The 115,343-nt window shown below is 72.6% G+C and carries 91 protein-coding genes and 6 pseudogenes (1 of these 97 running past the window's edge); 50 read left to right on the top strand and 47 right to left on the bottom strand.

Going from position 1 to position 115,343, the window contains the following annotated elements:
* The first annotated feature begins 209 nt into the window (after nt 1-209).
* The 5 genes from ACZ4VF_RS06180 to ACZ4VF_RS06200 all read left to right on the top strand — a co-directional run bounded on the left by ACZ4VF_RS06180 (nt 210) and on the right by ACZ4VF_RS06200 (nt 4,815).
* The gene (locus ACZ4VF_RS06180; protein WP_467923442.1) at nt 210-1,040 is read left to right on the top strand and encodes a slipin family protein; all 831 of its coding nucleotides are present in this window, start codon (nt 210-212) and stop codon (nt 1,038-1,040) included.
* Nucleotides 1,041-1,139: 99 nt separating this feature from the next.
* Nucleotides 1,140-2,009, top strand: coding sequence for a PPK2 family polyphosphate kinase (locus ACZ4VF_RS06185; protein ID WP_467923443.1), 870 nt, complete (start codon nt 1,140-1,142; stop codon nt 2,007-2,009).
* Between the two features lie 63 nt (nt 2,010-2,072).
* A complete protein-coding gene (locus ACZ4VF_RS06190; protein WP_467923444.1) occupies nt 2,073-3,596 on the top strand; it encodes an FAD-dependent oxidoreductase in 1,524 nt (507 codons plus the stop codon).
* Nucleotides 3,597-3,769: 173 nt separating this feature from the next.
* Nucleotides 3,770-4,615: a polysaccharide deacetylase family protein gene (locus tag ACZ4VF_RS06195; protein WP_467923445.1), complete on the top strand. Its 846-nt coding sequence runs from the start codon at nt 3,770-3,772 to the stop codon at nt 4,613-4,615.
* Nucleotides 4,616-4,632: 17 nt separating this feature from the next.
* Nucleotides 4,633-4,815: a hypothetical protein gene (locus ACZ4VF_RS06200; protein ID WP_467923446.1), complete on the top strand. Its 183-nt coding sequence runs from the start codon at nt 4,633-4,635 to the stop codon at nt 4,813-4,815.
* Here ACZ4VF_RS06200 and ACZ4VF_RS06205 read toward each other — a convergent pair.
* Genes ACZ4VF_RS06205 through ACZ4VF_RS06215 form a run of 3 tightly spaced genes read right to left on the bottom strand, consistent with a single transcriptional unit; the run spans nt 4,807 to nt 6,841 of the window.
* Complete coding sequence (locus ACZ4VF_RS06205) at nt 4,807-5,478, bottom strand: ABC transporter (protein WP_467923447.1); 672 nt, start codon at nt 5,476-5,478, stop codon at nt 4,807-4,809. The two genes, ACZ4VF_RS06200 and ACZ4VF_RS06205, sit on opposite strands and share 9 nt — an antisense overlap.
* A complete protein-coding gene (locus tag ACZ4VF_RS06210; protein WP_467923448.1) occupies nt 5,475-6,407 on the bottom strand; it encodes an ATP-binding cassette domain-containing protein in 933 nt (310 codons plus the stop codon). The genes ACZ4VF_RS06205 and ACZ4VF_RS06210 overlap by 4 nt, the downstream gene beginning before the upstream one ends.
* The gene (locus tag ACZ4VF_RS06215) at nt 6,404-6,841 is read right to left on the bottom strand and encodes a DUF6086 family protein (RefSeq protein WP_467923449.1); all 438 of its coding nucleotides are present in this window, start codon (nt 6,839-6,841) and stop codon (nt 6,404-6,406) included. The genes ACZ4VF_RS06210 and ACZ4VF_RS06215 overlap by 4 nt, the downstream gene beginning before the upstream one ends.
* Before the next feature lie 125 nt (nt 6,842-6,966).
* On the opposite strand from ACZ4VF_RS06215, the gene ACZ4VF_RS06220 reads away from it, so the two are divergent.
* From ACZ4VF_RS06220 to ACZ4VF_RS06240, 5 genes are all read left to right on the top strand, one after another.
* On the top strand, nt 6,967-7,710 hold the full coding sequence (locus ACZ4VF_RS06220; protein WP_467923450.1) for a peptidyl-tRNA hydrolase: 744 nt from the start codon (nt 6,967-6,969) through the stop codon (nt 7,708-7,710).
* Between the two features lie 138 nt (nt 7,711-7,848).
* On the top strand, nt 7,849-9,177 hold the full coding sequence (locus tag ACZ4VF_RS06225; protein WP_467923451.1) for an MbnB/TglH/ChrH family RiPP precursor modification enzyme: 1,329 nt from the start codon (nt 7,849-7,851) through the stop codon (nt 9,175-9,177).
* A gap of 96 nt (nt 9,178-9,273) precedes the next feature.
* Nucleotides 9,274-10,044, top strand: a complete 771-nt coding sequence (locus ACZ4VF_RS06230) for a DUF4142 domain-containing protein (RefSeq protein ID WP_467923452.1) — start codon at nt 9,274-9,276, stop codon at nt 10,042-10,044.
* A 100-nt stretch (nt 10,045-10,144) separates the two neighbouring features.
* Entirely contained in the window at nt 10,145-10,924 is a 780-nt protein-coding gene (locus ACZ4VF_RS06235) for a TIGR04222 domain-containing membrane protein (protein WP_467923453.1), read from the top strand.
* A gap of 152 nt (nt 10,925-11,076) precedes the next feature.
* Nucleotides 11,077-12,741, top strand: coding sequence for an alpha/beta hydrolase (locus tag ACZ4VF_RS06240; protein ID WP_467923454.1), 1,665 nt, complete (start codon nt 11,077-11,079; stop codon nt 12,739-12,741).
* 12 nt (nt 12,742-12,753) lie between these two features.
* Here the strand turns inward: ACZ4VF_RS06240 and hemQ are convergent, their stop codons facing one another.
* Together hemQ and hemG are read right to left on the bottom strand one after the other, a co-directional pair.
* Nucleotides 12,754-13,485 carry a hydrogen peroxide-dependent heme synthase gene (gene hemQ / locus ACZ4VF_RS06245; protein WP_467923455.1) on the bottom strand — a complete coding sequence of 244 codons (732 nt, stop codon included), beginning with the start codon at nt 13,483-13,485 and terminating at the stop codon, nt 12,754-12,756.
* 5 nt (nt 13,486-13,490) lie between these two features.
* The gene (gene hemG, locus ACZ4VF_RS06250) at nt 13,491-14,945 is read right to left on the bottom strand and encodes a protoporphyrinogen oxidase (protein WP_467923456.1); all 1,455 of its coding nucleotides are present in this window, start codon (nt 14,943-14,945) and stop codon (nt 13,491-13,493) included.
* Between the two features lie 158 nt (nt 14,946-15,103).
* Between hemG and ACZ4VF_RS06255 the strand changes: the two genes are divergently transcribed.
* Together ACZ4VF_RS06255 and ACZ4VF_RS06260 are read left to right on the top strand one after the other, a co-directional pair.
* Complete coding sequence (locus tag ACZ4VF_RS06255) at nt 15,104-16,084, top strand: DUF4349 domain-containing protein (RefSeq protein WP_467923457.1); 981 nt, start codon at nt 15,104-15,106, stop codon at nt 16,082-16,084.
* A gap of 27 nt (nt 16,085-16,111) precedes the next feature.
* On the top strand, nt 16,112-17,515 hold the full coding sequence (locus tag ACZ4VF_RS06260) for an FAD-dependent oxidoreductase (protein WP_467923458.1): 1,404 nt from the start codon (nt 16,112-16,114) through the stop codon (nt 17,513-17,515).
* Nucleotides 17,516-17,649: 134 nt separating this feature from the next.
* Here the strand turns inward: ACZ4VF_RS06260 and ACZ4VF_RS06265 are convergent, their stop codons facing one another.
* Complete coding sequence (locus ACZ4VF_RS06265) at nt 17,650-18,024, bottom strand: transposase (RefSeq protein ID WP_467923787.1); 375 nt, start codon at nt 18,022-18,024, stop codon at nt 17,650-17,652.
* Nucleotides 18,025-18,109: 85 nt separating this feature from the next.
* Nucleotides 18,110-19,183, bottom strand: coding sequence for an AraC family transcriptional regulator (locus ACZ4VF_RS06270; RefSeq protein WP_467923459.1), 1,074 nt, complete (start codon nt 19,181-19,183; stop codon nt 18,110-18,112).
* Nucleotides 19,184-19,308: 125 nt separating this feature from the next.
* Here ACZ4VF_RS06270 and ACZ4VF_RS06275 point away from each other — a divergent pair, with 125 nt between their 5' ends.
* From ACZ4VF_RS06275 to trpC, 10 genes are all read left to right on the top strand, one after another.
* Nucleotides 19,309-20,604, top strand: a complete 1,296-nt coding sequence (locus ACZ4VF_RS06275) for an FAD-dependent monooxygenase (RefSeq protein ID WP_467923460.1) — start codon at nt 19,309-19,311, stop codon at nt 20,602-20,604.
* Nucleotides 20,605-20,671: 67 nt separating this feature from the next.
* A complete protein-coding gene (locus tag ACZ4VF_RS06280; protein WP_467923461.1) occupies nt 20,672-22,171 on the top strand; it encodes a 4-hydroxyphenylacetate 3-hydroxylase family protein in 1,500 nt (499 codons plus the stop codon).
* Nucleotides 22,158-23,594, top strand: a complete 1,437-nt coding sequence (locus ACZ4VF_RS06285; protein WP_467923462.1) for an MFS transporter — start codon at nt 22,158-22,160, stop codon at nt 23,592-23,594. Before ACZ4VF_RS06280 ends, ACZ4VF_RS06285 begins: the two co-directional genes overlap by 14 nt.
* Before the next feature lie 76 nt (nt 23,595-23,670).
* Complete coding sequence (locus ACZ4VF_RS06290; RefSeq protein ID WP_467923463.1) at nt 23,671-24,585, top strand: SDR family oxidoreductase; 915 nt, start codon at nt 23,671-23,673, stop codon at nt 24,583-24,585.
* Between the two features lie 76 nt (nt 24,586-24,661).
* Nucleotides 24,662-26,071, top strand: a complete 1,410-nt coding sequence (locus ACZ4VF_RS06295; protein WP_467923464.1) for a beta-ketoacyl [acyl carrier protein] synthase domain-containing protein — start codon at nt 24,662-24,664, stop codon at nt 26,069-26,071.
* A 205-nt stretch (nt 26,072-26,276) separates the two neighbouring features.
* The gene (locus ACZ4VF_RS06300) at nt 26,277-27,401 is read left to right on the top strand and encodes a monodechloroaminopyrrolnitrin synthase PrnB family protein (protein WP_467923465.1); all 1,125 of its coding nucleotides are present in this window, start codon (nt 26,277-26,279) and stop codon (nt 27,399-27,401) included.
* Nucleotides 27,398-28,681 (top strand): flavin-dependent oxidoreductase, encoded by a 1,284-nt coding sequence (locus tag ACZ4VF_RS06305; protein WP_467923466.1) that lies wholly within the window; start codon nt 27,398-27,400, stop codon nt 28,679-28,681. Before ACZ4VF_RS06300 ends, ACZ4VF_RS06305 begins: the two co-directional genes overlap by 4 nt.
* Nucleotides 28,678-29,337, top strand: coding sequence for a DsbA family oxidoreductase (locus ACZ4VF_RS06310; protein WP_467923467.1), 660 nt, complete (start codon nt 28,678-28,680; stop codon nt 29,335-29,337). Before ACZ4VF_RS06305 ends, ACZ4VF_RS06310 begins: the two co-directional genes overlap by 4 nt.
* The gene (locus ACZ4VF_RS06315) at nt 29,334-30,956 is read left to right on the top strand and encodes an FAD-binding oxidoreductase (protein ID WP_467923468.1); all 1,623 of its coding nucleotides are present in this window, start codon (nt 29,334-29,336) and stop codon (nt 30,954-30,956) included. Before ACZ4VF_RS06310 ends, ACZ4VF_RS06315 begins: the two co-directional genes overlap by 4 nt.
* Entirely contained in the window at nt 30,953-31,789 is an 837-nt protein-coding gene (trpC, locus tag ACZ4VF_RS06320; protein ID WP_467923469.1) for an indole-3-glycerol phosphate synthase TrpC, read from the top strand. Before ACZ4VF_RS06315 ends, trpC begins: the two co-directional genes overlap by 4 nt.
* An 88-nt stretch (nt 31,790-31,877) precedes the next feature.
* On the opposite strand, the gene trpD is transcribed toward trpC, so the two are convergent.
* Nucleotides 31,878-32,936, bottom strand: a complete 1,059-nt coding sequence (gene trpD / locus ACZ4VF_RS06325) for an anthranilate phosphoribosyltransferase (protein ID WP_467923470.1) — start codon at nt 32,934-32,936, stop codon at nt 31,878-31,880.
* A gap of 181 nt (nt 32,937-33,117) precedes the next feature.
* On the opposite strand from trpD, the gene pdxR reads away from it, so the two are divergent.
* Nucleotides 33,118-34,512, top strand: a complete 1,395-nt coding sequence (gene pdxR / locus ACZ4VF_RS06330; RefSeq protein ID WP_467923471.1) for a MocR-like pyridoxine biosynthesis transcription factor PdxR — start codon at nt 33,118-33,120, stop codon at nt 34,510-34,512.
* Here pdxR and ACZ4VF_RS06335 read toward each other — a convergent pair.
* Together ACZ4VF_RS06335 and ACZ4VF_RS06340 are read right to left on the bottom strand one after the other, a co-directional pair.
* Entirely contained in the window at nt 34,499-35,089 is a 591-nt protein-coding gene (locus tag ACZ4VF_RS06335) for an anthranilate synthase component II (protein WP_467923472.1), read from the bottom strand. The genes pdxR and ACZ4VF_RS06335 overlap by 14 nt on opposite strands.
* The gene (locus ACZ4VF_RS06340) at nt 35,086-36,618 is read right to left on the bottom strand and encodes an anthranilate synthase component I family protein (protein WP_467923473.1); all 1,533 of its coding nucleotides are present in this window, start codon (nt 36,616-36,618) and stop codon (nt 35,086-35,088) included. The genes ACZ4VF_RS06335 and ACZ4VF_RS06340 overlap by 4 nt, the downstream gene beginning before the upstream one ends.
* A gap of 400 nt (nt 36,619-37,018) precedes the next feature.
* On the opposite strand from ACZ4VF_RS06340, the gene ACZ4VF_RS06345 reads away from it, so the two are divergent.
* Complete coding sequence (locus tag ACZ4VF_RS06345; protein WP_467923474.1) at nt 37,019-38,236, top strand: 3-deoxy-7-phosphoheptulonate synthase class II; 1,218 nt, start codon at nt 37,019-37,021, stop codon at nt 38,234-38,236.
* A 173-nt stretch (nt 38,237-38,409) separates the two neighbouring features.
* Here the strand turns inward: ACZ4VF_RS06345 and ACZ4VF_RS06350 are convergent.
* Nucleotides 38,410-38,900 (bottom strand): annotated as a pseudogene (locus ACZ4VF_RS06350) (transposase); the annotation flags it as partial.
* Nucleotides 38,901-39,198: 298 nt separating this feature from the next.
* Between ACZ4VF_RS06350 and ACZ4VF_RS06355 the strand changes: the two are divergent.
* Complete coding sequence (locus ACZ4VF_RS06355) at nt 39,199-39,609, top strand: hypothetical protein (protein WP_467923475.1); 411 nt, start codon at nt 39,199-39,201, stop codon at nt 39,607-39,609.
* A gap of 379 nt (nt 39,610-39,988) precedes the next feature.
* Nucleotides 39,989-40,264: pseudogene (locus ACZ4VF_RS06360) on the top strand (transposase); the annotation flags it as partial.
* A gap of 73 nt (nt 40,265-40,337) precedes the next feature.
* Here ACZ4VF_RS06360 and ACZ4VF_RS06365 read toward each other — a convergent pair.
* Nucleotides 40,338-40,889, bottom strand: coding sequence for a hypothetical protein (locus tag ACZ4VF_RS06365; protein ID WP_467923476.1), 552 nt, complete (start codon nt 40,887-40,889; stop codon nt 40,338-40,340).
* Nucleotides 40,890-41,131: 242 nt separating this feature from the next.
* On the opposite strand from ACZ4VF_RS06365, the gene ACZ4VF_RS06370 reads away from it, so the two are divergent.
* Together ACZ4VF_RS06370 and ACZ4VF_RS06375 are read left to right on the top strand one after the other, a co-directional pair.
* Entirely contained in the window at nt 41,132-41,338 is a 207-nt protein-coding gene (locus ACZ4VF_RS06370; protein ID WP_467923477.1) for a hypothetical protein, read from the top strand.
* A gap of 438 nt (nt 41,339-41,776) precedes the next feature.
* Entirely contained in the window at nt 41,777-42,868 is a 1,092-nt protein-coding gene (locus ACZ4VF_RS06375; RefSeq protein ID WP_467923478.1) for a helix-turn-helix transcriptional regulator, read from the top strand.
* Between the two features lie 374 nt (nt 42,869-43,242).
* On the opposite strand, the pseudogene ACZ4VF_RS06380 reads toward ACZ4VF_RS06375, so the two are convergent.
* Both ACZ4VF_RS06380 and ACZ4VF_RS06385 read right to left on the bottom strand, forming a co-directional pair.
* A pseudogene (locus ACZ4VF_RS06380) lies at nt 43,243-43,612 on the bottom strand (AfsR family transcriptional regulator); the annotation flags it as partial.
* Between the two features lie 144 nt (nt 43,613-43,756).
* The gene (locus ACZ4VF_RS06385; protein WP_467923479.1) at nt 43,757-44,038 is read right to left on the bottom strand and encodes a hypothetical protein; all 282 of its coding nucleotides are present in this window, start codon (nt 44,036-44,038) and stop codon (nt 43,757-43,759) included.
* A 92-nt stretch (nt 44,039-44,130) separates the two neighbouring features.
* Between ACZ4VF_RS06385 and ACZ4VF_RS06390 the strand changes: the two genes are divergently transcribed.
* On the top strand, nt 44,131-44,955 hold the full coding sequence (locus ACZ4VF_RS06390; protein ID WP_467923480.1) for a rhomboid family intramembrane serine protease: 825 nt from the start codon (nt 44,131-44,133) through the stop codon (nt 44,953-44,955).
* A 13-nt stretch (nt 44,956-44,968) separates the two neighbouring features.
* Here the strand turns inward: ACZ4VF_RS06390 and hemE are convergent, their stop codons facing one another.
* Nucleotides 44,969-46,027: a uroporphyrinogen decarboxylase gene (hemE, locus tag ACZ4VF_RS06395; RefSeq protein WP_467923481.1), complete on the bottom strand. Its 1,059-nt coding sequence runs from the start codon at nt 46,025-46,027 to the stop codon at nt 44,969-44,971.
* A 132-nt stretch (nt 46,028-46,159) separates the two neighbouring features.
* On the opposite strand from hemE, the gene ACZ4VF_RS06400 reads away from it, so the two are divergent.
* From ACZ4VF_RS06400 to ACZ4VF_RS06410, 3 genes are all read left to right on the top strand, one after another.
* On the top strand, nt 46,160-46,837 hold the full coding sequence (locus ACZ4VF_RS06400; RefSeq protein ID WP_467923482.1) for a DUF3000 domain-containing protein: 678 nt from the start codon (nt 46,160-46,162) through the stop codon (nt 46,835-46,837).
* Between the two features lie 260 nt (nt 46,838-47,097).
* Nucleotides 47,098-47,757, top strand: a complete 660-nt coding sequence (locus ACZ4VF_RS06405; protein WP_030777669.1) for a response regulator transcription factor — start codon at nt 47,098-47,100, stop codon at nt 47,755-47,757.
* A 164-nt stretch (nt 47,758-47,921) separates the two neighbouring features.
* The gene (locus tag ACZ4VF_RS06410; protein ID WP_467923483.1) at nt 47,922-49,211 is read left to right on the top strand and encodes a ribonuclease D; all 1,290 of its coding nucleotides are present in this window, start codon (nt 47,922-47,924) and stop codon (nt 49,209-49,211) included.
* A gap of 7 nt (nt 49,212-49,218) precedes the next feature.
* On the opposite strand, the pseudogene ACZ4VF_RS06415 reads toward ACZ4VF_RS06410, so the two are convergent.
* Together ACZ4VF_RS06415 and ACZ4VF_RS06420 are read right to left on the bottom strand one after the other, a co-directional pair.
* Nucleotides 49,219-49,358 (bottom strand): annotated as a pseudogene (locus ACZ4VF_RS06415) (carbohydrate ABC transporter permease); the annotation flags it as partial.
* Between the two features lie 321 nt (nt 49,359-49,679).
* Nucleotides 49,680-49,801, bottom strand: a pseudogene (locus tag ACZ4VF_RS06420) (LacI family transcriptional regulator); the annotation flags it as partial.
* Nucleotides 49,802-50,387: 586 nt separating this feature from the next.
* Here ACZ4VF_RS06420 and ACZ4VF_RS06425 point away from each other — a divergent pair.
* Both ACZ4VF_RS06425 and ACZ4VF_RS06430 read left to right on the top strand, forming a co-directional pair.
* Nucleotides 50,388-51,605 (top strand): thiolase family protein, encoded by a 1,218-nt coding sequence (locus tag ACZ4VF_RS06425; protein WP_467923484.1) that lies wholly within the window; start codon nt 50,388-50,390, stop codon nt 51,603-51,605.
* Nucleotides 51,602-53,731: a 3-hydroxyacyl-CoA dehydrogenase NAD-binding domain-containing protein gene (locus ACZ4VF_RS06430; RefSeq protein WP_467923485.1), complete on the top strand. Its 2,130-nt coding sequence runs from the start codon at nt 51,602-51,604 to the stop codon at nt 53,729-53,731. The genes ACZ4VF_RS06425 and ACZ4VF_RS06430 overlap by 4 nt, the downstream gene beginning before the upstream one ends.
* 57 nt (nt 53,732-53,788) lie before the next feature.
* Here ACZ4VF_RS06430 and ACZ4VF_RS06435 read toward each other — a convergent pair whose 3' ends face one another.
* Nucleotides 53,789-54,805 carry a PLL family lectin gene (locus tag ACZ4VF_RS06435; RefSeq protein ID WP_467923486.1) on the bottom strand — a complete coding sequence of 339 codons (1,017 nt, stop codon included), beginning with the start codon at nt 54,803-54,805 and terminating at the stop codon, nt 53,789-53,791.
* A 74-nt stretch (nt 54,806-54,879) separates the two neighbouring features.
* Between ACZ4VF_RS06435 and ACZ4VF_RS06440 the strand changes: the two genes are divergently transcribed.
* The gene (locus ACZ4VF_RS06440) at nt 54,880-55,272 is read left to right on the top strand and encodes an NTP pyrophosphohydrolase (RefSeq protein WP_467923487.1); all 393 of its coding nucleotides are present in this window, start codon (nt 54,880-54,882) and stop codon (nt 55,270-55,272) included.
* Here the strand turns inward: ACZ4VF_RS06440 and ACZ4VF_RS06445 are convergent.
* The 10 genes from ACZ4VF_RS06445 to ngcE all read right to left on the bottom strand — a co-directional run bounded on the left by ACZ4VF_RS06445 (nt 55,193) and on the right by ngcE (nt 69,052).
* Nucleotides 55,193-56,731, bottom strand: coding sequence for an ArnT family glycosyltransferase (locus tag ACZ4VF_RS06445; protein ID WP_467923488.1), 1,539 nt, complete (start codon nt 56,729-56,731; stop codon nt 55,193-55,195). The two genes, ACZ4VF_RS06440 and ACZ4VF_RS06445, sit on opposite strands and share 80 nt — an antisense overlap.
* A 168-nt stretch (nt 56,732-56,899) precedes the next feature.
* Nucleotides 56,900-58,423 (bottom strand): amino acid permease, encoded by a 1,524-nt coding sequence (locus ACZ4VF_RS06450; RefSeq protein ID WP_467923489.1) that lies wholly within the window; start codon nt 58,421-58,423, stop codon nt 56,900-56,902.
* 161 nt (nt 58,424-58,584) lie between these two features.
* Nucleotides 58,585-60,513, bottom strand: a complete 1,929-nt coding sequence (dxs, locus tag ACZ4VF_RS06455; RefSeq protein WP_467923490.1) for a 1-deoxy-D-xylulose-5-phosphate synthase — start codon at nt 60,511-60,513, stop codon at nt 58,585-58,587.
* A 194-nt stretch (nt 60,514-60,707) separates the two neighbouring features.
* Complete coding sequence (locus ACZ4VF_RS06460; protein ID WP_467923491.1) at nt 60,708-61,988, bottom strand: sugar ABC transporter permease; 1,281 nt, start codon at nt 61,986-61,988, stop codon at nt 60,708-60,710.
* Nucleotides 61,985-62,776, bottom strand: coding sequence for an ATP-binding cassette domain-containing protein (locus ACZ4VF_RS06465; RefSeq protein ID WP_467923492.1), 792 nt, complete (start codon nt 62,774-62,776; stop codon nt 61,985-61,987). The genes ACZ4VF_RS06460 and ACZ4VF_RS06465 overlap by 4 nt, the downstream gene beginning before the upstream one ends.
* 199 nt (nt 62,777-62,975) lie before the next feature.
* Entirely contained in the window at nt 62,976-64,097 is a 1,122-nt protein-coding gene (locus tag ACZ4VF_RS06470; RefSeq protein WP_467923493.1) for a sugar ABC transporter substrate-binding protein, read from the bottom strand.
* 121 nt (nt 64,098-64,218) lie between these two features.
* A complete protein-coding gene (locus ACZ4VF_RS06475) occupies nt 64,219-65,418 on the bottom strand; it encodes an ROK family transcriptional regulator (RefSeq protein WP_467923494.1) in 1,200 nt (399 codons plus the stop codon).
* 187 nt (nt 65,419-65,605) lie between these two features.
* Nucleotides 65,606-66,529, bottom strand: coding sequence for a carbohydrate ABC transporter permease (locus ACZ4VF_RS06480; protein WP_467923495.1), 924 nt, complete (start codon nt 66,527-66,529; stop codon nt 65,606-65,608).
* Between the two features lie 14 nt (nt 66,530-66,543).
* Nucleotides 66,544-67,479, bottom strand: coding sequence for a carbohydrate ABC transporter permease (locus ACZ4VF_RS06485; RefSeq protein WP_467923496.1), 936 nt, complete (start codon nt 67,477-67,479; stop codon nt 66,544-66,546).
* A gap of 130 nt (nt 67,480-67,609) precedes the next feature.
* Entirely contained in the window at nt 67,610-69,052 is a 1,443-nt protein-coding gene (gene ngcE / locus ACZ4VF_RS06490; RefSeq protein ID WP_467923497.1) for an N-acetylglucosamine/diacetylchitobiose ABC transporter substrate-binding protein, read from the bottom strand.
* 342 nt (nt 69,053-69,394) lie between these two features.
* On the opposite strand from ngcE, the gene ACZ4VF_RS06495 reads away from it, so the two are divergent.
* Entirely contained in the window at nt 69,395-73,198 is a 3,804-nt protein-coding gene (locus ACZ4VF_RS06495; RefSeq protein ID WP_467923498.1) for a GH92 family glycosyl hydrolase, read from the top strand.
* 69 nt (nt 73,199-73,267) lie between these two features.
* Here ACZ4VF_RS06495 and ACZ4VF_RS06500 read toward each other — a convergent pair whose 3' ends face one another.
* Nucleotides 73,268-76,537 carry a GH92 family glycosyl hydrolase gene (locus tag ACZ4VF_RS06500; RefSeq protein WP_467923499.1) on the bottom strand — a complete coding sequence of 1,090 codons (3,270 nt, stop codon included), beginning with the start codon at nt 76,535-76,537 and terminating at the stop codon, nt 73,268-73,270.
* Between the two features lie 1,192 nt (nt 76,538-77,729).
* Here ACZ4VF_RS06500 and ACZ4VF_RS06505 point away from each other — a divergent pair.
* Both ACZ4VF_RS06505 and ACZ4VF_RS06510 read left to right on the top strand, forming a co-directional pair.
* Nucleotides 77,730-77,852 (top strand): hypothetical protein, encoded by a 123-nt coding sequence (locus ACZ4VF_RS06505; RefSeq protein ID WP_467923500.1) that lies wholly within the window; start codon nt 77,730-77,732, stop codon nt 77,850-77,852.
* 109 nt (nt 77,853-77,961) lie between these two features.
* Entirely contained in the window at nt 77,962-80,655 is a 2,694-nt protein-coding gene (locus tag ACZ4VF_RS06510) for a SpoIIE family protein phosphatase (RefSeq protein WP_467923501.1), read from the top strand.
* 86 nt (nt 80,656-80,741) lie between these two features.
* On the opposite strand, the gene ACZ4VF_RS06515 is transcribed toward ACZ4VF_RS06510, so the two are convergent.
* The gene (locus tag ACZ4VF_RS06515; protein ID WP_467923502.1) at nt 80,742-83,537 is read right to left on the bottom strand and encodes an aconitate hydratase; all 2,796 of its coding nucleotides are present in this window, start codon (nt 83,535-83,537) and stop codon (nt 80,742-80,744) included.
* A 222-nt stretch (nt 83,538-83,759) separates the two neighbouring features.
* Nucleotides 83,760-84,452 carry a hypothetical protein gene (locus ACZ4VF_RS06520; protein WP_467923503.1) on the bottom strand — a complete coding sequence of 231 codons (693 nt, stop codon included), beginning with the start codon at nt 84,450-84,452 and terminating at the stop codon, nt 83,760-83,762.
* Between the two features lie 206 nt (nt 84,453-84,658).
* Here ACZ4VF_RS06520 and ACZ4VF_RS06525 point away from each other — a divergent pair, with 206 nt between their 5' ends.
* A complete protein-coding gene (locus tag ACZ4VF_RS06525) occupies nt 84,659-86,188 on the top strand; it encodes a helix-turn-helix domain-containing protein (protein WP_467923504.1) in 1,530 nt (509 codons plus the stop codon).
* A gap of 144 nt (nt 86,189-86,332) precedes the next feature.
* Here the strand turns inward: ACZ4VF_RS06525 and ACZ4VF_RS06530 are convergent.
* The 13 genes and pseudogenes from ACZ4VF_RS06530 to ACZ4VF_RS06590 all read right to left on the bottom strand — a co-directional run.
* A pseudogene (locus ACZ4VF_RS06530) lies at nt 86,333-86,449 on the bottom strand (IS5/IS1182 family transposase); the annotation flags it as partial.
* A 114-nt stretch (nt 86,450-86,563) separates the two neighbouring features.
* The gene (locus ACZ4VF_RS06535; protein WP_467923505.1) at nt 86,564-87,082 is read right to left on the bottom strand and encodes a shikimate kinase; all 519 of its coding nucleotides are present in this window, start codon (nt 87,080-87,082) and stop codon (nt 86,564-86,566) included.
* Nucleotides 87,079-88,272, bottom strand: a complete 1,194-nt coding sequence (gene aroC / locus ACZ4VF_RS06540; protein ID WP_467923506.1) for a chorismate synthase — start codon at nt 88,270-88,272, stop codon at nt 87,079-87,081. Before aroC ends, ACZ4VF_RS06535 begins: the two co-directional genes overlap by 4 nt.
* On the bottom strand, nt 88,269-89,576 hold the full coding sequence (gene aroA / locus ACZ4VF_RS06545) for a 3-phosphoshikimate 1-carboxyvinyltransferase (protein WP_467923507.1): 1,308 nt from the start codon (nt 89,574-89,576) through the stop codon (nt 88,269-88,271). Before aroA ends, aroC begins: the two co-directional genes overlap by 4 nt.
* 34 nt (nt 89,577-89,610) lie before the next feature.
* Nucleotides 89,611-90,795 (bottom strand): prephenate dehydrogenase, encoded by a 1,185-nt coding sequence (locus tag ACZ4VF_RS06550; RefSeq protein WP_467923508.1) that lies wholly within the window; start codon nt 90,793-90,795, stop codon nt 89,611-89,613.
* A complete protein-coding gene (gene aroH, locus ACZ4VF_RS06555) occupies nt 90,792-91,193 on the bottom strand; it encodes a chorismate mutase (RefSeq protein ID WP_467923509.1) in 402 nt (133 codons plus the stop codon). The genes ACZ4VF_RS06550 and aroH overlap by 4 nt, the downstream gene beginning before the upstream one ends.
* Nucleotides 91,190-92,575 carry a class II 3-deoxy-7-phosphoheptulonate synthase gene (locus tag ACZ4VF_RS06560; protein WP_467923788.1) on the bottom strand — a complete coding sequence of 462 codons (1,386 nt, stop codon included), beginning with the start codon at nt 92,573-92,575 and terminating at the stop codon, nt 91,190-91,192. Before ACZ4VF_RS06560 ends, aroH begins: the two co-directional genes overlap by 4 nt.
* A gap of 41 nt (nt 92,576-92,616) precedes the next feature.
* Entirely contained in the window at nt 92,617-93,171 is a 555-nt protein-coding gene (locus ACZ4VF_RS06565) for a cupin domain-containing protein (protein ID WP_467923510.1), read from the bottom strand.
* A 56-nt stretch (nt 93,172-93,227) separates the two neighbouring features.
* Nucleotides 93,228-94,430, bottom strand: a complete 1,203-nt coding sequence (locus ACZ4VF_RS06570) for an acyl-CoA dehydrogenase family protein (RefSeq protein ID WP_467923511.1) — start codon at nt 94,428-94,430, stop codon at nt 93,228-93,230.
* A gap of 17 nt (nt 94,431-94,447) precedes the next feature.
* Entirely contained in the window at nt 94,448-95,884 is a 1,437-nt protein-coding gene (locus tag ACZ4VF_RS06575; RefSeq protein WP_467923512.1) for an FAD-binding oxidoreductase, read from the bottom strand.
* Between the two features lie 8 nt (nt 95,885-95,892).
* A complete protein-coding gene (locus ACZ4VF_RS06580) occupies nt 95,893-96,348 on the bottom strand; it encodes a flavin reductase family protein (protein WP_467923513.1) in 456 nt (151 codons plus the stop codon).
* A 314-nt stretch (nt 96,349-96,662) separates the two neighbouring features.
* Nucleotides 96,663-97,574, bottom strand: a complete 912-nt coding sequence (locus tag ACZ4VF_RS06585) for a zinc-binding dehydrogenase (protein ID WP_467923514.1) — start codon at nt 97,572-97,574, stop codon at nt 96,663-96,665.
* 56 nt (nt 97,575-97,630) lie between these two features.
* Nucleotides 97,631-98,389, bottom strand: coding sequence for an SDR family NAD(P)-dependent oxidoreductase (locus ACZ4VF_RS06590; RefSeq protein ID WP_467923515.1), 759 nt, complete (start codon nt 98,387-98,389; stop codon nt 97,631-97,633).
* A gap of 308 nt (nt 98,390-98,697) precedes the next feature.
* On the opposite strand from ACZ4VF_RS06590, the gene ACZ4VF_RS06595 reads away from it, so the two are divergent.
* The 4 genes from ACZ4VF_RS06595 to ACZ4VF_RS06610 all read left to right on the top strand — a co-directional run bounded on the left by ACZ4VF_RS06595 (nt 98,698) and on the right by ACZ4VF_RS06610 (nt 103,680).
* Complete coding sequence (locus tag ACZ4VF_RS06595; RefSeq protein ID WP_467923516.1) at nt 98,698-100,359, top strand: FAD-binding oxidoreductase; 1,662 nt, start codon at nt 98,698-98,700, stop codon at nt 100,357-100,359.
* Between the two features lie 73 nt (nt 100,360-100,432).
* Nucleotides 100,433-101,707, top strand: a complete 1,275-nt coding sequence (locus ACZ4VF_RS06600; protein ID WP_467923517.1) for a GNAT family N-acetyltransferase — start codon at nt 100,433-100,435, stop codon at nt 101,705-101,707.
* 54 nt (nt 101,708-101,761) lie between these two features.
* Nucleotides 101,762-102,358 carry a TetR/AcrR family transcriptional regulator gene (locus tag ACZ4VF_RS06605; RefSeq protein ID WP_467923518.1) on the top strand — a complete coding sequence of 199 codons (597 nt, stop codon included), beginning with the start codon at nt 101,762-101,764 and terminating at the stop codon, nt 102,356-102,358.
* A gap of 122 nt (nt 102,359-102,480) precedes the next feature.
* Nucleotides 102,481-103,680, top strand: coding sequence for an MFS transporter (locus tag ACZ4VF_RS06610; protein ID WP_467923519.1), 1,200 nt, complete (start codon nt 102,481-102,483; stop codon nt 103,678-103,680).
* A 113-nt stretch (nt 103,681-103,793) separates the two neighbouring features.
* Here ACZ4VF_RS06610 and ACZ4VF_RS06615 read toward each other — a convergent pair whose 3' ends face one another.
* Nucleotides 103,794-104,681, bottom strand: coding sequence for a ScbA/BarX family gamma-butyrolactone biosynthesis protein (locus ACZ4VF_RS06615; RefSeq protein WP_467923520.1), 888 nt, complete (start codon nt 104,679-104,681; stop codon nt 103,794-103,796).
* Nucleotides 104,682-104,852: 171 nt separating this feature from the next.
* On the opposite strand from ACZ4VF_RS06615, the gene ACZ4VF_RS06620 reads away from it, so the two are divergent.
* Genes ACZ4VF_RS06620 through ACZ4VF_RS06630 form a run of 3 tightly spaced genes read left to right on the top strand, consistent with a single transcriptional unit; the run spans nt 104,853 to nt 107,137 of the window.
* On the top strand, nt 104,853-105,476 hold the full coding sequence (locus ACZ4VF_RS06620) for a ScbR family autoregulator-binding transcription factor (RefSeq protein ID WP_467923521.1): 624 nt from the start codon (nt 104,853-104,855) through the stop codon (nt 105,474-105,476).
* Nucleotides 105,473-106,351 (top strand): NAD(P)H-binding protein, encoded by an 879-nt coding sequence (locus ACZ4VF_RS06625; RefSeq protein ID WP_467923522.1) that lies wholly within the window; start codon nt 105,473-105,475, stop codon nt 106,349-106,351. The genes ACZ4VF_RS06620 and ACZ4VF_RS06625 overlap by 4 nt, the downstream gene beginning before the upstream one ends.
* 27 nt (nt 106,352-106,378) lie before the next feature.
* Nucleotides 106,379-107,137 carry an SDR family NAD(P)-dependent oxidoreductase gene (locus tag ACZ4VF_RS06630; protein WP_467923523.1) on the top strand — a complete coding sequence of 253 codons (759 nt, stop codon included), beginning with the start codon at nt 106,379-106,381 and terminating at the stop codon, nt 107,135-107,137.
* Nucleotides 107,138-107,185: 48 nt separating this feature from the next.
* On the opposite strand, the gene ACZ4VF_RS06635 is transcribed toward ACZ4VF_RS06630, so the two are convergent.
* Nucleotides 107,186-108,361 carry an IS701 family transposase gene (locus ACZ4VF_RS06635; protein WP_467923524.1) on the bottom strand — a complete coding sequence of 392 codons (1,176 nt, stop codon included), beginning with the start codon at nt 108,359-108,361 and terminating at the stop codon, nt 107,186-107,188.
* 226 nt (nt 108,362-108,587) lie between these two features.
* Between ACZ4VF_RS06635 and ACZ4VF_RS06640 the strand changes: the two genes are divergently transcribed.
* Nucleotides 108,588-109,202: a TetR family transcriptional regulator gene (locus ACZ4VF_RS06640; RefSeq protein ID WP_467923525.1), complete on the top strand. Its 615-nt coding sequence runs from the start codon at nt 108,588-108,590 to the stop codon at nt 109,200-109,202.
* A gap of 226 nt (nt 109,203-109,428) precedes the next feature.
* Complete coding sequence (locus ACZ4VF_RS06645) at nt 109,429-110,817, top strand: helix-turn-helix domain-containing protein (RefSeq protein ID WP_467923526.1); 1,389 nt, start codon at nt 109,429-109,431, stop codon at nt 110,815-110,817.
* A 390-nt stretch (nt 110,818-111,207) separates the two neighbouring features.
* Here the strand turns inward: ACZ4VF_RS06645 and ACZ4VF_RS06650 are convergent, their stop codons facing one another.
* A complete protein-coding gene (locus ACZ4VF_RS06650; RefSeq protein WP_467923527.1) occupies nt 111,208-111,336 on the bottom strand; it encodes a hypothetical protein in 129 nt (42 codons plus the stop codon).
* A 745-nt stretch (nt 111,337-112,081) separates the two neighbouring features.
* Here ACZ4VF_RS06650 and ACZ4VF_RS06655 point away from each other — a divergent pair.
* Both ACZ4VF_RS06655 and ACZ4VF_RS06660 read left to right on the top strand, forming a co-directional pair.
* On the top strand, nt 112,082-114,682 hold the full coding sequence (locus ACZ4VF_RS06655) for a Pls/PosA family non-ribosomal peptide synthetase (RefSeq protein WP_467923528.1): 2,601 nt from the start codon (nt 112,082-112,084) through the stop codon (nt 114,680-114,682).
* A gap of 13 nt (nt 114,683-114,695) precedes the next feature.
* Nucleotides 114,696-115,343: the beginning of a non-ribosomal peptide synthetase gene (locus tag ACZ4VF_RS06660; protein ID WP_467923529.1), read on the top strand. It continues 2,604 nt past the right edge of the window; 648 of the gene's 3,252 nt are visible here — the first part of the coding sequence; it begins with the start codon at nt 114,696-114,698; the stop codon falls past the right edge of the window.

Below are 115,343 nucleotides of genomic sequence, written 5' to 3' on the forward strand. Positions count from 1 at the left end.
AGCCGGCCCGAGCCGTACATCCGCTGAAAAGTCTTGCCACCCCCCCCCCCCCCCCCCTCCCACCCCCCCCCCACCCCCCCTCCCCCCCCCCCCCCCCCCCCCCCCCCCCGCCCCCCCCCCCCCCCACCCCCCCCCCCCCCCCCCCCCCCCCCCCCACGGGCCTATCGTGGCACCATCAGACAAACCGGCCTCTGTGTGAGGAGGTCACCATGGTCGAGGACCTTGTGGTGACCCTGGCGGCGGCGGGCTCCGTCGGCGTGGTGTACCTGGCAGCGGCGGTGCGCGTGGTCAAGCAGTACGAACGGGGTGTGCTGTTCCGGCTCGGCCGGGTGGCGGGTGACGTACGGGCCCCGGGCCTGAACCTGATCATCCCGTTCGTGGACCGGCTGCAGAAGGTCAACATGCAGATCGTGACGCTGCCCATCCCGGCCCAGGAAGGCATCACCCGGGACAACGTCACCGTCCGGGTGGACGCGGTGGTCTACTTCCGGGTGGTCGACGCGACGAGCGCCCTGGTGAAGGTCGAGGACTACAAGTTCGCGGTGTCGCAGATGGCGCAGACCTCCCTCAGGTCGATCATCGGCAAGAGCGATCTGGACGATCTGCTCTCCAACCGCGAGAAGCTCAACCAGGGCCTGGAGCTGATGATCGACAGTCCGGCGGTGGGCTGGGGCATCCAGGTGGACCGGGTCGAGATCAAGGACGTGTCCCTGCCGGACACCATGAAGCGGTCGATGGCCCGCCAGGCCGAGGCGGACCGCGAGCGCCGGGCCCGGATCATCAACGCGGACGCCGAGCTCCAGGCCTCCAGGAAGCTCGCCGAGGCCGCCCAGCAGATGTCCGACACGCCGGCCGCGCTCCAGCTGCGGCTGCTGCAGACGGTGATGGCGGTGGCGGCCGAGAAGAACTCCACCCTGGTGCTGCCCATACCGGTGGAGCTGCTGCACTTCCTGGAGCGGGGCGGGCAGCCCGCGCTTCCGGAGCCGGGCCGGCAGCCGCAGCCGCAGCCGCACACCGACGGCGGACCGCGTCCCGGCTGACGAGCCGCCCCGGAGCCACCCGGGGCATCCGGGGTGTCCGGGGTGTCCGGGGCACTCGTACAGCCGCACACACGCGTACACCGGACGGAAGGAGCGCCCGTGCCGAGGAAGCCGGCGAGGGAGCAGGAGAGGACACTCGGGGATCTGCTGCGGCTCCCGCCGGGCGAGGAGGTCGAGCTGTCCCGGTACGACCCCCGGGCCACCCCCGGCGCCCCGGACGGCAAACGGGCCGCGCGGGCGGACGCGGAACGCACGGGCAAGCACCTGGCCCGGCTCCAGGAGCGGCTCTGGGCGGCGGCCACCGCGGGCGACCACCGCCGGGTGCTGCTGGTGCTCCAGGGCATGGACACCAGCGGCAAGGGCGGCACGGTCAAGCACGTGATCGGCCAGCTCAACCCGTCGGGCTGCCGGATCACGGCGTTCAAGGCGCCCACCGAGGAGGAGCGGCGCCACGACTTCCTGTGGCGGGTGCGGCGCGCGCTGCCGGAGCCCGGCGAGATCGGCATCTTCGACCGCTCGCACTACGAGGACGTCCTCGTCGCCCGTGTCCGGCATCTCGCCCGGCCCGCCGAGATCGGCAGCCGGTACGGCCTGATCAACGACTTCGAACGCACCCTCGCCGACGACGGCGTCACCCTCGTCAAGTGCTTCTTGCACCTCTCCTACGACGAGCAGCGGCGCCGGCTGCTGCGCCGCCTCGACCGCCCCGACAAGCACTGGAAGTTCGACCCCGGCGACATCGACGAGCGCGCCGTGTGGCCCGCCTACCAGGAGGCGTACGAGCTGGCCCTGCGGCGCTGCGCGGCGCCGTCCACGCCCTGGTACCTGATCCCGGCGGACCGCAAGTGGTACCGCGACTGGGCGATCAGCCGGCTGCTGCTGGAGCGGCTGCGCGAGCTGGACCCGCGGTATCCGCGGGCCCGCTTCGACGTCGCGGAGTGCCGGGAGCGGCTGTTGAAGGGCACGTGAGCGGGGCCGGGACACGGCCGGGGAAGCGGACGTGAGCGGGGCGGCCCGGGGTACCCGGCGCTCATGCGCGAACACCGGAAGGTCACCGACTCGTACTGGCTGGAGACCGCCCACGGTCCGGACCACCCCGTCCTGGACGCGGACATCGACGTGGACGTGGCGGTCGTCGGCGCCGGCATCGCCGGGCTGAGCACCGCCCACGAGCTGGCCCGGGCCGGGCGGCGGGTGGCGGTGCTGGAGGCCGGCCGGGCCGTGGCCGGGGTCACCGGGTACACCACCGCGAAGCTGACCGCCCAGCACACCCTCGTCTACGACCGGCTCCGGCGCACCCGGGGCTCCCAGGGGGCGCGGCTGTACGCCCGGTCGCAGACGGAGGCGATCGCGCACGCGGCGGCGCTGGTGGCCGAGCTGGGGATCGACTGCGACTGGGAGACCCGGGACGCCTACACCTACGTACGGGACCGGTCGCGGGTGGAGGAGGTGCGCGCGGAGGCGGACGCCGCCCGGGAGGCGGGGCTGCCGGCCTCGTTCACCACGGAGACCGGGCTGCCGTTCCCGGTGGCGGGCGCGGTGCGGGTGACCGGGCAGGCGCAGTTCCACCCGGTCAGGTACCTGCGGGCGCTCACCGCCGACCTGCTCGCGCACGGCAGCCAGGTGTACGAGCGGACCCGGGTCACCGGGCTGACGGAGGGGGAGCCGTGCCGGCTGACGACCGAGGCCGGCGCCACGGTGACCGCCCGGGACGTCGTGGTCGCCACCCACTACCCGGTGTTCGACCGGGCCCTGCTGTTCACCCGGCTGTCCCCGCGCCGCGAACTCGTCGTGGCCGGACCGCTGGGCGACGGCCCGGACCCCGGCGGCATGTACATCACCCCGGACGAGAACACCCGCTCGGTGCGCACCGCGCCGTACGGCGCGGACGGGCAGCGGCTGCTCGTGGTCACCGGAGAGCACTTCACCCCGGGCACCGGTGATCCGCAGGCCGCCCTGGACCGGCTCGCCGCCTGGGCGGAGGTGCACTTCCCCGGGGTGACGCTGGACCACGCCTGGGCCACCCAGGACAACGAGTCCACGGACACGGTCCCGCTGGTGGGCCCCCTGCACCCCGGCGCCCGGCACGCGTACGTCGCCACCGGCTTCGGCGGCTGGGGCCTGAGCGGCGGCATCATGGCCGGGCTGCTGCTGACGGCGCTGATCACCGGCCGGGAGTGCGCGTGGCGGGAGCTGTACGACCCGCGCCGGCTGAAGTCGGTGATGCGTGAGGCGCCGTCGCTGCTGAAGACCCAGGCGGAGGTGGCCCGGCACTTCGTCGGCGACCGGCTGAAGCCGCCGGCCCCGGTGGAGGGGATCGCCCCCGGCGACGGCGCGGTGGTCCGCTCCGGCGGCGACCGGCTCGCGGTCCACCGCGACGAGGAGGGCGCGCTGCACGCCGTGTCGGCCCGCTGCACCCACCTCGGCTGTCTGGTCTCCTTCAACCGCGCCGAACGCGCCTGGGAGTGCCCCTGCCACGGCTCGCGCTTCGCGGTCGACGGCTCGGTCGTCCAGGGCCCGGCGGTGAAGCCGCTGGAGCGGCGCGAGCTGGAGTGACACGGACGCCCGCTCCGGGTGGCGGGCGGGCAGGGACGTGCCGGGACAGGCGGCGGACCCGGCATGGCGGGCGGCAGGACCGGGAGCGACGGCGGGCGCCGCCCGGGTGACCGTGCCGCCGTGCCGCACGGCATATCACCATATAAACGGACATTCAGCCCTACGTTCGTACGGTGATCCTACGAGTACGCCGTATCACCGCCCTCTGCGCCCTGGCCGCGGCCCTCACCGCCTGCGGCACCGCGTCCGGAGACCGCCCGGCCCCGGCGGCCACCCCCGCCTCCGGGTCCCCCTCCTCCACCCGTCCGCCCGTGCTGACGCCGGGCCCCGGCGGGCTGACGCCGGTCTTCGAGCACGGCCCGCGCGACCGGGGCAAGACGGTCGCGTTCACCTTCGACGCCGACATGACCGCCGACCAGGGGCCCCGCGCGGCCTCCGGCGAGCACTTCGACAACCCCGGGCTGATCGGCGCCCTGCGCGAGCTGAAGGTGCCGGCGACCGTCTTCATGACCGGCCGGTGGGCCGACCAGTACCCGGCCGAGGCCCGCGCCCTGGGCCGCGACCCGCGGTTCGAGGTGGCGAACCACTCCTGGAGCCACTACGCGTTCACCGCCGGCTGTTACGGCCTGCCGACCGTAGACGCCGGCCGGATGCGGGAGGACGTGCAGCGGGCGTACACCTCCCTGCGCGCGGCGGGCGTGCCGCACCCGATGCCGTACTTCCGGTTCCCCGGCGGCTGCTACGACCAGCGGGCGCTGCGCGCGCTCAGCGGGCTCGGGGTGACCGCGGTGCAGTGGGACGTGGTGAGCGGGGACGCGTTCGCCACCGACGCCGACGCGGTGGTCAAGCAGGTGCTCGACGGGGTGAAACCGGGTTCGGTGGTCGTCATGCACTGCACCCGCAGCGCCGCCCCGACCACCGAGCGGGTCGTCCGCACGGTGGTGCCCGAACTGCGCGCCCGCGGCTACCGGTTCGTGAAGGTCTCCGAGCTGATCGGCCAGGCGGTCACCGGCCGCTGACGTCCTACGCTGGAGCCATGAGCGACGAGGACTACTGCACGATCACCGGGACGGCGAGGCCGGCGAAGGCCGACGGGCCGCCGTACGCGGAGTGCGTGCTGTGCCGGGAGCCGACGGAGTACCCGGAGTCGTACAAGGGCATCACGCTGTGCCCGGTCTGCGAGTGGCAGGAGGCGCAGCGCACCGCCTGCTCAGGGTGAGCGGCGCGCGCTGAGCCGGGCCGCCGCGGCGAAGGCGGCCGCCGTGAGCAGGGCCGCGCCGGCCAGGGGCAGCAGCGGCAGCGGCGCCCGGCCGGTCCGCGAGCCGGTGACCAGGTCGCTGACGGCCGCCTGCGCCGGGGATCCGGTCAGGACCAGCGCGAGCAGCGCGCCGAGCAGCATCGCCGGCACCGCGCGTCCGGTGGAGCGCAGCACCGGCGGGTTGGTGAGCGCGCCGACGGCCGTGCCGAGCAGGGCGCAGGCGAGCACGGCCGGCAGTCCGGCGGCCAGTGCCCGCGGCGGGGGCACGTGGACCCGGTGACCGTTGCCGGCCGGGGCGCTGATCAGCGTCACCACCACCGTGGCGACGACCCCGAGCAGCACCGCCGCGAGCAGCGCGGCCAGCAGGCAGGCGAGGTGCGCCCGGGCGGGGCCGCGGGCCGCGGCGACGCAGGCCCGGGCGGCGGGCGGCTCCGCGGTGGCACAGGCCCGGACCAGCCAGGCGGAGACCGGCAGCAGGGCCGCGGCCGTGTAGCCCAGCGAGTCCAGGACCGGCTGGCCGCTCTGCACGCAGACACCCAGCGAGGCGGCGTAGAGGATCACCGGCGGCAGCCAGCGCTGGGAGCGCAGCAGCAGGTCGGTCTGGTAGCGCAGGAGTGCGGTCACGGGCGGCTTCCCGGGTCGGAGTGCGGTGTGTCCGTCGTGCCGGGCTCCACGCGGGCCACGTGCCAGGGCGGCCGGGCCGTGAGCAGGGCGCGCAGCAGCACGTCGGAATGGGAGGCGGGGACGGTGAGCCGGTGGCGTCCGGGGGCCGTCTCCTGCGTGGAGCGGGCGGCCCGCACCGCCTCGGGCGGCAGCGGCGCCCCCGCCGGCCCCCGCGCGACGACGACGGTGACCGGCCCGTCCGCGGTGCCGCCGCCGCTGTCGGTACGACGGCGCAGGCCGCCGCCGGTCACCGTGTACGTCGCGTCGGGCGTCCCGGCGAGCCGGCGCGGGTCGTGGTCCACGAAGACCACGGCACCCCCGGCCGCCGTCCGCTCGGCCACCGCCCGTTCCAGCTCGGCCCGGGCCGCCGCGTCGAGACCGGTCCACGCCTCGTCCAGCACCAGGAGCTCCGGGTCCCCCAGCAGGGCCTGGGCGACGGCGACCTTCTGGCTGCCGCCCTTGGACAGCCGCGTCATCGGCGTCCCGGCGTACCCGTCGGCGCCGAACCGCTCCAGCCAGGTGAGCGCGGCGCGGGCGGCGGTGTCCCGGTCCAGGCCGTGGACGGTGCCGAGGTGGGTCAGGTAGCCGGCCGCGGTGAAGGGCAGGGCGGACGGGAACCGCTCCGGCACGTAGGCCGTGCGCGGGCGGCCGGTGATCCGGCCCTCGGAGGGCGCGTCGAGCCGGGCGAGCAGCCGCAGGAGCGTGGACTTCCCGGTGCCGTTCGCCCCGTCGATCCGGGTGAGGGTGCCGGGGGCGATGACGAGGTCGACGCCTCGAAACACCCACGGGCCGCGGATGCCGTAGCGGCGGCCCACGCCGGTCAGACGCAGGTCACGGTGGACGAGGGCCGATCCGGCGCGGACCGGGTGACGCCCGCGGGCCCGGCTCAACGGGCCATCCCCCGGCTCAGCCGGGCCGCCCCGGCCCGCACCGCGGCGGCCCAGGCTCCCCCCTCACCCGGTCCCGCCGCCCCGGCGGCGGAGACCTGTACGTCCGGCAGCGGCCCGTCCGGAAGCGCTTCGAGCCCCTCCCAGTCGATGCCGATCCCGGCCCGCTGGGCGAGGGCGACGACGACACCGACGACCCCCTCGGAGAGGGCCAGGACGATCGGGTGACCGGTCCGCCGGTGCCGTGCCAGCAGGGCGTGCACGAAGACCCCGAACACGTGCGGATCGATCTGGCACTCGTCGTTCCGCACCGGCCCGAGTCCGGACGGCAGCTCCAGTTCGGCCTCGAACACCTCCACCTGCCGCAGAAAGAGCCGGGCGGCCCCGTTGGACGGGTTCCACAGCGTCTCGTCCCCGATGTCGAAGTACTGACTCATCGCACTCCCCCTTTCCTCGGTCAAGAGGGCGAGCGCGGCCGGCCGGTTCGTCGCCGTCGCCGGATTTCCCGCCGCGGGGCCCGCGCGTTGATGGGCCCGCCGACGACTTCGTAGGCTGGGCTCCCGTGAGCCACGATCCAGCCCCCTCCAGTGACAGCCCCTCCCGGACCGGACACGACCCCCGGGACGAGGCGCCCCAGTTCGTGCTGCCGCTCGTCGTACGGATGGAGCGCGACGCCCCGCCCGCCCGTACCGACGCGCTGGAGACGTCCGCCCGGGCCGTTCTCGTGCTGCTCGGCGACGACCGGGCGCGGGGCGACGGCGAGTGGGCCGGGGCGGTGCGCGACTGGGAGGACGCCCGGATTCGCAAGGTGGTCCGGCGGGCCCGCGGCGCCGAGTGGCGGCGCGCCGAGGCGCTGCCCGGGATCACGGTGACCGGCAAGTCCGCGGAGGTCCGGGTCTTCCCGCCGATCCCCCTGGACGGCTGGCCGAAGGACCTGGCCAGGCTCCAGGTGTCGGGCACCGAACTGGACGACCCGGAGCCGCCCCTCCCCGCCGACCCGGCCGACGGGCCGGTGCTCTGGCTCAACCCCGATCTGGACATGTCGGCCGGCAAGGCCATGGCCCAGACCGGCCACGGTGCCCAACTGGCCTGGTGGGCGCTGCCGGACACCGACCGCGCCGCCTGGCGCGACGCCGGTTACGCCCTCGCCGTCCGCACGGCCGCCCCGGCCGACTGGGCGCGGCTGACGACCAGCGGCCTGCCCGTGGTCCGGGACGCGGGCTTCACCGAGATCGCCCCGGGCTCGTGCACGGTGGTGGCGGACCACCCGGCGCTGCGCCGGGGCGCCTCCCCCGCGGGTCCGTGAACCGCGAGGCCGCCCGGTCCGGCCGGCCGGAACCTCAAATGTTGCTCTGAACGCGTCAGGGACGGGGTTCACGGCGGCGGGGCGGGGCCATACCTCCCTCACTCGACGCACGAGCACAGCCGAGGAGGGGGAGGCAGCATGCGGCGACTGGGGACCGGGATCGGATGGCGGCCGGAGATCGCGGACGCCGTGGAGCGCATGCCGGGCATCGACTGGGTGGAGGTCGTGGCGGAGAACGTCTGCCCCGGTCACCTCCCCGCGTCGCTGCTGCGGCTGCGCGAGCGCGGGGTGACGGTGGTCCCGCACGGCGTCTCCCTCGGTCTCGGCGGTGCGGAGCGCCCCGACGAGGGGCGGCTGACGGCACTCGCCGAACGGGCCGAGGCCCTCGGCGCGCCGCTGGTCACCGAGCACATCGCCTTCGTCCGGGCGGGCGGCACGCTCACCGCCTCCCCCCGCCTGGAGGCCGGCCACCTGCTGCCCGTGCCCCGCACCCGGGACGCCCTGGACGTGCTGTGCGAGAACGTCCGGATCGCCCAGGAGGCGCTTCCGGTGCCGCTGGCCCTGGAGAACATCGCCGCGCTGTTCTCCTGGCCGGGCGAGGAGCTGACCGAGGGGCAGTTCCTGTCCGAGCTGGTCGAGCGGACCGGGGTGCGGCTGCTGATCGACGTCGCCAACCTGCACACCAACCACGTCAACCGGGGCGAGGACCCGGCCGAGGCGCTGGCCGCGCTGCCCCTGGATGCGCTCGCCTACGTCCATGTCGCGGGCGGTTTCGAGCGCGACGGCGTCTGGCACGACAGCCACGCGCATCCCGTGCCGCGTCCGGTGCTCGACATCCTCACCGGCCTCGCCGCGCGCACCGAGCCGCCCGGGGTGCTCCTGGAGCGGGACGAGAACTTCCCCGAACCGGCCGAGCTGGAGCGGGAGCTGGCGGCGATCAGGGGCGCGGTGACCGCCGGCCGGGCGCGCGCGGCCCGGGACGCGGGGGCCGGGGGTACGGCGACGGCGGGCGACGGCGGCGCCGGGCCGGGCCACGTCGGGGTCCTCGCGCGGCCGGTGGCCGGTGCGCGGGAGCGGGTCGGGGTGGCGCAGACCGCCGTGCTGTCGGCCCTGGTGGCGGGGACGCCGGTGCCGGAGGGGTTCGACCGGGCGCGGATGGGGGTGCAGGCGCGGGCGCTCGCGGCGAAGCGGGCCGGCGTGGTGGCGAAGGTGGCGCCCGAGCTGCCGGTGATCCTGGGCGCGAGGTACCGGGAGGCGTTCCTGGAGTACGCCCGGCAGCGGCCGATGCGGGGCGGGTACCGGCAGGACGCGCTGGACTTCGCGGGGCACCTGCTGAAGCTGGGGCGGCCGGCGCACGCGGGAGTGCGCCGGGAGCTGCGCGACTGGTGGCTGGACCGGGCCGGCCCGGCTCCCCGGAAGCGGGGGCTCGCGGCACGGGTACTGCGGCGGCCCCGCGGCCACGGTTAGGGGCTGAGAGGAGCGGGGGATTCCGCGCGCCCGGAAGGGACGGCGCGCCTGCCAGTACTATGCCAACCCCGCACCACCCACTCCCGAGCAGGCAGCATGCGACCGCGACCCCCGATCAACGGCCGAGGCACAGTCGGCGGCACCGGACTCCTCATCACCGCCCTGGCGGCCACGCTCGCCGCGCTGCTCGTCCCGCTGTGGTCGTACGCCGACCGGCAGGACCCGGCGAGCGCGAGCGTGCTGAGCGCGCGGACGGTGACGACGCCGTACGGCCCGATGTCCGGCCAGGACCGGGACTTCGTCACCAAGGTCCGGCTGGCCGGGCTGTGGGAGCTGCCCGCCGGGGAGCTGGCGCAGCGCAAGGGGACCACGCCGGCGGTCCGCACCGCCGGGCGGCACCTCGTCGACGGCCACACCTCCCTGGACGCCCACGTCCGGACCGTCGCCACCCAGCTCGGCGTGGCCCTGCCCAACGAGCCGAACGCGCAGCAGAAGGAGTGGCTCGACACCCTGGAGGCGGCGCGGGGCCAGGACTTCGACCGCCGGTTCGCCGAGCTGCTGCGGCTCGCGCACGGCCGGGTGTTCTCCCTGGTCGCACAGGTCCGGGCGGGCACCCAGAACACCCTGGTCCGCGATCTCGCCGACGACGCCAACGCGACCGTCCTCGACCACATCAAGGTCCTGGAGGCGACCGGGTACGTCGACTTCGCCGCGCTGGCCAGGGATCTGGCCGCGTCCACGAGCCCGGTACCGACCCCGCCGGAGGTCGAACCGGGCGCCGCCGTACCGGTGGTGCCGTCGCCCACCGAGACGTACTCCCTGCCGCCCGCCGCCTCCAGCCCGCCGCCGGTGACGGACACTCCCTGACCCGGCCGCCGGGAAACGGAACGTCACATCCCGGCCACACTCGGTCCGGATCGTGAACAGGGCATGGCGTTCCCTCGGGCCACTGGCATAGAAACACGTCATGTTCTGGGTCCTTCTCCTGTTCCTGGCCTGGGCTTTCGCCGGTACGGCCTGTACCCGGCTGTGCCTGGCGGCCCTTCGCGCGGCAACCGCGGACGCGCGTGACGCGTCGGCCGACGGAGAGCGCGCTCTGACGCTGTACGAGGCGGCCTTCCTCTCCGGCGGCCCGGCCCGGGTCGCCGACGTGACCTTGGTCTCCATGGCCCGGCAGCGCCGGCTGCTGCTCGCGCACACCGGCTGGGCCACGGTCGTGGACCCACGGGGGCGGGACGAGATGGAGCGGTCGGTCATAGGGGCGATAGGGCCCGAGGGGCAGTCGCGGATCGCGCCCGTGCGGGCACGGGCGGCCGGCGCGGAGGCCGTGCGCCGGCTGGCGGAGGGGCTGGTGCGCGCCGGCCTCGCGGTACCCGAGGGCGCGGGGACGACCGTCGGGGCCGCCGTCCGCCAGGTGCGGGCCGCCGCCGTCGTCGTGACCGCGCTGGGCGTGACCGCGCTGCTGCTGCCCGTGCAGACCGGTACACCGCGCCCGCTGGTGGGCGCCTGGTTCGTGCTGCCCCTCACCCTGACGCTGAGCTGCCTGGCCATCGCCCGGTTCGAGGTGCATCCCTACTCGCGCTGGGCCTCCCCGGCCGGGCAGCGGCTGCTGAGCGCGATGGCCGGCAGGCCGGCCGGCGACGAGCGGTCCTTCCTCACCTCCGTCGCCGTACGCGGCGTCCGCGCCATCGGCGAACCGGAGCTGCGCGCCGCCTTCACCCACCGTGACCAGCCCTGGCGGGAGTGAAGGCAGCACCCTTCGGGGGCGCATCGGGGGCATTGGGGCCGACACCGGCCGGGTGGTGCTTGCCTTCCCCCATGGCCGAACGAAACATCCCTTCTGTGGGCGCCGGGCCGTGGCAGCCGTGCCACCGCCGCCGCGCACCGAAGGGACACGCGATGAAAGCCGCCGCCCTCTACTCGGCCGCCGGTTCCCTGCTCCTGACCGCCCTGGCCGCGGGCCCGGCGGGCGGCACCCCCGGCACCCCGGGCACCCCGGGCGCCCCCGGTACGGCCGAGCTGCGCGGCACCGCGGTGGCCGTGGCCCGCGCCCGGGCGGCCGGTATCGACTTCGGCCCGTGCTCCGCCGCCGACGTACCGGACGCCCCGGCCGGCGTGCGGTGCGGCACGGTGGCGGTCCCCCTGGACTACGCCGCCCCGGAGGGCGAGCAGATCCGGCTGACCGTCAGCCGGGCCCCGGCCACCGGGAAGGACCCGCACAACAGCAAGCGGAAGGTGCCCCGGCAGGGCGCCCTGCTCTTCAACCCGGGCGGCCCGGGCGCCTCCGGCATGTACTTCCCGCTGATCGGCCGGATCCCCCAGTGGAAGCGGATCGCCGCCGCCTACGACCTGGTCGGCTACGCCCCACGTGGGGTGGGCCGGTCGGCGCCGCTGTCCTGCGAGGACCCGCAGCGCTTCTTCAAGGGCCCGACCGCGTCCCCGGTGCACCCCTCGGAGGCGTACAAGCGTCAGCGCATCGCCCAGGCGAAGGCGTACGCGCGCGGCTGCGCCCGGCGGTCCGGGAACCGGCTACGGTTCCACACCTCGCTGAACAACGCCCGCGACCTGGACGTCCTGCGGGCGGCGCTGGGCGAGGACCGGCTGACCTTCGTGGGGGCGTCGTACGGCACCTACTTCGGCGCGCTGTACGCGGCGATGTTCCCCTCGCACGTGCGCCGCATGGTGCTGGACTCGGCGGTGAACCCGGACCCGGAGAGGATCTGGTACCGCAGCAACCTGGACCAGTCGGCGGCGTTCGAGGAGCGCTGGGCGGACTTCCGCGACTGGATCGCCCGGCACGACGACGTGTACCGGCTCGGCACGACGCCCGCGCGGGTGCAGCACAGCTACGACACCGCGCGCGAGCGGCTGGCGGGGAAGGCGGCGGGCGGGAAGGTCGGCCCCGGCCAGCTGCAGAACGCGTTCCTGACGGCCGGGTACTACGACGACTACTGGCCGAGCCGGGCCGCGGCGCTCTCGGCGTACCTGCACGGCGACCCGAAACCGCTGGTCCGGCTGGCCGCGCCCAGCGCGGAGACGGCCGTCGGGGCGGAGAACGCCACCGCGGTGTACACGGCCGTGGAGTGCAACGACGCGCCGTGGCCGGAGGACTGGGCGGTATGGGACCGCGACAACACCCGGCTCGCCCGGGTGGCGCCCTTCGAGACCTGGGACAACGCGTGGATGAACCTGCCCTGCGCCTACTGGCCGGTGCCCCGCCGGCAGCCGCTGGACGTGCGGACCGGGCCCGGTGAGCTGCCGCCGGTGCTGATCCTGGCGGCCGAGCGGGACGCCGCCGCGCCGTACCAGGGCGCGCTGGAGATGCACCGGCGGCTGTCCGGCTCGGTGCTGGTGACCGAGCGGGACGCGGGGACGCACGGGGTCGGGGGCGGGCCCAACACGTGCGTCAACGGGTACCTGGACGCGTATCTCCTGGAGGGCCGCGTCCCGGCGCGGCACGCGTCGTGCGCGCCGCGCCCGGAACCGGTCGCGGTCGCCTCCGGTGGTCCGGCGGGTGACGGGGCCCGGCGGGACGCCCTCAAGGGCGAGGGCCGCCGGAGTTAGGCCGCCGCCGACTCACGCCAGGCCGGCGACCAGGTCCCCGATGTCCTTGCGGCGGCCCGTGAAGAACGGGATCTCCTCGCGGACGTGCATCCGGGCCTCGGAGGCGCGGAGGTGGCGCATGAGGTCGACGATGCGGTACAGCTCGTCGGCCTCGAAGGCCAGGATCCACTCGTAGTCGCCGAGGGAGAACGAGGCGACCGTGTTGGCGCGCACGTCGGGGTAGCCGCGGGCCATCTTGCCGTGGTCGGCGAGCATGCGGCGGCGGTCCTCGTCGGGCAGCAGGTACCAGTCGTAGGAGCGCACGAAGGGGTAGACGCTCACGTAGTCGCGGGGCGTCTCGTCGGCGAGGAAAGCCGGGATGTGCGCGCGGTTGAACTCGGCCGGGCGGTGCAGCGCCATGTTCGACCACACGGGCGTGAGCGCGCGGCCCAGCCTGGTGCGGCGGAAGAGGTTGTACGCCTCCTGGAGCTGGTCGCTGGTCTCGGCGTGCCACCAGATCATCAGGTCGGCGTCGGCGCGCAGGCCGGAGACGTCGTAGGTGCCGCGGATCGTCACGTCCTTGGCGGCCAGCTGGTCGAACAGCTCCTGGACCTCGTCGGCGTATCCCGCGCGGTCCTCCGGCAGCACGTCCTTCAGCTTGAAGACCGACCAGAGGGTGTAGCGGATGACCTCGTTGAGGTCCTTGGCCAGCTTGCCCTTGTTCGGGATCCTGCCGGACTCGGTGGTGGGGGCGTCGTCACTCATGCCCCCTATTCTCCCGCTCCGCCGTGCAGGCTCTGCACCGGGGCGGCGGTCAGCTCGGCCACCCCGGCCGGGTCGCCGGCCAGCTGGTCCACCGCCGCGTACGCGCTCGCGATGCACGCGGGGATGCCCACGCCGTCGTACTGCGCGCCGCACACCGCGAGCCCGGGCAGCCTGGCGACGTGCTCGCGGATCCGGGCCACGCGCGCGTGGTGCCCCACGGGGTACTGGGGCAGGCCGTCGGTCCAGCGGGTGACGCGGGTGCGCAGCGGTGCCGCGTCCAGGCCGGTGGCCTCGCGCAGGTCACGGCGGGAGACCTCCACCAGGTCGGCGTCGTCCCGGCCGAGGATCTCCGTCTCGCCGTGGCGGCCCACGGACGTGCGCAGGACGACCACGTCCGGGTCCTCCTCGGCGATCCAGCCCCACTTCCGGGAGGCGAAGGTGGAGGCCTTGATGGTGCGGCCGTCGACGGGCGGCACCAGGAAGCCGCTGCCCTCGGGCAGGCGCAGGCCGGTGCGCCGGTAGGCGAGGGTGATCAGGGCCATCGAGGCGTACTCGACGGCGGACAGCTCGGCGGCGGCCGCCGGGGACTCGGCGCGCAGCAGCCCGGCGGCGGCCGGGGCGGGGACGGCGACGACCACGGCGTCGGCGTGCAGCACGCGCTCACCGGTGCTGATCCGCCAGCCCCCGTCCGGCTCCCGGCGCAGCTCCCGCGCGGGCGTCCCGGTGAGGATCTCGCCGCCCCGCGCGCGCACCGACGCGGCGACCGCGAGCGGCAGCCGTCCGACCCCGCCGGCGATGCCCATGAAGACCGGCCCGGTCTGCTGCTGCGCGGCTGCCTTCGCCTGGATCTCCCGGACGCCCTCGGTGAGGGAGGTGCGGGTGCGCGCGGCCTGGAAGAGCTGGGGGACGGCCGAGCGCATCGAGATGCGGTAGGCGTCGCCCGCGTACACACCGCCGAGCAGGGGTTCGACCAGGCGGTCGACGACCTCGCGGCCGAGCCGGGCCGCGACGTACTCCCCCACGGCCACGTCGTCGCCGATCTCCGTGCGGGGCAGGACGGCGTCACGGTCGATACGGGCCAGCCCCTCGTCGGAGAGGAGACCGGAGAGCGCGGCGGCGGTGCCGGGCACGCCCATGACATGGCCCTTGGGCATGGGCCGCAGCGCGCCCCGGGTCCAGATCGCGGCGGTCGCGGTGGCCGGCGGCTGCAGCGCCTCGCCGAGACCCGCCTCGCGCGCGAGCGTCACCGCCTCGGGGCGGCGGGCGAGCATGGACTCGGCACCCAGGTCGACCCGCACGCCGGCGATCTCGCCGGGCAGCAGCTTGCCGCCGACCCGGTCGCCGGCCTCCAGCACGGTCACGTGCGCTCCGCGCCCCAGCAGCCGGTGCGCGGCCGCCAGCCCCGCGATGCCGGCCCCGATCACGACGACGTGCCCCAAGCTCCTACCCGTTGCGCTCATGCCCCCCACTCTCTCAGACCCCTCCGGCACTCCCGCCGGGAGACGGTGACCGTCACGAGTCCGAACCGTGACCGCTTGCGGACCGCCGCCGCCAAACGTTTCCGCAGCCCCCGCCGTCGAAGGACCGTCACCGCACGCAACCCACGGGGGTACCGCCCATGCGCACACCACGCACCGCCAGCACCGCCGGCAGCACGACCGGCACCGCCCGGGCCCTGGCAGGGGTCCTGCTCGTCGCGTCCCTGGCACTCGCCGGGTGCGGCGGCGCGGACGACTCGGGCGGCGGTGCCGCCAAGGCCGCCTCCGGGTCCCGGGCCCAGCCGGCCGGCGCCCCCGGCGGCGGGGCGGACGACGGCGACGGGAAGACCCCGCGCGCGACCCCCGTGATCGCCCCGGGCTCGGTCGTCCGGACCGCCTCCCTCACCGTCGAGACCAAGGACGTGTCCAGGGCCCTGGCGGCGGCCCGCAGGACCGCCGAGGAGGCGGGCGGCTTCGTCGGCAGGGAGACGACGAGCCGGGACGCCGACGGCCACGAGCGCACCCGGGTGGTGCTGCGCGTGCCCACCGAGCGGTACGACGAGGTCCTCGCCGGCCTCCAGGGAACGGGCCGGGTGGTCGGCCGCACGGCCAAGGCGGTCGACGTCAGCGACCAGGTGGTGGACGTGGACAGCCGGGTCAGGTCGCAGCGGGCCAGCGTGGACCGGATCCGCGCGCTGATGGGCAAGGCGGCCAAGCTGAGCGATGTCGTCGCCCTGGAGGGCGAGCTGAGCAGTCGTCAGGCCGACCTGGAGGCGCTGCTGGCCCGGCAGGCGTCCCTGAAGGACCGCACCAGCCTGGCCACCGTCACCCTGTCGCTGTCCGAGACCCCGGTGCGGCAGGCGGACGGCACACCGGGCGTCTCGGACGCGCTGGCCGGCGGCTGGCACGTGTTCGTCACCATGCTGCGCTGGCTCGTCCTCGCGCTCGGCGCCGCCCTGCCGTTCGCGGTCCTCGCCGCGCTCCTGGTGCTGCTGTGGCTGCGGGTCGTACGGCCCCGGCTGCCGCACCGCGCCGGGGCCGCGCCCGCGACGACCGCGCTCGGCCCGCTGCCCCCGGCCCGCCCCGCCCCGGACCCGGCGAAGGACACCGGGCGGGACTGAAATGCCCGCAGCCCGTAGCGTGTTCCCATGAGCATGAGCGAGGGGCGGGACGGCAGGGAGCGGCTGGTCGTGGTCGGCGGTGACGCCGCGGGCATGTCCGCGGCGTCACAGGCACGGAGGCTGAAGGGCCCCGGGGAGCTGGAGATCGTGGCGTTCGAGCGCGGCCACTTCACCTCCTTCTCGGCGTGCGGTATCCCGTACTGGGTGGGCGGCGACGTCCCCGAACGGGACCGGCTCATCGCCCGGACGCCCGAGGAGCACCGCGCGCGCGGGATCGACCTGCGCATGCGCACCGAGGTCACGGCGATCGACGTGCCCGGGCAGCGGGTCCGCGCGCGTGACGTCGATTCCGGCGCCGAGTCCTGGACGCCGTACGACAAGCTCGTCATCGCCACCGGTGCCCGCCCGGTCCGCCCGGACCTGCCCGGCGTGGACGCCCCCGGCGTGCACGGGGTGCAGACGCTGGACGACGGGCAGGCCCTGCTCGACACGCTGGCCGGCGCCAGCGGGCGCAGGGCGGTGGTCGTCGGAGCCGGCTACATCGGTGTCGAGATGGCCGAGGCACTGATCAACCGGGGCTTCGAGGTGACGGTCGTCAACCGCGGCAAGGAGCCCATGTCGACGCTCGACCCGGACATGGGCCGGCTGGTGCACCGGGCCATGGAGGGCCTGGGCATCACCATGGTCGGCGACGCCGAGGTCACCAAGGTGCTCACCGGCGAGGACGGCCGGGTGCGGGCGGTGGCCACGGAGGACGCCGAGTATCCCGCGGACGTGGTGGTCCTGGGCATCGGCGTCCGTCCGGAGACCGCCCTCGCCCGTGCGGCCGGGCTGCCGCTCGGCCCCCACGGCGGGCTGCTCACCGACCTCGCCATGCGGGTGCGCGGGCACGAGAACATCTGGGCGGGCGGCGACTGCGTGGAGGTGCTCAACCTGGTCTCCGGACAGGTGCAGTACGTGCCGCTCGGCACCCACGCCAACAAGCACGGCCAGGTCGTCGGCACCAACGCCGGCGGTGGATACGCCACCTTCCCGGGGGTCGTCGGCACGGCAGTCAGCAAGGTCTGCGACCTGGAGATCGCCCGGACCGGGCTGCGCGAGAAGGACGCCCGCCGCGCCGGCCTGCGCTTCGAGACGGTCACCGTCGAGTCGACCAGCCGCGCCGGCTACTACCCCGGTGCCGCCCCCATGACGGTCAAGATGCTCGCCGAGTCCCGCACCGGCCGGCTGCTCGGCGTGCAGATCGTCGGCCGGGAGGGGGCGGCGAAGCGGGTCGACATCGCGGCGGTGGCGCTCACCGCGCGGATGACCGTGGAACAGATGACGGCGCTGGACCTGGGCTACGCCCCGCCGTTCTCACCGGTGTGGGACCCGGTACTGGTGGCGGCGAGGAAGGCGGCGGCGAAGGTGCGGGCGGGGCTGCCGGCCTGAAGGCGCGGGTGACGGCGCGACGCCACGGCGGCCCCGCGGCCCGGTGCGCGCCCGGGGTCCTTCGCCAGGATCGTGCCGCCTCCGGGCGCCGGGAGGCCGGCCCCGGCCGTCGCAGGGCGGGGGGGTCATGCCGCTCAGCCCGCCGTGGGTGCGTCCGAGCCCACGTTCCCCGATCCCCCTTCGGCGGACGAGCGCTGGTGAGTCGGGACGTTCGTGGAGTCGGTCGCGACCAGCCGCTCCGCCTCCGCCCGGCTCCAGGCTGCGGTCAGGAGGCGGTCGAAGGGGCCGTCGGCGGCCCAGCGGGCGCATCGTCCGTGGACCGTGCGCCGCGGGCCGAAGCCTTCGGGCAGGTCTCTCCAGGGCGGCTCGGTGCGGAACGTGACCACGATGCCCTCGACGGCCTGGCGACGATGCCGCCACCGGCCCCGAGCCCGGCCGGCAGGCGGCAGGCGGCAGGCGGCAGGCGGCAGGCGGCAGCGACGGTGCGGCCACCGCCCACGCGGCGTCAGAGGTCTTGCCCTCCCTCGTCACCGGACCGACGGACCGGTGTTCGGAAAGGCACCCCCTGGAGCCGGATCGCGCGGGGCGCCGTCGTCAGCCGTGCCGGCCCGCGTGCGGGGCGGCTGTCCCGTCGTGCGGCCGCGCCGCCGGGCCCGCGGCGGCCGGGCCCGCCGGGGCGTCGACGTCCCGTTCCTCACGGGGGTGACAGGAGCCGTCCCGCCGCGTGGAGCGATCCGTCAGGGAGCGGCTGTGCGTGCGGTAGTCGCCGGGTGTCGTGCCGAACTCCTTGCGGAAGGCGAGGTGGAAGCCCACCTGGCTGCGGTAACCGATGCGCTGGGCGATGTCCTGCTGCGGCACGGTCGTGTCCGCGAGCAGCCGCCTCGCCTCCTGCAGCCGGCGTACCGTCAGGTGCCGCATCGGCGGCTCCCCCACCAGTTCGCGGAACATCTGCGAGAACACCGACCGGCACATCCCGGCTTCCCGGGCGAGCGACTCCACCGTCCACGGCTCGGCGTAGGAGCCGTGGATCGCCATCAGGGCCTTGCTGATGCCGGGGTGGTGCAGAGCCTGGAGCGCGGGCGATTCCTCCGCCAGCTGCTCCATGGCGATCCGCAGGGACAGCACGAACACGGTCTCGAAGGCCCGCAGGGTGACCAGCCGCGATCCCGGCGCCGTCCGGCCGATCTCGGACGGGAGCAGCTCCAGGGTGCGCAGCAGCAGCGGCTCACCTTCGAGCATGTGGCGCCGCAGCACGATGATCCGGGGCAACGCCTGGTAGAGCCCCGGCTCGCCGATCGCGCTGTAGTGCAGGCTCGCGCAGAGCATCCGCGTGCGGTAGGGGGGCGTCCCCACCCTGACGACGCCGGACTCGCCGGGGCGGCAGTGGGGCACCAGGGCGGACAGCGGTGTCGTCCGCACCCCGGGTTCGGCGGCGAAGGTGTGGGCGGTGCCGTGCGGGAAGATCGCCAGATCCCCCTCGTGCAGCTCCACGGGCACCGAGTGGTCGCCGAAGCTGATGACGCAGCCGTCCTCGACCATGTAGTGGACGATCGCGCAGTTGTCGTCGTGCCCCTTCACTCCCCACGACCCGCCGGCCTGCCACATGCTGTGGAAGATGTCCGTCAGCCACAGAGGGCGCAGCAGCTCGCTGAGTACGTCGTCATGCACGGACGATCCTTAAAGCGATTCGGCTCACGATTAATTGATCGTAGCCATCCTACGCAGAACGATAGGAGCCGAAGCCGGGCTGTTTGGCCGGTTTACGGGGTGAAGTTCCGGGGGGGACTCGTTCGATGAAGATCGTCATTGCCGGTGCCGGCATCGGCGGGCTGACCGCTGCGCTGAGTCTCCATACCGTCGGCTTGCGGGACGTCCGCGTCCTCGAGGCCGTCGCGCAGATCCGCCCGCTGGGCGCCGGCGTGAACCTGCTGCCCAACGCGGTCCGTGAGCTCGCCGCCCTCGGTCTGGCCGGGAAGCTCGCGGACCTCGGCGCCGATCTCGACGAACTCGGGTACTACAACCATCTCGGACAGGAGATCTGGCGCGAGCCGCGCGGCCGGGCGAGCGGTTCCCGTTGGCCGCAGCTGGCGCTGCACCGCGGCGCCCTGCAGACGACCCTGGCCGACAGCGTCCGCGCTCGCCTGGGGGACGAGGCGATCACCACCGACGCGCGCGTCACCGGCTTCACCCGGCTGCCCGACGGAGGAATCGAGGTGAGCGTCGGCCACCGTGACGAGGAGCGGCCCGCCGACAGGATCCGGGCCGACGTGCTGATCGGGGCCGACGGGCTGCGCTCCGCCGTACGGCAGGTCCTGTACCCGCAGGAGGGCGAACCGCGGTTCAACGGGACCGCCGTGTGGCGGGGCATCACCCGTGCCGAGCCCTTCCGCGGCGGCCGCTCGATGGTCGTGATGGGGGACGGACGCTGGAAGGCGGTCGTCTACCCGCTCGCCGTGCGCCCGGACGGCGACGGCCTCGTTCCGGTGAACTGGGCGGTCTCCCGGGCCGGACGGGAGGACGCCGTGCCGCCCGACGCCCGGCCCGGTGACGGCTTCCCCGCGGCGGTGGCGGACTGGGTGTGCGACGACCTGCGCATGGACGCGCTCGTCACCGGCTCCGGAGCCGGAGCCGTGTCGTCCTTCCCGATGCTCGACCGGGACCCCGTGCCCCGCTGGTCCTTCGGCGCGGTGACCCTGCTCGGGGACGCCGCGCACGCCATGGCGCCGATGGGGTCGAACGCCACCAGCCAGGCGGTGCTGGACGCGCGGAGCCTCGCCCACGCCCTCGCCACCCACGACGACCCGGTCGCGGCCCTCGCGGCCTACGACCGGGACCGCAGGCCGCGGATGAACCGGCTCCAGCTCCTCAACCGCGCCAAGGGTCCGGAGGTCGTGATCGACCTCGTCCACGAGCGGGCGCCGCAGGGCTTCGGCCGGGTGCACTCCGTGGTCCCCGCCGACCGGCTGGCACACATAGCCGACGCCTACGCCCGCGCCGCCGGCTTCGACGCAGGCTCCGTCAACGCCCCGTCCCCCTACGCGCCGCCCCCCGGGTTTCCCCGGTCAGGCACCGCGGTGTGCGACCGCTGACGTCATCACCGCAGGCACGCACGCCCTACTGCACCACCCACTCATCGCACCTTGTGTCAGGAGAGACATGACCCGCAGCGGCCAGGAATACCTCGAATCACTACGCGACGGCCGTACCGTCTGGCTCGACGGTGAGCTGGTCAAGGACGTCACCGAGCACCCCGCCTTCCGCAACACGGCCCGCTCGATAGCGCATCTGTACGACCTGGCCCGGGACTCCGGGCTGCGGGACGTCCTGACGGTGCGCCCCGAGGGGCAGGACCGCTCGATGCTGCGCGCCTACCACGTGCCGCGGACGCAGGCCGAACTGATCGAGCGGCGCAAGGCGTTCAAGACGTGGTCCGAGGCGAGCTTCGGTTTCCTGGGCAGGTCCCCCGACTACATGGCCGCCGGCATCGCGGGCTTCGTCTCGGCGCCCGACGTCTTCGCCGGCGAGACCTTCGACGGGCGGGACAACCTCGCCGCGTACCACCGGCGCATGTCCGAGGGCGACCTCTACCCGGCGTTCACCATCACCAACCCGCAGATCGACCGGACCCGGGCGGCCAGCGAGCAGGCGGAGGACGACCTGTACGTCCGGGTGGTCAAGGAGCGCGACGACGGCATCGTGGTGCGCGGCGCCAAGATGATCGGCACCGGGGCGGTGTTCGGCGACGAGGTCATCGTCGGCACCATCGAGCCGCTCCCGAAGCAGGACGTCGAGTACGCCCTGTGCTTCTCCGTGCCCCTCGACACGCCGGGTCTGAAGTTCATCTCCCGTACCTCCTACGAGGGTCAGGCCCGCAGCGTCTTCGACAACCCGCTGTCCGCGCGCTTCGACGAGAACGACGCCCTACTCGTCTGCGACGACGTCTTCGTCCCCTGGGAGCGCGTCCTGACCTACCGGGACGTCGACACCACCTTCGGCATGTGGTGGTTCACGCCCACGTACAACAACTTCGTCCACCAGGCCGCCACCCGCTTCTGGACCAAGCTGGAGTTCCTCACCGGTCTCGCGATCCTCATCACCCGGTCGAACAACACCTACGAGCTGCCGCCCGTGCGGATGCAGCTCGGCCGGCTCATGGGATGGCTGAACATCGCCAAGTCCATGGTGCTGGCGGCCGAGACGGAGTACCAGCGGGTGGGCGGCGAGGGCGGCGCCGTGCACATCAACCGGGAGATGGCCTCCGCCCACCGGGCCATGGCCGGCGACCTGTACCCGAAGGTGCTGGCCGAGATCAAGATGCTGGCCGGCGGCGGCCTCATCCAGCTCCCGGCGTCCGGCTACGACCTGACGCACCCCGAACTCGGCCCGCTCGTCGCGAAGTACGTGCGCTCGACGGGCACGCCCGCGGAGCAGCGGGTCAAGCTGCTCAAGCTCGCCTGGGACGCCCTCGGTTCGGAGTTCGCCGCACGGCACGAGCAGTACGAGCGCTTCTACCACGGTGCCCCGCACGTCTACCTGCCCGGCATCGTCCGCGACGGCGACCCGGACGGGCTGGCCGCCTTCACGCAGTCGTGCCTGGACGGCTACACGCTGGACGAGCTGCCGGGCGGCGCGGGAGGCCCGCATGGCGGTCGCTGAGCGGGGACGGGCCCTGGGCCTGCTCGCCTGCACGCAGTTCGTCCTGATCCTGGACACCTCGATCATCAACGTGGCAGCGCCGTCCATCGGCCGGAGCCTGGACATCTCGCCCGCCGAGCTGTCCTGGGTGGCCAACGCCTACCTGGTCTCCTTCGGCGGACTGCTGCTGCTCAGCGGCCGCGCCGCCGATCTGCTGGGCCAGCGCCGGGTGTTCGTCTCCGGGCTGGGCGTGCTCGCGGCCGCCTCGCTGCTGGGCGCCCTCTCCGACCGGGCGGATCTGCTGATCACCGCCCGCGCGATCCAGGGCGTGGGAGCGGCGATGGCCGCCGCGGCGGCGTTCTCCCTGGTCCTCACCCTCTTCGAGGACGGACCCGAACGCCACCGGGCGCTCGGGGTGTTCGCGGCCATGGCGGGTGCGGGCGGTGCCGCCGGCACGGTGCTCGGCGGTGTGCTCACCAGCTGGCTCGGCTGGGAGTCGACCTTCGCGCTGAACGTGGTGGCCGGCATCGCCCTGATCCTGCCCGCGCCGAGGCTGCTGCCGCCCGGCGGCGCCTCGCGTGGACGCGAGCGCGGCTTCGACGTGCCCGGCGCCGTCGCGGTCACCGCCGGACTGGGGCTGGTGGCCTACGCCGTGGTGAACGCGGGCGAGGCCGGCTGGAGCTCCACGCCCACCCTGGCCACCGGGGCCGCCGCCGTGCTGCTGCTGGCGGCGTTCGTCCTGATCGAACGCAGGGTCGCGCATCCGCTGGTGCCGCTCGGGGTGCTGGGCCGGCCGACACTGCGGCTCGCCAACGTCCTGGCCGGACTGTGGCAGATGTCGCTGTTCCCGATGTTCTTCCTGGTCAGCCTGTATCTGCAGGCGGTGCTCGGGTACGAACCGGTGCTCGGGGGCCTCGCCCTGCTGCCGCTGTGCGTGGTCGTCATCACGGTCGCCTCCCGGACGGACCGGCTGATCGGCCGGTTCGGTCTGCGCGTGGTGATGGTCGCCGGGTTCGCGCTGGTGGCCGTCGGCATGGCGTGGCAGTCCCTGCTGTCGGCCGACGGCTCCTTCCTGACGGACGTCCTGCCGCCGAGCCTGGTGCTGGGGATCGCCCTGCCGCTGGTCTCCATCACCACCAACGTCGCGGCCACCCTCGACACCGGCGAGGAAGAGGCCGGCCTCGCCTCCGGCCTGGTCAACACGAGCCTGCAGTTCGGCTCCGTGCTGGGGTTGGCCGTGCTGTCCGGAGTCGCCGCCGCACGCACCGGCGCCTCCTCCGCGGCCCGTGACGTCGCCCTCACCGAGGGCTTCGGCACCGCGTTCCTGGCCGGGGCGGTGCCGGCCGTGCTGGCCCTGCTGCTCGCCCTGCGGCTGCGGTTGCCGGCACCGGACGTCGCCGCCCCGCAGGCCAGTACCGCCGGGAACCGCGGCCCCGGGACCTGACCGCGCCCGGCCGGCCCGGACCGCCCGGGGCGGCCGGCGGGCGCACCGAACCGAACACCACCGAGAGAGGCACGACATGACACAACAGCACCGCAAGACCATCCTCGTGACCGGAGCCAACGGTTACCAGGGCGGTGCGGTGGCCCGGTTCCTGGCCGCCCAGGGGCACGACGTGCGCGGCCTGGTCCGCGACACGGCGAAGGAACCGGCGGCCGCCGGGGTGACACCGGTGCGCGGTGACCTGGGCAGCCTGGAGGAGCTGCGCGCCGCCTTCCAGGGCGTGACGCACGCCGTCGTCGTGATGCCGCTGGTGTACGACACGGAGACGGTCTCGGCCTACGCCCGCAACGTCGCCGAAGCGGCACGCGAGGCCGGAGTACGGCGCCTGGTGTACAACGTCAACACCCCCGTCCCCGACGAGACCACGCCGTACGCCGGGTTCGAGACGCGCCGCCTCGCGGAGGAGGTGCTGCGCGGCGGTGAGGTTCCCGTGGTCGTGGTCAGGCCGCCGGTGTACCTGGAGAACCTCTTCAGCCCGTGGAACGGGCCCGCGATCGTCAACGACGGCGTGCTGGCCTACCCGCTGCCCGCCGAGCAGCGCGTGGCCTGGATGTGTCACGACGACCTGGCGCGTGTGATCGCCCGGGCCCTGGACGACGACGTGCCGGCCGGCCGGGTGCTGGACGTCGGAGGCGCCGACGTGGTCACCGGCCCCGAGCTGGCGGCGGCGTTCGGGCAGGCCCTGGGGCGTGAGGTCCGCTACCTCCCGCTGGACGTCGCGCAGTTCGAGCAGGGTCTCGCGCAGCTCCTCGGCGCCGAGGCCGCCGCGGGGGTCGCCGGTATCTACCACTACGCCGCCACCGGCCGGGCGAGTGAGCTGCTCGCGCCCTCGCCCGACGCGGTGGAGGCCGCGCTGGGCGTACGGCTCACTCCGGTGATCGAGTGGGTCAAGGCCCAGCCCTGGGAGCACTGGGCCCGCAACGCCGGGTGACCAGGGCCGGGCGCCGGGACGCGGACCCACGCGATCGCGTCCCGGCCGACGGCACGACGACATGACGGGGGAAGAGATGTCAGGCCACAACGGTGCGCCGGACCAGCGGCGCACACCGGTGCCCGTCGCCGTGATCGGCGTCGGATGCCGCCTGCCGGGGGCCCACGGCCCCGGGCAGCTGTGGGAACTGCTCCGCGCGGGCCGGGACGCCACCGGTCCCGCGCCGGCGGACCGGTTCCCCGCCGGGGTGACGGTGCCCGCGGGGGGCGAGCGCGGCGGTTTCCTGGACGGGGTCGACGAGTTCGACGCGGCGTTCTTCGGTATCCGGGACGACGAGGCCACCGCGATGGATCCGCAGCAGCGCCTGCTGCTGCTCACCGCCTGGGAGGCCCTTCAGGACGCGGGCGCGGACCCGCGACGGGTCAAGGGCAGCCGTACGGCCGTGTTCGTCGGCCAGGCGCACGCCGACCACTGGGAGCGGCTGCGCGAGGCCCGGGCCGGCACGCTCGACCTGGACTGCCTGGTCGGCGGCCACCAGCGGGCGATGCTCGCCGGACGGCTCTCCTTCCATCTCGGGCTGCACGGTCCCAGCGTCACCGTGGACTGCGCACAGGCCTCGTCGCTCGCCGCGGTCCACCTGGCCTGCCTGAGCCTGCGCGCGGGCGAGTCGGACCTGGCGCTGGCCGGCGGTGCCAACCTGCTGCTCGGCACCACGGCCACGGATGTCTTCGATCGCGCGGGGGTCCTGTCCGCGCGGGGCCGGTGCCGCTTCGGGGACGCCGACGCGGACGGTTTTGTACGGTCCGACGGCATCGGTGTCGTCGTGCTCAAGGCGCTCGACCGCGCCGTCGCGGACGGCGACCCGATCCGTGCGGTGATCCTGGGCAGCGCCATGAGCCACGACGGCGCCACCAAGGAGCGCGTCACGGACGCCTCCGGCCACGGCCAGGCCATGGCGATGCGCTGGGCCTACCGGGACGCCGGGGTGGCTCCGGGTGACGTCGGCTACGTCGAGGCGCACGGCACCGGCACCGGGATCGACGCCGTGGAACTGGCCGCGCTCGGCGAGGTGCTGGGCGAGCGGCGCCCGCCCGGCCGGCCGTGCTTCGTGGGCTCGGTGAAGTCGAACATCGGGCACTGCGAGGCCGCCGCCGGTGTGGCCGGGCTCATCAAGGCGGTGCTGTGTCTGGAGCACGGTCAGGTGCCGCCCAGCCTGCACTTCGACAAGCCTTCGCCCCGGGTCGACTGGGACCGGCTGCCCCTGGTGGTGCCGACGTCCCCCGAGCCCCTGTCCGCCGTCGACGGCCGCACTCCTCTCGCGGCCGTCAACGGGCAGGGCATGTCCGGCACGAACGTGCATGTGATCCTCGGCCCTTGGGCCGTACCGGGCGACGCTCCGGTCCGGCGTGCGGCCGTGCCACCGGAGGGGTGGCGGCCACGCGTTCACCCCCTGCCCGGCGCCGCCGGGTCCCCCCGGGGGGACTGACCGGCCCTCACCGGTGAAGCGGCCGGCCCCACCCCGACCGCCCGGGCTCACCCCTTCTCTCTCTTCCCTCCACCGGCTCTCGTCCGGCTCCGCCTGCCGCCGCCACACCGCCGTCCCGCCGTCGCGCGGGAGTGCGGTGCGGGCGGTGTGCCGGCGGCCGGCCGCCGGCCGGCTCGCGACTGACGACTCTTTCTGGAGATATGTCTTGACCAGCACGCTCGGTATCGATCTCGGCAGTTCCATACGTACGGCGGCGATCCGGGAACTGGACCCGCTCGCCGCCGACGCGCCCTGCCTCGCCATGCGCCGCCACAACGAGAACGCCGACGTCCCCGCCCTGGTGGCGGCGCTGCGCCGGCTCGTACCGACCCTCGACGACGTCTCCGGGTACTCCGTGGAGGCCTGTGTCGCGGCGATGCGCGACCTCGGCATGTTCCTCGGGTCGATCAAGCGGCACGGCCCCGAGCCGCTGCCCCTGGTCCCCGAGGTGCTGCCCGTCCTGCTGGAGCTCGGGCGGCGCACCGACATGGTGCCGCGCGACACCGTGCACCACTACACCACCTGGAACCCCACGGGCGGCCGCCAGCGCATGTACACCGGGGACATCCAGGAGGCGTATCTGCAGGAGTCCGTGCGCATGGTCTTCCCGCATCTGCGCGAGGGCCTGGAACTGTCCGAGCGGCTCAGCGGCGCGAGTGTCACCGACCCGAAGTTCGCCGTGCTCACCGACGAGCTGACCGCCCACGTGGAGACCATGGTCTCGTCCATCGACATGGTCGTGGCCAACGTGAGCCCGGAGTTCTTCGCCCGTATCCTGCGCTCCTACTTCGAGGAGATCACCGTCGACGGCCGGGTGCTGCTCGGACCGGCCGCCGCGCAGGTCCCGCTGTGGCTCATCGACCAGGCGATCTGGGCTGCGGACAACAGCGAGCCGGAGTACGAGGAGTTCCTGCGCGACTCGGTGCCCTACAGCCTGCCGCGCTGGCGCGAGCTGTACGGCCGCTGGACGGGCGTGCCGTCGGTGGTGAGCCGGCTGGTGGCCGCCTACGGGGACGACCCGGACGGCGCCGAACGCCGTAGTCCCGCCCTGCGGCAGTCCGCCGAGGCGCTCGCCCGGCTGCTGCGGGTGATCGTCGTCTTCCGCGGCCGCCACCTGGGCATCGCCCGCAAGGCCTACGACGCCGATCTGCGGCTGTATCCGGTGGGCAGCGGCGGTGCCAGCGTCGACCTGCTGCGGCAGATCATCGACCTGACCCGTGCCACCGCCCAGCTCACCCGCCGGCCGGGACCGGCGGCGTCGGCCGCGCAGACCGAGCGGAGGTCGGCATGAGCATCCTGATCGCGGGAGCCGGCATCGGCGGCCTGACCACCGCGCTGAGCCTGCACGCCGCCGGTGTGGACGACGTACGCGTCCTGGAGGCGGTGGCGGAGATCAAGCCGCTCGGCGTGGGTCTGAACATCCTGCCCAACGCGGTGCGGGAACTGGCCGAACTCGACCTGCTGGACGAGCTGCTGGAGGTCGCCCTGCCCACCGGCAGCCTCGGCTACCACAACCGCCACGGACAGCTCATCTGGCGGGAGCCGCGCGGCGTGGAGGCCGGGTACCGCTGGCCGCAGCTGTCCGTCCACCGCGGCCGGCTCCAGGCGGTGCTGGCCGACGCCGTGCGCCGGCGGCTGGGCGAGGACAGCATCGTCACGGACGCCCGGGTCGAGGGCTTCGAGCTGCGCGACGACGGCAGGGTCGACGTCCGGGTGCACCACCCCTGCGCCGGACGGGGCTCCGAGACGACGGCGGACGCCCTGATCGGGGCGGACGGCATCCACTCCCGGGTCCGCGCCTGCCTGTACCCGCAGGAGGGCCCGCCGCCGTGGAACGGGCTCGTGGTGTGGCGGGGCACGACCGTCGCGCCGCCCTTCCTGGACGGCCGCACGATGATCATCGCCGGTGACGACCGGCGCCGCGCGGTGGTCTACCCGATGTCGGCTCCCGAGGGGCCGCACGGCGGGGTGCTGATGAACTGGGCCGTGGCCCGCGCGGCCGATCCCGACCAGGTGTTCGCGGATGCCGACTGGAACCGGGCCGTGTCGACGGAATCGTTCCTGCACCACTTCGCCGACCTGGCCTTCGACTGGCTCGACGTACCCGCGCTGATCCGTACGGCCCGGGAGGCCTACATCTACCCCATGGTCGACCGGGATCCCCTGCCGCGCTGGTCGCACGGGCCGGTCACGCTGCTCGGGGACGCCGCGCACGCCATGTACCCGATGGGTTCCAACGGCGCCACCCAGTCGATCGTCGACGCCCGGGTGGTGGCCCGCGAGCTGGCGCTGCGGGACACCCCCGCCGATGCCCTGGCCGCCTACGAGGCCGAGCGTCTGCCGGCACTGACCCGCATCCAGGCCAGCACCCGGCGCCGTGGCCCCGAGGTCGTCATCGACCTGGCCCACGAGCGGGCACCGGACGGGTTCGACGACGTCGCCGACGTCTTCCCCGGCGACGAACTGCGGACGATCTCCGCGGACTTCGCCCGGCTCGGCGGCTTCGACCCGCAGACCGTCAACACCCGTCCGTCCCTGGCCGTCCCGACCGGCGCGGGAGGCCTGCGATGAGGATCGACATCTGGTCGGACGTCTCCTGCCCCTGGTGCTACATCACCCAGCGGACCTTCGAGCTGGCGCTGTCGGCGTCCGGCCGCGGTGACGCCGAAGTGGTGCTGCACCCCTATCAGATCGACGGTGAACAGCCCGCCGAGCCCATGCCCATGCTCGAATGGCTGGCCGGCAAGTACGGGCACGAGCGTGCCGCACGGATGGACCGGGAGGTCACGGCGGCCGGCCCGCGCCACGGCATCGCCTTCCGCAACGCGACGGGCTTCGCGGTCAACACCCTGGACGCGCACCGCCTGCTGTGGTGGGCGGGCCGCGAGCACGGACGGTCCGTGCAGAGCCGGCTCGAGGAGCTGTTGTTCGCGGCGTACTTCGTGGAGAGCGCCGACCTCTCCGACCACGAGGTCCTGCTGGCCCGGGTGGAGCGGGCCGGCCTCGACCGTGACCGCGCCGCCCGGCTGCTGGCCTCCGACGAGGCGGTCACCGAGGTGCGCGCGGAGGTCCGCCGGGCCCGCGACCTGGGCATCACCACCGTCCCCCGCTTCGTCTTCGCCGGCGGCCCCGTCCTGGAGGGCGCGCAGGAGGACCCGGAGGTCTTCCTGCGGGCCATGACCGACGCGAGCAGCGTCACCACCAGCACTCAGGGAGAACACCAGTGAGCATCCTGACCCGCCGTGGCTTCGTCGGAGCGACGGCGCTGATCGGCGCGGCGACGGCCGCCGGCACCGCTACGCCGGCGGCGGCCCGTGAAACGTCCCCCACCGCCGAGGCGGGCACCGCCGTACGCCCCGGCAGCCCGCAGTACGCCGACCTCGCCCGGGGCGTCAACCAGCGCTGGATCGGCACCCCGGACTGGATCGCGCTGCCGCGCTCCACGGATCAGGTCGTCGCCGCGGTCCAGCAGGGCCTCGACGCGGGCAAGCGGATCGCGGTCCGGGGCGGCGGCCACTGCTTCGAGGACTTCGTCGGCCACCGGGACATCCGCGCGGTGATCGACATGTCGGCGATGAACTCCATCACCTACGACACGCGGCGCCGGGCGGTCGCCGTGGGCGCGGGCGCCCGCCTCGGCGAGGTCAACGAGCAGCTGTTCAAGCGCTGGGGCGTGGCCCTGCCGGGCGGATCGTGCCCGACGGTCGGTGTGGGCGGTCACGTCAGCGGCGGCGGCTACGGCCCGCTGAACCGGACCCTCGGACTCACCGTGGACCACCTGTACGCGGTCGAGGTGGTCGTCGTGGACGCCTCGGGCACCGCGCACTCCGTGGTCGCCTCCCGGGACGACAAGGGGGCGCTGCGCGACCTGTGGTGGGCTCACACCGGCGGAGGCGGCGGCACCTTCGGTGTCGTCACGCGCTACTTCTTCCGCAGCCCCGGCGCGCAGGGCGCCGCACCGCAGCGGGCCCTGCCCACCCCGCCGGCCGAACTGCTCGTCGGCACCGTGGTGTGGCCCTGGCAGGACCTCGACCAGGCTTCCTTCGTCCGGCTGCTGAAGAACTACAGCGCCTGGCACGTCGCCCACAACGCGCCGGGTGACCCGGAGGCCGACCTCTACAGCCATCTCGCGGTCTTCCACCGCTCCGGCGGGGCCGTGGCGCTCAACGTGCAGCTGTCCGCCGTGACCGGGGACCCGGATCGCAGGCTGGACGACTTCCTCGCCGCCGTCGGCCGGGGTGTCACCGCCCCGTCACGCACCGTCGAGCGGCAGCGGCTGCCGTGGCTGATGGCGACCCAGTGGCAGGGCTTCGCCGACCGCCCCACCGGCAAGCGGATCAAGGGCAAGTCCGCCTACCACCGCAGCGCCTTCGACGACGCGCAGGCCACGGCTCTGCACCGGCACCTGACCCGGTCCGACTACGACCACCCGGGCAGCGGCGTGCTCATCGCGCCGTACGGCGGGCAGGTCAACGCCGTCGCGCCCCACGAGACGGCGCTCGCCCACCGGGACAGCGCGCTGATGCTGATGTACGTCAGCGAGTGGACCTCTGCCGCGGAGGACGAGCGGCACATCGGCTTCCTGCGCGAGCTGTACGAGGACGTCTACGCCGCCACCGGCGGCGCCCCGGCCCCCGGCCGCGCCACGGCGGGCGCCTACGTCAACTACGCGGACACGGACCTCAAGGACCCCCTGCGCAACCGGTCGGGCGTCAGCTGGCAGGAACTGTACTTCGGCTCCAACCACGCCCGGCTGCGCGAGGTGAAGGGGCGGTGGGACCCGCGCGAGGTGTTCCGGCACGCCCTGTCGGTCGAGCCGGCGCTGCCGCGGCGGGGTGCACGATGACGGTGCTCGACACGATCCTGTCGGGTGTCCGCGAGGACCTGGCCGTGCGGCGCCGCGCCATGCCCCTGGCCGCCGTCCGGGAGCGGGCGCTGGCGCGGGGACCCGCGCGCGACGCCGCGGCCCTGCTGCGCTCCCCCGCCGGCCTGCGGGTGATCGCGGAGGTCAAGCGGTCCAGCCCGGCACGGGGCCCGCTGGCGCGGATCGACGACCCCGGTGCCCTCGCGGCCGCCTACGCGGCCGGCGGGGCCGCGGCGGTGAGCGTCCTCACCGAGGAGCGCCGGTTCGCCGGCTCGCTCGCCGACCTGGACACCGTGCGCTCGGCGGTGGACGTGCCGGTGCTGCGCAAGGACTTCGTCGTCGAGCCCTACCAGGTGTGGGAGGCCCGGGCGCACGGCGCGGACCTGGTCCTGCTCATCGTGGCCGCCCTCGAGGACGGGCGGCTGGCCGAGCTGCTCGCCGTGGCGGCGGAGGCCCGCCTCACCGCTCTGGTCGAGGTGCACGACGAGGCGGAGGCGGAGCGAGCGCTCGCCGCCGGGGCGAGCGTCGTCGGCGTCAACGCCCGGGACCTGCGGACCCTGCGGATCGATCCCGACGTGTTCGGGCGCGTCGCGCCCCGGCTTCCCGAGGACGTCGTGCGGATCGCCGAGTCCGGGGTGCGCGGCCCGGGCGACGCGGCCCGCTACGCCGCGCTCGGCGCCGACGCGATCCTGGTCGGCACCTCGGTGGTCACCGGCGACGACCCGTGCGCGGCGGTGGCCGCGCTCGTCGCCGCCGGACGGCGCGCTCCGATGCCCGGCGCGCCGGAACACGGCACGGACCGTACCCCGGTATGAGACGCCGTGCCGTGACACCGGTGTCCGGGAGCCCGGCGGGGCTCCCGGACACCGGGCGGCGGACCGGGCCCGGGCGGGCCCGGCCGTCTCACCGCACTCCGGCCCGCTTCCCGGTGACGGCGGCCCAGCGCTCCAGCACACCGGCGGCCGCACCCGAGTCGATGGCCTCGCACGCCTGGCGCATCCCGTCCGCGAGGCGTTCGGTCAGCGCGGCGGACGAGGGCCGCAGCGCCGCCAGGCCCGCGGCGGCGGACAGGACCACCGCGTCGCGCACCGGCCCCCGCGCCCCGTTCAGGACCTCGCGGGCCACCCGGGCGTTGTACGCGCGGTCACCGCCGCGCAGGTCGTCACGGGTCGCCGGGCGGAGGCCGAGGTCACGGGGGTCGAGGACCTCTTCCCTGGCCTGTCCGCCGTGCACGGTCCACACCCGGGACGTCGTCGTCACCGTCAGCTCGTCCATACCGTCGTCGCCGCGGAAGACCAGTGCGGACACCCCCCGCCGGGCCAGCACCCCGGCCACCAGCGGCAGTGCCTGGGCGGACGCCACTCCGACGGCCTGCGCGGTGGGGGCGGCCGGATTGGCCAGCGGCCCGAGCAGGTTGAACACGGTGCGCACCCCCAGCTCCCGGCGCGGTGCGGCGGCGTGCCGCAGCGCCGGATGGAAGAGGGGAGCGAAGCAGAACGTGATGCCCGCCTCGTCGGCGACCTCGGCCACCTCGTGGGCCGGCAGGTCGAGCACCACGCCCAGTTCCTCCAGTACGTCCGCGGAGCCGCAGGTGGAGGACGCCGAGCGGTTCCCATGCTTGACCACGCGCGCCCCGGCTCCCGCGGCGACGATCGCCGACATCGTGGAGATGTTGACGCTGTGCGAGCCGTCGCCCCCGGTGCCCACGATGTCCAGCACCGGTCCCGTCACACGCAGGGGCAGCGCGTTGCGGAGCATCGCCCGGGTCAGGCCCTCCACCTCCTCGACGGTCTCGCCCTTGGCCCGGAGCGCGATCAGCAGCCCGGACAGCGCCGCGGAGCCGACCTCGCCCGACATGATCCTCTCCATGGCCCAGTCGGTGTCGTCGGACGTGAGGTCGCCACCCGCGAGCAGTATCTCGATCAGGGTGGGCCAGTCGCGGACGTTCGGCCGTGCGGTCACGGGAATTCTCCTCGTCGGCACCGGATGTGTGTCGCCGCCCAGTGTGTGCGGGCCGGGCCCGCTTCGACAGACCAATTCCCCGGCGGCTGAACGGTCCAATTCCGCACGACCGAAAGCACGGAGCCTCCCGCGGTGAAATGCCGAGAGAAACAGGAAAGCGTCGCATCGGAAAGGAGGACGTGTGCCCCTGCACCTGGCGGTGCCCATCTCCCGGGAACACGGTGAATCCCTCACCGCGCAGATACAGCAATTCATCAAACGGGAAATCCGGCAGGGAGTCCTGCACCCGGGCACCCGGCTGCCGGCCACCCGGCGGCTCGCCGAGGACCTCGGCGTCTCGCGCAGCGTGGTCGTCGAGGCGTACGCGCAACTCACCGCGGAGGGGTTCCTGGAGGCCGCACGGGGTGCGGGAACCCGGGTGACGGGGCACCTCTCCCGTGACGCGGTGGTGCCGGCCCTGCTGGACGAGGGCCCGGTGCCCGCCGTCCGCTGGGACCTGCGCACCGGCGGGCACAACGCCCCCGGGGTGCCGCGCCGGGAGTGGCTGACGGCCTACCAGCGCGTCCTGCAGGCTCCCCGGCCGCGCGGCACCTCCTATCCGCCGCTGGCCGGAGCGCCGGAACTGCGCGTCGAACTCGCCTGCCACCTGGGGCGGCTGCGCGGGGTGCGGGCCACGCCGGGCACCGTGCTCGTGGTGGGCGGGTTCGCGCAGGCCCTGGCCCTGCTGTGCGCCGCGCTGCCCGCCACGGGCATCACGGAGCTGGCCGTGGAGGACCCGTGCCACGCCGGGCAGCGCCGTTTCGTCCAGGACAACGGCATGAGTGTGGTGCCGGTGCCGGTGGACGAGGAGGGCATCGACGTGGACGCCCTGGCGGCGACCGGGGCGCGCGCCGTCCTGGTCACCCCGTCCCATCAGTTCCCGACCGGCGCGGTGCTGTCCGCACGGCGCCGGGAAGCGCTCGTCCGGTGGGCGCGCGCGGTCGACGGCTGGGTGATCGAGGACGACTACGACGGCGGCCTCTGGTACGACGACCGGCTCCCCCGTCCCCTGGCCCTGCAACGCCTGGACCCCGACCGGGTGATCTACGCCGGCACCGCCAGCAAGGTCCTCGACCCCGGACTGCGGCTGGGCTGGCTGACCGCCCCCGAGGACCTGCTGCGCCGGCTGCTGCGGGTCCGCGCCGGGCACGATCTCGGCACCGAGTCGTTCACCCAGCTCGCCCTGGCGGACCTGCTGCGCAGCGGGCTGTTCGACCGGCACCTGCGCCGGGTCACGGAGCGGTCCGCCGCCCGGCGACGTGCCTTGGAGGAGGCCGTGCGGACCCGGTTGCCGGGCGCGAGCGTGCTCGGGGCCGCCGCGGGTCTGCACGCCTACGTCCGTCTGCCCGCCGGCACCGACGAGGCGGTGCTGGTCGCCGGCGCGCTGCGCCGCGGGGTCCTGCTGCGGGGCGGTGCGGCGTTCGCGGCCGTACCCCGTCGCGAGACCCCCGCAGTGGTCGTCGGCCACGCCCATCTCCCGCTGTCCGCGGTGGCCGAGGCCCTGCGGGAGCTGGGTGCGGTCCTCAGCCCGCGGTGACCGGCGCCCGGGCCGTCGCGAGGAAGTTCTCGAAGATCCGCAGGCCGCCCGTGGTCAGGATGCTCTCCGGGTGGAACTGCACCCCGGCCACGGGCAGCGAGCGGTGCCGCAGTGCCATGACATGGCCGTGGTCGACATCGACCGCGGTCGTCACCAGCGGCTCGGGCAGCGGCTCGGCGACGACGAGGGAGTGGTAGCGGGTGGCCTCCAGCGTGTTGCCCAGCCCCTCGAACAGGCCGGCGCCGTCGTGTCGTACGACGCTGGTGCGGCCGTGCATCACCTGTTCCGCCACCTCGATCCGGCCGCCGTGGGCCAGTGCGATCGCCTGGTGCCCCAGGCAGACCCCGAGCAGGGGCACGCTGCCCGCGAACCGATGGACGAGTTCGACATGGCCGGAGTCGGCCGGGTGGCCGGGCCCGGGCCCGAGCACGACGGCGTCCGGGGCCGAAGCGGCCAGCTCCTCCGGTGTCCTGCTCCGTGACCGCACCACCTCCGTCCGGGCGCCCAGGGCGCGCAGGTACTGGTCGATGATGTGCACGAAGCTGTCGTACGCGTCGATCAGCAGGACCTTCGTCACAGCAGTTCCCCTCCGGTGAGCGCCCAGTAGGCCGCCCCCATCTTCGCCAGCGTCTCGCGCCACTCGGCCGCGGGATCGGACTGCGCCACCAGCCCGGCGGAACTCTGTGTGGCGTAGGCGGCGCCGTCGTACTCGATCGTGCGGATGCACAGGGCCAGTTCGCTCCAGCCGCGCACGTCCAGCAGACCCACCGCTCCCGCGTAGCCGCCCCGCGACTCGCGCTCCAGCTCGTCGATGATCTCCATCGCGCGGATCTTCGGCGCGCCGGTCATGGTGCCCGCGGGGAAGGTGGCCCGGACCGCGTCGAAGGCGGTGACCCCGTCGGCGAGGCGCCCCCTGACGGTGGAGACCAGATGGAAGACGTGGGAGTAGGCCTCCACCTCCATCAGCCGCTCCACCGGCAGCGTGCCCGGCCGGCTGACCCGGCCGATGTCGTTGCGGCACAGGTCCACGAGCATGATGTGCTCGGCCTGCTCCTTGGTGCTCTCCCGCATCTCCTTGACGCGCTGCTCGTTCTCCTCGTCGTCCCCGCCGCGCGGGGCGGTGCCCGCGATGGGACGCATGGCGATCTCGCCGTCCTCGATGCGGAAGAACAGCTCGGGGCTCGCCCCGATCAGCAGGGTGTCGCCGCGTGGCGCGAGATACATGTACGGCGAGGGGTTGCGGGCGCGCAGCCGCCGGTAGACCGCCTCCGGTGTCAGGGCGGAGCGGACGTCGATGCGGTGGCCGATCTGGATCTGGTAGATGTCCCCGACCCTGATGTGCTCCAGGCAGCGCTCCGCCCAGCGCAGGAACGTCGCCCGGTCCACGCTGTCGCGCACCGACAGCGGCTCGGGCGCCTCCGGCACCGGCGGCACGCCCTCCCGCCGGGCGGCACGCTCCGCGGGTTCCCACAGCCCGGGGTCCTGGCGGGCGACGAACTCCTCGCTGTCGGCCCGCAGGGCGCTGACCGTGCCGTCGGTGCGGTCGTACCACACCGTGTGCCGGAAGAGGGTGAGCGTGATGTCCGGGCCCCGCGAGGGCTTGGTCCGCTCGCCGAGGTCCTCCATGTGCCAGGTCGACTCGTAGGCGAGGCTCGTCAGGAAGCCGAAGGAGAAACCGTGCGGGGACAGGTCCGTGCGCACCTCGAACAGATCGCCGCGGGCCGCTTCCAGGAACGCCCAGAGCTGATCGGACCGCTCGGCGCGCAGCGCGGCGGAGAGCCCCCGCCCGTCGGCCGCCGCGGAACCGGTGCCGACGGTCAGGCCCAGGGCACGGCCCTGCTCGAGCAGGGCACGGACCAGCGCCGGTTCGCCCACGACGCGGACGGTCACCCCCTGCGGGCCGTCGGGCAGGACCTGTACGTCCAGCAGCCGGCCGCAGCCGACGACGGCCCGGTCGGGGTCGCGTCCGGAGCCCGAGGCGTTCTCCAGGAGGAAGACGTCCTCGGCCGGGTGGGTGCGGCGCAGTTCCTCGTAGAGATCGAGCGGGTCGTGCGCCGGCAGTCCGCACGCGGTGACGCGTACGTGAATCGGTGCGCTGCGCGCCATCGTGTGATTCCCCTCGGTTTTCGCGCTGTTCTCACCGGCCCCCCGGCTCCGCCGTATTTCGTCCGACGGCGCGAGCGGGTGGGTGCCGCGAACAGCGAATCAGAGGCGCGGCGCAGGCGACCAGACCAATTCCAGGGCGTGCGGCCGGTCCAAACGGGCGGAAACTTGACGGGAAAAGCCCGCGGGAATTGGAGTGGGGTGCCACGGCCGAGGGAGGGCGACGTGAAGACCTCCGGAAACAACCGAAGCGACATCGAAGGACCCGCGATGAGCCCGGACCACGCCCCCGCAGTGCCCGGCGCGCGGGAGAAGACGACGTCACCGGCCGGCCGGCGGCCCGGCCGGCCCGGGGGCACGGTTACGCGAGGTCACCGGGCAACTGGCGCAGGCGGCGCCGCTGGTGTTCGCGGCGGAGTGCGAGGCGCTGCGCTCCCGGCTCGGCGCGGTCGCCCGCGGTGAGGCGGTGCTGCTGCAGGGCGGCGACTGCGCGGAGACGTTCGCCGGTGCGACGCCGGAGTCGGTCGACGGCACGCTGCGCACCCTGCTGCAGATGGCGGTCGTCCTGATGCACGGGGCATCGATGCCGGTGGTCAAGGTGGGGCGGATGGCGGGGCAGTTCGCCGAGCCCCGCTCCCGGCCGTCCGAACGGCGCGGCGGCATCCGGCCGCCGTCGTACGGGGGCGACGCTGTCGACGGGGCGGCCTCCACCGAGCGGGAGCGCACCCCCGACCCAGCGCGCCTGCTGCGCATGTACGAGACATCGGCGACGACGCTGAACCTGGTGCGCGCGCTGACCTCCGGGGGCTTCGCCGACCTGGTCCAGGTGCACGCGTGGAACCGGGCGTTCGTCGCGACCTCACCCGGCGGGCAGCGCTACGAGCGGCTCGCGGACGAGATCGAGCGGGCCCTGGCCTTCGTGCGGGCGTGCGGAGGGGACACCCGCAGGCTGGCCGCCGCCGACTTCTACGTCAGCCACGAGGGGCTTCTCCTCGACTACGAGCGGCCGCTCACCCGTACCGATCCCCTGACCGGGAAGGCGTACGCCACCAGCGGGCATCTGCTGTGGATCGGGGAACGCACCCGCCGGCCCGGCGGGCCCCCCATCGAGTACTTCGCGGGGATCAGCAACCCCGTCGCCGTCGAACTGGGTCCGGGCACGACGGCGGACACCGTGCTGCGGTACGTCGACCGCCTCGATCCCGACCGCGAGCCGGGGCGGCTGACGTTCATCGTGCGGATGGGCGCCGAGCGCGTGCGGGACCTGCTGCCGCTGCTGGTGGAGAAGGCCGCCTCCGAGGAGGCACCCGTGTGCTGGGTGAGCGACCCCATGCACGGCAACACCTTCGTCACCGACAGCGGCCACACGACACGGCACGTCGACCGGATCGCCGACGAACTGCGCGGGTTCGTGGACGTACACCGTGCGCTGGGCTCGCATCCCGGGGGCGTCCACCTGGAACTCACCGGCGACGACGTGACGGAGTGCCTGGGCGGCAGCACCGCCGTCACGCAGGAGGCGCTGCCGAGGCGGTACGAGACGGCATGCGCCCCGCGACTGAACCACTCGCAGGCTCTCGACCTCGCATTCCTTCTGGCCGAGTGGTACCGCGACCGCTGAGCGCCGCCCCCGCGGGACGCGGCACACCTAGTACTGCAACGGTGTTTGTGGTGACTGGGGCCAGTTCAGAGGCTGTGTCAGCGTCGTTTGTAGTGGCTGGCGCGGGCCTGGTGTTGTCGTCGGCACCGCAAGGTCGACCGGTGCAGGATGTACTCGACGGGTGTGGGCCGGCGTGCGGCATCCGCGGTCACCCACCGGAACGGGATCTTGTCCGCGATCGCCCGGCGGACCATCGCCTTGGCCATGGCCACCTTGGTCTCGAAGGCGACCTCGTCGCCGATGCCGGCCCGGCGGCATCGTTCGCGATCGTCGGTCCAGGAGGTGTGGAGACAAAGACGCCCGGTCGATCAGTGTCCGGCCACGGTCGGTGGCATAGCCGAGGAAGACACCGACCCGCCAGTTCTCCTCCGCCCCGCGGTTCCGGATTACTGGCGCTGCATCCCCGCCGACCACGTGCCCTTCTTCAGATCCGGTCCGGGCCTGCGTGGCCGGCTTCCTCCGCCAGTGTCCAGCCATTCTTCCGCTGCAGCGGAGCGATCAGGCACCGCATCCGGGCCAGTGCCGACTCCCGGGGCTCCGGCCTGCTGAAACGGTGCCCGAATCGCCCATGCACAGCGACCAGTTCACCCGCCCACAACCTGACATCAGCAAGGTCCCCACCCATAACCACACCAACGACCGACCTGGCCACCAGTCACGGCAAGCACCGTTGCAGTGCGAGCTGTCCTCACCGACCGGCGCGCGGCGCCGACGGGGGATCGGCCCCCTCGCCCCTGACGGGTGCCCCGGGGGACTGAACGCCCCCGCCCTGTGCGCACCCCCCAGATTTCTGGGATGGAGTACCTGCTGCGCCGTCGTCAGTATCAGGACAGGCCGGCGACGTCAGCCGACGCCGGTGACGCAACCAACCGGAAACCCCGCCCCAGGAGGTACCGTTGCCGCTCCGAAGAAAACTCATGACCATGCTCACCGCATGTCTCGCGGTGGTTGGCATCGCCATGGCGAGCGCCTCGCCCGCGCAGGCGGCCAACATCTACTTCAAGCCCGGCTTCCGCTTCAACCCCGACGACCACTACCAGTCGGACCGCGGCTACCTGATCATGCAGGGGGACGGCAACCTCGTCCTCTACTGCACCACGCCTGCGGGCAAGTACCTGTGGGACACCGCGACCGACGGCAATCCCGGTGCCTACGCCGTCTTCCAGGGCGACGGTAACCTCGTCGTGTACACCAAGGAGGACATCCCGATCTGGGACTCCGGCACCTGGGGTCGGGGCGCGACGTTCGCGCGGATCAGTAACGATGGCAACTTCGCCATCTACCGCGACATCACCCACCCGCTCTGGTCCACCGGCACCGCGAACCGCTGCTGAGCAACGGGCCGACGCCCGGTCCCACGCAACGCAACGCACGTCAGCGGCGCGGAGACGGAGCCGCGCCACCGCCGACGCGTCAGGCCGCAAGCGCCCAGCGCCCGGTTTCCGAGATCATCGGGCCGGGCGCTCGGCCCATCCCGCCAGTGGAACCAACCTCTGAGGGTGACCTCAGCATCGAGGTGCCCCTGGCGAAGTCGAGACTGTCCGGACTCCTACGCGGGGACCGACCTCTATCCGCGCGGGGAGATCGTCTCCGGCTCGCCACCCCGCTGAGCATGCCCCAAGTACCGCTTGGCAGGCTGTGGCGGCAGGCCGCCCTGGACGCCCACCCACGCCGCACCCCCGCTCGGTGAAAGGCCAGCACGATACTCACCCGGACGACCTCAACGTCCACAAGGCCACCGACCTGGTGAGTTCGCCGCATCCCGGGACTGGCTGACCATCTACTACCTGCCGCCCTACGCACCCGACCTCAACCCCGTCGAAGGGAACTGGTCCCTCCTCCGACGCGGCGGGCTCTCCAACGTCGCCTTCCGCGCTCCCGAACACCTCATCCAGCGCATCCGAGGCGGCCTACGACACATCCAGTACCGCAGCGACCTCATAGGCGGCTGGCCTCGCCAAGACCGGCCTGACCATCGGACCCGTCTGACCGACGGCACGACAACACGAGTTCAACCTCAGTAACCAGGGCCGCATCTCGTCGGCAGCGGTCAGGAGCATGGTTAGCGAGGCAGGCGGCCCATCACAGCACGAAACCTCTCCCGCCCTGCCGTGACGCTCGCGTCCCGCAGGCGTGAGGCGTCAGCGCGCAGCGAAAGGGACTGGAGCCGTTGTTCCTCGGCGAGAAAGCCAGCACCTGCCACGTTCTGGTCGAGCATTCCCATTGCGGTGAGCGCCGTGTGGCCACAGGACACCGCGTCGTCAGCGTTTCCCGAGCCGTGGGCCAGGAGGGCATACCGTAGGCAGAGGGCAGCGAAGAAGGCGTAGGTGTCGGCGATGTCGGTGATCCCCTCCTCGCTCGGCTGAAGCTCTGGGAACCGCTCCAGCCGGCGCACGCCCTGAGCGGCGTTGGCGAGCGGCCGGTCGGCATGCCAGAGAGCGCGTACGGACTCCACATAGAAGTCCAGGTCGGCTTCTCGCCCCGGCGCGTCCGCCCGCAGACCCACGAACAGTGGCGCCATACGTTCGGCGCAGGCGGCGGCATACAGGCGGACCGCCTCGTCACCCCCGTCACGAAGTGTCTCTGTGACGGCCCCTTCCACCAGCGTCTTCATGCCCCACCCCCATCCCGTTCGAACAGATCGGCAGGCTACACAGCGGGGTAGGGACCGCCGCTTGACGAGTTAGGAGCCTGAGGTGTCTACACCGCCCCGCTGGGCACTGCCCGACCTCGCCTCCGACCGCCGCCGCTCCCCCCTCTCACTGCCCCCGACCGACAGCCGCCAGCCGACCCGAGTGCACCCGCTGAGCCCCTGTCTTCGGACCCGGGCCCGGGGAAGTGGGAGATGCCGCGCTCGTGCCGTTGCAGTACGAACGGGCCGTCCTCGCCGGAGCTGCGGTCCGCTGGAAGTCGCGCTTCACCGTCACCACGCGCGGCTGGGCGTACGACGTCGTCGCTCACCAGCGGGCGGGGATACTGAAGCAGCTTTTCGTGCCCGAGCCGGCCGACTCCGAGCGTCAAGACCAGGATGCGGAGCCCGGCCGACCGGAGGCGATCGACTGACGCCGCTGCGGGCCCTGTGGGAGTCGCGCGCCGACGTGGGAGCCCTCGACCTCACAGCCGAGCGGCTGCGTGTCCGCCCGAACGGGCGCCTTCGGCGGCGTCATGATCTATGTGACGCCGCGGTTGTACGAGGGCATGAACGTCACCAGCACCGACCTCGACGAGGGGTTGGACCGCAACCGCTACGTCCCGGCCGGGCAGATGCCCAGGCTCAGTGAGATCACTCTGCGCAGCGCAGCGAGAACGACGGCAAGGACGAGGCGAGGCTCAACCCACCCTGCACAGCGACCGCTGACGGCACGCCTGGGCGGGTCACCTGGTTCACCGGCCGTCCGGGTCCGCCGCCGTTCCCGGTTCCTCCGGGCGCGGCAACCGGAGCCATGGCTGCCACCTGCGCGAACAACGCCCGTCGGCGATACTGGCCGCTAGCCTGGAGCCATGAAGCGCAATGGGGGAGATTTACGCGCGGGTCGTGTCACGGACGCGGCGTTACGGGCGGCGCGGTCCGCGCGGACCGTCGAGGAGTTCTTCGAGAAGGTCAGACGGGTCACGCGTCCGGCGCTGCGGTTCGACATCTGCGCCGGTGTGACCGTGGATCCGCAGACCCTGATGAACACCGGCGGCGACTACCGCGACGCACTGCCGCCGTCCATGATGCCGCGCATGCTGGACATCGAGTACCGGGAGGGTGACGCCAACGACCTGTCCCAGCTGGCGACCAGGGCGACGCCCGTGGGCCTGCTGAGCCGCGAGATGGGCGGCCGTCTCGAACGCAGCCCGCGCTACCGGGACATCATGCGGCCACTGGGGTTCCGGGACGAACTGAGGGTGCTGCTGCGTGACCGGCACGGAGCATGGGGCGCGCTGATCATGGGGCGCGCGCAGGACGCGCCCGCCTTCGCCCCGTCCGACCTGGCCGTGGCGGCCTCGCTCGCTCAGCCGCTCGGCTCCGTACTGCGCCGGCTGCACCTGACCCGGCTCGCCGAGGCCGGTGCGTCGGCGGCGGCACCGGGTCTGGTACTGCTGGACGGGGAGTACCGGGTGGTGCACCGCACCCCCACCGCGGACATGTGGTTCGAGGGCCTGGCCGGCGAACCGGCCGACGACGCGGCTCCGTCCGCGGACGATCGTTTGCCTCCTGCCGTCTACGCCATGGCGGCCGCGGTCCAGGCGCCCGACGCGCCGGGGACCCGCACCTCCTGGATGCACAGCCGTGCCCATGGCCGCGTGCGGCTGCACGCCTGGTGTCTCGGCTGCTCCGACACGACGGGGGCCCACACCGCCGTGGTCGTCGAGAAGGCCGGTTCCGGCGAGCACTTCGGGCTGATCGCCGCGGCCTACGGGCTGACACCGCGCGAGAGAGACGTCACCGGGCTGGTTCTGCGCGGGCACTCCACCGCGGACATCGCCCGCCGCGCCGGGCTGTCCCCGCACACGGTTCAGGACCACCTCAAGTCGGTGTTCGACAAGACCGGCCTGCACAGCCGACGCGAGTTGGTGGCCGGTATCTTCGCCCGCCACTACCTGTGACGAACGGGCAACGCGTCAGCCGTCAGGCTTCCCCAGGGTCGGCCCTGTGACGGCGGGGGTCTGCCGCGGCCGGTGGCGGCCGCGGGCGGCCCCGGGCCGCCGCCGGTCGCCGTTGGCGCGCCGCTGCCCCGTCCGCCGGGCCGCTACGGTCCTGTCGGCGGCCGCTGCGCTGCCCGGTCGCCAGGCCGACCGCAGTCCCCTGCCGGCGCGAGGGTGTGCCGGAGGCTGGGGTCGGCCAGCACGCACCGGGCCCGTTTCCCCTGCCGGCGTGGGGGTGTGCCGGGCGACTCGGTCACCGCCGAGCCCACGGCGCAGTTCTCCACCGGCGTGGGAAGCGCCGCCTGTCTCGGCCCGATGATCTCCACCGTCAAGATGGACTCGCGGGCGTTGTCGAGGACGACCAGCAGCCGGCGGTCGGGGGCCAGCGACCGAAACAGTGCGGCCGCACCGTTCTCGACTCCGGTATCCGCTCAGGCGGCACGCCCAAGGCCGCCAAGAACTCGCGCAGCACCTCGACTGCGGTCGGCTCGCCCATGTCGCTCAAGCCGCTCGGTCGGCATAGAGGCGCCCGTCGGCGAGGCCGGCGGGGTCGCGGCGGGCCCAGCCCAGGACCAGGGCGGTCTTCCCGACCCCGGCGGCCCCGACGACCAAGCAGACCGGGACCTCGCCCGCGGTGGCCCGCGTCAGTGCTGCGAGCTCCGACGCCCGGCCGTGGAAGCCGCGCGGTGCGCACGGCAGCAGGTCAGGTGCACGCGCTGAAACGGTGCACGAACCGCTCATGCACAGCTTCCAGTTCACCCGCCCACAACCTGACATCAGCAAGGTCCCCACCCATAACAACACCAACGACCGACCTGGCCATCCGTCACGGCACACACCGTTGCAGTACTAGGCCGTCCCGCTGATCCGCGGGAGCGACGTGACCGCCGAGGACACGGCCGCCGGCTGCTCCCCGGAGGGCTTGGCGTGGGTGGCCGTGGGGCGGGTGGACCGCAGCCGGTAGCTCACCGCCTCGTCCAGCGTCACGGGCCGCTGCATCTGCGAGGCGAGCCGCCCCGCCTCCTGGCCGAGCCGCGCGACATCCTCCCAGGGAAGCCGTACCACCAGAGACAGCTCGGCCTCGCCGTCGGGCAGGGCGTGCATCGCCGGAAGCTGCGGAGCGTTCGTCATCGCCTGATCCTCACGTCGGTTGAGAAGGGATACGCGCGCCCGCCCGGCGGTGTTCACCGATTCGCACGGCCGATCGCGGGCACTACTCCTGTGTGGTCATCCCCGTGCATGACGTGAACCCGGTGCGCCGCACGCCCTGGGTGACGTACGCGCTCATCGCCGCCAACGTGCTGGTGTTCCTCACCACGCCCGGCATAGCCGGTTCCGTGGCCGGCAGCAGCGATCTGGTCCAGCTGTGCCACCTGCAGGCCTTCATGGACCACTACGCGGCCGTCCCCCGGGAACTGATCCACCATCAGATGCCCCGGACGGTGCCGACCGGGGCCATCGGCGTCGGCCCGCACGGCCCGGGCTGTGTCGTGGCGCCGCCCGGCTACGACAAGTCCCCGGCGCTGTCGGTGTTCACGGCGATGTTCCTGCACGGCGGCTGGCTGCACCTGCTGGGCAACATGCTCTTCCTGCTGATCTTCGGCAACAACGTCGAGGACCGGATGGGCCACATCCGCTACCTCCTCTTCTACGTCGTCTGCGGCTACGCGGCCGGCTACGGCTTCGCGCTGCTCAACGACACCTCCGGCGCCCCCCTGATCGGCGCGTCGGGCGCGATCGCCGGGGTCCTCGGCGCCTATCTGGTGCTGTACCCGACGGCCAGGGTGTGGGTCCTGGTGCCGTTCCTGGTGTTCCTGCCGCTGCGCCTGCCCGCGTGGCTGGTGCTGGGCTTCTGGTTCGGACTCCAGGCGGTGTACTCGTCCGGCCACGGGGTGTCCGGCGCGGGCACGGTGGCGTACGCGGCGCACGTGGTCGGCTTCGTGGCCGGCATGCTGCTCGCCTGGCCGCTCAAGCCCGGTACGCCGCCCCCGCCGGAGCCGCCCGGCCTGCTGTTCGGCAGGCGCGCGCGGCCCCACTACTCCTGGTGAGCCGGCCGGCGGCTCAGCGCGCGGTGGCGGTGTGGACGTACTCCACGAGCCGGGTCAGTGCGTCCGGGTCGGTGTTCGGCATGACGCCGTGGCCCAGGTTGAAGACGTGGCCCTCCAGACCGGCGGCGGCGTCGAGCACCTCGCGGGCCTTGGCGGCGACGGTGTCCTTGTCGGTGAACAGGACGGTCGGGTCCAGGTTGCCCTGGAGCGCCTTGCCGGGGCCGACGCGGCGGGCGGCCTCGTCCAGCGGGACGCGCCAGTCGACGCCGACGACGTCCGCGCCGGCCTCGCCCATGAGCTTCAGCAGCTCGCCGGTGCCCACGCCGAAGTGGATGCGCGGGACGCCGTACCCGGCGACCGCGTCGAAGACCTTCGCGGAGGCGGGCATGACCGAGCTCCGGTAGTCCGCCGGAGCCAGTGCGCCGGCCCAGGAGTCGAAGAGCTGGACGGCGCTCGCGCCGGCCTCGATCTGGACCTTCAGGAAGGCGGCCGTGATGTCGGCGAGCCGGTCCAGCAGGTCGGCCCACAGCTCGGGGTCGCCGTACATCATCGCCTTGGCGTTCTCGTACGTGCGCGAGGGGCCGCCCTCGACCAGGTAGCTCGCGAGGGTGAACGGCGCGCCCGCGAACCCGATCAGCGGGGTGGCGCCGAGCTCGCGGGTGAGCAGACCGATGGCCTCGGTGACGTACGGGACGTCCTCGGGGGTGAGGTCGCGCAGCCGGGCCAGGTCGGCGCGGGTGCGGACGGGCTGCTCGACGACCGGGCCGACGCCGGGCTTGATGTCGAGGTCGAGACCGATGGCCTTCAGCGGGACCACGATGTCGCTGAAGAAGATCGCCGCGTCCACGTCGTGCCGGCGCACCGGCTGGAGCGTGATCTCGGTGACCAGCTCGGGCCGCATGCAGGACTCCAGCATCGGCACGCCCTCGCGCACCTTGCGGTACTCGGGCAGGGAGCGGCCGGCCTGGCGCATGAACCACACGGGAGTGTGCGGCACGGGCTCGCGCCTGCACGCCCTGAGGAAGGCGCTGTCGTACGTCGCTGTCGGCTGCGGGGTCTCGTTGGCGGTCACGAGGCCAAGTTTCGCATGCCGCCGAAAGCGGTCCTCGCCGGGCGTGCGGGACGCCGCGGGAGCGCGACCGCCCGGGGCCGCCGACTGTGTCTTGCCCCGCACCGGGCCCCGCTTCCCCTTACTCTTCCCCGCATGGCTGCGGCTCACGGACGAATGTCGGACAGCGCTGACGGAACGGACGACGTGAAGGACACCGAGGAGGCGGACGGGCACCCCGGTGCCTCGGGTCCGCCGGCTTTCCGTACCGCGGTCGAGGCCCTGCGCGGCTGTCGGCTGAGGCCGCAGGTGGAGGTGGAGCCGACGCCCGCCCCGCAGCGGCTCGCGCCGTACGCGTACGCGCTGGAGGCGGTGGTGGTCGACGGCGAGCAGGAGCTGGCCGACGGGCGGCTGGTGCTGCTGCACGACCCGGCCGGCCACGAGGCCTGGCGAGGCACGTTCCGGCTGGTGACGCTGGTGCGCGCGGAGCTGGAGCCGGAGATGGCGGCGGATCCGCTGCTGCCGGAGGTGTGCTGGTCCTGGCTGACCGGGGCGCTGGGGGCGCGCGGGCTGGGCTACGGCGAACCGAGCGGCACGATCACGCGTGCCAGTTCGCACTACTTCGGGGGGCTCGCCGAGCGGCCGGCCGCCTCGCAGATCGAGATCCGGGCGTCCTGGACGCCGCGGGAGGGGCTCGGCGGGGTGCCGGACACGGCGGCGCACCTGGCCGCCTGGTGCGATCTGCTGGCGCAGGTGGCGGGCCTGCCGCCGGCCGGTCCGGGGGACGCGTCGGTGGTGACCCTGCCGCAGCGCCGCGGTCCACAGTCGCGCTGACCGGTCACCCGCGAAACGCCCTGTTGACCATCTCTTTGTCGATACGGCCACTTTCCGTACTCGAATCGCACCCGCTCGAACCGACTCGATCTTCGGGTGATCGATCGCGTGTCCGAATTGCACAGATTGTTACTCACTAGATCGTGATCATTCTCTAAAGGCGGACGAGTTTGCTGCCGAAGACGACTGTGACCTTGAAAGCACGGTTCGTCCCGGCTTCCTCCCCACAAGCCGGCCCCGTCCCCCACCCAGGAGGCCTGGTGTCCGTTCTCCTCGAGCAACCCGCAAGCCTGGTCGCCTACCGCCCGAACAAGCCGACCGCCATGGTGGTCGTGGCCGACCCCCGCGTCCGCTCCACCGTCACCCGCCACCTGTGGGCGCTCGGCGTGCGCGATGTCATCGAGGCCTCGTCCATCGCGGAGGCTCGTCCCCGCATCGGCAACCCGCGCGACATCTGCGTCGCCGACGTCCACCTCCCCGACGGCTCCGGCCTCACCCTGCTGTCCGAGACCCGCGCCGCGGGCTGGCCCAACGGACTCGCCCTGTCCGCCGCCGACGACATCGGCGCGGTCCGCAACGCCCTGGCCGGGGGCGTCAAGGGCTACGTCGTCACCGGTACCCGCACCAACATCGGGCTCCCCACCCGACCCGGTGCCGCGCCCCTCGGCGCCGCCGCCCGTATGCACCGCCGCCCCCCGGGTGCCCCGAGCCACCCGGGCGGCTACCGCGAGCTGTCCGGACGCGAGGTCGAGGTGCTGCGGCTGGTCGCGGAGGGCCAGTCGAACAAGGCGATCGGCGTGTCCATGGGCCTGTCCGCCCTCACCGTGAAGAGCCACCTCGCCCGCATCGCCCGCAAGCTCGGCACGGGCGACCGCGCCGGCATGGTCGCCGTGGCCCTGCGCACCGGGATCATCCACTGAGCGGCCTCCCCCACTGAGCCCACCCGATACCCCTTTCGACGGAATCCCGCGTTCACCCCGCTGAACCGGCCCGTGCCCCGATCTGACTGGTTTACGACCCTCCCGCGCCCGTCGACGGAACGTTCCGTCGACGGGCGCCGTCCACACACGGATACCCTTGACAGGTGACCGACGCCCAAGACACCGCAGCAGACAGTTCCCTGCGTATCACCGGAGGCACCCCTCCGGACGACGCCGGATCTTCTGTGACGGGGGCGCCGACTCCGTTGCTCGAACCCCGCGAGGGCATCCCGCCCGTAGTCGCCGACGAGGCCGGCCTCGCCCGGGTTACCGCCGCGTTCGCCGCCGGCTCCGGCCCCGTCGCCGTGGACGCCGAGCGCGCCTCCGGCTACCGCTACGGCCAGCGCGCCTACCTGGTGCAGCTGCGCCGCCAGGGCGCCGGGACCGCGCTGATCGACCCGGTCGCCTGCCCCGACCTGTCCGGCCTCGGCGAGGCCCTGTCCGGCGTCGAGTGGGTGCTGCACGCGGCCACCCAGGACCTGCCGTGCCTGCGCGAGATAGGCATGGTCCCGACCCGCCTGTTCGACACCGAGCTGGCCGGCCGGCTCGCCGGGTTCCCCCGGGTCGGCCTCGGCGCGATGGTGGAGGGCGTGCTGGGCTTCGTCCTGGAGAAGGGCCACTCCGCCGTCGACTGGTCGACCCGGCCGCTGCCCGAGCCCTGGCTGCGGTACGCCGCGCTCGACGTGGAGCTGCTCGTCGACCTGCGGGACGCCCTGGAGAAGGAACTGGACCGGCAGGGCAAGCTGGAGTGGGCGCTCCAGGAGTTCGACGCGATCGCGAGCGCGCCGCCCGCCGAGCCGAGGAAGGACCCCTGGCGCCGGACGTCCGGGATGCACAAGGTGCGCCGCCGCCGGCAGCTCGCCGTCGTCCGGGAGCTGTGGCTGACGCGGGACCGGATCGCCCAGCGCCGGGACGTGTCGCCGGGCAAGGTGCTCAGCGACGCGGCCATCGTGGAGGCCGCGCTGGCCCTGCCGGGCACTGTGCACGTCCTCGCCGGGCTGAACGGGTTCGGGCACCGGATGGGACGGCGCCAGCTGGAGCAGTGGCAGGCCGCGGTGGACCGGGCCAAGGCCCTGCCCGACAGCTCCCTGCCGCAGCCGGGTCAGCCGGTGACCGGTCCACCGCCGCCGCGGGCCTGGGCCGACAAGGACCCCGCCGCCGCGGCCCGGCTGTCCGCCGCGCGGGCCGGGGTGACCGCTCTCGCCGAGCGGCTGAACATGCCCCAGGAGAACGTGATCTCCCCCGACACGGTCCGCAGGATCTGCTGGGAGCCGCCGAAGGTGGTCGACGCCGGCTCCGTGGAGGCGGCGCTGGCCGGGCACGGCGCGCGGGCCTGGCAGGTGGAGCTGGTGACACCGGTGCTGGTGGACGCGCTGCTGGCCGAGGACGCCTAGGCGGCGCGAGGAAGACGCTCAGCGTCGGCGGGATCACCCGGACCGTTCCCGCCGAGGCGACCTCCCCGTGGGCGCCGTAGGGCCGCGGAAGCGGAACAGGGACGTCGAGATCACGCCAAGATCCTGGGGCAGGGCGAGGAGAGGAAGAGGCGCCCGGCGAACGCGTCACGTTCCGCGTGCCGGCCGGCGGACTGCCGACCCGTCCGCCGCGCGGTCCACGCCGGCCCGCGCGGTCGCCGGCCGGGGCGCGGGTGGACGTGGTGGGCCCGGCGGTCAGCCGGCCGGCCCCGGACGCTGCGCCTCGAACCGTCCTGCGTGGAGTTCCCCTCGGGTGCGGAGAGCGTGCTGAGCGAGCACCCCTGCTCGCTGCTGCTCCGGCCGGTGCGCAGCCCGGACGAGGAGGCCGGGCTGCTGGACGCGCGGTGGCGGGGCCGGCACGTCGGTGGCTCGATCCTGGTCGACGTGCGCGCGCCGGTGCCGCAGCGCCGCGAGGTACGCACCGCCTCGGTGGCGGCCGTGGCGTCGTCCGTCCACACCGAGGTCAGCCCCCCGGTCAGCGAGGGGTGGCCGACGGCGGTCACCGGCAGCCCCCCTCGCCCGGGTCGGCGGGCCGCGGCCCTGGGGCACACCGGTATCCGCGGCGCCGCGTTCGACGAGGCCGCGGGGTTCTGGCGCCGGCCGGGGCACGGCAGGTCTCGACCGACTTCTCGGGGGACGCGGGCGCGCGGGCGACGCGGTCCCCGCTCACGGCCGCGCCGTCCGACGGGCCGACGGTGATCGTGTGCGACATCGCCATCATGGCGGTGGCCGGGCTGTCGCCGGCGGCGGAGACGGGGTCGCGGGTGCCGGCGGACGTGTCGCCGCCGGCGTGGGACGGCTCGCAGCCGCGCCGGCTGACCCATCCGGCGCCGTCGGCGAGGGGTCATGACGTGCACGGGTCCGGGGCACAGGTGGCCCGTACCCTGTTCGGCGTGATCACCGGGGAGGGGCCGGGCTCGTACTGCGGTGCCCGCTCCGGTCCCGACGCCGAGGGGCTCGGCGGCTCCGCCGGCGGTGTGACCTTCACCGCTCCCCCCGGCAGGACTGTGCAGCTACGTTACTCATAAGTAGCATGGGTTCTGAGCGCGCGCTCAGCGCAACGCAGCAGTGCCATCCCGCATCTGGAGGAGAGCCATCGTGCCTCGTACCGTCAGGGACGTCGTCTTCGTCGACGGCGTCCGTACCCCGTTCGGCAAGGCGGGCCCGAAGGGCATCTACCACGAGACCCGCGCCGACGACCTCGTCGTGAAGGCGATCCGGGAGCTGCTGCGCCGCAACCCCGGTCTGGACCCCAAGAAGATCGACGAGGTCGCCATCGCCGCGACCACGCAGATCGGTGACCAGGGCCTGACCCTCGGCCGCACGGCCGGCATCCTCGCCGGTCTGCCGCAGTCCGTGCCCGGCTACTCGATCGACCGCATGTGCGCCGGCGCCCTGACCGCCGTGACGACCACCGCCGGTTCGATCGCCTTCGGTGCCTACGACGCCGTCATCGCCGGCGGAGTCGAGCACATGGGCCGCCACCCGATGGGCGAGGGCGTCGACCCGAACCCGCGGTTCGTGAGCGAGAAGCTGGTGGACGAGTCGGCCCTGTTCATGGGCATGACCGCGGAGAACCTGCACGACCGCTACCCGCAGATCACCAAGCTGCGCGCGGACGAGTACGCGGTGCGCTCGCAGGAGAAGGCCGCCAAGGCGTACGCCAACGGCAAGATCCAGCAGGACCTCGTGCCGATCTCGGTGCGCCGCACCAACGCGGAGGCCGGCGAGACCGGCTGGGGCCTGGTCACCGCGGACGAGCCGATGCGCCCGGGCACGACCCTGGAGAGCCTGGCCGGTCTGAAGACGCCGTTCCGCGTGCACGGCCGGGTCACCGCCGGCAACGCGGCCGGTCTGAACGACGGTGCGACCGCCTCGATCATCGCCTCCGAGGACTTCGCCCGCGAGAACGGCCTGCCGGTCAAGATGCGCCTCGTCTCCTACGCCTTCGCGGGCGTCGAGCCGGAGGTCATGGGCTACGGCCCCATCCCGGCCACGGAGAAGGCCCTCGCCAAGGCGGGCCTGTCCATCTCCGATATCGGCCTGTTCGAGATCAACGAGGCCTTCGCCGTCCAGGTGCTGGCCTTCCTCGACCACTACGGCATCGCGGACGACGACGAGCGCGTCAACCAGTACGGCGGCGCCATCGCCTTCGGCCACCCGCTGGCCTCCTCCGGCGTCCGGCTGATGACGCAGCTGGCCCGCCAGTTCGAGGAGCAGCCGCACGTCCGCTACGGCCTGACCACCATGTGCGTCGGCTTCGGCATGGGCGCGACGGTCATCTGGGAGAACCCGCACTTCGAGGGGGACAAGTGAGCACCACCGCCGAGCTTCTGAAGCAGGCCTCGGACCTGTTCCCCGACGAGGTCGTGACGTCCGCGCACGTACGCCACTTCGACCTTCCGTTCGGGGCCGGCCGCTTCGCGCTGATCACGCTGGACAACGGCCTGGACCACACCAAGCCGACCACCTTCGGCCCGGCCTCGCTGGCGAACCTGAACACGGCGATCGACCAGGTCGAGAAGGAGGCCGCGGACGGCGACATCGTCGGCGTCGGCATCACCGGCAAGCCGTTCATCTTCGCCGTCGGCGCCGACCTCAAGGGCGTCGAGCTGCTGAAGGAGCACGAGCACGCGCTCGCCATCGGCAAGGGCGGCCACGAGGTCTTCAAGCGCCTGGCGAAGCTGGCCGTGCCGACCTTCGCGTACTACAACGGCGCGGCGATGGGCGGCGGCGTCGAGGTCGGCCTGCACTGCACCTACCGGACCGTCTCCAAGGCGATCCCGGCGTTCTCCCTGCCCGAGGTCTTCCTCGGTCTGGTCCCCGGCTGGGGCGGCTGCACCCTGCTGCCGAACCTGATCGGCGCCGACAAGGCCGTCTCGGTCATCATCGAGAACAGCCTGAACCAGAACAAGCAGCTCAAGGGCCAGCAGGTCTTCGACCTCGGGATCGCGGACGCGCTCTTCGAGGGCGCCGACTTCCTGGAGCAGTCGCTGCTGTGGACGGCCCAGGTGCTCAAGGGCGACGTCACGGTCGAGCGTCCGGTGATCGACCGCGGCGAGGCCTGGGACCAGGCCGTCGCCAAGGGCCGCTTCATCGCGGACGGCAAGGTGCACGGCGCCGCTCCGGCCGCCTACCGCGCCCTGGACATCATCGACGCCGCCCGCAACGAGGACCTCCAGCAGGGCTTCGACGCCGAGGACCAGGCCCTCGCCGACCTGATCATGGGCGGCGAGCTGCGTGCCGGCATCTACGCGTTCAACCTCGTCCAGAAGCGCGGCAAGCGTCCCGCCGGCGCCCCGGACAAGAACCTGGCGCGCCCGGTCACCAAGGTCGGTGTCGTCGGCGCCGGTCTGATGGCCTCCCAGCTGGCCCTGCTCTTCCTGCGCCGCCTCGAGGTGCCGGTCGTGCTGACCGACATCGACCAGGAGCGCGTCGACAAGGGTGTGGGCTACGTCCACGCCGAGATCGACAAGCTGCTCGGCAAGGGCCGGATCAACCAGGACAAGGCCAACCGCCTGAAGGCGCTGGTGACCGGTGTCCTGGACAAGGCCGCGGGCTTCGCGGACGCCGACTTCGTCATCGAGGCGGTCTTCGAGGAGATCGGCGTCAAGCAGCAGGTGTTCGCGGAGGTCGAGGCGGTCGCCCCGGCGCACGCGATCCTCGCCACCAACACCTCCTCGCTGTCGGTGTCGGAGATGGCGTCGAAGCTGAAGCACCCCGAGCGGGTCGTCGGCTTCCACTTCTTCAACCCGGTGGCCGTCCTCCCGCTGCTGGAGATCGTCCGCGGCGAGAAGACCGACGACGCGTCCCTCGCGACCGCGTTCGCCGTCGCCAAGAAGCTGAAGAAGACCGCGGTCCTCACCAAGGACGCCCCGGCGTTCGTCGTGAACCGCATCCTCACCCGCTTCATGGGCGAGATCCAGAACGTCATCGACGAGGGCACCCCGGTCGAGGTCGCCGAGAAGGCGATCGAGCCGCTCGGCCTGCCGATGTCCCCGCTGGTGCTGCTGGAGCTGGTCGGCCCGGCGATCGGCCTGCACGTCTCCGAGACGCTGCACGGCGCGTTCCCGGACCGCTTCAAGGTCTCCCCGAACCTCAAGGCGGTCGTGGAGGCGGGCAAGCGCGGCTTCTACGTCTACGACAGCGGCAAGCCGGAGCTGGACCCGGAGGTCGCCGCGCTGCTCAAGCAGGGCGATGCCGTGCTGACCGAGGAGCAGGTCCGCGACCGTGTCCTCGACGCGGTGGCGCAGGAGATCGGGCTCATGCTCGACGAGGGCGTCGTCGCCGAGGCCCAGGACATCGACCTGTGCCTGATCACGGGCGCCGGCTGGCCCTTCCACCTGGGCGGCATCACGCCGTACCTGGACCGTGAGGGCGTCTCGGAGCGTGTGAACGGCAAGAAGTTCCTGGCTCCGGGCGTGGCGAGCGTGCCCGCGTAACACCCGGTGACACCGAGAAGGGCCCCCGCCGCGGCGGGGGCCCTTCCGCGTGCGGGGTCAGGCCTCGCGCCACGCCTCCAGCGCCAGCCCCGGCTCGTCCTTGCGCCGGGTCAGCAGGAGCCGTCCGGTCGACGGGGACAACGTTGCCGCCACCACCCGGCCGTCCGCGTCCGTCGTCAGGGACACCAGCGCGTCCAGGGGGAGTTCGGGGCCCGACTCGGCCCACCAGGCGCCCGCCGACTCCCGTTCGGTCGGGTACGCGGCGAAGGCGACCCGGCGGCTCGCCGACCGCTGGACCAGCAGGGTGCAGTCGTGGCCGTCCAGTTCGCAGCGGACCGCCGACACCGGGCCGGAACCGGCCGCGGGCAGCAGGGTGACCGGCTCGCCGCCCGGGCGCCAGGCGCACAGGCCGCCGGAGGTGTCGGTGTAGAAGACGGTCGTCCGGTCCGGGGAGGTGGCCAGCGCGCGCAGGGTGCCCGGACGGACCGGGGTCTGGAGCGCCTCCTGGAGCACGGGCCGGGCGCCGGGCTGCTCCTGACGCCAGTACAGCAGGCCCTGGGGGACGGCCGCGTACAGCTCGACCCGGCCGGACTCCCCGGTCACGGCGGCGAGTCCGTCCTGGACCTCCGCGCCCTCGAGGTCCCGCCAGGGCTCCCAGCCGCCCTTCTCCTTCTGGGCGAGCATGCTCACCCCGCCGCCCTTGTTGCGGACGAAGACGTGGGCGCGGCCCTGCGCGTCCACCGCGACGGCGGGCGTGCCGGTCCGGTCGCCCTTCTTGTCCGGGTGACCGACCGGGTTCCAGTCCAGGGCCGCCAGGTGCGGGCGGAAGTGCGTGGAGTGCACCAGTCCGGACTCGCCCTTGACGGTGGGCCGCCAGGAGACCAGATGCGCGTAGCCGTCGGCGCCCTGGCCGACGGCCAGGACGGAGTGGAGCCGCTGCTCGCCGCCCACCCTGCGGGGGGCGGACCAGGGGCCGCCGAGGCCGCGCTCCGCCCGGCACAGGACGGCGTCGCCCGACAGCTGGTAGACACTGAGCCGGCCGTCTCGGCCGCGAAGGAGCCAGTCGCCGTTCACCGGTTCACTTTAAGCCGCCCGACGGTGGCCCCGGGTCCCGGGCCCCGCCCCCGGGGCCGTGGGAACCTTGCCGTATGACCGACCCCCTGGACGCCCCGCCGCCCCCCGCCCCGCTGCTCGTCGTCGTGGACGGCGCGAACGTCGTCGGCTCCCGGCCCGACGGCTGGTGGCGGGACCGCCGGGGCGCGGCCGAGCGGCTGCGGGACCGGCTGGCGAGCGAGGGGCTGCCCGGGCACGCCGGACCGGTGGAGATCGTGCTCGTGGTCGAGGGCGCGGCCCGGGGCGTGGCGTCGGTGCCCGGCGTCCGGGTGGAGTCGGCGCCGGGCAGCGGGGACGACCGGATCGTGGAGCTGGCCGCCCTGAGCCCCGGCCGGGCCCGCCTGGTGGTCACCGCCGACCGGGAACTGCGCCGCCGGGTGACGGAGCTGGGGGCCGAGGTGGCGGGGCCGCGTACGGTCCTGGGCTGAGCCGGGCCCGTTGTCCGGCCGGCACCCGGGCGTACAGCACCGCCCCGTCGACCCGGGCCACCTCCTCGTAGCCGGCGGCCAGCAGCCGGCGCAGCGTGGGCAGGCGGCCCGGGGTGTACGGCTCGCCCCGGGAGTCGTCGACGACCAGGACGGGGGCGTGCGCGGTCATCTCCCGGCGGAAGACCGGCCAGGTGCCGGCGACGGCGTACTCCTCGCCGACCCGGGGGCCGTCCCGGCCGCCGCTGTAGTTGGTGAGCAGGCCCGCGGTGAGGTAGCGGGTGGCGGGGGTGCGGCCGGCCAGCCAGTACGTCTCCGGGTGCATGCCCCAGACGAGGACCCGGTCGGCGGGTGCCGTGCGCTGCGCGAGGGCCGCCGCCAGCCGTTCGGCGTGCGCGAGTTCGGGGCGCGGGGCGAGAAGGCCCCAGGCGAGGAAGAGGGCGCAGGCGCCGGCCGAGGTGAGGACGGCGGCCAGGTGCCGCTCCCGGGGCAGGACGTGCAGCGCGGCGGTGGCCAGCAGGGCGAGCGGCGGGGTGAGCTGCAGGTAGTAGTGGCCGAAGAAGTGGCAGCCGACGGCCACCGCGAGCGCCGAGGCGGCCAGCCACAGCCACAGCTCGGCCGCCGGGGTGCGGGCGGTGCGCAGGGCGCGTACGACCGGCGGGAGCAGGCCCGCGGAGGCGACCGCCAGGATCACGGCGTTGGTCAGCGCGCGGGACAGGACGTGGAGTTCGGAGCCGGTGACGGAGGCGTAGGCGGCGGAGCCGGTCACCGTCCAGAACAGGAAGCCGGCCGGATCCGTCGCCAGGGCCGCGCCGAGCACCGGGACCGCGCATCCGGCCGCGAGCCGTGGCAGGCCCGCGCGGGTACCGCCCCTCTGGTGCAGCAGCCAGGCCACCGGCAGCAGGACCGCGCCGCCGGTCTGCTTGGTCAGGAACGCGGCGGCGACGGCGGCCCCGGCCGCGCCCCAGCGCCCCCGGTCGGCGCACCACAGGGCGGCGACCGTCCAGGGCAGCATGAACACCTCGAAGGTGGCGGCCTGCGCGTCCTCCGGATTCAGCCCGACCGAGACCAGCAGGTACAGCACCCCGGCGGTGCGGCCGGCGCGGTCGCCCCAGCGGCGGCGGGCCAGGGAGGCCAGCAGGACGGCGGTGAGCAGCTGGGCGAGGACGGCGAGGACCCTGAGCGGGGTCAGGGAGCCGGAGCCGCAGAGCGCGAACGCCGCCTGGTACAGCCAGGGCAGCAAGGGCGGTTTGCGGTCCACGACCGTCTCGTACAGCTGTCCGCCCCGGGCGAGCAGCCGGGCCTGTACGGCGAGGAAGCCCTCGTCCGGGTTCCACAGCGGCCGGGCGAAGGAGGGGATCCGGGTGAGGCAGGCCAGGGCGGCCAGGAGGGGCAGCATCCGCACCCAGTACGCCGTCCGGGTGACCGTGGCCCGTGCGGGGGCGGGCGGGGCGGCGAGCATGGTCCGCACGCTATCCGGCCCCGCGGTCCCGGCCGAAGCGGGACATACGGGGCCGGAGCGGGAGTCCGAGGGGCTGCTCCCCGTTCCGCTCGGCCCGGCCGCCCTCCCCCTTCCGCGCGGCCCGGCCTCTCCGGCCTCTTCGGCCCTGCGCCCTTTCCGCGGGGCTCGCTACTTCCCCTTCTCGCGCGGCTCGCGCGGGACCGCGCCGGCCGTGGTCTCCTCGCGCCGGGCGAGGCGGCTGTGCGAGAGGCCGTAGAAGAAGTAGACGAAGAAGCCGATGACCATCCAGACGGCGAACCGGATCCAGGTCTCGGCGGGCAGGTTGAGCATCAGCCACAGCGTGGCGCACACGGAGACGATCGGGACGACCGGGACCCAGGGGGTTCGGAAGGAGCGGGGCAGGTCCGGGCGGGTCCTGCGCAGGATGATCACGCTGATCGCGACGACGACGAACGCGAAGAGCGTGCCGATGTTCACCAGCTCGGCCAGTTCGCTCAGGCTGGTGAAGCCGGCCACGATCGCGATGACCACACCGAGCAGGATGGTCGACCGGTACGGGGTGCGGAACTTCGGGTGGGTGTGCGAAAAGAACCGGGGCAGCAGCCCGTCGCGGCTCATGGCGAAGAAGACCCGGGACTGGCCGAGCAGCAGGATCATGCAGACCGTGGTCAGGCCGACGGCCGCGCCGAAGCTGATCAGGCCCGCGAACCAGGGGTGCCCCGTGGCCTTGAACGCGTCGGCGAGCGGCGCCTTCACGGACAGCGCGGTGTACTTCTGCATGCCGGTCACGACGACCGCCACGGCGACGTACAGGGCGGTGCAGATGACCAGGGAGCCCAGGATGCCGCGCGGCACGTCACGCTGCGGGTGCCGGGTCTCCTCGGCGGCGGTGGCGACGACGTCGAAGCCGATGAACGCGAAGAACACCACGGACGCCGCGGTGAAGATGCCCATGACGCCGAAGTTCGAGGGCGCCCAGCCGAACATCAACTGGATGAGGGGGGCCTTGAGGTTGCCGCCGGCCTCCGCGGACTGCGCCTTCGGGATGAACGGGTCGTAGTTGCCGCCGTGGATGAAGAAGGCACCGGCGATGATCACGACGAGGACCACGGCCACCTTGATCGCGACGACCACGGAGGTGACCCGCGCGGAGAGCTTCATGCCCACGACCAGGATCGTGGTGAGCAGCAGCACGAGGGCCGCGGCGAGGATGTCGAAGCCGAAGCCGTGGGCGCCGTCCCTGCCGGAGAGCGCCTCGGGCAGGTGCCAGCCCGCGTTGTCGAGCAGCGAGTGGATGTAGCCGGACCAGCCGACCGCCACCACCGCCGTGCCCAGCGCCAGTTCCAGGACCAGGTCCCAGCCGATGATCCAGGCGGGGAGTTCGCCGAGCGAGGCGTAGGAGAAGGTGTAGGCGGAGCCCGCCACGGGGAGCGTGGAGGCGAATTCGGCGTAGCAGAGGGCGGCGAGCGCGCAGACGACACCGGCCACGACGAAGGAGAGGGCGACGGCCGGGCCCGCGGTGTTCTTGGCGGCCGTGCCGGTGAGGACGAAGATGCCGGTGCCGATGATCACACCGACGCCGAAGACGGTCAGGTCCAGGGCGGTCAGCGACTTCTTGAGCGAATGCTCGGGTTCCTCGGTGTCCAGGATGGACTGCTCGACGTTCTTCGTGCGGAACAGCGCGTTGCTCACGTTCCTGCCTCCCACGCCTTGTGAGGCCTCGATATGGCTCAACATGATCGAGAGGGTCGGGGGGCGTATTCCCCGGCACAGGCAGGTTCACGCAAACGGGCCGGTTCCGCCACCGGGAGGAGCGGTGGAACCGGCCCGCGGGGGCGTTTTCCGGTCGCGTTCTAGTCGCGCGCGGACTCCACGGAGTCCACCGCGCCGGCGGTCCGGTCGAACCGGCCGTCGATCCGCGCGACCAGCCCGGTGACCTGGCGGGCGATGTCCGGCGCGGTCAGCCCGATCTCGGCGAGCACCTCGGCGCGGGAGGCGTGGTCGAGGAAGCGCGGCGGGATGCCGAAGTCGCGCAGCGGCACGTCCACACCCGCGTCCCTGAGGGCCTGGGCGACCGCGGAGCCGACACCGCCGACGCGGCTGTTGTCCTCGACGGTGACGACGACCCGGTGCCGCTCGGCGAGCGGGGCCATGGCCTCGTCGACGGGCTTGACCCAGCGGGGGTCCACCACGGTGGTGGAGATGCCCTGCCGGTCCAGCAGCTCGGCGATCTCCAGGCACATCGGGGCGAGCGCGCCCACGGAGACCAGCAGCACGTCCGGCCGGTCGGTGCCCGGCTCCCGGAGCACGTCCATGCCCCCGACCCGGCCCACGGCGGGCACGGCGGGGCCGACGGCGCCCTTGGAGAAGCGGACCACGGTCGGCGCGTCCTCGACGGCGACGGCCTCGCGCAGCTGGGCCCGCACCTGGTCGGCGTCGCGCGGCGCGGCGAGCCGCAGCCCCGGCACCACCTGGAGGATCGACATGTCCCACATGCCGTTGTGGGAGGCGCCGTCGGTGCCGGTGACGCCGGCCCGGTCCAGGACGAAGGTCACCCCGCACCGGTGCAGGGCGACGTCCATGAGGACCTGGTCGAAGGCGCGGTTGAGGAAGGTGGCGTACACGGCGAAGACGGGGTGCAGTCCGCCGTGGGCGAGGCCCGCCGCGGAGACGGCGCCGTGCTGCTCGGCGATGCCGACGTCGTACACCCGCTCGGGGAACCGCTTGGCGAACTTGTCGAGGCCCACGGGCTGGAGCATGGCCGCGGTGATCGCGACGATGTCCTCGCGCTCCTCGCCGAGCCTGACCATCTCCTCGCCGAAGACGGAGGTCCAGTCGGCGCCGGAGGAGGCGATCGGCAGCCCGGTGTCCGGGTGGATCTTGCCGACGGCGTGGAAGCGGTCGGCCTCGTCCTGGAGGGCGGGCTGGTAGCCGCGGCCCTTCTCGGTCAGGCAGTGCACGATGACGGGCCCGCCGAACCGCTTGGCCCGGGCCAGCGCCGACTCCAGCGCCTCGATGTCGTGCCCATCGATCGGGCCGACGTACTTCAGCCCCAGGTCCTCGAACATGCCCTGCGGGGCGATGAAGTCCTTCAGCCCCTTCTTGGCGCCGTGCAGCGTCTCGTACAGCGGCTTGCCGACGACCGGGGTGCGGTCGAGGATGTCCTTCGTCCGGGCGAGGAAGCGCTCGTAGCCGTCGGTGGTGCGCAGCGTCGCCAGGTGGTTGGCGAGCCCGCCGATGGTCGGTGCGTAGGAGCGCTCGTTGTCGTTGACGACGATGACCAGCGGCCGGTCCTTGGCCTCGGCGATGTTGTTGAGCGCCTCCCAGGCCATACCGCCGGTCAGGGCGCCGTCACCGATGACCGCGACCACGTGGCTGTCCTGCCTGCGCAGCTGGTTGGCCTTGGCGATGCCGTCGGCCCAGCCGAGCACGGTGGAGGCGTGGCTGTTCTCGATGACGTCGTGCTCGGACTCGGCCTGCGAGGGGTAGCCCGACAGGCCGCCCTTCATCTTCAGCCGCGAGAAGTCCTGCCGGCCGGTGAGCAGCTTGTGCACGTAGGACTGGTGGCCGGTGTCCCACAGCACCTTGTCCTTCGGGGACTCGAAGACCCGGTGCAGGGCGATGGTCAGCTCCACCACACCGAGGTTGGGGCCCAGGTGCCCGCCGGTCTTGGAGACCTCCTGGACGAGGAAGGTCCGGATCTCCTCCGCCAGCTGGTTCAGCTCGTCCAGGCTGAGCCGGTCCAGATCGCGCGGTCCCGTGATGCGGGTCAGCAGCGGCACCCGTGCCTCCTTGCAATAGAGCTGATCGAGCTTTCGCCGGGCTTGGACGAGTCTAATGTTCCGTCCTCGCGCCCGATGGCCGGGCGGGGGGTCATGGCTCACGCGAACGGCTGTACCCGTGCGGCCGGCCCCGACACGCCCTTGCCCGGCACCGGGGGGCGGTGCCGGGCAAGGGCGTGGTGCGTCGGACGCGCTCAGGCGCGGCCGGCCGACTTCTGGGTCTTGCGGGTGATCGAGTCGATGACGACCGTGGCGAGGAGCACGCCACCGGTGATCATGTACTGGATCGGGGTGGCGATGCCCTGGAGGGCGAGGCCGTACTGGATCGACGTGATCACGAGGACACCGAGCAGCGCGTTCCAGGTGCGGCCCCGGCCGCCGAAGAGGCTGGTGCCGCCGATGACGGCCGCGGCGATGACGTTCATCAGCAGGTCGCCGGAGCCGGCGCTCTGGTTGGCGGCAGCGATCTTGGAGGCCCAGAACAGACCGCCGACCGAGGCGAAGAAGCCCGCGATGGCGAAGACCGAGACGCGGACCAGGGTGACGTTGATACCGGCGCGGCGGGACGCCTCCACGCTGCCGCCGAGCGCGAAGACCTTGCGGCCGTACGTGGTGCGGCGCAGCACGAAGTCGCTGCCGACCAGGACGACCACGAAGAGCAGCACCGCGAGCGGCAGGCCCTTGTACTGGTTGAACATCACCGCGACGCCGAACGCGGCGACCGCGAGCAGCACGGTGCGCAGCACGATGTCGCTGAGCGGGCGGGACGGGATGCCCGCGAGCTCACGGCGGCGGTTGCCGAGGAAGGCCGACAGGAAGTACCCGGCGACCGCGACGAAGGCCAGGAGGTAGGCGGCGGCCACGTCCGAGAAGTAGTACGTGGTGAGCTTGCCGACCACACCGTCGCCGTCGATGTTGATCGTGCCGTTCGAGCCCAGGATCTGGAGCATGAAGCCGTTCCAGAACAGCAGGCCGGCCAGGGTCACCGCGAAGGCGGGCGCGCCGATCCGGGCGAAGAAGAAGCCGTGCAGGGCACCGATGACCGCGCCGGCCGCCAGGGCGGCGAGGACGGCGAGCCACTCGTTGACGCCGTGCGTGACGCTCATCACGGCGGTGATCGCCGAGGAGACGCCCGAGACGGAGCCGACGGAGAGGTCGATCTCGCCGAGCAGCAGCACGAAGATGATGCCGACCGACATCATGCCGGTGGCCACCATGGCGACGAAGATGTTGTTGAGGTTCTCCGCGCCGAGGAAGGCGGAGTTCAGGCTCTGGAAGATCGCGCAGATGGCGATGAGGCCCACCACGACGGGCAGGGCGCCGAGGTCGCCGGCGCGCATCTTCCGCTTGAACTCGGTGACGTAGCCCGCGAAGCCCTGTTCGCGCACGAGCAGGCGGGGGTCGACGGCGGGGGCGGCGTCGGCCGCGACGGCGGGCGCGTCGACGGGCTCGGCCTGGGTCTTGTCGATGCTCACTTCTGAGCCTCCGCGGTGGTGCGCGCCGCACGACGGGTCACGGCGTTGTCCGTGGCGCCGGTGATGGCGGAGATGATCTCTTCCTGCGAGGTGGTCTTGACCTCGAACACGCCGTTGTTGCGACCGAGCCGCAGGACGGCGACCTTGTCGGCGACGGCCTTCACGTCGGCCATGTTGTGGCTGATGAGGATGACCGCGAGGCCGCGCTCGCGCAGCCGCTCGACGAGGTCGAGGACCTGGGCGGTCTGCTCCACACCGAGGGCGGCGGTCGGCTCGTCGAGGATGACCAGCTTGGGCTCGCCGAGCATGGAACGGGCGATCGCCACGACCTGGCGCTGACCGCCGGAGAGCGACGCGATCGGGATGCGCACGCTGGGGATGCGGATGGAGAGCGTCTGGAGCAGCTCGCGGGAGCGGCGCTCCATCTCGACCTCGTCCAGGACACCGCGGCGCTTGATCTCACGGCCGAGGAACAGGTTGCCGACGACGTCGATGTTGTCGCACAGGGCGAGGTCCTGGTAGACCGTCGCGATGCCCAGGTCCTGGGCGTCGTGCGGCCGGTTGACCGTGACGGGGCGGCCCTCCCACTCGATGACGCCGTCATCGATGGGGTGGACACCCGCGATCGTCTTGACGAGGGTGGACTTGCCGGCGCCGTTGTCGCCGACGAGGGCAACGACCTCTCCGGCGTGGACCTCAAGCTCTACGTCGGTGAGCGCCTGAACGGCACCGAATCGCTTGGAGACCCCGCGCAACGCCAGCACGGGCGTAGCGGACACGTGAACCATCTCCTTCGCCGCCCGAGCCTGACCCCGGCGGGAGGTTGAACAATGAAGAGTGAGGGGCGTTCCGTCCGGCGCCCCGCCGTTGTGCTGCGGGGCTGTCGGCGGCGGGGCGCCGGACGTGCCGGCACGGAGCGCGCGGACTACGGGCGCGCGCCTCCCGTGCGGGCCGGTGGGGCCGCCGCCTGGGCGGCCCCCTGGGGTGTTACTTCAGGCCGATCTTGTCGCAGGCGGCCTTGTACTTGGCCGAGCAGATGTCGTCGACCGTGTAGTACCCCTGCTTGACGACGGTGTCCTTGATGTTGTCCTTCGTCAGCGAGACCACCGGGACGATGACGGCCGGGATGCCCTTCTCGGTGCCGCTGTCGACGGTGCTGGCGCCGAGCGAGCCGTCCACCTTGCCGGTCTTGGCGATCGAGACGGCCATCTTGGCGACGGTCTCGGCCTCCTGCGGGTAGGACTTGAAGACGCTCATGTACTGCTCGCCCGCCACGATGCGCTGCACGCCCGCGAGCTCGGCGTCCTGGCCGGTGACCGGAGGAAGGGTCTTGAGGCCCGCGCCCTTGAGCGCGGTGATGATGCCGCCCGCCATGCCGTCGTTGGCGGAGTAGACGCCGACGATCTTGTCCTTGCCGAGGGCGGAGATGGCGCCCTCCATGTTGGCGTTGGCGTTCTCCGGCTTCCACTCCTTGGTGTCGTACTCCTTGCCGATGTTCACCTTGCCGTCGAGGACGTCGTGCGCGCCCTTCTTGAACTGCGCGGCGTTCGGGTCGGTCACGGAGCCGTTCATCATGACGACCTTGCCGGACTTGGCCTTGCCGCCCAGGGCCTTCAGCAGCGCCTCACCCTGCGTCTTGCCGACCTCGACGTTGTCGAACGAGGTGTAGGCGGAGATGGGGCCCTCGGCGAGACGGTCGTAGGCGACGACCGGGATGCCCGCGTCCTTGGCCTTCTTGACGCCCTGGGCGACCGCCTTGTAGTCGACCGCGTCGAGGATCAGCACGTCGACCTTCTTGGTGATCATCGTGTCGATCTGCTGCGACTGCAGGGTCGCGTCCTGCTTGGCGTTGAGGTACTCGACCTGGCCCTTGCCGTTCGTCAGATCCTTGATCTGCTTCTCGATGATGGGCTTGTCGAACTTCTCGTAGCGGGCCGTCTGGTTCTCCGGCAGGAGCAGACCGACGGTGATGTCGTCACCCTTGTGGGTCTTCGTCTTCCCACTGTCACCGTTGCCGCCGGACTCCTTCGCGCTGCCGCAGGCGGCGAGCGAGACGGTCATCGCGGTGGCGCAGAAAGCAAAGGCAGCACGACGCATGCGCTTGTTCACTCTTCAAACCTCCCTGACGAGGCCGCGTCGTTGCGGCCGAGGTGGCTGGAAGTCAACTCGGCCACACGTGCGACGTCAAGAAGTAAATCCTTAACGAGATGGCAACGGTGCCATCCGTTCTCTAAGTGAAGGCAGGGGTCGCCACGGGCAGTGCACCCTCCAAAAGGGTCGAATCGCCCATCTCGCTGAGTGCGAGGGCGAGCGCTCCGAGCACCTCCGCGCGGCCGCCCAGCGCCCCCGGGAGAACGGACAGTTGGCGCGCCGCACTGGGGATGGCGTAGCGGCCGACGGACTCCCTGATGGGCCCGAGCACCAGCTCACCGGCCTCGGCGAGATCACCGCCCAGGACCACCCGGCTCGGGTTCAGCAGATTGCAGAGATTGGCCACTCCACTGCCGATGTGGCGGCCGACGTCGGCGATCACCCGACGGCAGCCCGGGTCTCCGTCCCTGGCCAGCCGCACGACGCCTTCCATGGTCAGGTCGGCTCCGTGGCTGGGCTGGAGCAGCGGGAGCACGTAGCGTGCCGCCGCGAACGTCTCCAGGCAGCCGCGGTTTCCGCAGCGGCAGACCGGGCCGGATTCATCGAGTGTAATATGTCCGATTTCTCCGGCGGTGCCGCCCGGGCCGCGGTAGATCTTCCCGTCGATCACCAGACCGGCGCCGACACCGCTCGCGACCTTGATGTACGCGAGGTCCCGCACGCCCTTGCCGCTGCCCCAGACGAGCTCGCCGAGGGCGCCGAGGTTGGCGTCGTTGTCCACGTGCACGGGCACGCCGAGCCGTTCGCGCAGCTCCTCGGCGGGCTTGGTGCCGCCCCATCCGGGCAGGATCGCGGTGGATCCGAGCGTGCCCGACTCCACGTCGATCGGGCCCGGCACGCCGAGCCCCACGCCGGCCACCTTGGACCGGTCCACCCCCGTTGCCGCGATCAGCCGGTTGACCAGCTGTTCGGCCCGGTCGAAGCCCTGGTCGGCGGAGGCGTCCACGTCCAGCGGCTCGGCCTCCTCGGCCAGCACCTGGTGGGCGAGGTTCCCGATCGCGACCCGCAGATGGGTGTGCCCGAAATCGACACCGATCACGATGCCCGCGTCCCCGCTCAGGCTGACGCTGCGGGCGCGCCGCCCGCCCGCCGACGTGGGCGTGACCTCGACCGTTCCGCCGTCTTTCAGCTCCCGCACGATGTTGGAGACGGTCGCTGCGGACAGCCCGGTCGTCCGCGCGATCTCCGCCTGCGTGAGGGATCCGGCCAGGCGCACGGCCCGGACGACCCGCTCCAGGTTGGCCCGGTGCAGCGATGACTGCGACCCTGGAGTCTCCACGACGACCTCCTGAGCGCGGGGCCGCTTCAGTGAGGCCCCGTGTATGTCCAACTAGTGAACTCTAAGCTGAGCCGTTCGGGGCGACATACGTCAAGAGGTTGAACCGTTTCCGGGTACCCGCTACACGCGCGCGCACGCCGTCCCCGGGGCCGGGAACGGCGTGCGCACGGGCGGCCGGCGGGTGCGGTCACTTCAGGGTGGCCGAGGTCAGGCCCGCCTGCACCTGGCGCTGGAAGGACAGGTAGACCACCAGCATCGGGATCATCGCGATCGTCACACCCGCGAAGAGAACGGGCAGGTCGGAGGCGTATCCCTGCTGCTGTTGCAGTTGGATCAGTCCCTGGGTGAGGACGTACCGCTCGGGGTCGTCACCGCTCTGCGGCTGCATCAGCACCGTGGGGAGGATGAACTGGTTCCACTGCCCCAGAGTGTTGAAGATCCCCACGCTGATCAGTCCGGGTTTCGCCATCGGCAGCATCACCTGGAAGAAGGTGCGGGTGTGCGAGGCGCCGTCCAGGATCGCCGCCTCGAAGACGGCCGTGGGCAGGGTCCGGAAGAAGGCGTGCATGAAGAACACCGTGAACGGCATCGAGTAGGCGACGTAGACCAGGATCAGCCCCTGGTAGGTGTTCAGCATGTCCAGCCGTTTGACCATGAAGAACAGCGGGACCAGGGCCAGGAAGACCGGGAACATCGCTCCGGCCACGAAGAAGTAGTAGAGCAGCCGGTTGCCCCGGAAGCGGTACCGGGCCAGCACGTACGCGGCCATCGACCCGAACAGCATGGTCAGCGGCACGGAGAAGACCAGGACGATCACGGTGTTGAGGAAGTAGTCCCCGATGCCCTTGTCCCAGGCCCGGCCGAAGACGCCGAGGGTCCAGTTCTCGGGCCAGCCGAGGGCGGAGCCGCCGATCTGGGCGTCGGTCTTGAAGGAGCCGAGCACCAGCCACAGCAGCGGCAGCACGATCAGCAGGGCCCACAGGGCGAGGAACCCGTGGGAGAAGACGTTCAAGGCCACGCCCTCGCCGCGGCGGTCGCCCGGCCGGCCGGGGACCTTGGCCACCGTCCGCCCGGCCGGTGCGGGGGCGGTCTCCTTGATGGGTGCGCTCATCGTCGTCGCTCCGCTCAGAACTCGATGCGCTCGCGACGGGTGGCGCGCAGCGTGACCACGGACAGGACCAGCGTGAGCAGCAGCATGACCACGCCCATGGCGCAGGCGTAGCCGCTCTTGCCGTAGTAGAGGAAGTTCCGCATCATCACCGTCGACATCACGTCGCTGTGGTGGTCCGGACCGCCGCCGTAGGCGCCCATGTTCTGGGTCATCGAGGAGACCAGTACGAACATGTCCATGGCGACGATGCCGAGGTAGACCCAGGCGGTCTGCACCGAGTCCCACAGCAGTGGCAGGGTGATGCGGAAGAAGGACTGGTTGCGGCTCGCCCCGTCGATCAGGGCGGCCTCGTAGATGTCCCTCGGGATGGACTGCATGGCGGCCGAGAAGAGCACCAGGTAGAAGCCGGTGCCGTGCCACACCACGGCCAGCAGCAGCGCCCACAGGACCATGTCCGGCTCGTTGAGCCACTCCACGGGGTTGCCGGCGTCGACCAGGCCGAGCTTGATCAGGAACCCGTTGAGCAGACCGCCGCCGTCACTGCGGTACACCGCGTTGAACAGCACGGCGAGGATGGCCAGCGACAGCACCTGCGGGAAGAAGTAGAGGATTTTGTAGAACCTCGCCCCGGCGACCCCCTGCACCCCGCCGGCCCGCCCGCGCCCGCCCGCGTTCAGCATGAAGGCGAAGAACAGGGCCAGCAGGATCGTGATCACCGGGATGAAGACCAGGAAGAGGATGTTGTGCCAGACGGCCTCGAGGAAGACGTCGTCCTGGAACAGCTTCCTGTAATTGTCCAGACCAACGAAGCGGAAGGTCTGTGACTGCCCCTTCCAGTCGGTCAGCGAATAGCCGAACGTCTGGATGTACGGCCAGATCACGAAGATCACATAAAGCGCCACGGGAACGAGGAGAAATCCCGCGACGAACCGGTACTGCCCTTTGCGCATGGCGTTCTTCCCTGCCCTGTATCGGAGCGCCTCGAAGGGGCGCGGGGCTGTGCCGATATGCGGCTCGGCCGCGTGGGCGCGACCGGCCACGGCGAGCCGGCACCCGCGCCCCCGCGGCGACCAGGCGAACCTAATCCCGGTGGTTCTTCTTGGAAGCGGGGTCCTTGGCCTGCTTGTCCACCGCCGCCTGACACCTCTTCAGCCACTCCTTCGGCTGAATCCGCTTGGCCATCAGCTCGTTGGACGCGGCCTCGATGGCCGTCCCCATCTCGCTGTACCACTCCGTGTACAGGTACCGGAAGGTGTGGTCACCGGCCGCCTTGGACGCCTCCACCGTGGACTGCGTCCCCGGCCGCAGCCGGACGCTCGGATCGACGCCGTCCTTCAGGATCGTCAGCGAGTTCGCCTGCTTGGCGAAGAGCGTCGACCACTCCTTGGACAGCATGCGGCGCATGAACTCCTGGGCGGCCGGCCGGTTCTTCGCCTTGGCCGGGATGACGAACGGCTCGCCCGAGCCCGCCCGGATCGCCTCGAACGGCAGCTTGCTGCCGGGCAGCAGCGGCATCGGCAGGAACTTCATGTCGAAGTCGGCCGGCGTCTGCTTGAGCTGCTCGTTCTCCAGCCAGGAGCCGGAGGTGATGAACACCGCCTTGTACTGGTTCCAGCGGGTCTGGGACTCGGTGTGGGTCAGACCGTTCGTACCGGGCATCAGATAGCCCTTCTCCACCACCTCGTAGACGGCCTCGATGGCCTCCTGCGCCGCGTCGGAGCCGACGAACGCCTTGGGGTCGAGGTTGTCGATCGCCTTCATGGCGTCCAGACCGCCCTTCTTGGCGATCAGGTCCATGATGGCGACGTTGATGTAGTACGGGTACTTGCCCTGGTGGGCGAGGCCGCCGATGCCCTGCGACTTGGCGTCCTTGCAGACGGCGAGGAAGTCGGCCCAGGTCTTGGGCTCCTGCCAGCCCTTGTCCTTGAAGAGCTTGCCGGAGTACCACAGCCCCCAGACCGTGTAGATGTAGTTCAGCGCGACGACCTTGCCCTCCTGCATGCCCGGGTCGAGCGTGCCGGGGATCAGGGTGTCGCGGACCTTCTTGGCGGGGTCGTCCACCGAGGGCGCGTCCAGCACCTCGGCGAGGTCCAGCAGTTGCCCGTTCTTGTACAGGACGTCGATGTTGATCTTCTGCGCGCCGGAGTCGTCCACGAGGTCCGGCGGGTTGCCGGCGTTGAAGCGCGGCTGGAGCTTGCCGGTGATCTCCTGGGTGCCGGTGTGGGTGGAGGTGATGCCGAGCTTCTTGCCGAAGTCGGCTTCCCACGCCTTGGCGTAGTCGTCGCCGTATCCGCCCTTGAAGACGACGACGTCGAGCTTGCCGCCCTTCCTGGCGCCGAACGGGTTGTCCTTGGACGTCTTCCCCTTGGTGTTGCCCTCGTCCGAGTCACCGCTGCCACCACCGCTGGCACAGGCGGACAGCAGGCCCATTCCGGGAACCGCGACCAGACCGAGTGCCGTGGACCGCTTGATCAGATCACGACGGCCGACACCTTCAACACCGTGGTGCTCAGTGGATCCCATGCTCAAGTCCTCGCCTTCTCCAGGACTCAGGCGGTGAACCGGATCCTCCCCGGCACCGCTGTCGGGTAGTGCTGGGTCGTGCTGGAAACGCCGACAGGTATAGTCCACTTTCCGTCGGCGGAGCAAGATCGAATGCAGGGTTCGCTCCGGGTCTTTTCCGAGTTGAGACCTCGCGGAAATATGGCGCCCGGAGAACGGGCCGACGGAAAAATTCGCGACATAAGTCCCTGAATGCCATGGCCAACACCCTTGACACCACCGGCCACTTGACCACCTACTGGTTCCTGCGCCCGGTAACTGACAACGTTGTCCGGAGGGGGCGCAGGAGGGGAAATCCTTGAGATGCAGCGGAGAACGCGGCACAGATGGACTCCGGCGGCCGTCCTCACGGCCGCCTTCGTCATGGCCGTCGGCGGGCAGGGTGCCGCGGTGGCCCTGCCCGCCGGGGCTCCGGCGCCCGACCGGGAGTTCGCATCCTCGTTCGAGGCGGGCGACCCGGCGCCGGACTGGCTGAACACCGTCGACACCGGAGCGGACGGCACCCCGCGCTCCTCGGGCGTCGACGGCGGCTACAGCACCGGCATCCCGGGCAACGTCACCGACCATGTCACCGAGGTCCGGGCGAGCGGCGAGAACGCGGGCGCCGGCGAGGTCGAGGAGAACCTCGTGGACGGCGAACCCGGCACCAAGTGGCTGACCTTCGCGCCCACCGGCTGGGTCGAGTTCGACCTGGACAAACCCATCAAGATAGCGACGTACGCGCTCACCTCGGCCAACGACTACGCCGAGCGCGACCCCAGGGACTGGACCCTGAAGGGCTCCACCGACGGCAAGGACTGGAAGACGGTCGACACCCGCTCGGGCGAGACCTTCTCCGAGCGGTTCCGGACACAGTCGTACGACCTCGCCGAACCGGCGGAGTACCAGTACTTCCGGCTGGAGGTGACGAGGAACGCCGGGGCCCCGGACATCCTGCAGCTGGCCGACGTGCAGCTGTCCACCGGAGGTGCCGGCGGACCGGTGCCGCAGGACATGCTGACCCTGGTCGACAAGGGCCCCAGCGGCTCCCCGACGGCGAAGGCACGGGCCGGGTTCACCGGGACGCGTGCCCTGCGCTATGCCGGCCGGCACACGGCGGCGGGCCGGGCCTACTCGTACAACAGGGTCTTCGACGTGAACGTGAAGGTCGGCGGCGACACCCGGCTGTCGTACCGGATCTTCCCGTCGATGGCCGACGGCGACCGCGACTACGACGCCACGAACGTCTCCGTCGACCTGGCGTTCACCGACGGCACCTACCTGAGTGACCTCGGCGCTTCGGACCAGCACGGTTTCCCGCTCTCCCCGCGCGGACAGGGCGCGTCGAAGGCGCTGTACGTCAACCAGTGGAACAACGTGAGCGCGCGGATCGGCTCGGTCGCGGCCGGCCGGACCGTCGACCGGATCCTGGTGGCGTACGACTCCCCCGACGGCCCGGCGAAGTTCCGCGGCTGGCTGGACGACGTGGCCCTGAGGCCGGTGGCGCCGGAGAAGCCCAGGGCGCACCTGTCGGACTACGCGTTGACCACCCGCGGCACCAACTCCAGCGGCAGCTTCTCGCGCGGCAACGACTTCCCGGCGACCGCCCTGCCGCACGGCTTCAACTTCTGGACGCCGGTGACCAACGCGTCCTCGCTGAGCTGGCTGTACGAGTACGCGCGTGCGAACAACGCCGACAACCTGCCGACGATCCAGGCCTTCAGCGCGAGCCATGAACCGAGCCCCTGGATGGGCGACCGGCAGACGTTCCAGCTGATGCCGTCGGCCGCGTCCGGCACCCCGGACACCGGCCGCGAGGCGCGGGAGCTGCCCTTCCGGCACGAGAACGAGACCGCGCGGCCGTACTACTACGGGGTGCGGTTCGAGAACGGCGTCAAGGCGGAGATGACCCCGACCGACCACGCGGCCGTCCTCCGCTTCACCTACCCCGGGGACGACGCGAGCGTGCTGTTCGACAACGTCACCGAACAGGCCGGACTGACGCTCGACAAGGAGCACGGGATCGTCACCGGCTACTCGGACGTGAAGTCGGGCCTGTCGGCGGGCGCGACGCGGCTGTTCGTGTACGGCGAGTTCGACAGGCCGGTCACCGACGGCGGCTCCAGCGGGGTGAAGGGCTTCCTGCGCTTCGACGCCGGCGCCGACCGCACCGTGACCCTGCGCCTGGCGACCTCCCTCATCGGCCTCGACCAGGCGAAGGAGAACCTGCGCCGGGAGATCCCGGACGGCACCTCCTTCGGCACGGTCAGGGAGCGCGCCCAGCGCACCTGGGACGACCTGCTCGGCAGGGTCGAGGTGGAGGGCGCGACCCCGGACCAGCTGACCACGCTGTACTCCGGGATGTACCGGCTGTACCTGTACCCCAACTCCGGCTTCGAGCGGGTCGACGGCAAGGACCGCTACGCCTCGCCGTTCTCCCCCATGCCGGGCCCGGACACCCCCACCCGCACCGGCGCGAAGATCGTGGACGGCAGGGTGTACGTCAACAACGGGTTCTGGGACACCTACCGGACCACCTGGCCGGCGTACTCGTTCCTGACGCCGTCCCAGGCCGGCGACATGGTCGACGGGTTCGTGCAGCAGTACAAGGACGGCGGCTGGACCTCCCGCTGGTCCTCCCCCGGCTACGCCGACCTGATGACCGGCACCTCCTCGGACGTGGCGTTCGCCGACGCCTACGTCAAGGGCGTCCGGTTCGACGCGAAGGCGGCGTACGACGCGGCCGTGAAGAACGCGACCGTCGTGCCGCCGGTGTCCGGCGTGGGCCGCAAGGGCATGGCCACCTCGCCCTTCCTCGGCTACACCTCGACCGACACGCACGAGGGCCTGTCGTGGGCGATGGAGGGCTACGTCAACGACTACGGCATCGCGCGGATGGGCGAGGCGCTGTACAAGAAGACGGGCGACAGGCGCTACCAGGAGGAGTCGCAGTACTTCCTCAACCGGGCACGGGACTACGTGAAGCTGTTCGACACCGGTGCCGGCTTCTTCCAGGGCCGGAACGCGGCGGGCGACTGGCGCGTGCGGTCCTCGGCGTACGACCCGCGCGAGTGGGGCTACGACTACACGGAGACCAACGGCTGGGGCTACGCCTTCACCGCCCCGCAGGACAGCCGGGGTCTGGCCAACCTGTACGGCGGCCGGCGGGGCCTCGGCGACAAGCTGGACGAGTACTTCGCCACCCCGGAGACGGCCTCCCCCGACCACGTGGGCTCCTACGGCGGTGTCATCCACGAGATGACCGAGGCGCGGGACGTCCGGATGGGCATGTACGGCCACTCCAACCAGGTCGCGCACCACGTCATCTACATGTACGACGCCGCCGGCGAGCCCTGGAAGGCGCAGGCGTACGTCCGTGAGGCGCTCTCCCGGCTGTACACCGGAAGCGAGATCGGGCAGGGCTACCACGGCGACGAGGACAACGGCGAGCAGTCGGCCTGGTACCTCTTCTCCTCGCTCGGCTTCTACCCGCTGGTCATGGGCAGCGGCGAGTACGCCATCGGCTCGCCGCTGTTCAAGAAGGTCACCGTGCACCTCGAGAACGGCCGGGACCTGGTGATCCGGGCACCCAAGAACAGCGCGCGGAACGTCTACGTCCAGGGTGTGACGTTCAACGGCCTCCCCTGGACGTCGACCGCCCTCCCCCACTCCCTGCTGTCCAAGGGCGGGGTGCTGGACTTCTCGATGGGCCCCGAGCCGTCGGCGTGGGGCACGGGCAGGAACGCGGCGCCGGTCTCGATCACCCGGGACGACAAGGTGCCGGCGCCCCGCGCGGACGTCCTGAAGGGCGCCGGCGCCCTCTTCGACGACACCTCGGCGACGAGCGCCACGGTCACCTCGGCCGACCTCCCGGCCGAGGGCGCCGTCAAGCCGGTCCAGTACACCCTGACCTCGGGCGCCGACCGCACGAAGGCACCGACCGGCTGGACCCTCCAGGGCTCCACCGACGGCGCGAAGTGGCGAACCCTGGACCACCGCACCGGCGAGACCTTCACCTGGGACCGCCAGACCCGCGCCTTCACCATCGCCGCGCCGGGCACGTACACGCGGTACCGCCTGCTCCTGGACGGCGAGTCGGTCCTGGCGGAGGTGGAGCTGCTGGCCTGACCCGAGAGGACCGCCGACAGGACAAGGGGGGCGGGCCCCGGCGGGCCCGCCCCCGTGCCGTGTCCGGGCTCAGTCCGTCGCGAGGGTGAAGACGTGCAGGTCGGCGTTCCGTGGGAGCGTGACGCCGCTGATCCGTCGGCCGGGCGGCGCCTGGTGGGGCCGGGTGGCGAAGACGTACGTCGCCACCGGGTCCTTGTCCGCGCCGGCGACGTTGCGGTACGCGGTCCTGGCGACGATCTCGTTGCCGTACTGGACGGTGCCGCCTCCGCCGCCCACGGTCCAGTCGGTGAAGGAGAGGTCGACGGTGTCGGTGGTGCCGTCGGTGTAGGTCACGGTGGCCTCGGTCCGCTGGTTGCCGTTGACCGCGCTGCCGATGAAGGACAACCGCTGCGCGGGAGTGGGCAGGTGGATGGTCTGGCCGGCGGCCGAGGCGTTGTCGGGGCGGCCGGCGGGCGAGGCGGGCCAGGTGAAGGCGAGGCCGTCGACGGTGGACCGTCCGCCGGGGGTGAGGCCGGCCGCGGCGAGGGCCTGCCGGGAGTAGCTCCAGCCGCCGCCGTCGTAGTCGGCCTCGTCGTGGTCGCCGTCGTCGTCGGAGATGCCCGTGGTGTCGTAGGCGGCGAGCAGGGTGCCCGGGGCGGCGATGGTGAGCGTCACGGGCTGCGCGTACGAGGAGTCGCCGGAGGTGACCTCCAACCGGACGTCGGCGAATCCCTGTTCGGCGTCCCGCGCCGCCGTGAGGGTGATGTCCTGGGCGCCGTCGGTGACCGTGCCCTCGGCGGGCGCGGCCGTCACCCCGGCCGGGGTCCGGACCCGGAAGCGCACCTCGGGGCCGGCGCCGCCGGTCAGTGACAGCGCGCGGACGCCGATCGTCGTGCTGCCGCCGGGGGCGACGGTGGCCGCGGTGGGCCCGACGCCGATCTGGTACGGCTGCTCGCCCTCCCGGAAGGACGGCGGCGGGCTGCTCGCGCCCCAGGCGCGGTCCGGGACGGTGGACAGGGTGTAGTCGAGCCGGCCGCCGTCCCGGACGAAGGAGGCGGGAAGCCAAGGACGGTCGCTGGAACGGCCGTCGACCTTGAGGGCGTGGACGTACGGCGCGTCGGCCGCCGCCCCCGTGGCGCGGACGGAGATGTCGTTGCCGTGCGGCCGGTCGATCTCGATCCGTGGGAACAGCGGCGAGGCGAGGACGAGTTCGGCGCGGGAGGGCACCTGCGGGTACATGCCGAGGGCGGAGAAGACGTACCACGCGGACATCGCGCCGAGGTCGTCGTTGCCCGGGATGCCGCCGGGCTCGGCGGACCACAGCTGCCGCATCGCCGCGCGGACGGTCTCCTGCGTCCTGGACGGGGCACCCGCGTAGGCGTACAGGTAGGGGACGTTGATCGACGGCTCGTTGTCCAGCTCGGACTTGGTGCCGCCGTGGCCGGTGAAGGCCCAGCCTCCGTCGGCGTCGTGGAAGAAGTCGTCCAGCCGGGCGAGCGCCTTCGCCCGGCCGCCCAGCGCGGCGAAGAGGCCCGCCGGGTCGTGCGGGACCATCCAGGTGTACTGGGCGGCCGTGCCCTCCACGAACCCGTTGCCGGTGTCCGGGGTGAAGCCGGTGACCCAGCTGCCGTCGGCCTTGCGGTTCGCGACGTAGCCGCCGGAGGGGTGGGCCGCGATGTCGAAGGTGTTCTGCCACCACTGGGCGCGGCGCGCGAAGGTGTCCGCCGTGCCCTTCCGCCCCGCCGCGCGGGCGAGCTGGGCGATCGCGAAGTCCGCGGTGGACATCTCCAGCGTCTCGGCGGCGCCGCCCCAGGCGTTGGAGACGGACGGCATGTAGTGCAGCCGGAGGTACTTGTCGAGGGACGGCCGCTGGCCCACCGACAGGACGGGTTTCCCGGCGGCCGACAGGTCCTGCGCGGTGGGGACGGTCGCCGCCCGCACGAGGGACCTCAGGGCGCCCTCGAGGTCGAAGCCGGTGCCGCCGAAGGCGTGGATGCCGGCCAGCGCGGTCGGCGCGGGGTCGCCGTTCATGACGTGGGTGCCGCTCGCGCCGTGCAGCCAGCGGTCCCAGACGCCGCCGTTCTGCCGGGCCAGCTCGTACAGGGACTGCGCGATGTCCGAGCCGGTGCGCGGGTCGAGGAGCGTGAGCAGCTGGACCTGGTCGCGGTAGACGTCCCAGCCGGAGAAGGTGCCGTACCGGGCGTGCCGGCGGCGGACCGTGTGGACACGGCCGTCGGCGCCCCGGTACCTGCCGTCGGCGTCGCTGATCACGTTCGGGTGCAGCAGCGCGTGGTAGAGCGCGGTGTAGAAGGTGGTGCGCTCCGCCTCCGTGCCGCCGCCGACCCGGACCGCCCCCAGTCGCTCCCGCCAGGCCCGCCGGGCGGCCTCCCGGACCGCGTCGAAGGAGCGTCCCGGCGGGTTCTCGGCGTCCAGGTTGGCCTCGGCGGCCTCCCCGCTGACGTAGGAGATCCCGACCTTGGCGTGGACCGGGCCGTCGCCGGGGGCGAACTCGACGTATCCGCCGGCGCCCTTCCCGGCCACCGGCCGCCCGCCGTGCGCGAAGCCGCCGGTGCCGCCCGAGGCCTCCCGGGAGCCGGGGTCCAGCCGGTCGTCGTGCCAGGTGCCGGTGGCCCGGAAGGCGCGGTCGAAGCGGGCGGTGAAGTACAGGGTGTAGTAGGAGCGCCGGCCTTCGGGATCGAGGTAGCCGCAGAAGTTGCCGGAGGTGACCGAGCCGGAGACGGTCCGGGTGTCCGGGTCGATGGTGACCGTCGAGTCCTGCGAGCCCACCTCGGAGTTGGCGGTGCGCACGAGCAGCGAGGCGGGCTTCCCGGCCGGGTAGGTGAAGCGGGCCGAGCCGGTGCGCGCGGTGGCGGTGAGGTCGGCGGTGACACCGGAGGCCAGGACGGCCCGGTAGTGGCCGGGCTCGGCGGTCTCGTCGGCGTGGCGGAAGCCGGAGGCGTAGACGGCGTCCTCGGTGTCGCTCGCCGGGGAGGAGGTGACCTCTCCGGCGTACGGGAAGAACGGGATGTCCCCGCTGCCGCCGGCGCAGCCGGTGCCGGACATGTGGGTGAGGCTGAAACCCCGGATGCGGGTGGCGTCGTACTGGTAACCGCCGGGCGCGGCGGTTCTGGTGGCGTCGCCGCGTGTGTTCTCCGGGCTCCAGGAGAGCATGCCGAACGGCACGACGGCGCCCGGGAAGACGTCACCGCCGTTCCTGGTGCCGATCAGCGGATCGACGTACGGGGTGGGGTCCTCGACGAGGCCGGGGGGAGCGGCGGTCGCCGCGGGGGCGGGGGCCGCCCAGGTGCCGCCGGTCGCGAGGAGCGCGGCGAGCAGTAAGGACGTGGGTCTCAAACGCATGACGCGGCCCTTCCTCCTAACGGACGGGTCGCGCACCACAGGTCGCACAAGCCGCAGGGACAGTAACGTGCGCCACCGCTACCACGGAAGACCGCGTACGCTCCGGCAGGCGCACGCCGGGATCACCCGGTCGAGTGAGTCAAGTCGCTTGACATCGTTGTCGGTTGAGGCGGTAGAGTCATGTACAGACCATTGACAACGATGTCGCGCGGCCGGAGCGCCGCACAAGCCACGCAGTTGCAGGCCATCCCCTCCGGGCAGGGATCCACCACCCCCCTCCCCTGTCCGGCTCGCGGACCCGGTGCGCACGGCCACCGGGTCCGCCCAGAGCGCGTCGACCGGGCCGGCAGGCCGGGCGGTGGCGCTGTCGCCGGCCCTGGACGGCGCAGCCGCGGGCCGACCGGGCCCGGCGAGCCGTTCCAGCCGGCGGCGCGGACCGTCCCGGCCGGCATCGCAGACCGTCCCGGCCGGCGGTGCGGACCGTCCCGGTCGGCGGTGCGGACCCTGACGCCCTGGCCGGTGCCAGCCCTCACACCCCGGCCGGTGCAGACCCTCACGCCCCGGCCGGTGCCGACCCTCACACCCCAGCCGGTGCCGACCCTCACACCCCGGCCGATGCGGACCCTCACACCCCAGCCGGTGCCGACCCTCACACCCCAGCCGGTGCCGACCCTCACACCCCGGCCGGTGCCGACCCTCACACCCCGGCCGATGCGGACCCTCACACCCCGGCCGATGCGGACCCTCACACCCCGGCCGATGCGGATCCTCACACCCCGGCCGGTGCCGTGGCGTCGCCGCTCCGGAGGCCTCGCGGCGGGGTCGAGCCGCCGGGCTGACGACGTGCCGCCCGACGTGCCCGCCGGGAGCGGGCCGGCCCCCGGCGGCCGGTGCCGGGGACCCGGGCCCGGATCTCGGAGCCCGGGTCGACCGGAGGCACCGCGCCGAGATTCACCTGACTTTCCTGTGGGCGGGTGTGCCGCACCGGGAACCCGGAGGGTGGGACATGCGGTGACGGGCGGGGCGGAGATCGGAGGGCGCAGGGCGATGGCGCGTCCGGTGGGTGTCGACCCCGGTACGACGGCCTCCGTGCCGACGGCAGCGGCCGGCGCGGGAGGACACCGCGGCGATCCGGCAGGCACCGGACCGTGCCGCGCAGACCGCGCAGACAGCGCGGAGGATCGGTTCAGCGATGCGGGAAGGGCCGCGGACCGGCCGGACCGGGCAGCACGGCGGCGAGGCGGCGGGAACCGGCCGGGGCGCCGCCCTGGTGGACGCCGAAACCGTCTACGGCGACAAGCCGGAAGCGGGCTGACAATGGACGAGGCACGGACGCCGGACACCCGGCACCCGGCGGCAGTCCCCGTGTCCATCTCGTGGACGGACCATAGCCACATGGAAAACACCGGTGCTACAAATACCGCATGTCGGACGCATCTGTTCGATTCAGGCGTCTCGCGTGGCGCACTGTGATCGGAAAGAGCCCCCGCAGCGTCGCCGGGCAGGTGTTCCTGCTCCAGGCCGCGCTGGTCGTGCTGCTCGTGCTCGGCGCCGTCCTCGCCCTCTTCCTGCAGTCGAAGCGGGACACCACCACCGAGGCCAAGCGCCGGTCCATAGCCGTCGCGGAGACCTTCGCCCACGCTCCGGGGGTGGTGGAGGCCCTGCGCAGCCCCGACCCGTCCAAGGTCCTCCAGCCGCTGACCGAGAGCGCCCGCAAATCCTCGGGGGTCGACTTCATCGTCGTCATGGACACCCACGGCATCCGCTACACCCACCCGATGCCCAGCCGGATCGGCAAGCGGTTCGTGGGCACCATCGAGCCCTCGCTGCACGGCAAGGTCTACACGGAGAGCGTGCACGGTCCGCTGGGCCACGAGGTGCAGGCCATCGTGCCGGTGGACGACAGCAGCGGCCGGGTGGTCGGACTGGTCTCCGCCGGACTGAAGGTCAAGCACGTCACCAGCGAGCTGAACCGGCAGCTGCCGATCATCCTGGGCGCCGGGTGCGGCGCGCTGCTGCTCTCGACCGGCGGTACGGCCCTGGTGGGGCGCAGGCTGCGGCGGCAGACCCACAGCCTGGCACCGGACGAGATGACCCGCATGTACGAGCACCACGACACGGTGTTGCACTCGGTGCGGGAGGGCGTCCTCATCGTCGGTGCCGACGGCCGGCTGCTCCTCGTCAACGACGAGGCCCGGCGCCTGCTGGAGCTGCCCGCCGACGCCGAGGGACGCGACGTGCGCGCGCTGCCGGATCTCGACCCCGCGACGGCGGACCTGCTCGTCTCCGGGCGACCGGCCAGCGACGAGGTGCACTTCGCCAAGGGCCGGCTGCTGGCGGTCAACCAGCGGCCCACGGACCGCGCGGGCGGCCCCGGCGGCACCGTCGTCACGCTGCGCGACTCCACCGAGCTCCAGGCGGTGTCCGGCCGGGCCGAGGCCGCCCGGGAGCGGCTGGAGCTGCTCTACGACGCCGGCCTGGCCGTCGGCACCACGCTGGACGTGGTCCGCACGGCCGACGAGCTGGCCCGGGTCGCCGTACCGCGGTTCGCCGACTTCATCACCGTCGACCTGGCCGACGCCGTGCTGCACGGCGAGGAGCCGGCTCCGACGGCCACGGACATGCGGCGGGTCGCCGTGGCCGGCATCGGGGACGACCACCCGCTCTACGAGCAGGGCCGGCTGATCGACTTCCTGCCGTCCACCCCGCAGGCCCGCGGCTACGGCGCCGGCCGCTCCGAACTGGTGACCGACCTTGCGGGCGCGGAGGGCTGGCGGGCCCAGGACCCCGAGCGGACCCGGCAGATCCTGGAGTACGGCATCCACTCGCTCATCGCGGCGCCCATCCGGGCCCGGGGTGTCGTCCTGGGCATGGCCAACTTCTGGCGCTCGAAACGGGAGCCCTTCGACGACGAGGAGCTGTCCCTGGCGGAGGAGCTGGTGGCCCGGGCCGCGGTCAGCATCGACAACGCGCGCCGCTACACCCGCGAGCACGCCCTCGCCGTCACCCTGCAGCGCAGTCTGCTGCCGCGGGCCCTGCCCGAGCAGAGCGCCCTGGACGTCGGCTACCGCTACCTGCCGGCGCAGTCGGGAGTGAGCGGGGACTGGTTCGACGTGATCCCGCTGCCCGGGGGCCGGGTGGCCCTGGCCGTCGGTGACGTGGTGGGGCACGGGCTGCACGCCGCCGCGACGATGGGGCGGCTGCGGACCGCGGTGCACAACTTCTCCACCCTGGACCTGCCGCCCGACGAACTGCTCCAGCACCTGGACGACCTGGTCGGCCGCATCGACCAGGACGAGGCCTGCCCGGAGACGGCCGGGGAGATCGTCGGCGCGACCTGTCTGTACGCGATCTACGACCCGGTGACGCGCCGCTGCGTCATGGCGCGGGCCGGTCATCCGGCGCCCGCGCTGGTCCACCCCGACGGCAGCGCCACCTTCCCCGACCTGCCGGCCGGGCCTCCGCTGGGCCTGGGCGGCCTGCCGTTCCGGACGGCCGAGCTGGAGCTGGCCGAGGGCAGCCAGCTGGTCCTGTACACCGACGGTCTGATCGAGGACCGCAGGCGTGACCTCGACGAGGGCATGGAGCTGCTGCGCCGGGCCCTGGCGGGCCACCCCGGCCGGTCCCCGGAGGAGACCTGCGGGGCGGTGCTGGAGCAGCTGCTGCCCGAGCGCCCCGGGGACGACGTCGCGCTGCTCGTGGCGCGCACCCGGGTGCTGCCCGCCGACCGCGTCGCCGACTGGGACGTGCCGCGCGACCCGGCCGCGGTGTCGGGGATGCGCGGCGCCGTCTCCGCCAAGCTGGACGAGTGGGGGCTGTCCGAGCTGGGCTTCGGCATGGAACTCGTGCTGAGCGAGCTGATCACCAACGCGATCCGCTACGGCTCCGATCCGGTCCATGTGCGGCTCATCCACGACCGCACGCTGATCTGCGAGGTCGCCGACGGCAGCAGCACCTCCCCGCACCTGCGGTACGCCGGGACGACCGACGAGGGCGGCCGCGGCCTGTTCCTCGTCTCCCAGCTGTCCGAACGCTGGGGCACCCGGTACACCCCGCACGGCAAGGTGATCTGGGCGGAGCTGGCGGTGCCGGACCTCGGCGCGCTGCTGGGCGAGTGAGCGGGGCCCCACGGCACGGGGCCACGGCGAAGGGCCGCGCCCCCCGGTGCCGGGGGGCGCGGCCCTGAGCCGCTGTGCGCCGCCGTCTACTTGCGGATCAGGTTGCGCAGCACGTACTGCATGATGCCGCCGTTGCGGTAGTAGTCGGCCTCACCGGGGGTGTCGATGCGGACGACCGCGTCGAACTCGACACCGGTGTCGGTGGTGACCTTGACCGTGCGCGGCGTGGTGCCGTCGTTCAGCTCGGTGACGCCGGAGATGGAGAAGGTCTCCTCGCCGGTCAGGCCGAGGGACTCGGCCGACTGGCCCTCCGGGAACTGCAGCGGCAGGACGCCCATGCCGATGAGGTTGGAGCGGTGGATGCGCTCGTACGACTCGGCGATGACGGCCTTGACGCCGAGGAGCGCGGTGCCCTTGGCCGCCCAGTCGCGGGACGAGCCGGAGCCGTACTCCTTGCCCGCCAGGACGACCAGCGGGATGCCGGCGGCCTGGTAGTTCTGGGAGGCGTCGTAGATGAAGGAGACGGGGCCGCCGTCCTGCGTGAAGTCGCGGGTGTAGCCGCCCTCGGTGCCCGGCGCGATCTGGTTGCGCAGGCGGATGTTGGCGAACGTACCGCGGATCATGACCTCGTGGTTGCCGCGGCGGGAGCCGTAGCTGTTGAAGTCGCGGCGCTCGACGCCGTGCTCCGTGAGGTACTTGCCGGCCGGGGTGTCGGCCTTGATCGCACCGGCCGGGGAGATGTGGTCGGTGGTGACCGAGTCGCCCAGCTTGGCGAGGACGCGGGCGCCGGCGATGTCCTCGACCGGGGCCGGCTCCATGCCCATGCCCTCGAAGTACGGGGGCTTGCGGACGTAGGTGGACTCGGCGTCCCACTCGAAGGTGTTGCCGGTCGGGACCGGCAGGGACTGCCACTGGGCGTCGCCCGCGAAGACGTCCTGGTAGGACTTGGAGAACATGTCCTCGCCGATGGCGCTGGCGACGACCTCGTTGACCTCGGCCTCGGAGGGCCAGATGTCCTTCAGGAAGACGTCGTTGCCGTCCTGGTCGGTGCCCAGGGCGTCCCGGGTGATGTCCACCTTCATGGAGCCCGCGAGGGCGTAGGCGACGACCAGCGGCGGGGACGCCAGGTAGTTCATCTTGACGTCGGGGTTGATACGGCCCTCGAAGTTCCGGTTGCCGGAGAGGACCGAGGTGACCGCGAGGTCGTGGTCGTTGACGGCCTTGGAGACCTCCTCCGGCAGCGGGCCGGAGTTGCCGATGCAGGTGGTGCAGCCGTAGCCGACGAGGTTGAAGCCGACCTTGTCGAGGTACGGGGTGAGGCCCGCCTTCTCGAAGTAGTCGGTGACGACCTTGGAGCCCGGGGCGAGGGTCGTCTTGACCCACGGCTTGCGGGTCAGGCCCTTCTCGACCGCCTTCTTGGCCACCAGCGCGGCGGCGACCATGACGTACGGGTTGGAGGTGTTGGTGCAGGAGGTGATGGCCGCGACCGTCACCGCACCGTGGTCCAGTTCGTACGAGGTGCCGTCGGGGGCGGTCACGGTGACCGGGTTGGACGGGACGGAACCGGTGCCCTGGCCGTGCTGCGGGGCGCCGGCGCCGTTCTCCTGGTGGCCGTAGGCCGGGGCGTCGGAGGCCGGGAAGGACTCGGCGCTGGCCTCGTCGACCGGGGAGGCGGCGGCGTCCGGGGTCTGGGCGACGGGCGCCTCGACGTAGTTGAGGACGTCCTTGGCGAACTGCTGGGCGGCCTCGGCGAGGACGATGCGGTCCTGCGGGCGCTTGGGGCCGGCGATGGAGGGGACGACCGTGGAGAGGTCGAGCTCCAGCTTCTCGGAGAAGTCGGGCTCGGCGGCCGGGTCCAGCCAGAGGCCCTGCTCCTTGGCGTAGGCCTCGACCAGGGCGACCTGCTGCTCGGAGCGACCGGTCAGACGCAGGTAGTTCAGGGTCTCGTCGTCGATCGGGAAGATCGCGGCGGTGGAGCCGAACTCCGGGGACATGTTGCCGATGGTGGCGCGGTTGGCCAGGGAGGTGGCGGCCACGCCCTCGCCGTAGAACTCGACGAACTTGCCGACCACACCGTGCTTGCGCAGCATCTCGGTGATGGTGAGCACGAGGTCGGTGGCGGTGGTGCCGGGCTGCAGCTCACCGGTGAGCTTGAAGCCGACGACGCGCGGGATGAGCATGGAGACCGGCTGGCCGAGCATGGCGGCCTCGGCCTCGATGCCGCCGACGCCCCAGCCGAGGACGCCGAGGCCGTTGACCATGGTGGTGTGCGAGTCGGTGCCGACCAGGGTGTCCGGGTAGGCCTTGCCGTCGCGGACCATCACGACACGGGCCAGGTGCTCGATGTTCACCTGGTGGACGATGCCGGTGCCCGGCGGGACGACCTTGAACTCGTCGAAGGCGGTCTGGCCCCAGCGCAGGAACTGGTAGCGCTCCTTGTTGCGGCCGTACTCCAGCTCGACGTTCTGCTTGAAGGCGTCGTTCGTGCCGAACTTGTCGGCGATGACGGAGTGGTCGATGACCAGCTCGGCCGGCGCCAGCGGGTTGATCTTGGCGGGGTCGCCGCCGAGCTCCTTCACGGCCTCACGCATGGTGGCGAGGTCCACGACGCAGGGCACGCCGGTGAAGTCCTGCATGATCACGCGGGCCGGCGTGAACTGGATCTCCTGGGAGGGCTGGGCCTGCGAGTCCCAGGTGCCGAGGGCGCGGATGTGGTCGGCGGTGATGTTCGCGCCGTCCTCCGTGCGGAGCAGGTTCTCCAGCAGGACCTTGAGGCTGTACGGCAGGCGAGCGGAGCCCTCCACCTTGTCCAGCCGGAAGATCTCGTACGACTCGTCGCCCACCTGCAGCGTGCTGCGGGCGTCGAAGCTGTTCGCCGACACGACAGTCTCCTTCATTGATGTGCGCGTACCACCGTCAATCGTGCCGCCACGCCGGCTTGGCCGAACCACTAAGGCCAGGCTAAGTTAGGCATGCCTTACTGGTGTGGCGACCACGGTGCGCCTCGGCAGATATCTCGATGTCGAGATAACACTAGTACATGGGCGCCGACTGGTCATGCCCGACCCGGCCCGGCGCGCACTCCGGGCCGGGCCGGGCGGCGGCTACCAGCTGCGTTCGGCGGTCATCTTGGCGGGAGCCATGACCGTCACGCTGCCGTGGTCGCCGTAGACGGACTTCCGCCAGCGGGCGAAGACCCTGGCGGCGCGCTCCAGCCCGTCGTCCTCCCACACGCCGTAGTCGACCCAGACGTCGGAGACCGTACGGCCGTCGCTGTCGGCCGCGCGGACGCAGACCCCCTCCACGTGGGCGGCGACGGCGACGTCCGCCTTCGAGGCGCTCGTCTTCAGGTAGGCGCGGAACTCCCGGGCCATCGAGTACCACGGGTGGCCGTCCGACGGGACCCGCCAGCCGTCCCCGGTCGTGTCCTCCGTGTCCTCCGTGTCGTCCGTGTCCCCCGTCTCCTCCGTGCCGTCTCCGGGCGGGCTCCCGGTCTCACTGGTGAGATCGGGCCCCGTCCGGTCGTCGCGGGACGTCGGACCGGACGGCTCCCGGTCGTCGCGCGCGGTGTCCCCCGCCCCGTCCGAAGAGCCCCGGCCGACGGACGGGGCGTCCGAGATGTCGTCCCCCGTGTAGTCCGAGGGCGGCGCGACGTCGCACCGTTTCCCGGACGCGGAGGGCCGCGACGACGGTCCGCCGCCGCCCGCCGCGCCCGTACGCTCCGCACCGCAGGAGACGAGCGCGCAGCAGCCGGCGAGCAACGCGGCGACGACGTACCGACTTGTCCTGGTCCTCATGTGTATCCCCCTTCGAGGTCTCAGAGGGACACAGGCGACAGGGGGTTGCCTGAGTGGGCGAACACCCTGGACATCGGGCGATTTGCCCGGATCTTTCCGGGTACCCATGCCTCATTGCACACAACGCCGCTGACGGACCGTCACCGGCATCACCCGAATGGACCCCCTGACGGGCACCATCTCATATCTGAGATAACCTCAACCTCATGTCAGACGACTACCTCGTACGCATCGGCAAGCTCATCCGTGACGCCCGGCAGCACCGGGGCTGGACTCAGACGCAACTGGCGGAGGCGCTCGGAACCAGCCAGAGCGCGGTCAACCGCATCGAGCGCGGCAACCAGAACATCAGCCTTGAGATGATCGCCCGCATCGGTGAGGCCCTGGACAGCGAGATCGTGTCGCTGGGCTACGCGGGTCCGATGCATCTGCGCGTGGTCGGCGGCCGCCGCCTGTCCGGCGCCATCGACGTCAAGACCAGCAAGAACGCCTGCGTGGCCCTGCTGTGCGCCTCCCTGCTGAACAAGGGACGCACGGTGCTGCGCCGGGTGGCACGGATCGAGGAGGTGTACCGCCTGCTGGAGGTGCTCAACTCCATCGGCGTGCGCACCCGCTGGATCAACGACGGGGTCGACCTGGAACTGGTCCCGCCCGCCGAGCTGGAGATGGGCGCCATCGACGCGGAGGCCGCCGTCCGCACCCGCTCCATCATCATGTTCCTCGGCCCGCTGCTGCACCGCATGGACCACTTCAAGCTCCCGTACGCCGGCGGCTGCGACCTGGGTACGCGGACCATCGAGCCGCACATGATCGCGTTGCGCCGGTTCGGTCTCGACGTCGCGGCCACCGAGGGCCAGTACCACGCCCGGGTGGACCGCTCGGTCCGCCCCGACCGGCCGATCGTGCTGACCGAGCGCGGCGACACCGTGACCGAGAACGCGCTGCTGGCCGCCGCGCGGCACGACGGCGTCACGGTCATCCGCAACGCCTCCTCCAACTACATGGTCCAGGACCTGTGCTTCTTCCTGGAGGCGCTGGGCGTCAAGGTGGAGGGCATCGGCACCACCACGCTCACCGTGCACGGCGTGCCGAACATCGACGTCGACGTGGACTACTCCCCCTCGGAGGACCCGGTCGAGGCGATGAGCCTGGTGGCCGCCGCCGTGGTGACCGAGTCGGAGCTGACGGTCCGCCGGGTGCCCATCGAGTTCCTGGAGATCGAGCTTGCGGTCCTGGAGGAGATGGGGCTCGACCACGACCGCAGCCCCGAGTACTGCGCGGACAACGGCCGCACCCGGCTGGTCGACCTCACGGTCCGCCCCTCCAAGCTCGAAGCGCCGATCGACAAGATCCACCCCATGCCCTTCCCGGGCCTGAACATCGACAACGTCCCGTTCTTCGCGGCCATCGCGGCCACCGCGCAGGGCAAGACGCTCATCCACGACTGGGTGTACGACAACCGGGCCATCTACCTGACCGACCTCAACCGCCTCGGCGGCCGGCTCCAGCTGCTGGACCCGCACCGGGTGCTGGTCGAGGGCCCGACCCGCTGGCGCGCCGCCGAGATGATGTGCCCGCCGGCCCTGCGTCCCGCGGTGGTCGTCCTGCTGGCGATGATGGCGGCCGAGGGCACCTCGGTGCTGCGCAACGTGTACGTCATCAACCGCGGTTACGAGGACCTCGCCGAACGCCTGAACTCCATCGGGGCGCAGATCGAGATCTTCCGGGACATCTGAAAGCCTTACGAGGAACTGCCGCCACGCCCCCCTCTCACCTGCACAAAGGCGGCGTGAGAGGGAGGTGGTGGCGCCCCTGGGACTCCTCGGGGACTTCGAGTCGGCGCCGACGGTCGCGCGCACGCCTGGGGGCTTTCGGGCCGGCCGGCCGGCGCCGGCGCGGTCGCACTCGGCGAGGGTGCCGTCGCGCGGGACGGAGTCGGGTCCGTGCTCGCGCAGCGTCGTCGACGGGCCCGGTGCACGTTCGGCGAGCAGGTCGACGGCTCATCTGGTCAGGCGTGGGCGGTGGGCTCCCTGGCCGGGATCCACCGCGTGTCGGGGAGTTGGCGGCACGACAGGAACTCGTGCGGGTCGCTGCCGGCGGTGCCGCCGACCTCACGCTTCCTGCAACCGCACTGCGGCCAGGACGGCTTGGGCCACTTCCTCGGGCGTGTGGCCGTCGGTGGCCACCACCGCGGTGGCCACCTCTTCGTACAGGTGCCGCCGCTCCTCCATCAGCTCCCGCCACCGCGTGTCCGGATCGACCGCGAGCAGCGGGCGAGCCGCCTTCAGGCCCGTGCGCTTGACGGCTTCCTCGACGTCCATCGAGAGGTAGACCACGGGCAACGCGGCGATGAGGGCACGGGTGTCGGCGTCGAGGATCGCGCCGCCGCCGAGCGCGAGGACGCCCCCGTGTTCGGCGACCGCCCGCCGCACCGCCTCCTTCTCCAGGGCACGGAAGGCCGGTTCGCCCTCCTTCACGAAGATCTCCGAGATGGCGCGGCCCTGCTCGGCCACGATGTCGTCGTCGGAGTCGCGGTAGCCGACCCCCAGCCGGTCGGCCAGCAACCGCCCGACCGTGGACTTGCCCACGCCCATCGGCCCGACCAGCACGACCAGCGGCACGGTGCTCATCGGATCGGCAGGTTCTCGAGGTAGGAGCGGACGTTGCGGCGGGTCTCGGGGACGCTGTCCCCGCCGAACTTCTCCGCGACGGCGTCGGCGAGGACCAGGGCCACCATGGCCTCGGCGACGATGCCGGCCGCGGGGACGGCGCACACGTCGGAACGCTGGTGGTGGGCCTGCGCGGGCTCACTCGTGGCGACGTCCACCGTCCGCAGCGCACGTGGCACGGTGGCGATCGGCTTCATCGCCGCCCGCACCCGCAGCAGCTCACCGGTGGATAGACCGCCCTCCGTACCACCCGAACGCCCCGTGGCCCGCTTGACGCCCTCGTCGGTGGTGAGGATCTCGTCGTGGGCCTGCGAACCGGGCACCCGGGCCAGATCGAAGCCGTCGCCGACCTCGACGCCCTTGATCGCCTGGATGCCCATGAGGGCCGCCGCGAGGCGCGCGTCCAGCCGCCGGTCCCAGTGCACGTGCGAGCCGAGGCCCACCGGCACGCCGTACGCCAGCACCTCGACCACACCGCCGAGCGTATCCCCGTCCTTGTGGGCCTGGTCGATCCGGGCGACCATCGCCTTCGAGGCGTCCGGGTCCAGGCAGCGCACCGGGTCGGCGTCCAGCTTCTCGACGTCCGCAGGGGTCGGGTACACGCCGTCCGCGGCCTTCGTCGCCGCCAGCTCCACCACGTGCGAGACGATCTCGACACCGGCCGTCTCCTTCAGGTACGACCGCGCCACCGCACCCAGCGCCACCCGTGCCGCGGTCTCCCGCGCCGAGGCCCGCTCCAGAACCGGCCGCGCCTCGTCGAAGCCGTACTTCTGCATACCGGCCAGGTCCGCGTGCCCGGGCCTGGGGCGGGTCAGCGGCGCGTTGCGCGCCAGCTCGGCCAGTTCGGCGGGGTCGACCGGGTCGGCTGCCATGACCTGCTCCCACTTCGGCCACTCCGTGTTGCCCACCATGACCGCCACCGGGGAGCCGAGAGTGAGGCCGTGCCGGACACCTCCGAGGAAGGTGACCTCGTCCCGCTCGAACTTCATCCGGGCACCACGGCCGTACCCCAGCCGTCGCCGGGCCAGGTGGTCGGCCACCATCTCCGTGGTGATCGGCACGCCGGCGGGAAGACCCTCCAGGGTGGCGACGAGCGCGGGCCCGTGCGACTCCCCCGCCGTCAGCCAACGCAGCCTTCCGGGGGCACTCACACGTCCTCCCCGGCGGATCGGGGGCCGCTGGAGGGGAGTTCGTAGGCCGGGAAGAGGCGGTGCATCTCCGTGTGGAAGCCGGGGAACGTCTTGGCCACGCAGTCCGGGTCGCCCAGGGTGATCGTGCCCGGAGCAGCGAGGCCGAGGACGGAGAAGGCCATCGCGATGCGGTGGTCGCGGTGGCAGACGATGCGCGCCGGGCGGAGCGGGCCGGGGAACACGGTGATCCAGTCCTCGCCCTGGGCGGTGTCGATGCCGCAGGCCCTCAGGTTGCGGGCGACGGCCGCGATGCGGTCGGACTCCTTCAGCCGGGCGTGGCCGATCCCGTGGATCGTGATGGGGGCGTCCGCCAGGGGCGCGATCGCGGCGAGCGTCATGAAGGTGTCGGAAAAGTCCCCCATGTCGACGGTGAAGCCGCCCCGGAGCCGGCCGGTGCCGGTCACGCTCGCGGCGCTGTCCGTCACGGTGACCTGTGCACCCACCTTCTCCAGGGTCTCAAGGAACCGCAGATCGCCCTGGAGACTGCCCGCGGTGAGGCCCGGCACGGTGATCGTCCGGCCCGTGACCGCCGCGGCGGCGAACACGTACGACGCGGTGGAGGCGTCCGGCTCGATCACCAGGTCGGTGGCCGTGTACCCGCCGGGCCCGACGCGGAGGCCGCCGTCGGCCGTCTCCTCCACCTGTGCGCCGAAGCGGCGCATGAGACTCACGGTCATGCCGACGTACGGGCTGCTGACCAGTTTCTCGGCCCGGGCCAGCAGACCGTGCCGCATGAGCGGGGCGGCCATCAGCAGTCCGCTGAGGTACTGGCTGCTCATGGACGAGTCCACCGTCAGTTCGCCGCCGGTCAGCCCGGCGGCGCAGACCAGCAGCGGAAGCCCGTCACCGGGCCCCGTCTCGACGTGGGCGCCGAGGCGGCGCAGCGCCGTCGCCAACGGCCGCTGTGGCCGGGCGCGCAACTGATCCGAGCCGTCGAACAGGAACGTGCCGCTGCCCGTGGCGGCGTAGGGCGGCAGGAAACGGGCCGCCGTGCCCGCGTCCGAGCACCACAGGCGGGCCTGTCCCACCGGCCCGCTGCCCCGGCCGGTCACCTCCCAGAATCCGGCCGGCGCGGCGTCGCGCAGCCCGACGCCGCAGGCGGTCAGCGCCGCGCGGAACGCGCGGGTGTCGTCACTGACCAGCGGCCCCCACACCCTGCTGACGCCCCTGGCCGCGGCGGCCAGCAGCAGAGCGCGGTTGGTGAGACTCTTCGAGCCCGGGATCCGCGCCTGGCTGCGCGGTGGGGCGATGTCGGCTGCGGTCATGGTCGTTCTCCATCGGTCATCAGGACAAGCGGGTTCAGACGCCGGGCAGGGAGGCGACCCGCCCGGCCGGGACGGTCTCCTCGTCCCGCCGGCGGCCGGTGTGGGACGGCTGCAGGCGCCGCTGCGGAGCGGCGCAGCCGTCCTCCAGGTGCCAGCCCTGCTCCGCCGTCCGGCGGCGCAGTTCCGCGAAGACACCGGCGGCGGCCGTGAACTCCACCGTCACACCACTGTGTTCCGGCGTGGCAATGGTGGTCACGTCGTGCGCTGCCATGTCGTGCTCGGCGAGGATGTCGAGCAACCGGGTCAGCTCGCCGGGGCGTTCGCCCACGGTCACCCGGAACGGCCGCCGTGCGGCGGACCGGTGGGCGGGCGGCGGCCCGATGGCCCGCAGCCCCGTCACACCGCGTTCGAGCAGTTCCAGCACCCGGCGTCCGGCGGCCGACTGAGGATCAGCGTGCTGTGCGAGGTGCTCCAGGGCGGTGCGGAGTTCCGTGAGGTCCTTCTCGACCTCCCGCAGCACCTGGACGACCGGTGCGGCGTTGCTGCAGAGGATGTCGGCCCACAGCCCGGGATCACCGCCGGCGACCCGGACGGTGTCGCGCAGCCCCTGTCCGGCGAGCCGCAGGGCGTCCGGCGTCGCGTGCAGGAGGCGGGCGGCGAGCAGGCTCGCCATCAGATGGGGGGTGTGCGAGGTGAGCGCCACCGCCCGGTCGTGTGCCTCGCCGTCCATGACGCGTGGCGTCGCCCCGCACAGGGCGACCAGTTCCAGGGCCAGGTTGAGCACGGTCTGGGACGTGCTCGGTGAGGGGGTGAGCACCCACGGGCGGCCCTCGAAGAGGTCGGCGCGCGCCGCCAGCGGTCCGGATCGCTCGCGCCCGGCCATGGGGTGGCCGCCCACGTAACAGGCGGCGGCGACGCCGTCGGCCGCCTGGTGCACGGGGAGGGCCTTGACGCTCGCGACGTCGGTGTAGGCCCGGGCGAGCCCCCGGGCGTGCTGCTCGGCGAGCACGCCGGCCATCGCGCGGGGCGGTACGGCGAGCACGGCGAGGTCGACCGGCCCGGCGGGGGGGTCGACGACGCCCGCTCCGAGCGCCGCCGCGGTGCGGGCCGCCGACGGATCACGGTCCACCAGGTGCACCGTGACACCGCGGCGGCTCATCGCCAGCCCCACGGAGGTGCCGATCAGTCCCGTCCCCACGACCGCCAGGGTGCGGATCACCGGGCCCCTCCTTCGGACGGGCCGCCGCCGGCGGGGCGCCGGGCGAGGTCCTGGCGCAGCACGGCGGCGCCGTCCAGGTAGACGTGCTGGATCTCGGCCCGCGAGCGGTCCGTCTCGACGTGCGCCAGGATCCGCACGGTGCGCGGCAGCCCGCCGCGTACGTCGAGCTCCCGGGCGCACATCAGCGGCACGTCGACCATGCCGAGGGCCCGGGCCGCCTCGGCGGGGAATGCGCTGACCAGGTCGGAGGTGGCGGTGAAGACGATGCTGACCAGGTCGTCCGGGACCAGGTCGTTGGCCGCCATGATCTCCTTGAGCAGCCGGCCGACCTGACTGTGCAGCAGCTCGGGTTCGTCCCGTTCCATCTGGACGGCGCCGCGTACCGCGCGCAGCGTCATGTCCCGCTCCCGGACGTCGCTTTCGTCGCCGAGGTGAAGTACATCTCGGCGACCAGGAACGCCAGGTCCAGCGACTGGCTGCGGTTCAGTCGGGGGTCGCAGGCGGTCTCGTAGCGCTGGTGCAGGTCGTCGACGAAGATCTCGTCGCCGCCGCCCACGCACTCGGTGACGTCGTCGCCGGTCAGCTCCACGTGGATGCCGCCCGGGTGGGTGCCGAGCGCCTTGTGCACCTCGAAGAAGCCCTTGACCTCGTCGAGGACGTCGTCGAAGCGGCGCGTCTTGTGCCCGGAGGCCGCCTCGAAGGTGTTGCCGTGCATCGGGTCGGTCACCCAGGCCACCGTGGCACCGGACGCCGTGACCTTCTCCACCAGCTCGGGCAGCTTGTCGCGGATCTTCCCGGCACCCATGCGGACGATGAAGGTCAGCCGGCCCGGCTCCCGCTCGGGGTCGAGACGGTCGATGTAGCGCAGCGCCTCCTCGGCCGTCGTGGTCGGGCCGAGCTTGATGCCGATCGGGTTGCGGATCCGCGAGGCGAACTCGATGTGCGCACCGTCCATCTGCCGGGTGCGCTCGCCGATCCACACCATGTGCGCGGAGACGTCGTACAGCCTGCCGGTGCGCGAGTCGACCCGGGTCAGGGCGGACTCGTAGTCCAGCAGCAGCGCCTCGTGCGAGGAGAAGAACTCGACGGTCTTGAACTCCTCCGGGTCGGTGCCGCAGGCCCGCATGAAGTTCAGCGCGTTGTCGATCTCCCGCGCGAGCTGCTCGTAGCGCTGGCCCGAGCGCGAGGTGCGCACGAAGTCCTGGTTCCAGGCGTGCACCTGGCGCAGGTCGGCGTACCCGCCGGTGGTGAAGGCGCGCACCAGGTTCAGCGTCGACGCCGAGGCGTGGTACATGCGCTTGAGCCGCTCGGGATCCGGAATGCGGGATGCGGGCGTGAAGTCCAGGCCGTTGACGGAGTCGCCCCGGTACACCGGGAGCGTCACGCCGTCGCGGGTCTCGGTCGGCTTGGAGCGGGGCTTGGAGTACTGCCCGGCGATCCGGCCGACCTTCACCACCGGCACGGAGGCCGCGTAGGTCAGGACGGCACTCATCTGGAGCAGCGTCTTGAGCTTGTTGCGGATGTGGTCGGCGGACACCGCGTCGAAGGCCTCGGCGCAGTCGCCGCCCTGGAGGAGGAACGCCTCTCCCCTGGCGACGGCCGCCATCCGGGCGCGCAGCTGGTCGCACTCGCCCGCGAAGACGAGCGGCGGGAAGGTCTCGAGGTCCGCGATCACCGCGCGCAGCGCCTCGGGGTCGGGGTACTCGGGCTGCTGCGCCGCGGGCAGGTCACGCCAGGAGTACCTGGCCCGTGCGGCCGGCCCGTCGGTCGGAACGGCCAGGTCGGCGAGGCCGGCCGGCGGCTGGTCCAGCAGATGGGTGCTCACGTGGGATCCTCCGCTGCCTGGAACAGGTGGTGGCGCTCCCCGATGGCGACGACCGTGGGCAGGTCCTCGGCCTCGGGCGGCGGGGGCGGTGTGCCCGGCACGGGGGGCGATCCCGCCTCCAGGAAGAAGCGGTCGACCCCGGAGGGGCTGAACAGCAGCAACTGGCGTGCCGTGTGGATGCCGTTGTTGCGGAACCGGTGGGCGGTGCCCTTCGGGATGAACACGAAGTCCCCCGGCCGTACGGCGTAGGTGCGCCCCCGGGCGGTGATGTCCAGTTCGCCGGAGAGCAGGTAGAACGCCTCGTCCGCATCGGCGTGGATGTGCAGGGGCGGTCCGCCGCCGGGCGGAACGGAGGCCTCGAGGAAGGTCAGGGAGCCGCCGGATTCCTCGTGGCTCAGCTTGACGGTGTAGACGTCGCCGCTCAGCCAGACCGACCGGCCCTCACCCGCCGGGACGTGCAGGACGTCCCGGACCGGCTGCTCCGGCTGCCCGTGCTGGTGGTCGTGACCGTCGTGGTGGTGGTGCGGGCTGGTGGTGGTGCTCTGTGACACTGTCCGTCCTTGGAGAGGGGAATCGGTGGGACCGTTCGGCGCCGGGAGCGGGCCGGTCAGAAGAACGGGCTGCGGGACTCCCCGCCCAGCAGGACCTGCCCGGTCAGTTCGAGGATGGAGTCCTGCGCGACGGCGTGCTGGCACATGGTGTGGGCGTCGCGCAGCCAGCGGTCCAGCGGAGACGTCCCGCGGTAGATGGACGAGCCACCCACGAGGTCGAACAGCTCGGAGACGATCGTCCGGGCGGTGCGGAAGGCGTGGTAGCGGGCCAGGGCGGTGGCGGTGCGCTGCCGGGCCGTGGTCTCGTCGCCCCGCTCCAGGGCCGCCCACTGCTCCTGGAGGCTGGTGTAGACGCCGGCGCGGGCGGCGGCCAGCTCCATCTCCGCCCGGGCCAGGGTGGATCGGACCCGCGGGCTGTCCGCCCACGGCGTGCCGCTCTCCCGGTCGACGCGGGTGCGGGCGAGGTCCCGTACGTGGTCGAGGGCGGCGCGGGCCATGCCCAGCGGGACGCCGGACATCTTGCGCAGGATGGCGTCGGGCGTGGCGTGCAGGGGGCCGGTGCGGCGCGGCACGCGGAAGGAGAAGGAGTGTTCCTCCGGCACGAACAGATCGGTCACCTTGTAGTCGCAGGAACCGCTGCCGGCCAGTCCCGTGGTGTGCCAGGTGTCCACGATCTCGTACTGGCCGGGCCGGGCCACCATGACGCGCCAGTGGACGGGGTCCCCGGTGACGGGGTCGGTCTCCGGCTCGCCGTCCCGGAAGACCCGGCATCCGGCGACCAGCACCTCGCAGTGGGTGGAGCCGCTGCCGAACCGCCAGTGGCCGGAGACGCGGTAGCCGCCCGGCACGCGCTCGGCGCGGCCCTGCGGGTGGATCCAGCCGGAGTTGGGGGTGTCCGGGGCGTCGTAGAACTCCCGGACGGCGGCCTCCTCCAGATAGCCCGCGTAGATCCCCGAGTCCATGCCGATCATGGCGCACCAGGCGGTCGAGACGTCCCCGGTGGCCAGGGTCTCGATCAGCTCGGTCTGTTCCATCGAGGTCAGCTCCGGGCCGCCGCGGTCCTTGGGAACGGCGGCGCGGAACACGCCGCCCCGGCGGAGCAGGGCGACGACGTCCTCGGGAAGCCTGCGGGCGGCCTCGATGTCGGCGGCCCGCTCCCGCAGGAAGGGCACGGCCTCCCGGGCGTGTCGCAGGATGTCCTCGGCGGTGTTGGGCACCTGGGCGGTCTCGTCCGCCCGGGCCGGCTGGGTGAGGGTCACATCGTCCTCCGTGGGGGTCAGGCGTACCGGCCCGGTGCGATGACCTGGCGCGGGTCGAGGGTCTGCTTGAGCCGGCGGGCCAGGGCGCGCGCGGCGGGGTCGACGGAGAGCCGGTCGACCCATCGGTGGTGGTCGGAGTCGAGGCGGTACGGGTGGAAGCCGGCCTCGGCGAACAGCTCGTACGTCCGGTCGAGCGCCTGGTGCGCCCGTGCGGCGTCGGCCTCGGTGCGCGGGAAGCGGAAGGAGACGACGAGGTCGATGACGTCCGGGTCGAGGGCGTTGATGGTGGAGCCGGCCTGGACGCCGGTCTCCTCGTGGACCTGCGCGAGGAGTTCCTGCGAGCGGGCGACCGCGCGGCCGGTGAAGGGAACCAGCGGCAGGAAGAACAGCCAGCCGCCGCCCTTGGCATCGACCTGGTCCGCCTCCTGGCCGACGGCCGACCGGAGCATGGCCTCGTTGTGCGAGGGGTCTCCCGCGTAAAGCCGTTCCACGGCACGCGCGACGAGGTCGTCGGGGGCGGGGGGATGCTCGTCCGAGCGCTGCGCGGGGGTGAACAGCCCGCTGCGGGCGGCCTCTTCCTCGATGACCTCCGTGACGGCGGCGACGGACCGCTCGGTGCCGTCGACGCACACATGGGCCACGTACGCGTCGCCGAGGCCACCGTAGGACTGGGTGGAGACGGTGTCGTAGACCTTGAGAACCCCGCTGACCAGGCCCTGCGCGGTCCAGCGCCGCAGTTCGTCGATGGCCTGCGGCAGCTGGTCGCGGCCGAAGCCGAGCCGCAGGACGCGCTGGGCTTCGGGGCGCGGCAGGAGCCGGACCACGCCCGCCGTGACGATGCCGAGGTCGGACTGGGTGAACAGGGACAGCGTCGAGGGGCCCAGGCCCTGCGGGTTGACCGCGCCCGCCCGGTCGCCGTGGGGCCACCAGCCCACGCGTACCAACTCGCCGTCGGGCAAGACCACTTCCAGGCCGGCGAGGTCAAGCGTGCGCTGCCTGCGCAGGCCTACGCCGCGGTCGACGATGTTGCCGAGGACGCTGGTGTGCCCGGAGGAGGCGGTGACGTTCAGCATGCGGTCGGTGTCGGCGAGCAGTTCGGCCAGCCGCAGCTGGGTGACACCGGGCTCGATGATCGCCCAGCCCCCTTCGACGTCCAGGTCGCGGACCGCGTCCAGGGCCTGGAGTTCGAGGGTCACCACGCCGTCGCGGGCCGGTTCGCGCGACCCCAGGCCCCAGTTGCGTCCGGTGCTGATGGCCTGGAGGCGGGGGCCGCCCTCGGTGCCGGCGAAGGCCCGCACGACGGCGCGCACGTCCTCGACGGTGCGCGGCCGTACGACGCCGTAGACGTCACGGGGGGTGAACATGCTGACGTTGGCGCCGGGTGGCAGGGGCTGCGACTCCTCGCCGACCGCCCGTATCGCTTCGGCGGGAACTCCCGCGGGAAGGACAGACAAGGGACACCTCACTGATGTGTGGTTCGGAGGGTTCCGCGATGGAAGAGCAGCGGCTCGCCGCTCTCCTCGCCGTGCTCGATGGACTCCACGCGGCTCAGGAACAGGCTGTGGTCGCCGCCCTGGAAGACCTGCTCGACGGAGCAGCGCAGCGTGGCGAGTGCGACGGACAGCACCTCCCGTTCGAGCAGGGCCTCCAGTTCGGGACCGCAGGGCTTGTCCCGCGAGGCGAACAGCCCGGCGGTCGCGGCCTGCCGGTCGCTGAGGAGGTGGACGGAGAAGGAGCGGCTGTCGCACAGCACGGGATGCGCGCGCGCCGTGTGCAGAACGCTCACCAGGATGCGGGGCGGCGCCAGCGACACGGACATCAACGCGTTGATGGTCATGCCGACGGCCCGCTCGCCACTGCCGGTGCACAACAGCGCGACACCGGTGGGGAACAGCCGCATGGCCGAGCGCAGATCCACGGCGTCGGCTGCCGGTTCGGGGACATCTGTACGGTGGGAATTGCGGTAAACCGTCGTGGACACTGGCACTCGATTCACTCGGCGGCCGGACCAGAAGCTCTGTGGAACAAACTAGTCACCCGATCCCGCCGAAAGCCACTGATAACCCGGGTAATTGTGCGGCTACTCGGCCTACTCGCATGAGTAACCGGCGGCCCGGACAAGAGGGCAGAGAAAAGTGCGCCGCCGGGAATTCCGGCGACGCACTGAAAGGCAACGGGAAGAGCGGGAGAAAGGGAGACGAATAAAAGGGAAAGGGAGGCGGGACGGAGGGGTCAGGACAGGGTCAGTACGGCCTTGCCCCGCACCCGGCGGGCGAGCACCTCCTCGGCCAGCTCGCCGGCCGCCCGCCAGTCGGCCACCCGGCTCGCGCTCACCCGCAACCGGTCCTCGGCCACGAGACGGGCCAGGTACTCCAGGTCGGCGCCGGTGCGCCCGCCGGCCTGGATCCCGATGAGCGTCAGCCGCTTCTCCACCAGCCGGTACGGGGCGAGCGGTGTGTCGAGGCCGGAGGCCGCCCCGATGCTGATCACCGTGCCGTCGTCGGCCATGCGCTCCAGGAGCCCGGCGAGCAGCGGGCCGCCGACCTGGTCGAGGAGGACGTCGACCGGGGCCACGATGTCCGCCGGATCGGTCACCACCTGTCCGGCGCCCAGTTCGGCCAGGCCCGTCCCCCGCGCCGGGTCGCCCACCACGGCCACCACCTCGGCGCCCTGGATCCGGGCGAGCTGCACGGCGAAGTGGCCCACTCCGCCCGAGGCCCCGGTGACGGCGACCCGGTGACCCGGCGCGACCGCGGCCCGGCGCAGCGCGCGCAGCGCGGTGAGGCCGGCGACGGGCAGGGCGGCCGCCCGGACGAAGTCCACCTCGTCCGGCAGCACCGCCAGCTCGTCCACGCGTACGGCGCGCAGCTCGGCCCAGCCGCCGGACCAGCCCCAGGTGACGACGCGGGCGCCCGCCGCGGGTCCGGCGCCCGACGCGGCGGGCCGCTCCACGGTGCCCGCGGCGTCCCAGCCCGGCACGGCGCCCTCCTCGGCGGCGGCGCTGCCGGTCAGGGGCAGCTCCCCGTGGTTGAGGGAGGTCGCGGCGATTCTGACCAGGACCTCGTCGGGTCCCGGTACCGGGTCGGGGACGTCGGCGAGCCGCAGACCGCCGGGGGCGGTGCGGTCGATGACCAGAGCGCGCATGGGCTGACTCTTTTCCGTCGAGGGGCGCAGGCGGGCGGGCTTCTCGCGGCGGGCGGTCAGAGGTTGGATCCCCCGTCCACCGCGATCGACGCGCCGGTGACGAACGCGGCCCCGGGGGAGACGAGGTGGGCCACGGTGTGGGCGATCTCGTCGGCGGTGCCGTAGCGGCCGAAGACGTTCTGCGAGCGCTGGTACTCGGCGGAGGGGCCGTCCGCCGGGTTCATGTCGGTGTCGATGGAGCCCGGGGCGACCTCGTTGACGGTGATCCCGCGCGGCCCCAGGTCCCGGGCCAGCCCGAGGGTGAGCCCGCGCACCGCGGCCTTGCTCATGGCGTACGCGGTCATGCCCGGGCCGGGGACATGGGTGGCCAGGCAGCTGCTGATGTTGACGATCCGTCCGCCCTCGCCCATGTGCCGGGCGGCGGCCTGCGCGGTGAGGAAGGCGCCTCGCGTGTTGACGTCGAGCGTGCGGTCCAGCACCTCCAGTGAGGTGTCCTCCAGCGCCGGCAGCGACATGTCCATGTATCCCGCGTTGTTGACCAGGATGTCGATGCCGCCGAACTCGCGGGCCACCCCGTCCACCGCCGCGCGGACGGCCTCCGGGTCGGCGGCGTCGGCGGCCACGGCCAGGACCCGGACGCCCGTGGAGCGGCCGATCTCCTCGGCGACGGCCTCCGCCTGCTCCTTGTTCCGGGCGAAGGTCAGCGCGACATCGGCCCCGTGCGCGGCGAGCCGCCGGGATACCGCCGCGCCGATGCCCCGGTTTCCTCCGGTGATCAGCGCGGTCCTGCCGACGAGGTTCCTGACGATGTCCATGCGCTCAGACCCGTTCTCTCGATGTGTCGGGGGCGGACGAGAAAGCGCCGCGGTGGTCGGTACGGACCGCGGTGCCCTTCCGACCCGACCCTAGGAGCGGTGCGCGGGAATCCTCAACAGAATCCGGCTGTGCGCGCGGTTTTCTACCCGATCCGGTAGGGGTGGGTAGCGTCGACTACTCATGTCATCAGTGGTATTCGAGCCGGGGCGGATCTAGTGTCTTTCCGTGCCCCGGCCGGCCGCCGTTCATGCGTGGCCCTTTTCTCCCGGCACGGGCCTCAGCCACTCCTCCAGCCAAGAGGTGAACCATGTCATCTGCACGTCTCGGCCGCCGGTCCGTTCTGACGGGCGGCGCCGCGGTGGCCGGCACCGCGGCCCTGGCGGCCGCCGCGCCGCCCGCCGCCGCGACCGGCCCGGGGACCGGCGGCGTCGGCGCCACGGTCGTCGCCGCCGACCCGCGCTACGAGATGCTGACCACCGGCATCAACAAGCGCTTCGTGGCGCGTCCCGAGTACATCAAGATGATCCGCTCCACCACCGATGCCGCCAGAGCGCTGCGCGAGGCGTTCCGGGCGGGCAAACGGGTCTCGGTGCGCAGCGGCGGCCACTGCGTCGCGGACTTCACCTGCAATCCGGAGGTCGAGGTCATCCTGGACTTCTCCGAGATGACCGCCGTCGGCTACGACCCGAAATTCCGCGCCTTCTACGTGGACGCCGGCGCCCGCCTCTACAACGTGTACGAGGCGCTGTACAAGGGCTGGGGCGTCACCCTTCCCGGGGGCGTGTGCCACAGCGTCGGCGCCGGCGGACATGTCTCGGGCGGCGGTTACGGCATGCTGTCCCGGGCCTACGGCCTGGTCGTCGACCACCTCTACGCCGTGGAAGTCGTCGTCGTGGACGCGCATGGCAAGGTGCGCACGGTGGTCGCCACCCGGGAGGAGAACGACCCGAACCGCGACCTGTGGTGGGCGCACACCGGTGGCGGCGGCGGCAACTTCGGCCTGGCGACCCGGTACTGGTTCCGCTCGCCGGACGCGCGGGGCAGCCGGCCCGGCGACCAGCTGGTCAACCCGCCCGCGCGCGTGTGGACGAGCGCCCTCGACTTCCCCTGGGAGCAGCTCGACGAGGCGTCCTTCACCCGGCTGCTGAAGAACTTCGGTTCCTGGCACGAGCGGCACGGCGGCCCGGACGACGAGTACCGTCACCTGAGCAGCCTGTTCAACGTCAACGCCAAAGCGTTCGGCCGGCTCAGCCTCTACACGCAGATCGACGCGACGATCCCCCGCTCCCGCGCGCTGCTCGACGCGTATCTGGAGGAGCTGCTCGACGGCACCGGCATCGAACCCGTGCCGATGGAGCGGCCGAGCGGTGAACTCGCCGCCATGCCCGGGCAGTTCCGTCCGATGCAGCTGCCCTGGCTGGCCGCGGCGCGGATGCTGGGCGCACCGGACCCGGTGGGGGCCAACCCGGTCGCCCGGGTGGGGCTGAAGTCGGCCTACTTCCGCAAGAACTTCACCGACCACCAGGCCGCGTCGATGTACCGGTTCCTGGCCGACCCCGAGCTGGACAACCCGGACACCGCGCTGGTGCTGCTGTCCTTCGGCGGCCGGATCAACTCGGTGCGGCCGCACGCCACGGCCAGCGCGCAGCGGGACTCCGTCTTCAAGGTGATCTTCCAGAACATCTGGGCGCAGCCGAAGGACGACGCCCGCTACATGCGCTGGATCCGCGACTGGTATCAGGACGTCTTCGCCGAGACCGGGGGCGTTCCCGGCATCGACGGCGTGACCGACGGCTGCTACATCAACTACCCCGACCCGGACATGGCGGACCCCCGCCAGAACCGCTCCGACCTGCCCTGGCACGCGCTGTTCTACAAGGGCAACTACCGCAGGCTCCAGCAGATCAAGGGCCGTTGGGACCCATCGAACTATTTCCACCATTCGCTCTCCGTCACCACAGGGCGCTGACGCGCCGCGGTCGAGGGGCGCGGCCGACTGCGGCCGCGCCGACTGGCCCGCGGCGAACGGAGGTTGAGCAGCAATGACCGATTCAGCGGTGATCGACATACGGGCCGTCACCGACGACGACCTGCCCGCCTGGACCCGCACCTGGGGCAACGGGTACCTGCACCCCTACACCGAGAGCAGCGTCGAGGCCATCCGGTCGACGGCCGGCCGCGACCGGCTCATCGGCGCCTTCGACATGGACCGCTGTGTCGGCACGTACCGCAGCTCCGCCCAGGAGCTGACCGTGCCGGGCGGCGCCTTCCTGCCCGTGTCGGCGATCTCCAAGGTCAGCGTCGCGGGAACGCACCGCCGGCGCGGCCTGCTGAGCCGGATGGTGGCGATGGACCTTGAGGGCGCGTTCGAGCGCGGCGAGCCGCTCGCCGTCCTGGACGCCGCCCAGTACCCGATCTACGGCCGCTACGGTTTCGGGCCCGCGACCGCGATGGCCTGGTTCGAGATCGACGTGCCCCGGGCGCGGCTGGACCCCCGGCGCACCGCCGACGTGTCGGGGGTGGGGCTGGTGGACGCCCGGGAGTATCTGAAGACGGCGCCCGCCGTGTACGAACGGCTGCGCGCCCTCCAGCCGGGGGCGCTGCGCCGGGACGACCAGTACTGGGCGGAGGCCACCGGGCAGCGCCCGGGGGGAGCGTCCGACCGGCCCGAGCCGTTCTTCGCCGTGTACGTGAACCCGGACACCGGCGAGGCCGACGGGCTGCTGTGCTTCAGCGCCGAGGAGACCTGGTCGAGCATGCTGCCCCGGTCGCCGCTGTGGATCCGGGATCTGATCGCGGTGTCCCCGCAGGCGGAGGCCGCCCTGCTGCGCTACGCCGTGACGGTCGACTGGGTGACCACGGTGCACCTGCCCTACCGCGCCCCGGACACCCTGCTGCCCCTGTGCCTCGGCGATCCCAGGGCGGCGCGGGTGAGCGCCCTGAGCGACTACATGTGGCTGCGGGTCCTCGACACCCCCCGGGCGCTGTCGGCGCGCACCTACGCCGTCGAGGGCGGCCTGGTGCTGGAGGTGACGGACGCGGCCGGCTACGCCGCGGGCAGGTGGCTGCTGGAGGGCGGGCCGGACGGGGCGTCGTGCACCCGCGCCGGACGCGGTCCGGATCTGCGGCTCGACGTGCGCGACCTGGGCTCGCTGTACCTGGGGGACGACTCGGCCACCCGGCTGGCCGCCCTCGGCGGCACCGAGGAGGTGCGGCCCGGCGCGCTGGCCCGGGCGGACGCGATGTTCCGTACGGGGCGGCGTCCTTGGTCGCCGCGCGCCGTGCTGGGCGCCCGCTACCAGGCGGGGGCTCCGTGACCGTGCGGAAAACACTATTGGACCGAACCGTTCAAAACCTGCTACGCTCCAGGCATGGCCCGACCGAGGACGTTCGACGAGGAGCGGGCCCTGGACGCGGCGATGCGCACGTTCTGGGAGAAGGGCTACGAGGCCACCTCCACGCAGGACCTGTGCGACGCCACGGGACTGGGGCGCAGCAGCATCTACAACACCTTCAAGAGCAAGCACGATCTCTTCGAGCGTGCACTGGCCCGCTACATCGACTTCATGACCAGCACCCAGCTGGCCACCCTGGAGGACCGGCGGCTCACCGCCGCCGAGCGCATCCGCAGTCTGCTGGCCATGGTGATCGACGGCGAGACGGAGCACCGGGCGGGCGGCCGCAGCCTCGGCTGTCTGACCGTGAACACCACGGTGGAGCTGGCCGCCCGGGACGCCCGGGCGGCGTGGATGCTGGAGCGGGACACCGCGCGCCGGCTGGCCGCCCTGAGCGCGGTGATCGAAGAGGGCCGGCGGGACGGGAGCATCACGTCCCGCCGGGACGCCGGAGCGCTGGCCCGCTTCGTCAACGCGGCGATCGGCGGCATGCGGATCTCCAGCCAGGGCGGTGCCGACCGGGCCGCGCTGGAGTCGATCGCCGACGTCACCCTGGACGCCCTGACCGCCTGACGGCGGGCACTGCCCGGCCCGGGCCCTGCCCGTACCCAAGTTTTGAACTGATCAATACATAACGAAAGCACCACACCGTCCGGCCGTGCGGCCGGACGGCCCGACCGAAGGAGAAGGACACCGTGCCTCGCGCCGTATACGTCCTGGCACTCGGCATCTTCGCCATGGTGACCAGTGAGTTCGTGGTCGCCGGACTGATGCCGCAGATGGCCGACGGCCTGAACGCGACCATCCCGCAGATCGGATACCTCATCACCGCCTTCGCGGTGGCCATGGCGGCCGGCGGGCCGTTCCTGACCGTGGCCGTCATGAAGCTGCCGCCCCGCACGGCGCTGATGGTGCTGTTCGCGATCTTCCTGGCGGGCAACGTACTGGCCGCCACCGCGAGCGGCTACGCCACCATGATGGCCGCGCGCATCGTCACCGGCATCGCCTCCCAGGCCTTCTTCGGCGTGGGCATCTCCATGTGCGCCCAGATCACCCGGCCCGAGGTCCGCGGCCGCGCGATCGCGGTGGCGATGAACGGCCTGATGCTCGGCACCCTGCTGGGTCTGCCCATCTCCACGCTCGTCGGCGAGCACTTCGGCTGGCGTGCCGCGTTCTGGACCATCACCCTGATCACCGTGCTCGCCGCGGTGGCCACTCTCTTCGGCGTGCCCCGCATCGAGCGGGCCCAGGGCGGCGGCAACTTCCGCGAGGAGATCGGCGTCTTCCGCAAGCCCAAGCTGTGGCTGGTGCTGTCCACCAGCACACTGATCATCGGCGCCACCTTCTCGGCCTTCAGCTACTTCAACCCGATCCTCACCGACCTCGCCGGCTTCTCCGCCGGCACCGTCCCCGTCCTGCTGATCGCCTACGGCGCCGCCACCGTCGTCGGCAACAACGTCGTCGGCCGCTTCGCCGACAAGCACACCGTGCCCGTGCTCGCCATCGGCCTGGTGCTCAACACCGTCTTCCTGGCCGGCTTCGCCCTCCTGGCCGACCTGCCCGTCCCGGCGATCATCTGCATGATGGGCATCGGCCTGGTCGGCGTCACGATGAACCCGGCCATGGCCACCCGCGTGCAGCGCACCGGCAACGCGGGCCCGCTGGTCAACACCGTCCACTCCTCCTTCATCACCCTCGGCATCATCCTGGGCTCCTCCATCGGCGCCGTGGTGATCGACGCCTGGGGACTGCGCGCACCGCTCTGGCTGGGGGCGATCATGGCCGTCGCCGGCCTGGCCACCGTCCTTCCCGACCTGGCCCGGCGGCCCGCCCCGGAGCCGGCCCCCGCGACCCCGGTCGCCGGCGCACCCGCCAAGCAGGCCGAGCAGGTCTGAGCAGGTCTGAGCAGCTCCCCGTCACCACGACAAAGGGCGGCAGGCATCCAGCCGGCCGCCCCGTCGCGTCTGTTCGCGCGGGCGGCGCCGCGCACGCCAGGGTCAGCGGGACGTCATCGCGGCCCGGGCTTCGTCTCGTCCAGCGTGACGGCGCAGGAATACACCATGTGTCCCTCCTGATGCCCCGTCACCGACAGTCGCGTACGCCCCACGGCGTCGGTGCCCGTCCGGCGGGCCTCGATCCAGGTGGGGGCGTCCAGCTCCGCATACCGGTGGAACCGGGTGTCCATCGCCGTCACGCAGCCCGCCGGGCAGCCGCGGGCCGCACGGGCCGCCTGCTGCGCGGCCTCCAGCAGCAGCATGCCCGGTACGTGATCGACGGGATGGTCGAAGAGCACCCGGTGCCCCGTGTCGACCCGCAGCTGCCACCGCTCGGCCGTGTCGGCGGGGGCCAGGACAACGTCGTACGGGTCGTCGCGGCCCACGCGGTCGGCGGGCACGGCCGACGGCACCGGTATCGGGCGGATCGCGGAGTGCTCGGCCCGGGCACCGCGCAGCCGCCGGTAGACGGCCGGGGCCTGGATCGTGAAGCGGCTGCTCGCGCTGGCCAGAGGGGTGCCGTCCCGTACGACGTCGTAGGTGAGCGACAGGAGCGCCACGCCTCCCCGTCGGCGCCCCACCTCCCGCGCCCGGACCCGCAGTTCGACCTCGGCGTCCGCACCGTCCGCGCGCAGCACCAGGGGGTCCAGGCACCACTCGTAGGTCTCCCAGACCAGGTGGTGGCCGAAGGGCACGTCGTACGCCTCGTGCGCGAGCAGCGGGAAGGACTGCCGGATGGTCTCGCTGAGGAGGAGGGGATCGTGCCGGGAATGGCGCACGGCGTAGAATGCGTGGTGGCCCGGCCAACGCGCGGTCACCACGAAACGGTCCTGCCCGAGACGCCGCCACCCGGTCAGGAGCACCTCGGCGGCATGGTGTTTGTGGACCAGTTGCCGCGCCACTCTGAGGGGTGTCGAGGCAGTGCAGGCAAGGGCTAACGGCTTGGACAACGTCGCTCCTCGAGTGGGTGGGTGACCGAACGACGATCAGTGCGGCTGTCGCTGGTCGGAGCGTCAGCCGTCTGCAAACATAAAAGATGTTCTTTTTGTTGTCGAGAATGGTGAGACCGAGCGATGACCCCACCGACCCAGGAAAGAGCCCTGCGCACCCGCGAAGCCCTGCTGTGGGCGGGCGCAGAGGTGTTCGACGAGTACGGGTACGCGGGCGCCAGCATCTCACGCATCCTCGAGCGAGCCCAAGTCACCGCCGGTGCACTGTACTTCCACTTCAAATCGAAGGAGGGGCTGGCGCGCGCGGTGATGAACGCGCAGCCCCAGACGATAGAGACGAAGCTGAACTCCCACGGTCTGCAACGGCTGGTGGACATCACCCTGGTCTGGGCGTGGGAACTGCAGACGAACGCGCTGCTGCGCGCGGGTGTCCGGTTGTCGGTGGAACAGGGCAGCTTCGGTGTGCAGGACCCCACTTCCTACCTCGGCTGGAAGGAGATCATGGCCGCGTGCCTGCGCTCGGCCGTCGACGAGGGTGAACTGCTGCCCGGCACCCGGCCCGAGGACATCGCGGAGTTCCTCGTGGGCGCCTGCACCGGTCTTCAGCTGTACTCGCAGCTGGTCAGCAATCGCGCCGACCTCCCCCAGCGCACGGTCTGCATGTGGCGCATGCTCCTGCCCGGCGTCGCCGGGCCCGAGACCGTCGCGCGGATCGGCCTGAACCCCATGCGGGGCAAGATCCGATGAGCTCCTGTTTCGCGGTCGCGGGAGCCTCCGGCGTCGTCGGCCGCCGCCTGACCGAACTGCTGCACGGTGACCACGAGGTGCGCTCGCTGACCAGATCACCGCAGGACGCCGCCCGTCGCGGCGTCCAAGGGAGCCTGGTCCGCGCGGACTTCGGGCGCCGGGACGGTCTCGAACGGGTCCTGGAAGGCGTGGACGCCCTCTTCGTGGCCACCTTCGACCCCGTCGATCCCTGTCACGACGCACACCTGGCCGCCGCGGCGAGGGCGGCGGGGGTGAGGCACGTGGTCAAGCTGTCGGCGCTCGCCGTCACCGACGCCGACGCGCAGGACCTCGTCACCCGGTGGCAGCGCGAGTGCGAGCAGCTGTGGCGGGACTCGGGCCCGACCTGGACGCTCCTGCGACCGCGCTCCTTCATGTCCAACTGCCTGAGCTGGGCGGGAGCCGTACGCGCCGGCGAGCCGGTGCGCGCCCTGCGGGGGGACACCCGCAACGCGTGTGTCGACCCCGCGGACATCGCCGAGGTCGCGGCCCGCGCCCTGACCGACCCCGCACACCGGGGCCGTGCGTACGCCCTGACCGGGCCCCAGGCCCTCTCGGTGCGGGACCAGGCGGCACAGCTGGGCGAGCTGCTGCAACGACCTGTCGAGTACCGCGAGTTGACGGAGGGTGAGGCGCTGGAGCGCTGGCGCGCCCGGTACCCGGAGCCCCTGGCCCGGGCGCTGCTGGAGATGGCCGGACGGCAGGTCGCCGGCGCGAAGACGGACGTCACCGAGGACGTGCCGCGGGTCACGGGCCGTCCCGCGGCCACGTTCGAGGCATGGGCCCGCAGGAACCTGGACGTGTTCCGCCCGGAGCGCGACCCGAACCGATTCTGACCACCCCGGGGAAGGGGTTGCACCCACATGCTTCTGCACGGCAGGACCATCATGATCACCGGCTGCTCCAGCGGCATCGGAGCCGCGGCGGCCCGGCTGTTCGCCGCCGAGGGAGCCGCCGTCGTGCTGATGGCGCGGCGCGAGGAGCGGCTGCGCGCGCTGGAGAAGGAGATCGGGGAGGCGGGCGGGGCGGCGGTGTCGGCGCCGGGCGACGTCACCCGCGAGGAGGACGTCGCCCGGGCTGTCGAGACGGCGGTGGAGCGGTTCGGCCGACTGGACGGGGCCTTCAACAACGCCGGCTGGGCATCGGTCGGCGCGCTGCTGCACATGACCGACCAGGCGGACTACGACCGCGTCATGGACGTGAACGTACGGGGCGTGTGGAACTGCCTGCGGCAACAGATACCGGCGATGCTGGCCGACGGACAGGGCGGCTCGATCGTGAACACCTCCAGCGTGGCGGGAGTGCTGGCGCCGGGGTCGGGCGCGCCGTACGTGGCCGCCAAGCACGCGGTGCTGGGCCTCACACGCGCGGCGGCGGCCGACTACGCCCGGCAGGGCATCCGGGTGAACGCCCTGGTGGTGGGGAGCGTCAGGACCGAGCTGATGGACGAAGTACTCGCGAAGGACCCGGAGTTGGAAACGCCGTTCGTACAGCGTGCGCCCCAGCGGCGGATGGCGGCGCCGCGCGAGGTCGCCGAGGCGGCGGCCTGGCTCCTCGGCGACCGAGCCTCGTTCGTCACCGGCGCCGCCGTCCCGGTGGACGGCGGCTGGACCGCGGCCTGAGCGGCCGGGCCGCAGGCGGGGCGGCCCGGCACCCGTGTGGACCGTCGCTCAGGCGCTCAGCCGCGTGGCCGTGCCCGGGCGCAGTCGCCGGTAGGCGTACGCGGCCGACACCATCGTCATGTGGTGGTGCCAGCCGGGAAAGGACCGTCCCTCGAAGTCCGTGAGGCCGTAGTCCTCTTCCAGCGTGTCCAGGGTCTCCCGCATCAGTCGCTGGCGGCGCATCAGGGAGAACGCGTACCCGATGTCCCGCCGGCGCAGTGTGCTGAGCCAGAACTGCGGCTGCTCGCTCCCGCCGGGAGGGACGAGGGCGAGCAGCCGGTAACGGGGCGGGGGGACGCCGGGATCGCGCTGTCCGGGCAGGTGCACCAGCGTGGAGCGGACCTCCACCGGCCCGGACCCGTCGTCGTACAGGGACAGGGCGACCCGGGAGCGAGCTCCCCCCTCCGCGATCAGTTGCTCGGCCGTCGACACGGCGAGGGAGGGGGAGGAACCCGTCCCGCGGGTGTACTCCAGCACGGGATGGTCGGGGCGCACCCGGACGAGGAACTCCCCGCCGCCGACAGCCGGAACGCCGGTGCCGCCGGCGAAGTCCCCGGTCATCGTGAGATCGGCGACGAGCGGCGCGCGCTCCCGCAGGGGCGCCGTGTCGGCGACGGCGGCCATCTCCAGGGCACACGTCCAGGCCGAACCGCCGTCCGCCGTCTCGGGAATCCTCGCCCGCCGCTGCAGCGCCGCGTCCTGCCGCCACGCGCCGTCCAGCACCAGGCGCCAGTCCACCGGGATCGCCTCGGTCGGCGAGGTGAGGAACAGGCAGACCCCCACCTGGCAGTTGACCGTGCCCCCCAGGCCGGGCACGAAGCGGCGGTGGACGCCGACCGAGTGGTCCCCCTTCTTCTCGGCGACGAACGTGCCGGCCACCCACACGTGGTCCGGGAGACGGCCGGCCGCCAGGCGAGCCAGGACGGACCGGGGCGTATGCCAGTCCCAGGGGCTGGACGTGATGAACTGCTGGAGCGCCTGGCCCGCGCTCGGTTCGCCGCAGACCTGCGCGGCGAGGCGTTTCATCGTCTTGCGTCCCGGCGTGCTCAGCAGTCCCCGCAAGTACACGACGGCCCAGCGCCGTTGGTCGGCGCGGGGCAGAGCGCGGAAGACGGTGCGGGCGAAATCGGTCAGCGGCCACCCGGTGCGCCCTGACGGCGAACCAGCAGTGCAGGTGGTGAGCATGATGAGTGCGTTCCCCCTTGGTGCGTCGATGTTAACCTCGACCCGTAAAAACCATAGCAGACGTTCTCTTTGTTTTTCCGTCGTGATCAGCCGGTCACAAGCCCGGCACCCGGGGCGGGCCTTGCCCCGTCACGCCGCGGGATGGAAGGCTTGTCTCAGGATCCGGACTGGTGTTACGCGCCGTTCAGTCGTTCGCCCAGGTGCGGGTAGCGCGGGAGAGGTCAGGGTGAAGCAGGTACGAGCAGTGCGGACGCGGAGCACCCTCTTGCAGGCCGCCGCGGAAGCGTTCGACCGCCATGGCTACGCGGGCACCGTCCTGGCCTGCGTGACGCGGGAAGCCGGCACCTCCATGGGAGCGCTGACCTTCCACTTCCCCACCAAGCCCGATCTCGCGGACGCCGTCCAGGCGTCCGGGGTGGGCATCACCCGCGACGTCGTGGCGCGCGTGGCCGCACTGCCGGTCTCCTCCGTGTCCCGGGCCCGCGCGCTGGCCCTGTCGCTCGCCCGGCTCCTGGCCGAGTGCGCCGTGGTCCGGGCGACCGCACGCCTCACCCGCGAACGGGCCGTGCCCTGCCTGTGGACGGACGTCTGGTTCAGCTGCCTCGTCGAGCAGTTGCGCGAAGCGCACGCGGAAGGCCGGCTGCGCAGCGAGGTCACGCCGGAGACCTTCGCCGAAGCCGTGCAGTTCCTCCTCACCGGCATCGAGGAGTACACGCGCTGCGCTCCCGCCGAGGCGCACGCCGACGCCACGGCCGTCCGCCGGATCGCGCGCGCCTGGGACCTGCTCATGTACGGAGCGGGCGCCCACCCGAACAAGTCGGACGATGACTTGACCAAGTAGGCGTGAGTTGAACGGCCAACCTTGCGCCGATCGCTGCCGCGGATGACCGTTTATGCCGGGCGGCGGTTCCACCGGCAACGGCGCCGGCTCAACGCTCCCAGGCGGCGCGGCTGTCTCTCGCCCGCCGCCACCGGCCCGGTCCCGCTCGGGCGGCGCGAGAACGGAGCACCGCGACCCGGTTGTCCCCTCTGCTTTTCATCCCCACGCTGACAGAAGGTGGCACGACGTGAACACACTGCTGGACGCCGGCACCCACCCATTGCGCGGGCGAACCGCGGAAGTCTCCACGCTCCGGGAAGCGCTGTGCGGTGCGCACCGCACCGGTGGCTTCCGTATCTCCTTCGAGGGTCTGCCGGGCATGGGGAAGTCGCGTCTGCTCGCGGAGGCCGCCTCCCTGGCGGAGGCGGCCGGCCTGACGGTGCTGCGCGACCTGCGGGAAGACGCCGACGTCCACGACGGTCCCGTCGTCGTCCTGCTGGACGACATCCACTGCTCGGACGAGACGGATGTCAGGGCACTGGCGCGGACGACCCTGAGAACCGCGGGACAACCGGTGATCTGGTGCACCACCCGGCGCTGGGGGCGGCCCAACAGTCCGCTGGACATCGCCCTGGGCTCCCTGGACCTGCCGCACCGGCTGTTCCCCTTGCGACCGCTGGACGACGACGCGATCCGGAGGATGGCCTGGGACCTGCTGGGCGCCGAACCGGACGAGCAGCTGGCCCGCCTGGTGTCGTCGGTCTCCGGCCACCCCCAGGCGCTGCGCGCCCTCCTCGAAGGGCTCATGGACGAGTGCGGCGTGGACGTCGACGTGAACGCCCGGCTCCGGACCGCCTGCCTGCCCGAGAAGTTCAAGGGACTGGTGCGGCTCCGTCTCCAGGACTGCTCCCCTTCCTCCACCCATCTGCTGCTCGTCGCCTCGGTCCTGGGTACGCATCTGATCTTCGGTGAGCTGAGCGAGGTCCTCGGCCAGACGGCGTCCCAGCTGCTGCCGGACATCCAGGAAGCCGTGGTCTCCGGTCTGCTGAGCCAGGACGGCAACGACGTGCGGTTCGCCAACCCTCTCTTCCGGCGCGTCATCCGCGATTCCATGGCGGTCTCGGCCCAGGTGGCCATACGCCAGCAGGCGGACGCCTACCGGGGCCGCCAGTTCGGCGCGGCCCTGCAACCGCTGCGGGAAAGCGCCGGGGCGGCCGCGCCGGCCGTGCCCCCGCGCGGGACGGCCGGGGTACGGGAGCCGCACCGGATCGCCGCCGCACCCGCCTCGCGGGCCCTCGCGTTCCCCGGCGCGACCGTCGCGGGTCCCGCGGAACACGCGGCCTCGTCGGGCGGCGCCCACGCGGCCCCGGAGGTCGCCGGGTGGGACCGCCTCACGGAGAAGCAGGTGGTCATCGCACGGCTCACCGTCCAGGGGCTCACCAACAAGGAGATCGCCGAGCGCCTGCACCTGTCGCCGCACACGGTGAACTATCACCTCCGCAAGATTTTCCAGGCCCTGTCGATCCGCTCCCGGACCGATCTGGTGCGTCTCGCCCACACGGCCGCCACCGGCGATCCCGGCGCCTCGCTCCCGGCGGCGGACACCGTGGTGACGGCGCTGACCGGGACACGGTGACCGGTCGGCCAACCTGCCGGGCCGGCGCGTTCGACCGCGTCCAGGCTCCCGGGTTCCGCCACGCCCGCCGCACGGAGGAAAGCCCCGCACGCTCCCGTCACGCGGACCGGAGCGTGCGCAACGGCTCAGCGGACAGGAGCATGCGCAACGGCTCAGCGCATCGGAGCGTGCGGGACGGTTCAGCGGATCGGCGGTACGCCTTGGCCGCGAACGGATCGATCCACCAGGTGGCCGTCGCCCTGGTGGTCAGCCGGTGACCGCGGCTCTCTCCACCGCCCGGCCCGTCACGCCGCCGGGGAAGGCGCGCGCCGCCGGCCCGAACAGCAGGCCGCCGCGTACGGACCAGGGGTTCCACAGGGGAGCGTCCAGAACCTCTGCGCGGCACCGCCGTCACTGACGTACGTCACTGACGGCGGACGCCCCGGCGATGAGCGGCACCTCGACGAGAAGCCCCCGGACCGGCAGCAGGACGCCCATCGCGACGCCGAGCCACCGCACGCCACCGGTGCCCGTGCGCACCGCGCCGCCGCAGCCCGTGGGCCACAGCGGCGCCGACCAGGCACAGGAGGCCTCCCCCCAGAGGCCTCCGGCCTGGGCCCTGGGCGGGGAAGCGGGACTGTGCGTCTCGTCAGGTGAGCGTCTCGTGTCCCAGCAGTCGACCACCGCGCATCGCTCCGGGACCGGCCCTGGCCGGCAGCTGGTCTCAGGCCTCCGGCGGAAGGCTGGTCCGATGACGGGTATGCGGAGCCGGGCGACAGTCCCCGGGCTCGCGTTGCCGCTGTTCGTCTCGTGCGGGACCGAGGTGGTCCTGCGGCGCTTCTTCGGGCGCAGCGCCCTCTTCCGGCGCGGCCGCGGTTCACGGCGACACTGGTCGAGATCAAGTGGCAGCAGCGGCAGGAGGGCGACGGCGCCCCGCCGCGGACGCGCGTCGACCTGACCAACGGCACCGCGCACCTCGTCCTGCCCGGCGGGGACGGGGTCTCCCGGAGCCCCCGTCGGGCCGCCGGCCGCCCCCGGGGCATCCAGGAGGACGCCTCCCGCCGACACCGTCGCTGGAGGCGGTCGGCCGCCGTTCGGGTGAGGGGTGAGCGGGGCCGGTCCGGGCGGAAATCCCGGGATCCGGGGCCCTCGGACACGCTGAGTGATCGTGCGGATCGGTGCGAAGTGGCAGCCTGCCGTCCCGCTGGCCACACTGAAACCGGTGGTTCCTGGTCAAAAGGGACCCGTCTGGCCGTTGGCGACCCCCACGTCCTCAGGAGATCGAATGGTGGAGCAGTCCTCGGAAGCCCCCATATCGGGGTCGGACGAACCTGCCGTCACCCTGAGGCACACCGGGCCGGCCGTGAAGGACACCGAGCGGAAGCTCGCGGCGACGCTGGCCGAGGTGACCGGCGCCGACGACGTTCCGGCCGAGAGCCACTTCTTCACCGACCTCGGCGCCAACTCCCTGGTCATGGCGCAGTTCTGCGCGCGGCTCAGGAAGAACCCGGAGCTGCCCTCCCCCTCGATGCGGGACATCTACCGGCATCCCACGATCCGCAGTCTGACGGCGGCGCTCCTGGTGGCCGCCCCGGCGCCCGCCCCCGCCGCTTCCGCAGCGCCCGCCGGCCCGGCCGCGGCCCCGGCGGAGTCCGCGCCCGCCACGGCACCGGCCCCGGTGCCCCGTGCCGGCCGGCAGGCGCACCTGCTGTGCGGGGCGTTCCAGATGGCGGTCTTCCTCGTGTACTCCCTGGTCTACGGGTACCTCACCGCCGCGGGGTACGAGTGGATCGCCGCCGGTGCCGACCCGCTCGACATCTACCTGCGGTCCCTGGTGTTCGGCAGTGGCGGCTTCCTGCTCCTGTGCGTCTTCCCGGTCGTGGCGAAGTGGCTGCTGGTCGGCCGCTGGAAACCGGGCGAGTTCCCCGTCTGGGGGCTGGCCTACCTGCGTTTCTGGCTGGTCAAGGTGCTGCTGCACGCGAACCCGATGGTGTTCCTCGTCGGAACGCCGCTCTACGTGCTGTACCTGCGGGCCCTGGGCGCGCGGATCGGCAGGGGCGTCACGATCCTCTCCCGCTCGGTCCCGGTCTGCACCGACCTGCTGACCGTCGGCGCCGGGACGGTGATCCGCAAGGACGCGTTCCTCCTGTGCTACCGGGCCCACGCGGGCCGCATACAGACCGGGCGGGTCACGCTCGGCCGGGACGTGTACGTCGGCGAGAAGACCGTGCTGGACATCGACACCTCGATGGGCGACGGCGCCCAGCTGGGCCACTCGTCCTCGCTGCACCGCGGCCAGGCCGTCCCGGACGGCGAGCGCTGGCACGGCTCGCCCGCGGAGCCGACGCGGGTCGACTACCTCCGGGTGGCGCCGGCCAGGTGCGGCACCGCGCGCCGGACCTGGTTCGGCCTGGTCACGCTCGTGCAGCTGGTCGGCGTGTACGTTCCGATCGCCGTCGGCGGGGTGTACATGGTGTTCACCGGGATACCGGCGATCGGCAAGCGGCTCGACCCGCAGACGGCCCAGCTGAGCCGGCCGGAACTCGTCCCCGACGCGCTGGTGGTGTCACTCGCCCTGTTCTGGGGCTTCCTCGCCCTGGGGCTCTTCGCCCTGTACGCCGTCCCGCGGCTGCTGAACCTGGTCGTCAAGCCCGACCGGGTCTATCCGCTCTACGGGCTCCACTACACGCTGCACCGGACCGCGGCCCGCCTGACGAACCTCAAGTTCTTCGCGTGGCTGTGCGGGGACAGCTCGTACATCGTGCACTATCTCCGCGGCCTCGGTTACGACCTGTCGCGCGTCGAGCAGACCGGTTCGAACTTCGGCACCGAGATGCAGCACGAGACGCCGTTCCTGGTCTCGGTCGGCACCGGGACGATGGTGGCCGACGGGCTCTCCGTCATCAACGCCGACTACTCCAGCACGTCCTTCCGGCTGTCCCGGGTGTCGATCGGGCCGCGCAACTTCCTGGGCAACAACATCGCCTATCCCGTGGGCGGCAGGACGGGCGAGAACTGCCTGCTCGCGACGAAGGTGATGGTTCCCCTCGACGGCGAGGTCCGCACCGGGGTGGGTCTGCTGGGCTCACCGTGCTTCGAGATCCCCCGCTCGGTGGAGCGGGACGCCCGGTTCGACCATCTGCGGACGGGTGACGAGCTGCACCGCCATCTCGCCGCGAAGAACCGCTACAACCTCCGCTCGATGGCCCTGATGCTCTTCCTGCGCTGGGTACACGTCTTCGCGCTGACGCTGTTCGCGCTCGCCTCCGTGGATCTGTACGGGGTGCTGGGGCACGTGGTGATCGGCGGGTACCTGGCGCTGCTGCTCGTCTTCTCCACCGCGTACTACGTGTTCCTGGAACGCTGCCTGATGTCGTTCCGCAGGATGCGCCCGATGCTGTGCTCCATCTACGACCGCGACTTCTGGCTGCACGAGCGGCTGTGGAAGATTCCCTCGAACTTCCTCAACATCTACAACGGCACCCCCTTCAAGAGCCTCGTCTGGCGCCTGATGGGCGTGCGCATCGGGCGCAGGGTGTTCGACGACGGCTGCTACGTGACCGAGCGGACGCTGGCCACCATCGGTGACGAGTGCACCCTCAACGCCGGGAGCAAGATCCAGTGCCACTCGCAGGAGGACGGCACCTTCAAGTCCGACGGCACCACCCTCGGCGCCGGCTGCACGCTGGGCGTCGGCGCCCATGTGCACTACGGCGTGACCATGGGCGACGGCGCGGTGCTGGCACCCGATTCCTTCCTCATGAAAGGCGAGGAAGTCCCCCCGAACGCGCAGTGGGGCGGCAATCCGGCCGTGGACATGCCCGCGGTCGGCGGCCCGGGCAGGGCCGTGCGGCCGACCGACGCCCCCGCGGCTGCCACGAGTTGAGGAAGGCCTTCCGATGGACACGCGCGTGGAGACGGACCGGGAGTTCTGGAGCCGGGAGCTGACCGCCGGCGGCGGCACCGCCGTGCCCCGGTGGACGGGCGAGCCGGTCCCCGGAGCGGCCGAGCAGGAGACCGCGGTCCCGGACGAGGTGGCGGCCCAGGCACGCAGACTGGTGCGCCGGTCGGGGCTGCCGCTCAGCGCGGTGCTGCTCGCGGCGCACGCCAAGGTGCTGTCCGCGCTGTCCGGCGAGCCGGAAGTGGTGACGGGGTATGCCGCGGGGGTGCGCGGTGAGCCGCTGCCCTGCCGCCTGACCGTGCCCCCGGGCTCCTGGCGTGCGCTGGTGTCGGCCGCCGAGCGCGCCGAGGCGGCGGTGCTGGCCCACCGGGAGTTCCCGGTGGCGGAGCTGGCCCGCGAGCTGGGGGTGGACGAGCCGTCGTACCAGGTCGTGTTCGGGCCCATGGACGCCGAGGAGCCGCACGCCGGGGACGGTGCGCTGCACGTGCGCTGGTGCGAGCGGGGCGGACGGCTGCTGCTGCGCCTGCGGTACCGCACGGACGTGCTGGACGCCGGGAGCGCGGAGCGGATCGGCGGCTACCACCTGAGGGCGCTGCGGCTGCTGGCGGCCGATCCGGACGCCGGGCACGCGCAGCAGAGTCTGCTG

The organism is Streptomyces sp. NPDC029151 (genome assembly GCF_055564315.1).

What these genes read in the sequence shown, in the direction of transcription:
- ACZ4VF_RS06290 (WP_467923463.1), top strand. Translation starts at nt 23,671, where the DNA reads ATGACACAACAGCACCGCAAGACCATCCTCGTGACCGGAGCCAACGGT.
- ACZ4VF_RS06275 (WP_467923460.1), top strand. Translation starts at nt 19,309, where the DNA reads ATGAAGATCGTCATTGCCGGTGCCGGCATCGGCGGGCTGACCGCTGCG.
- ACZ4VF_RS06525 (WP_467923504.1), top strand. Translation starts at nt 84,659, where the DNA reads ATGTCAGACGACTACCTCGTACGCATCGGCAAGCTCATCCGTGACGCC.
- ACZ4VF_RS06510 (WP_467923501.1), top strand. Translation starts at nt 77,962, where the DNA reads ATGTCGGACGCATCTGTTCGATTCAGGCGTCTCGCGTGGCGCACTGTG.
- ACZ4VF_RS06255 (WP_467923457.1), top strand. Translation starts at nt 15,104, where the DNA reads ATGCGCACACCACGCACCGCCAGCACCGCCGGCAGCACGACCGGCACC.
- trpC (WP_467923469.1), top strand. Translation starts at nt 30,953, where the DNA reads ATGACGGTGCTCGACACGATCCTGTCGGGTGTCCGCGAGGACCTGGCC.
- ACZ4VF_RS06385 (WP_467923479.1), bottom strand. Translation starts at nt 44,038, where the DNA reads ATGACGAACGCTCCGCAGCTTCCGGCGATGCACGCCCTGCCCGACGGC.
- ACZ4VF_RS06520 (WP_467923503.1), bottom strand. Translation starts at nt 84,452, where the DNA reads ATGAGGACCAGGACAAGTCGGTACGTCGTCGCCGCGTTGCTCGCCGGC.
- ACZ4VF_RS06480 (WP_467923495.1), bottom strand. Translation starts at nt 66,529, where the DNA reads ATGAGCGCACCCATCAAGGAGACCGCCCCCGCACCGGCCGGGCGGACG.
- ACZ4VF_RS06215 (WP_467923449.1), bottom strand. Translation starts at nt 6,841, where the DNA reads ATGAGTCAGTACTTCGACATCGGGGACGAGACGCTGTGGAACCCGTCC.
- ACZ4VF_RS06295 (WP_467923464.1), top strand. Translation starts at nt 24,662, where the DNA reads ATGTCAGGCCACAACGGTGCGCCGGACCAGCGGCGCACACCGGTGCCC.
- ACZ4VF_RS06535 (WP_467923505.1), bottom strand. Translation starts at nt 87,082, where the DNA reads ATGAGCACCGTGCCGCTGGTCGTGCTGGTCGGGCCGATGGGCGTGGGC.
- hemQ (WP_467923455.1), bottom strand. Translation starts at nt 13,485, where the DNA reads ATGAGTGACGACGCCCCCACCACCGAGTCCGGCAGGATCCCGAACAAG.
- ACZ4VF_RS06240 (WP_467923454.1), top strand. Translation starts at nt 11,077, where the DNA reads ATGAAAGCCGCCGCCCTCTACTCGGCCGCCGGTTCCCTGCTCCTGACC.
- ACZ4VF_RS06485 (WP_467923496.1), bottom strand. Translation starts at nt 67,479, where the DNA reads ATGCGCAAAGGGCAGTACCGGTTCGTCGCGGGATTTCTCCTCGTTCCC.
- ACZ4VF_RS06655 (WP_467923528.1), top strand. Translation starts at nt 112,082, where the DNA reads ATGGTGGAGCAGTCCTCGGAAGCCCCCATATCGGGGTCGGACGAACCT.
- hemG (WP_467923456.1), bottom strand. Translation starts at nt 14,945, where the DNA reads ATGAGCGCAACGGGTAGGAGCTTGGGGCACGTCGTCGTGATCGGGGCC.
- aroA (WP_467923507.1), bottom strand. Translation starts at nt 89,576, where the DNA reads ATGACCGCAGCCGACATCGCCCCACCGCGCAGCCAGGCGCGGATCCCG.
- ACZ4VF_RS06495 (WP_467923498.1), top strand. Translation starts at nt 69,395, where the DNA reads ATGCAGCGGAGAACGCGGCACAGATGGACTCCGGCGGCCGTCCTCACG.
- ACZ4VF_RS06445 (WP_467923488.1), bottom strand. Translation starts at nt 56,731, where the DNA reads ATGCTCGCCGCCCCGCCCGCCCCCGCACGGGCCACGGTCACCCGGACG.
- ACZ4VF_RS06310 (WP_467923467.1), top strand. Translation starts at nt 28,678, where the DNA reads ATGAGGATCGACATCTGGTCGGACGTCTCCTGCCCCTGGTGCTACATC.
- aroH (WP_467923509.1), bottom strand. Translation starts at nt 91,193, where the DNA reads ATGACGCTGCGCGCGGTACGCGGCGCCGTCCAGATGGAACGGGACGAA.
- ACZ4VF_RS06625 (WP_467923522.1), top strand. Translation starts at nt 105,473, where the DNA reads ATGAGCTCCTGTTTCGCGGTCGCGGGAGCCTCCGGCGTCGTCGGCCGC.
- ACZ4VF_RS06190 (WP_467923444.1), top strand. Translation starts at nt 2,073, where the DNA reads ATGCGCGAACACCGGAAGGTCACCGACTCGTACTGGCTGGAGACCGCC.
- ACZ4VF_RS06505 (WP_467923500.1), top strand. Translation starts at nt 77,730, where the DNA reads ATGCGGGAAGGGCCGCGGACCGGCCGGACCGGGCAGCACGGCGGCGAG.
- ACZ4VF_RS06635 (WP_467923524.1), bottom strand. Translation starts at nt 108,361, where the DNA reads ATGCTCACCACCTGCACTGCTGGTTCGCCGTCAGGGCGCACCGGGTGG.
- ACZ4VF_RS06365 (WP_467923476.1), bottom strand. Translation starts at nt 40,889, where the DNA reads ATGAAGACGCTGGTGGAAGGGGCCGTCACAGAGACACTTCGTGACGGG.
- ACZ4VF_RS06260 (WP_467923458.1), top strand. Translation starts at nt 16,112, where the DNA reads ATGAGCATGAGCGAGGGGCGGGACGGCAGGGAGCGGCTGGTCGTGGTC.
- ACZ4VF_RS06600 (WP_467923517.1), top strand. Translation starts at nt 100,433, where the DNA reads ATGACCGATTCAGCGGTGATCGACATACGGGCCGTCACCGACGACGAC.
- ACZ4VF_RS06200 (WP_467923446.1), top strand. Translation starts at nt 4,633, where the DNA reads ATGAGCGACGAGGACTACTGCACGATCACCGGGACGGCGAGGCCGGCG.
- ngcE (WP_467923497.1), bottom strand. Translation starts at nt 69,052, where the DNA reads ATGGGATCCACTGAGCACCACGGTGTTGAAGGTGTCGGCCGTCGTGAT.
- ACZ4VF_RS06500 (WP_467923499.1), bottom strand. Translation starts at nt 76,537, where the DNA reads ATGCGTTTGAGACCCACGTCCTTACTGCTCGCCGCGCTCCTCGCGACC.
- ACZ4VF_RS06605 (WP_467923518.1), top strand. Translation starts at nt 101,762, where the DNA reads ATGGCCCGACCGAGGACGTTCGACGAGGAGCGGGCCCTGGACGCGGCG.
- ACZ4VF_RS06585 (WP_467923514.1), bottom strand. Translation starts at nt 97,574, where the DNA reads ATGCGCGCTCTGGTCATCGACCGCACCGCCCCCGGCGGTCTGCGGCTC.
- ACZ4VF_RS06225 (WP_467923451.1), top strand. Translation starts at nt 7,849, where the DNA reads ATGCGGCGACTGGGGACCGGGATCGGATGGCGGCCGGAGATCGCGGAC.
- ACZ4VF_RS06400 (WP_467923482.1), top strand. Translation starts at nt 46,160, where the DNA reads ATGGCTGCGGCTCACGGACGAATGTCGGACAGCGCTGACGGAACGGAC.
- ACZ4VF_RS06340 (WP_467923473.1), bottom strand. Translation starts at nt 36,618, where the DNA reads ATGGCGCGCAGCGCACCGATTCACGTACGCGTCACCGCGTGCGGACTG.
- ACZ4VF_RS06375 (WP_467923478.1), top strand. Translation starts at nt 41,777, where the DNA reads ATGAAGCGCAATGGGGGAGATTTACGCGCGGGTCGTGTCACGGACGCG.
- ACZ4VF_RS06235 (WP_467923453.1), top strand. Translation starts at nt 10,145, where the DNA reads ATGTTCTGGGTCCTTCTCCTGTTCCTGGCCTGGGCTTTCGCCGGTACG.
- ACZ4VF_RS06620 (WP_467923521.1), top strand. Translation starts at nt 104,853, where the DNA reads ATGACCCCACCGACCCAGGAAAGAGCCCTGCGCACCCGCGAAGCCCTG.
- ACZ4VF_RS06230 (WP_467923452.1), top strand. Translation starts at nt 9,274, where the DNA reads ATGCGACCGCGACCCCCGATCAACGGCCGAGGCACAGTCGGCGGCACC.
- ACZ4VF_RS06285 (WP_467923462.1), top strand. Translation starts at nt 22,158, where the DNA reads ATGGCGGTCGCTGAGCGGGGACGGGCCCTGGGCCTGCTCGCCTGCACG.
- ACZ4VF_RS06630 (WP_467923523.1), top strand. Translation starts at nt 106,379, where the DNA reads ATGCTTCTGCACGGCAGGACCATCATGATCACCGGCTGCTCCAGCGGC.
- ACZ4VF_RS06590 (WP_467923515.1), bottom strand. Translation starts at nt 98,389, where the DNA reads ATGGACATCGTCAGGAACCTCGTCGGCAGGACCGCGCTGATCACCGGA.
- ACZ4VF_RS06465 (WP_467923492.1), bottom strand. Translation starts at nt 62,776, where the DNA reads ATGGTTCACGTGTCCGCTACGCCCGTGCTGGCGTTGCGCGGGGTCTCC.
- ACZ4VF_RS06355 (WP_467923475.1), top strand. Translation starts at nt 39,199, where the DNA reads ATGCTCACCGCATGTCTCGCGGTGGTTGGCATCGCCATGGCGAGCGCC.
- ACZ4VF_RS06305 (WP_467923466.1), top strand. Translation starts at nt 27,398, where the DNA reads ATGAGCATCCTGATCGCGGGAGCCGGCATCGGCGGCCTGACCACCGCG.
- ACZ4VF_RS06280 (WP_467923461.1), top strand. Translation starts at nt 20,672, where the DNA reads ATGACCCGCAGCGGCCAGGAATACCTCGAATCACTACGCGACGGCCGT.
- ACZ4VF_RS06595 (WP_467923516.1), top strand. Translation starts at nt 98,698, where the DNA reads ATGTCATCTGCACGTCTCGGCCGCCGGTCCGTTCTGACGGGCGGCGCC.
- ACZ4VF_RS06180 (WP_467923442.1), top strand. Translation starts at nt 210, where the DNA reads ATGGTCGAGGACCTTGTGGTGACCCTGGCGGCGGCGGGCTCCGTCGGC.
- ACZ4VF_RS06440 (WP_467923487.1), top strand. Translation starts at nt 54,880, where the DNA reads ATGACCGACCCCCTGGACGCCCCGCCGCCCCCCGCCCCGCTGCTCGTC.